This window comes from Sphingobacterium bovisgrunnientis (genome assembly GCF_009829085.1).
In the GTDB taxonomy this organism is placed as follows: domain Bacteria; phylum Bacteroidota; class Bacteroidia; order Sphingobacteriales; family Sphingobacteriaceae; genus Sphingobacterium; species Sphingobacterium bovisgrunnientis.
The window spans coordinates 1-115,343 of the sequence record NZ_WUQY01000005.1; the positions used below are offsets into that span (position 1 = coordinate 1).

Sequence of the window (115,343 nt, forward strand, 5' to 3'; positions counted from 1 at the left end):
GCACTTTTTTCTACTGCTACGCAGTTGGATTTTAAATCTCTAAATTAACTATTTTTTTCTATTGCGTAATCTGGGTTTAATTAAACTGAAATGGCTGGATAAATTGCTTTGCGTCTTGTTGTAGTAATAACATAAATACAAAAGGAGCTTACTAATTCTAGAAAGCTCCTTTTAAAACATATTAAGGATTGTTATTCTTCATTATTTAAGATGGCTTGATCCAACGCCTCACCACTTACCTCAGCTCTAATTTTAGCTTCTAATTCATCTGCTAAATCAGGATTATCTAAAAGTAAATTTTTAACTGCATCACGACCTTGACCTAATTTTGTGTCACCATAACTAAACCAAGAGCCTGCTTTTTTGATAATGTTGTATTCTACTCCTAAGTCTATAATTTCGCCCACTTTAGAGATACCTTCACCAAACATAATGTCAAATTCAGCAATACGGAATGGAGGAGCAACTTTATTTTTAACAATTTTAACCTTTACACGGTTACCAGATACCTCGTCAGAATCTTTAATCTGCGAAGTACGACGAATATCTAGACGTACTGAAGCATAAAATTTCAAGGCATTACCACCCGTAGTAGTCTCTGGGTTGCCAAACATAACACCAATTTTTTCACGTAATTGGTTGATAAATATACAACAACAGTTTGTTTTAGAAATTGTACCTGTTAATTTACGCAAGGCTTGAGACATTAGACGTGCTTGAAGACCCATTTTAGAATCACCCATTTCACCTTCTATTTCACCTTTAGGAACTAATGCAGCCACAGAGTCTATAACGATAACATCAATAGCTCCTGAACGAATTAAGTTGTCCGCAATTTCTAGTCCTTGCTCACCATTATCAGGCTGAGAAATCAATAAGTTTTCTACATCAACACCTAATTTTTGTGCGTAGTACTTGTCAAAAGCATGTTCAGCATCTATAATAGCAGCAATACCGCCTTTTTTCTGCGCTTCTGCAACGATATGTGTAGCTAAAGTTGTTTTACCAGATGATTCAGGTCCATAGATTTCTATAATACGGCCTTTTGGTACACCACCAATACCTAATGCAATATCTAATCCCAAAGAACCAGTAGAAATAGCTGCAATCGGCTCGACAGCCGAATCACCTAATTTCATAATGGTACCTTTACCATAAGATTTTTCTAATTTATCTAGAGTAAGCTGTAATGCTTTTAATTTATCTGCGTTGCTCATATTTTTAGTATTAACGATTCAAAAGTAAGATTATATTTTTTATTTACAAAACTTTTTACTAAAAAAATTAGTTTAGTGTAATGACACTAAAAATACAAGGAAAATTGTTATTGTTCTACGTTGTTGATAACTTTTGTTTTATATGTTTTTTCAAAGTACTTGCAAAAATGAGTAATTGGGCACATCTCACATTTTGGTCTTCGTGCTAAACAAGTATATCTACCATGTAAAATCAACCAATGATGAGCAACCTTAATTGTCTCAACTGGAAGAAATTTTACCAATTGTTTTTCTACAGCTAATGGGGTTGTAGCTCTTGTCGTTAATCCTAACCGATTACTAACACGAAAAACGTGCGTATCTACTGCCATTGCTGGATTGTTATAAACTACAGATGAAATTACATTAGCTGTTTTCCTCCCTACACCAGGTAATTTTACCAAATCTTCAATCTTTTCTGGTACTACGCCGTTGAACTCGGATAGGAGCTTTTGTCCCATGCCAACTAAATGTTTCGCTTTATTATTTGGGTAACTTACCGAACGAATATAGGAAAAAACTTCTTCGACTGAACTTTCAGCTAAAGATTCTGGTGTTGGATACCGCTCAAATAATGCGGGTGTGATTTGGTTGATACGTTTATCAGTGCATTGTGCAGAAAGTATTACCGCAATTAGTAATTCAAAAGGATTACTATAATGAAGTTCTGTCTGAGCATCGGGATTATGCGTAGAAAAGTATTCTACAAAAGCTTTGTATCTGTCTTTTTTCAACATATACAAAGATAAACTTTATACATTATGTATGGAAAATAACAAAGTCTCTAAATTTTAGAGACTTTGTATTTATTTCTTACTAAACGATTTTGAATATTGAAGAATGTTATCAATCGTAGATTGATTTGGTTCTATACCTAAATTTTTGATTTCCTCTTTAATTTTTGCTTCGAATTTGTCTTCAATTTTATTTTCTACATCGTTAGTGTAAGTTTTTTCTTCTGTTTGAGTAAAGTTTTCTACCATAAGCAATTGATTATTTATTATATAAACGTAGTAACATTTGCTTTATTGTGAGAAATTTAACTTTTTTTTACTTTTTCGAATTTATATAATTATTAGCTTCTACTATTGCATTATATGCATTCACTATTCCACCACTCACAGAGATTTCATCCAAGTAAACTTTTTTAGTGCTACCATCTTTTTTGATTTTAACTTTTTGATCAACTTTGGTAACGGATTTCATAAGTATTTCTTTAACCTCTTTAGCAGATAATTGTGGGTAATATGCTCGTAATAATGCCGCAACACCTGAAGCAACTGGAGCTGCCATACTTGTTCCTTGTTGCTCTTTGTATTTATTTTCTGGCATCGTAGAATTAATTTCAACCCCTGGAGCAAATAAATCTACAGATCTATAACCAAAATTTGAAAAGTTTGCTAACAATTCATCATTAACTTTCCAAGACGTAGCACCAACGGTTAGGTAATTGTTCGCTTCACCAGTTACGGCATTTTCTTTGTTGGTGAAGTACTTAGAAGGATAATTTGGATTGATGTCAATATCTTTAGCATCATTACCTGCGGCATGCACGAGCATAACATCTTTTTCTTGCGCATAGCGAATCGCTTCATCTACCGCTTCTTTATTGTAAAAATAACCTTTACCGAAACTCATGTTGATGATTTTTGCCCCATTATCGACCGCATAACGAATACCATTTGCGACATCCTTATCACGCTCATCACCATTAGGAACTACGCGTAATGACATAATTTGAACATTATCAGCGATACCATTGATACCAATATTGTTATTGCGTTTAGCCGCAATGATACCAGCCACGTGTGTACCATGGCCTGCATCAGGACCTTTTACATCTGGGTTTCCATAGTATCTTTCTGTAGCATCTTCATAGTTGTCACCTACGATATGGCGAGGATCAAACTCTTTATTCAAATGATACTTAATCTGTGCGCCATAATACTCATCAGCTTCTTTGATGTCTTCGTAGAATTTTTCAAAGCTATCTTTCTCTGTCGCTCTTTTGATAACGGAAAGTGCAGTTTTGATATCTCTATTCTCCGATTTGTAATTGTCAATATCCGCTTTCGTTATATCTTTCGGCTCTTTTCCAATTTCAGCAACAAATTTGTCCACATTCATTTTTAGCCTACCATAGTTCGTATTCCCAAAATTTGCTTCATCATACTTGGTCGTATAATCTGAAATCATTTTTTGATAATTAACAAATTCACGACGTTGTGCCTCATTTAGTTTTGTTGTGGGCAATACAGAAGCATATAAGGGATCGTATTTTGCTATCAAACGTGTAACTTCTAGGTTATCGTAATTAACATTTTCGCCATTAGCGTTACCAATAAAGTTCCAACCATATTTATCATCAATATAGCCGTTATTATCATCATCTTTTCCGTTTTTATTAGACTCTTTTTTGTTGATCCAAAGTACATCTTTCAAGTCTTCGTGGTAGACATCTACACCACCATCGATTACGGCAACGATTACAGGAGTTGCTTTTCTACCTTTCAGCAGTTCATAGGCTTTTTCTGTACTTACACCCATGATGCCATCTGATTTATAATCTAAATTGTACCAATTAGCTGGAGCTTTGTCTTTTTTATCTTGTGCGATACTTGAAAGAGGGAGTATACTAATACCGAATAAAGCAATTAGAAGTTTTATATTACGCATATTTCAATTTAAATAAAATTCGAACAAATATAGTGCTATTATTATGCCAGTAAGATGTTAAAAAAAGGTAAAAAATTAGATGTAACTTAAATATTGCAAATATAAAATTCTCTTTTTTCTTAACTTGTACAAGATAGTAATCTTTAAATATAAATAATTTTAGGTAAAATTTATTACCCTTAATATTTTAACTATGTTCGCCTCAAAAAATAATTGGATGATAATTTTAAGTTTGGCAGGGGTGTCATGTTCTCAAAAAGCAGAAAAGTCATCTGTCACATGGCCTGAAGCTCAGGCACCCCTAGCGGATATCAAACCGCATAACCGTATAATACATGGAGATACAGTTGTCGATAATTATTATTGGCTGAATGATTTTTTCAAAAAAGGACCAGATTCTGCGAATGTAGTCAAATACCTAGAAGCTGAAAATGCGTACACAAAGGAAATGATGGATGGAACCGAAGATTTTCAACAGCAGCTTTTTGAAGAGATGAAATCGCGCATCAAGGAGAAAGATGAGTCTGTACCATATTTCTACAATGGTTATTATTATTACAACCGTACTGAAGAAGGAAAACAATATTATAAATACTGCCGTAAGAAAGGTTCGTTGGATGCACCAGAAGAGATTTTGCTGGATGTAGATAAGATGGCTGAAGGCAAACCTTATTATGCAATTGGTGGCGCTTCGGTGAGCCCAGACAATAAATTATTGGTGTTTGGAGTAGATGAAGTTTCTCGAAGAGAATATGTCTTGCATATTAAGAATCTCGAGACAGGCGAAATCTATGCAGATAGAATTACACGTACGAGTGGGGGTGCTACTTGGGCTGCTGATAATAAGACCTTATTTTATACATCTAAAAACCCAGTGACGCTTTTGTCTGAAAAAATAAAACGCCATACATTGGGCACAGATGCGAGCCAAGACGCTACAGTGTACGAGGAAAAAGATAATACAAATTACATCGGCGTAGGCAAGTCTAAAGATGGTAAATATATCTTTATTCAGTCCCAAAGTACAATGAGTTCAGAGGTTCGTTACTTGCCTTCCGATACCCCAAATGGAATCTTTAATGTATTCCAACCACGCGTGAAGGATGTGCTATATTCTGTGACACCTTTGGCTGATAAATTCTTAGTTCGAACAAACGCGGATGGTGCTAAAAACTTTAAAATTGTTGAAACACCATTAGATAAGACCGCTAAAGAAAATTGGAAAGATTTTATTCCGCATAGAAATGATGTGTTAATTGAAGGAATTGACGAATTCAAAGAATTCTTAGTTGTTTCAGAGCGTAAAAATGGTTTAACAAATCTTTCTATTCGTAATTTAACAGATAATTCTATTCATGACTTGGACTTTGGCGAAGCTGCTTTTACGGTGTATTCAAGTACAAATGCTGAGTATAATACGGATGTGGTTCGTTATGGTTATACCTCCATGGTGACGCCTTCCTCGACTTTCGATTATAATATGAAAACAAAGGAAAAAACTTTGTTAAAACAACAAGAGGTTTTGGGTGGATATAACCCAGAGGAGTATGTGACCGAACGTACTTTCGCAACAGCGACAGATGGTACACAAGTTCCGATTTCGTTGGTATATAAAAAGGGGACTAAGAAGGATGGTTCTGCACCATTATTCCTTTACGCTTATGGTTCTTACGGAGCGTCTATGGATCCAACTTTTAGTTCTATTCGTTTGTCTTTATTGAATCGTGGATTTATCTACGCTATTGCGCACATCCGTGGAGGAGAAGAAATGGGACGTCAATGGTACGAGGATGGAAAAATGATGAAAAAGATCAATACATTTACGGATTTCATCGATTGTGGTAAATATTTGATTGATAATAAATATACGTCCAAAGGTCATTTGTATGCCGAGGGTGGTAGTGCTGGGGGATTGTTGATGGGTGCGGTGATTAATATGGCTCCAGATCTTTGGAATGGCGTAATTGCAGCTGTACCTTTTGTAGATGTCGTAAATACCATGTTGGATGAGACGATTCCTTTGACCACAAACGAATACGATGAATGGGGGAATCCAAACAATAAGGAAGCGTATGAATACATGAAGTCCTATTCTCCATACGAAAATATTGAGGAGAAAGAATATCCAAATCTGTTGGTAACAACAGGATTGCACGATAGCCAAGTTCAATATTTCGAGCCTGCAAAATGGGTTGCGAAGTTGAGAACTAAGAAAAAAGGGGATAACGTAATTTTGTTAAAAACGGATATGGATTTTGGTCATGGTGGAGCATCTGGACGCTTCGATTACTTGAAAGATCAAGCTTTGGAATGGGCGTTTATTTTAAAACTAGAAGGAATTACTAAATAATAAAATTTAAATATATGTTGAAACATAAAATCTTACTCGCAGTATTCGTCATGTTTACTGTATTTGCTTATGCGCAAAAATCAGAAACTTTTGTAGTGAATCGGAGTAAGTCATTAGTAAATTGGGCTGGAAAGAAAATTGTTGGTGGTAATACAGAAGGAACCATCTTAGTTTCAAAAGGTTCTTTGGTATTTGCCAATAAAAATTTGAAATCGGGTGAAATCGTAATGGACGCAACTTCTATTTCATCAGAAAAGGCTTCACCAAGGTTGGTTGCGCATTTGAAAAATCCAGATTTCTTTGATGTTGAAAAATTTCCAAAGGCTTCTTTTACTATTACTTCAGTAAAGACAGATAAAAATGTGGCGCAGATTTCGGGCAAGATGACTATTAAAGGGATTACGAAAGATTTAACTTTTCCTGCGGAAATTACATACGGAAAAGATGTTGTTATTGCGAAAGCTACTGGCGTAAAAGTAAATCGTACGTTGTACGATGTAAAGTATCGCTCGGGAAGCATTTTCTCTGGGTTGGGTGATGGTGCTATCGAAGATGATTTTGTATTAGATATCACATTAGTCGGAGAGAAAAAATAAAATATTACTTTACACAAAAAGAAATGGCTTTGAAATACATCAAAGCCATTTTTTGTTATATGTTTTTAGTACTAGTTTTAGTCATATCGCATCCACAGCCTTGACCACATCCGCTTTGCGATTTGGATTTGCTAGGCAAAAATTTCCGAACCAAAGTGATCACGGCCATAATAAAGATGACAGCGATGATGATGTATTGAATAGTTAATGACATAGTATTCTATTTTAAAAGTTGATACGCTAACAACGCCGCGATGTAAGCCAATCCAGTCATAAATCCAGTCTGAATCGCTGTCCACTTCCAAGAGCCTGTTTCTTTACGAACAACTCCTATTGTAGCCATACATTGCATTGCAAATGCGTAGAATAATAATAACGAAATTCCTGTTGCAAAATTATAGGTTGGTTCACCTGTATTTTTATTGATTTCAGATTTCATACGCGAGAATAGTGTTTGTTTTTGGTCTTCATCTTCGATGTCCACATCAGCCCCCAAAGAGTAAACTACAGCTACAGTTCCCACGAATACTTCACGAGCGGCAAAGGATGCTATCAAACCAATACCTATTTTCCAATCGTATCCTAAAGGACGAATTACGGGTTCAATTCCTCTACCCAAATAGCCTAAATAGGAATATTCCATCTGGTAAGCCGAAACTTCATTTGCGATTTCATCTTCAGAAAGTTCTGGTTTTTCGACTGCAATGTATTTTTCAGGATCTGAGAAACGATCATTTGGACCGAAACTACCCAATACCCAAAGGATAATTGAAATGGCTAATATAATCTTACCAGCGCCTAGAAGAAAGCCTAATGATTTTTCCCAGACGGTATTCAATACGTTTTTGAAATCCGGTAACTTGTACGTTGGTAATTCGAAAATCAAGTAGGAGTTACGCACAGATTTGATTATTTTATTAAGCACTAACGCAGAAAATAGCGCACCTAAAATACCCAAAATATACATTCCGAATAAGGTAATACCTTGTAGATTGAAGCCTAATACTTCTGTCTCCGGGATGACCAATCCTATAATAACAATATAAATTGGCAATCGCGCTGCACAAGTCATAAAAGGTGTTACCAACATAGTCAGCAATCGTTCTTTTGGATTTTCAATGTTACGTGCAGACATTACCGCTGGAATAGCACAGGCTACGCCTGACATCAATGGAATTACAGATTTACCATTCAAACCGAAAGGTTTCAGCCATCTATCCATCAAGAATACAACACGAGACATATATCCAGTTTCTTCCATCAGGGAAATGAACAAGAATAGAATAATAATCTGTGGTAAGAAAATCACAATACCCCCAATACCAGCAATTATTCCATTTACAATTAAATCATTTAGAGGTCCTGCTGGGAAATTAGCACCAACAAATTCTCCCAATAATGAAAACGAACCATCTACCCAATCCATTAATGGACCAGACCAACTGTATATTGCTTGGAATATTAGGAACAGAATTCCGAAGAAGATAACGTAGCCGAAGATCGGATGTAATAAGATATTATCTACTTGCTCTGTTGCTGAAAACTTTTTGTTTTCGGATTTAGTAACGATTTGTTCCAATTCACGCTGCACAACATCATGACGGATAATAGCTTCGTCTTTTTGGAGCTGTTGTGTACTAATTTGGTATTTTTCTCTTATCGCTTTTAAATTATCTGCATTCGCAGAAGTAATCGAAGTTTGGTACTCAAGTGCAAGATAAAGCCATGTTTTGTATTCCGTATCTAAAGGGAATAGTTTTTTAGCTTCTTGGATTGCATCTTGATATTTAACAGGTAAATCTATTGCGCCAAAGTAAGGGCCTACTTCTTGATCAAATCCTTTTATAAGTTCATCAATACCTTTACCTGTACGCGCATTAGTCTTATAAACTTTTGTTTTTAAATATTGCTCCAATTTGCTGTAGACAATATTTAGACCCTTTGCCGATATTTCGTCTTCCATATTGATGACAAAAATGGCAGGCAAACCAATTTCACGAACTTGTTGGTAGATAATGACACCACGACTAATAGTACTTGGCTCAGATACAACAACGACAAGTTCAGGATAATCCTTGTTGTCTTTTTGTAATAATGTTTTGAGTACAACTTCCTCATCCAATGAGTTTGGAAATAGGGTATATGTACCTGGTAAATCAATGATGGAATATTCCTGACCATTAGCATTGACAGTACCCTGTCTTTTTTCTACCGTGATACCAGGGTAGTTACCTACTTTTTGGTGAAGTTTTGTTATTCTATTAAAAAGAGAAGTTTTTCCTACATTGGGATTCCCCAGTAGCGCTATTGTCTTTTTTGTCATTATATTTTGTTAGCTAAAATTAGAGCTGCTTCAGATTTTCGAATAGCTATTAAAGAATCGTCATGTTTTATTTGAATGCATACCGGACCATCAAAAGGCGCTTTGTGCTTAATCTTTATGGTAGATCCTGGCGCAAAACCTAATTCATAAAATTTAGCGGGTAATGAGTCGTTTAAGAAAGAATCAATTACGGCTTCATCATTTTTGCTAAGCTTATCCAGTGAAACTTTATTTTGCATAGTATATGTTTGAATGATATCGATTTCAAAAATCAAAGGTACTTAAAATAGGCTGAGAGGCGGTTAGACTTTGTGTCAAAAATTTGTTGTATTATTTAGAATTATTAAAAATAAGGTTTTATCTAAGCAAAGGACAAAAAAAATCCAAATTTCATACTATAGAAATTTGGATTTACTTTATTTCAGAAATTAAAATTAATGATTGTGTCCTTCATGGTCATCATGATCATGTCCATCATGACTGTGGTCATGCACTTCGTGGTTGTGATCATCATGTGAATGGTCGTGGTTATGATTGTGGTGCTCATGATTATGTTCATCATGAGAATGTCCGTGATCGCCATGACTATGATCATGTGTAGGGAATAAGAATGTCGTTAAAGATAAACCAATACCTAAAAATACAGCAGCCATTTTCTGTTTATTGAATTTGTGGTGGTCCGCTGAACCTGATTCGAAGAGAATAGTAGTTGAAATATGTAAGAAGATACCAATCACAACAGCCATGATTTTGTCAAAGTGCTGCGCAATATTGCTTACTTCCCCGTCACTCAAAAACTTGCTCGTCAAAAAACCAAGTGGAGTCATTGCTGCGAATATTAACAATAGTACAGTGATTGTTTGTTTATTTAGACGCGTATTTAACAATAAACTTCCTAATGCGAAAGCCGCTGGAATATGGTGAATTGCAATACCAAATACCAATTGGCTTTGGTGTCCTGCAACCAACGGCATCCCTTCTAAGAATGCGTGCAGACATAAGCTGATCATTATTCCTAACGGAAAACCAGCGTTTTCATGATGATGAATATGACCATGTTCGATACCTTGCGAAAATTGCTCCAGCAATAGTTGAAAAATAAATCCTCCTAAAATGTATAAACCTATGATTTCAGGACTTGTATTGCCATCATGGTACGCATGTGGAATCAAATGTAATACTGTAATAGCAAACAAATATGCTCCACTGAAAGATAAAATTAACTTGAGGTAATTTGTATTATCGCGTTTTACAAAAAATACTGCTAAACCAGCAATGAATGCTGACACAAATAGTATAGCAATAATAAGGATTGGACTCATAGAATATTTATGTTGTTAAATTTTGTCTGTTTTCTAAGAAGGACGGTACGAATCGGTTAAATAAATAACCTGAGGTGAGTCCGATGGCCATACCCAATAATGCTCCAAAAAGTATATCAAAAGGATAGTGGACACCTACATAGATTTGTGAGAATGAGATCGCAGCAGCCCAAAGAATACATAACCAAAGTGTATGACGCCATTTGCGACGGAATAATACAATCCAGAAAAATGCCATTGCAAAGTGATTGGTAGCATGTGAACTGGTAAAACTATAACCAGAGCCACATCGTACGCGAACATTTACATCGTGCTTAAATTCAATATCATTACACGGACGAATACGTTTTATATTTTTCTTAATTAGATGAGAGGATACAGCATCTGAGATGCCGAAATTCATCAATGTACACGCCACGATTAGTATTCCCAATTTACCATAATGTTTGATAAAAAATATAATGAGAAATAAATATAAAGGAGCCCACGTGAATGGATTTCTTAATATAGGAAGCAACCAATCAAATACTGGATTACTCAATCCTTGATTTATAGCCAAAAATATTTCCTTATCTAATTCTATGATTTGTTGTAACATATGTTTGATTTCGGTTTATGTATTAAGAAGTTAAAAATACATTATTTTCACCCAAAGTGAAATAGTATTTTATTCTAAAATACACAAAGTTGCAACAAAGGTAGGTTTTTTGTGATTATTTAAGAATATAAACTTGACATTTTTTTTTAATGTCTTATTTTTACACAACAATAAACTTTTCAAAAATCATTATGACTTTAATAAAATCCATTTCTGGAATACGTGGTACCATTGGCGGAAGAGCATCTGAAGGACTGACGCCGATCGATATCGTCAAATTTACGGCTGCTTTTGGTAAAATCTTAATTAGCAAATCCGGTAATAAAAAAATCGTTTTGGGTCGTGACGCACGTGAGTCAGGAGAAATGGTGACTAATTTGGTTGTTGGAACTTTGCAAAGTATTGGTGCTGAAGTTATCAATTTGGGATTATCCACGACGCCAACCGTTGAAATCGCTGTACCACTGGAAAAAGCAGCAGGTGGAATTATTTTGACAGCTTCGCACAATCCTGGTCAATGGAATGCCTTAAAGTTGTTGAATGAAAAAGGTGAATTCATTTCAGACGCAGAAGGAAAAGAAGTGTTGGCTTTGGGTGAAAGTTTGGATTTTGACTTTGCTGAAGTTCAAGATTTAGGTCAAGTAATCAATGATGACTCATACTTACAAAAGCATATAGATGCGGTACTTGCATTGGAATATGTGGACGTAGAGGCTATAAAAAATGCAAATTTCAAAGTAGCGGTGGATGCAGTAAATAGTACGGGTGGAATTTTTATTCCGGCTCTATTAGAAGCTTTAGGTGTACAGACTATTTTTAAAATTCACTGTGAGCCTAACGGCAAATTCCCACACAATCCAGAACCATTAAAAGAACATTTGACAGACTTATCAGCTGCAGTTTTAGAGAATGGTGCTGATCTAGGTATTGCAGTAGATCCTGATGTTGACCGTTTGGTGTTTATGATGGAAGATGGCGAATTGTTCGGTGAAGAATATACTTTAGTTGCGGTAGCGGACTATTTGCTTTCAAAACAAAAGGGAAACACAGTTTCGAATCTTTCATCAACTCGTGCTTTGCGAGATGTCACAGTGAAGCATGGCGGTGAGTATTTTGCTGCTGCAGTAGGCGAGGTAAATGTGGTTACTAAAATGAAAGAAGTAGACGCGGTTATTGGTGGCGAAGGTAATGGTGGTGTGATCTATCCAGCTTCGCACTATGGTCGTGATGCTTTGGTAGGGGTTGCAATTTTATTGTCTCACCTTGCAAAATTAGGAATGAAAATGTCAGAATACCGGGCAGAACTTCCGCAATATTACATGTCAAAAAATAAGATCACACTGACACCAGAGTTGGATATTGATGGTTTATTGGATGCGATGCAAAAGAAATATGCACACGAAAATCATACCACTATTGATGGCTTAAAAATTGATTTTGAAAACGAATGGGTGCATTTGCGCAAATCAAATACAGAGCCAATCATTCGTATTTATTCAGAAGGCCCAACACCTGAAGCCGCAGAAGCAATCGCGCAAAAGATTATGAATGAAATGCAAGAAATTATTTCAAAATAAAAACAAAGCCCTATCAAAAATTTTGATAGGGCTTTTCATATAATAATTAAACACGTATTCTACACAAAGTGCGCATGCTGATAATGTCTTTGGAATCTCTTTTTATTCTTAGCATCTAGATGCGCTGCTACTGCCCAAATAGCTGCTGGCAACCATCCTATTAACGTACACTGAAGAATAACACATAGGATTCCTACTAGGATTTTGCCACGTAAAAAGAAAGACAGCCAAGGTAATAAAACGGCTATAAGTATCATTATGCTTTGTAAAATTAAACTAAAGGATTTTCTTCTTCAACTACTGTTTCTTCAGTTTTAGGCTCATCGTCTTTGCGTTCAACAATGATTTTGCATTCTGCAACGATAGCTGCAATAGCGCCCACAGCAGCAAATATTGGCGCAAGTAGTACACCTACAATTCCGATAGATACTGGAAAACTAATGATTTCTTTTTCATTCTTATCAGCTATAGTAACCTTAGTTACGTTAGCATCATTAAACAAATCTTTTACTTTTTTAAGTAAATTTTCACCTGAGATATTGAATGTTTCTTTGTAAGCCATGATTTCTATGTTTTAATATGTTTTTATCAATTATGTTTCTGATTATGTTTCAAAAGTAGGCAATGATTTAGCTTCTTTTTATGCGAATTAGGTGAAAACGATGAGTTAATCGGTGAATGACTGTTCTGGCTCGGTTAATATTTACGATTTTGAGACTTTTTGGGTAAATTTATATTATCTACAATAAGCAATTACAGAAGATGAATTATACAATTAAACACAGTTTTTGGGACGCAAAAACTGAACTACTTCGCGATGGGCATGTAATAGGAAGCATTGAAAGCAGTGGTTTTTTGAGATATACTACAACAGGTTATTTACACGATAAAGTATTCACATTCGCGAATAGGGGAGTTTTTTCTTCACGAACAGAAATATTTGACCATTGTAATAACTTAATTGGTGATATCGAATATGCGAAATGGTCATCAAAAGCAGAAGTAGATTTGAATGGATTAAAATATTATTGGAAACCTTCTAATTTTTGGGCAACTAAATGGATATTAGAAGATCAATATAATAATGAGATTCATTTGGCAAAAAATGAGTTTTCTGTAAATTATAGTACTTATGAGGATAATGAATTTTTGTTTCTGTTAGCCACATTTTTATTATTCAATCATCATCGCAAATTGACTGCATCAGGTGCTGCATAAAAATGCATTATAGCCATTTATTTTATATTGCCATATTTACAGCACTTACCTTGTTATTGACTTGAAGTTTGCGGTAAATGTTTTCTATGTGCTTTCGTACAGTTCCTTCGCTGATAAATAATCGGTCAGCAATTTGTTTACAACCTAGTCCATTTTTTAGTTCTTTCAAAATATCCATTTCACGTTGGGATAATATATTTTCTACCGTAGGAGACGAAGATGCTAATGAAGACTTTTTAATATAATTTAAGGTTTTGAGTGCTATTCCTGCAGACATTGCCGCATTACCACAATACACATCTACAATGGATTTATGTATAGTAAATTCATCTTTATCTTTCAATAAATATCCCGATGCACCTGCCAATATCGCATTAAAAATCTTTTCATCATCATCGAATGTTGTAAGCATTAATACTTTGACTTCTGAATAAATATCTTTTAGATTTTTCGTTGCAGTAATGCCATCTAAAATAGGCATATCGATATCCATTAAAACTACATCAACTAATTGTTGCTGATATTTTTCTATTAAATCAACACCATTATTTGCAATTAACAACACCTCTACATCCTCGAAATTTTCTAACTTCTTTAGAATGGATTTCAAAGCTAAGACATTATCTTCTGCTATACCTATACATATTTTTTGCATACTATTTTTATTAACAAAGTACACGAATATTATCTTTCATCACCATACGCAAAGTTGCGTATATTAATTTATTGTCAATTCAACTTGTATATCAGTACCTTCTTGCACTTTACTGAATAAAGTATAATTCGCATCAATTTCTAGGGCGTGCTGCTTCATGTTTTTCAATCCAAAACTGGCTTTTGTAGTATTATTTTCAAAGCCAATACCATTGTCTTTAATATGAATTTGTAATTTATGATGCTTTACATTTACATGCACAATTATTTGCGTCGCTTTGCTATGTTTTAAGCTATTATTGGTCGCTGTTCTGGTGTGGAATATTATTTAAAATACGAATTATTGCGTATTGTAGGATTTATCGATGATTAGGATTTTTATATAAAATAATTATAGGTCTGAAATACCTGGAATTATTGATGAAACTTAACTTATTAACTAATGAAAAGATTTTTTATAATAGCATTACTTCTAGGAAGTTTTGAGAGCTATAGCAAAACACTTGGCGATTTTACTCCTACGACAAACCCCAGCTTTGCTTTAGGAAAGGCTAAGGGCGAGAAAGATATTTATATCGCTAGTTTTACAGTGAATTATCAGGTTTACAATGAAAAAGAAGATTTTAAGCAGGGGGGGCGCGCATTTGGTGGTGGAGCGTTTAAAGGTGATGCTTTGGCTGCACTTTCTGTAGGATTGACAGGAATTTCGGAGCAGGATGTCCAATCGACAACTGACAAATTGTATCAAGACTTTTTGGCTACGATCAAAGCAAAAGGACTGAACGTAATTACAGCTGATCAAGCTGGTAAAGCGGATACTTATAGTGATTATACTCGATTAGAAGGAGGGAGGGTGAGTAAGTCTCAATACGATGGTTTGTTGTCTGTCACGCCTACAGGATATAGTTATTATGTGAAAAGTATAAAAAAGGATGGTAAGGAGAAGAAGGGCGGATTTTTGGGACAGCCTCATTTTGTATATGGCAAGTTATCCAAAGATTTAGATGATGCTATTATTGCTAATGTAGAGCTTTTTGTGACTTTTGTGAAGGATAAAAACGCTTGGGGTGGTGCTGGTGCAAATGTAAAAGTAGAAACACAATTGCGCGTTGCAGCTGTCGAAGGAATCGTTAACAAAAGTGACGCAAAAATTAAATTGAAAGGACAAAATAGCGTTGAGATGGTAACGAGTACAGTAGAATTTTATCGTGGAAAGGCAGGGGCTGGACCAGAAACGATGCATGTTGGTATTCTGAAAAAACCTCTATTAATCAATGGTGTGGTCGAGTCGAAGAAGCTTCAAAGTTTTGCCGCAAATCGGACAGATTTTACAGGCACTTCAGCTGGACTTTATACTTTTTACAATCCTGAAAATGTAAAAAGTACAAATTCAAATGTAATCCAAGTCGATGGTGCACAATATGCTAAAGGTACGTATGAGGCCTGTAAAAAGTTGATTGATCACCATACGAACGAATTTTTTAGTAAGCTTTAGTGTTCATAATTCATAAGTAGGTTTTAATATCCCTAATTAAAATCAAGAGGCTTAATCTGTGTGAATTAAGCCTCTATTTTTTATACTTTCTTTCCGATCAAATCTCGAATCGCCACCGAAGCAATTGCGCCTCCAAATGCGGCTGGCAAATACGACATAGTACCATAAGCCGATTTTTTATAATTACTTCCATCCGTATACAATAAAGAAGCTTTATCTGGTAATTCTGTCGAGAAAGCAACTTTCACACCTTCACGAATATCATGTTTACGTAGTTTTTTACGGATGTGTTGTGCTAATTTACAATTATACGTTTTGCTGATATCGGCAATTTGGATTTTCGTAGGATCTACTTTACCACCCGCACCCATCGAGCTCACGAAAGGAATTTTGGCTGCATACGCTTGACGTATCAAAAATAATTTTGGAGTAATACTGTCAATAGCTTCAACGATATAATCTGGTTTTTCAGCGATAAGCATTTCGACACGATCAGGGATTACAAATTCTTCGTAAACTGTCAAATCCAATTCTGGATTAATGTCCAACAAACGTTGTTTCATAATTTCAGATTTTGCTACGCCGTGATTTGTTGCCAATGCAGGAAGCTGTCTGTTGCGGTTAGAAGGATCTACTGTATCGCCATCGATAATCGTCATTTTGCCGACACCCGCACGTGCGATAAATTCTGCCGCAAAGGAACCAACACCACCTAAGCCCAATACCAAAACATGTGAATTTGCTAATTTCTCTAGAGCCTCACGGCCAATTAATGCCTCTGTTCTTGATAACCAAGATAAATCTTTCATGCCAATATGTTGTATCTAAATACGTTCTGAAAATTTTTGACTATTTGTTCTTGCAAATCAAACATGCTGATTTTTCGAATGCTGCAAAAATAAGAATAAATATCTACTACATTGGTAGATATATCATCAGTTTCGAAGAAAATTTTAGTTAAATCTACCGATTTTATGAAATCGTCTTGATTTCCCTTCAAAATAGAAGACCCTAAGCTAACAAAATACTCTTGTTGAAGAATGGAATTTCCTAATTCCGCTTTTTTGTTGAATCCATGAAAAACAACAGGAACGTTAACTTTTTGCTCTTTCAGAATAGCAAGAACTTCTTGATAAGCGCGTACGCAATGAATAATTAATGGCTTTTGCAATACATTAGCTAATTGAATTTGCTTTTCAAAAATTTCGATCTGTAATTGCCAATTCGTTTCGGTGATTTTGTCCAATCCACATTCGCCAATGGCTAAGATATTTTCAGCAGTAGCAGATGATTTCAATAATTCAAATTGAATGTCTTTTTCTTTATCTATATGCCAAGGATGAATCCCAACTGAACAAATTTCTTTTGGAAAATTTTCTTCTCCAATGATACAATTCAGTAATTGAAAAGTATTTGAATCTTTTTTCAGTTGATGGGTATGAATGTCGATATATGTCAGCATTGATGTAATTTACAAAAAGAAGTCAGCATGTTGCACAACGAGTGTTGAAATATTTTACTAAAAAATTTAGCAAAATATTATTTTGAATACCTAGTTTTGCATTATGTTTTTGAATTGCAAGACTTGGTTTAGTTTTCATTATGGCACCTACGAGCCAGCCATATTAATTGATCAGGCGTATAAATTAGGGATAAAATCTCTAGCGCTGACGAATATTAATTCGACGGCTGATTGTTGGGATTTTGTGCGTAAATGTCAAGAAGTTGGTATAAAGCCGATTATTGGTACAGAAGTGCGTAATGAAGACAATTTCTGCTATGTGTTATTAGCGAAGAATAATGCAGGTCTGTTGGCGATACATACTTTCTTGTCTTACCATAAACAAAAGCAAAATCCTTTTCCTGCACGTCCAAGCTTTACCGCACAAGATGTGTGGGTGATTTATCGTTATGAAGAGCATATTTTGCAGCAACAATTGGGGGCGCATGAGTTAATTGGTTTGGATATTCCGCATCTAAATAATCTGACTTGGCAGCTGCATTTGGAATTGGACAAATATGTGATTTTGCATCCTGTTACTTTTCAGGACAAAACATATTATGACGTACACCGTATTTTGCGCGCCATCGCGAAGAATACCTTGCTTTCGAAATTGACTAAGGATGATTATGCGGGAGAGGGAGAGGTGTTATTGGAAGAACAAGAGTTGGTTGGTGCTTTTGCGCGCTTCCCTTCTGTAATTTCCAAAACTATGCAGGTCGTCAATTCCTGTGCTATCGAAATAGAATTTCATACGGATAAGAACCGTAAATATTTCACAACTTCCGAAGAAGATGATTCTGCGCTATTGCGAAAATTAGCGATGGAAGGTTGTAAAGTACGCTACGGACTTAGAAATAAAGAAGCGATCGAACGGGTAGAGAAAGAGTTAAAAATGATAGCCGACTTAGGTTTCAACGCTTACTTTTTGATTGTTTGGGATATTTTGCGCTATGCAAACGAACGGGGATTTTATCATGTGGGACGAGGGAGTGGAGCCAATTCCGTAGTTGCGTATTGTTTGCGCATTACAGATGTGGACCCGATAAAGTTGGATTTGTATTTCGAACGTTTTTTGAATCCAAATCGTACCTCGCCACCAGATTTTGATATTGATTTCAGTTGGCAAGATCGGGATGCGATTTTCGAATATATATTTATGCGCTATGGTCGACAGTATGTGTCTTTATTGGGCATGTATTCGACTTTTCAACGTCGTGCTATTGTTCGCGAATTGGGGAAAGTTTTTGGACTTCCAAAGGAAGAAATTGACCGTTTGGTGAGTGCTCGAGAATGGAATTCGGAAGATAAATTTCAACGTTGGATCAAGAAATATGGCGACCTGCTCTTGAATTTTCCGACCAACATTTCGGTACATGCGGGTGGCGTATTGATTAGTGATAAACCGTTGAATCAATATACGGTGACGGAATTACCGCCCAAAGGTTTTGTGACAGCACACATGGATATGTTTGAAGCAGATAGGATAGGGCTGTACAAATTTGATATTCTGAGTCAACGTGGATTGGGTCATATCAAAGATGCGTTGGAATTGATTGCCAAAAATCGCGGTAAGCACATAGATATTCATCAAGTGGATGATTTTTTTAATGATCCAAAATTGGCAAAGAAAATACGCCAAGCAGATACCATTGGCTGTTTTTATATTGAAAGTCCTGCTATGCGTCAGTTGTTGGGCAAGTTGAAATGTTCGGATTACATCACATTGGTTGCTGCCAGTTCGATTATTCGTCCTGGTGTGGCACAATCTGGGATGATGAAACAATATATCGAGCGTTATCACGATAGAGATAAAGTGGTGTACCTGCACCCAAAAATGGAGGAATTGCTCGAAGAAACGTACGGTGTCATGGTGTATCAAGAAGATGTGATTAAAGTAGCACATCATTTTGGTGGAATTTCATTGGATGAGGCAGATATTTTGCGACGAGCAATGAGCGGAAAATACCGTTCGGAAAATAAGTTTGAAAAATTGCGTAAGAAGTTCTTTTCTAACTGTCGTGGCTTTGGTTATGAAGAACATGTCACAACAGAAGTCTGGCGACAAATGGAAAGTTTTGGTGGATATTCTTTTGCGAAAGGGCATTCAGCTTCTTTTGCGGTAGAAAGTTACCAAAGTCTTTTTCTCAAAACCTATTATCCGCAGGAATTTTATGTAGCTGTTATTAACAATTTTGGTGGTTTCTACCGTACGGAATTTTACTTTCACGAATTGCGTCGCAATGGGGGAGATATTCAGCTTCCATGTTTGAATCACAGCGATTATTTGACCAATATTCATGGCAATAAAGTATATGTCGGTTTTATTCATTTGCAAGGTTTGGAAGAGCGTTTAGCACATCAAATTGTATCGGAACGAACGCAGAATGGTGCTTATCATGATTTGCAAGATGTTTTCCAACGTTTGCATCCTTCACCCGAACAATTGAATTTACTGATCCGAATAGGCGCGTTGCGGTTTACAGGTTTGGATAAGAAAACATTGCTTTGGGAAGCAAATTTCAAAAGTAAACGAGTAGAAAAGGAAGTTCCAGTTAGTTTGTTTGCTACTGATGAACTACATTTTTCGTTGCCAACATTTGAAGAAGACCGTTTGGAAGATTTGAAAGATGAATTGGATTTATTGGGATTTCTAATCGGTGATTTTTTTGAATTATTGGAAGAAAAATACTTGGATGGCGTAATTAAAGCCAAGGATTTACCAGTGTATTTAGGACAACAAATCAAAATCGTTGGACGTTTTGTGACACTGAAGGAAACCTGGACAATCAAAAATGACAGAATGTGTTTCGGAACTTTCTTGGACGCGGAGGGGGATTGGTTGGATACCGTACATTTTCCACCCGTATATAAGCAATATCCATTTTTAGGAACAGGCTTTTATGAAATTCACGGACGTGTGTTGGAAGAATTTGGGGTATATAGTATAGAAGTTTTAAGTATGCGCAAGCTAGGGTATAAGTTTGGAGCGAAGAAAAGATAAAAATAAAACACAAATAGATTAAAAATGAAAAAGTATTCTATTTTAATTCATCCTGCCGAATTGTTGGATGAAATTAAGAGAATTAAACAAGGTTTAAAATCTCTAATAGGTTGGTATAGTGGTGTTAATGCTTTAGCGCATTTTACAATTTGCGAGTTTTGGGCTGATGAAACACAGTTTGAAAGGGTAAAGCATGAGGTTTCAAAACTAACTGTTAATTGGTATAAGGATGTAATACTTTTAAATTCATTTGACACCTTTACAAGCGGTGCTTTTTACGTAAAGCCAGATGAGGATTCTAGTCTTTATTTAAAAGCCTTGTTTAAAGCTATCGCTGTCAAAGTAAAAGAAATAATTCCGAATGCTTATATCTGTACAACTCCGCATTTATACAATTGGAAGAAAATTAAGTGAAGAACAGTTACAAGTTGCTAAAGATACTTTTACTTCGTATACCAATTCTTTTTTTTGCGATGGTGTGATGATTCGAGAGTTTAATCCAATTCGTAAGCAGTATGATTTGAAGGAGTTTTTAAGGTTTTAAAAAAGAAGATAAGGAATAGCTATGCTATTCCTTATCTTCTTTTTTATCATCCTCTTGTTTCAGATTCTCATAAGGGTTGACTTCACTTTCGTTGATTTCTTTGTAGGTCACTTTCGTTTCAGGCACTTGTCCTTCATTTGTTTCCACATTTACATCAACTTCAATTTTCTTTTTGTTTTTAGGTAAACGAACTATTCCCCATTTCATCAAGAGTTCTTGTGTCGAGTTGCGTTTCAAATGTTCTTTTTCGGGTTCTCCGATTAAGAATCCAAAAGCTTCCATTGAAGGAATCGCGTCAAAAATAACTTTTAAGGTCGCAATAAAAGGTAAAGCCAATATCAAACCGGCTAAACCGAACAACATACCACCGATTAAAATGCCGACTATAGCCATCAAAGGATTGATACTTACTTTACTACCTACAATATTTGGCGTAATGATATTTCCTTCTAAAAATTGTACAACTTGAAACCAAGCTATTACACCTACAGCATACCATGCATTGTCTTTGACAGCTAAAGCAAATAAGGCAGGCAAGATGGAGCCAATAGCAATACCGATATACGGAAGAAGCATTAATAAAGAAGCTAACGAACCAAAGAACCAAGCATATTCTATTCCCATCAGCATCAAACCGCCTGTATTTAGGATAGCTACGATACCCATTACAGTGATCAAGCCAACTAAATAACTTTGAACTACTTCGTAAATTTTATTTAATACCTCATTGACTTTGCGTTGAGGCGTAGAAGCGAAAGCCTTGAAGAAAAACTCACGGAAAAAGTCGCGGTAATACAACATGAAAAAACAGTACAATGGAACTAATATCGCATTTGCTAATGTATTTCCTAGTGAACCAAATGTAGATGTAATCATACCACCTGCATTTTCTAATGATTTATTGCCCTGCTCGCGGAGTTTATCCATTACTTGATTACGTTCTACACCAAACTTTTCCTGCAACCAAGTTTGACCCTGTTCCAATACAGACAATACTTTCCCTGTAATAGAAGAAGCATCTTTACCAATAATGATACTTTGGTGAACAATAAACCAAATGATACCAGAAATAATGGCAATAGCTACTAAAACAGCAAGTAGGGCAGCAAAAGCTTTACCCAATCTCAATTTCTCAAACAGTCGGGCTAATGGAAAAAGTGAAATAGAAATTAAAGTAGCGAAAAGCAAAGGAATCAATAAACTTTGCGAAACATACATTAATCCAAGGATTAATACTAATGCAAAAAGGCTCGATGCCAAATTGATGGAATACGGTTTTTTAGATGGTTGTGCATCCATATTTATTTGGTTAATAGTGCTGTGTGTTTTTAGTTTTTTCCCAATAATAAATATACAATAAAGCTAAGAATACTACAATCGCATTTCCATAAAGAATTTGCGGTATTCGATTTATTATATCATGATAAATGTACCCTGCAAATAATGCGCCAAACCCAATTCCTATTTCTAATGCGATATACATTGTAGCCATTGCTCGACCACGGTGATTGGGGTCAGAAAGGTCAATGGTCCAAGCATTAAGGGCAGGAGATAAGATTCCACTACCTATTCCAAATACAGCAGCCCCCAATATTAAGTAATTGGTGCTTTCCCCAAAACCCAAAATAACTAAAGAAATCGTCATAATAATTACGCCTATGCGCATCACAATCGTACGTCCGTGTTGATCGGCAGCTTTGCGAGATAGCAATCGTATTGCCACGGAGGCAATCGTATATACAGTGAAGAAAAGACCTTTGTTTGCGATTCCCAAGTTTTCACTCCAATCGGGAATCAGAGTCAAAATAACACCAGAGGAACTATAACACAGCAACATCACGATCGCAGCAGGTAACACTTTGATTTCGAAAATATCCTTTTTTGTAATGGCCAACATCGATATATGAAATTTGCTTTTGGTTTTTAACGTTTCTTTCATGTTGAAGACAATAATAATCGAAAGAAAAGCAAATGCCGACGAACTGTGAAACATAGCATCTAAACCATAAGCTTGTGCGACATAACCACCCAAAGCTGGACCAATGGCGCTCCCCAAACTATAACATAGTCCGTGCATACCCAAAGCTTCACCCCAACGATTGGACGGTATGATATCGGCAATATAAGCCGATGTAGCTGTAGGCTTGAATCCTGTCGAAAAGCCGTGAATTAAGCGTAGGAGAAAAAATCCTGATAAACTGCTCAATATTGGATACAAAAATCCGCAAATGACACAGACTATAGAGCCGATAGCCATCACAGGGACACGTCCCCATTTGTCCGTTAATTTGCCACTAAATGGACGAGAAATTCCCGCCGTAAGTGTAAATAATGCAATGATTAAGCCCTTATGTTCTGCGCCCCCAAGAGAAGTTAAATAATTTGGTAACTCAGGAATAATCATGTTAAAACTTGCGGAGAACAATAATGTGCTCAAGCAAAGTAGAAAAAATGAAGTGGTGTAAATCGATCCGTTTTGCTCGGAATCCATAGTTTTGTGTGTTTCTTATTTGAGTTGTTGTCTGCTGATTTCAGAACAAAATATTGTGGTCGCTACTGCTACATTTAATGATTCCGCCTCTCCAATACGTGGAATCGTAACCGCCGTATCTATCTTCGAAATTAAATTTGGATGGATGCCATTTCCCTCATTTCCCATGATAATCAATCCTTCTTCACCAAATTCAGTTTTATAAATGGATTGTCCATTGAGCAAAGCTCCAAAAGTCGGTAAAGTATTTTCTTCAATAAATTTTTCTAAATCCAAATAATACAACTGCACGCGTGAAAGCGATCCCATTGTTGCTTGTACAACTTTGGGGTTGTAGGCATCGACAGTTCCGATGGAACAAATAATATGTTTAATTCCAAACCATTCCGCCGTGCGAATGATCGTACCCAAATTCCCTGGATCTTGTACATCATCCAAGACTAAGCTATGTTTACCTCTCAGTTCAGCTTTATTCAATTCATTGTTTTGCGGTAATTCAACTAAAGCCAGTGTACCCTGAGGATTTTTGAGACTAGAAATCTTTTGAAATTCAGCTTCGCTAACTTCCTCTAATTTTATATTATGCGGGATTTTATCCAACTTTGTCTGCGCTTGTGGGGTAGCATATATTTTTTGTACCTTGTAGGTTGAATTGACAAACTCTAATACAGATTTAATTCCCTCAACTACAAAAACTTGATTTTGTAAACGGAATTTCTTGTTTTGTAACGAAGTGATTAAACTTATTTGAGCTTTTGATAACATTGATTGAATGAATAAAAAGAGTAGACTAATTTTTATTGCAAGTATAACATTTTTACTTTTATTTTTTGAATCTTGCCGCTCTGCCAAATACTTGGAGGAGGATCAAGCTCTAGTTACAAAAGTTGATTTAGAAGGTTTTCCTACACATCTGAAAGAATCCGCATACCAATATATTTCGAATGAAATTCGTCCAAACTCGGCGTTGAATTTGACGGTTTATAATATTTTTAATACCAAATCTGGTAAATACAAAACCGAGAATATCCGTTCCGTTGGAGAAGCTCCACGCGTTCTAGATTCTTCTTTAGTTGAACTTTCTGCTATCCAGATCCAACGTTTCTTGCAAACTAGAGGATATTTCAGAGCAAAGGTTACGCCTGATATTTCTGTAAATAACAAAAAATCAAAGATTAATTTTCTAGCGATTCCCGATTCGTTGTTCCGTATAGGTACGATTACAACAAATTTTGATGCTGATTATGTGTCAAAAGTCTACCAAAATAACGTACAAAATAAATCTAATTTGCAATCTGGTAAACCTTATAATGTTAATGATTTTGGTGAATTGCGTGAATCTTTATACGATGGCATGCGCAACGATGGATATTACGACTATTTGAGACAGTATATGCGTATTGCGGTAGATACGAATCGTAATGACGAAACCGCAGATATTGAGATTCAAGTTTCTGTGCCAGACTCTACAATCCTAAAGCCTTATCGGATTAATGATGTATCTGTGCGGATAAATAATTACGATGGTAATAATTCGAATGCTGGTGTAATTGCTGACACGACTTCTGGAATAGAATTTTTAGATTACAGTACGCGATATAAATTAAAACCACTTTCTCGGTATATGTATCTGCGCGAAGGCGAGCGTTACAGTTTAGAGAATGAAAATTTATCGTATGACAGGTTGTACGAGATGAATGGATTCCGAAGTGTCAAGATCAATTACGAAAAGGAGGGAGACAGTCTGTTGAATGTGAATTATGAATTAACGCCACGCTCATTGATGTCTAATCAGGTCGAAGGCGAATACACATTCAGTTCGGGGATGAGTGGATTTAATGTGGGAAATACTTTTTCGCACAGAAATATTTTTGGCGGTTCTGAATTGCTGGAATTGAAATTGAAATATGGTGTACTCTTTGACCCAAGGCTTTCAGGAAAATTATCCGAAAAGATATTCAACAATGATTTTCAAGCGGGCGTAAGTTTGGTTATACCACGTATGCTTTTACCTTTTGGCTGGGGAAATACAGGTAGATTTGGTTTGCCGCGGACGACACTTTCCTCGAATATTCAGTTTTTTGATCAGGATCGTACGTATACCAATAGTTATTTCATAAATACATTGAATTATTCGTGGTGGCAGACGCCAAATTTGCAACACAGTTATACGCCTATTGTTGTAGAATATCGTGACGGTCAGTTTGATGCCGCTTTTCGTGCTGAATTGGAGCAAGAAGGGTATCAATTATATATCGCATCTAATGATAGACAATATTTTGGTCTTGGAGCACAATATGCATTGACATATAACTCAAAAAAATTACAAACACTCAGTAACTTTCAATTTTTTCGTGGGTCAATAGATTTGAGTGGTACTACGTTGGGACTTCTGAGTAATGTCTTTAATTTTCAACGCAGTGTTGATGGATCGAAAACGCTTTTTGGCGTGACATATCTTCAATACATCAAAGGTGAAATAGATTACCGATTGTACAAACACTTAGGTGGCAATCAGCAGTTTATTTTTAGATTTAATGGTGGAGCTATTGTGCCCTATGGCAATAATTCGCGCTTATTGATTTTCGAAAAAAGCTTTTATGCTGGTGGTATGAACGGAATACGTGCTTGGCAAGCACGAACATTGGGGCCAGGTAACTACAACAGAAGTTCGATTCGAGAGGATTTGCGTGTGAACTTGCGTAATTTGGATCAGTTGGGTGAAATGAAACTCGAAGCCAACTTAGAATATAGGTTCCGTATCTTAAATCGGTTTTTTGGGGCGAAGCTAAATGGCGCAACATTTTTGGACATGGGGAATGTGTGGTTACTTCGCGAGAATGAGTTGAATGAAGGTGGTGTATTTAAGTTTGATAAATTTTTGTCGCAAGTAGCGGTGGGTACGGGATTTGGTTTGCGATTTGATATGGATTATTTCACTATTCGTTTGGATGCTGGGTTGAAAATAAAGGATCCACAATTTACAGGTAAGAATCAATGGGTAATCCAGCATTTATTCAATTCCAAAGAGTTTAAAGCAGATTATTATGAAAGCCATAGACCGGATCGTTATGGCTTATTTCAATACAATTTTGGGGTTGGGTTGCCTTTCTAGATCAAGTTTTTAAGAACCTGAAATGCACTTTCTAAGACTTGTGAAATAGATAAGCCTTTGCTGTATGAGAAATATGCATAAATGATTCCTAAAATAACAAAAGTCATTAGCAGTCGTTTTGCTGCATAGGCAATCAAAAGAATTACTGCAGGAATAATCAATAAAAGTAAACCATTTATTTTGAAAGGCGTTATTTTGTTGTCTTTCTTGTACAAGAAATATAGTTTTCCTGTTGTCTTATCTTGATTTTTGTGTTTGAAATAAACAAATGTCGAGCTTTCGATAGGATGCGATGGAACGGCAACACCGTCGTGAAACGCGAGTGACTGCTCGAAACCATTTATCGTAAACTTAAACGTCCCATTGATATAATCTAAAGCAGAATCTGCAGAATCAACAGCAATGATGGCTACTTTACCATTTGCGGTAAGATTTTCTTTGATAACAAAATTGTCGATGCGTTGAAATGTTGACTGCGAATACACAGTCGCAGAGGATAAAATCAGGAACAGGATTAAAAAATAATTTCTCATATCAATAATTCAAAGCAATATTACTAAATTATTCAAGTAAATGTGTCAAATATAGGATGTTTTTAATGGTCAAAATATTTTTGAAATGTAGATATACTTTGTACATTTGCATTAGTTAAAACAGAGCATATTATTATGGAAAATACTACAGCACAAAGACAACCGAAAACAACTGATAACAATGCTAATCAAACGCATTACTATGTAACGTTGACTATTGCTATTATTCTTGGTTTATTTGGTGTGTTTGTACGATTCGTGCCAGATGAAGTGAACGCGTTGAATCAATACACATTTTTATTTTCTCTGATAGCTAATATTGCAATTGTGATTGCATCTTTCATCGCATTCAAAGTTGTATTTAAGATTTTAGGTTTCGGCGTAAAATAAAATAGATAATTTTTCGAAATATCTTTTCAAGATACTATATGTGAGAGCAGCGAATTACCTTCGCTGCTTTTATTTTTACAGAAATATTATTTTTATTGATTTTATTAGTCCTAAATTTAAGATTAACATTTTGTTTACAATAACTTCACAATACAGGTGTATTTTGTTAACGTAAACACATTTCTTAACTTAATTAAAATAAACTCTTGAGATTCGCAGCTATAGACATAGGTTCCAATGCAGTTCGTTTACTAATTGCAGATATCTTACGAAAAGATAACAAAATATCTTATACAAAAAATACACTATTACGCGTTCCATTGCGATTAGGTGATGATGCATTTGTCGACAAAAAAATTTCGCCAGCCAAATTTGAGGATATGGTGAAGACTATGCGTGCATTTAAGGATTTACTCGATGTCTATAAAGTAAGCGATTATATTGCTTGCGCGACTTCGGCTATGCGTGATTCAGAAAATGGTGCTCAAGTGGTAGCTGCATGTAAAGAAGTCGGTATTGATATTAAAATAATTGATGGCGGGTTAGAAGCAAAGATTATTTACAATGCTTATTTGAGTGGCATCATGGATAAGGATAAGGTGTACCTTTACATTGATGTAGGTGGTGGTAGTACTGAGATTTCATTATTCGCTAATGGTGAATTGAAAGGATCTCGCTCTTTTAATTTGGGTACAATACGTATTTTGGATAATCAAGATACCCCAGAGACATGGCAAGATATGCGTGTATGGGTTAAGGAAATTACAAAAGGATACAAAGATATCTATGGTATAGGTACAGGCGGAAACATCAATAAACTTTCTCGAATAGCAAATAAAGGTGAAGATAAGCCTTTTAGTTATGCGAAATTGAAAGCTATTTATGTTCATTTGAACTCGTATTCTTTAAAAGATCGTATTCACGATTTGGGATTGCGCTCTGACCGTGCTGATGTTATCATACCAGCAGCAGAAATATTTTTGACAATAATGAAGTCAGGTCATTTAAAAAATATTGTAGCTCCCCGTGTCGGTTTAGTGGATGGCATCATTCAGCAATTAGTACAAAAAAATTATGCTAAAATATTATCGGCATAGGGCTTGCAAGTATTAAAAAAAGCTATATTTTTGTGCCTACCAACACCTAGGTGGCGAAATTGGTAGACGCACCATCTTGAGGGGGTGGCGCTCGCAAGGGCGTGGCAGTTCGAATCTGCTCCTAGGTACAAAAAACAGAAAGAGGAAAGTCAAACTTTCCTCTTTCTGTTTTTTTATAACTTATTAGCTCGAACGGTAATTTCCGCAATATCCAAAACTTGTATTTCCTGTTCTTTTTCTTTAACCTTGACGCCGTCACGTAGCATCGTCATACAGAATGGACAGGCTGCAGCCACAATAGATGCTTTGCTTTCGATTACATCCTCAATACGTTCTACATTGATATCTTTGTTTCCTGGCTCCGGCTCTTTAAACATTTGTGCACCTCCCGCACCACAGCATAGTCCATTACTTTTGCAACGTTTTAATTCAACTAAATCAGCATCTAACGATTCTAATACTTTACGGGGAGCCTCGTACACTTCATTAGCGCGTCCCAAATAACATGGATCGTGGTAAGTTATCTTTTTACCTTTGAATTCATTTCCATCGCTTGGTTTCAATTTCCCATCGTCGATTAACGACTGAATCAATTGCGTATGATGTATTACTTCGTAGTGTCCACCCAGTGAAGGGTATTCATTCTTTAAGGTGTTAAAGCAATGCGGACAAGCTGTAACAATTTTTTTTATTTCATATCCATCAAGAACTTGAATATTCATCATGGCTTGCATTTGGAAGACAAACTCATTCCCAGCACGTTTAGCTGGATCACCTGTACAACTTTCTTCTGTTCCTAATATTGCATATTTTATGCCTACATGATGCAGGATTTTACATATATCGCGTGTGATACGCTGCGCCCGTTCGTCGAAAGAACCAGCACAGCCCACCCAAAATAATAAATCTGGAGTTTCACCTTGTGCTAACAGCTCGGCTACAGTAGGGATATGTATATTATTTTCCATGTTTCAGCTATTTTAATTTTGAGTCCAATTTGCACGATCCGCTTGTGCGTATTTCCACGGTGCGCCATTGTTTTCGAGATTCCCCAACATATTGTTGATACTTGATGGCGCTTGGGATTCTTCCATGATTGCGTATTGACGTAGACCCATGATGATTTCCAAAGGATTAATATTGACCGGACATTGTTCTACGCAAGCATTACAGCTCGTACACGCCCAAATCTCTTCTCTGCTGATATACGTATCAAGTAAAGATTTTCCATCTTCTACGAATGATTTATTTTGATCTATATTTTTTCCTACTTCTACGGACCGATCTCGCGTATCCATCATGATTTTACGAGGTGATAATAATTTACCAGTCATATTTGCAGGACAGGCTGCAGTACATCGTCCACATTCTGTACAAGTGTATGCGTCCAACAGATTCTTCCAAGTTAAGTCTTGTACATCTTTCACTCCGAAACGACTAACTTCTCCAGAAGGCGGGGGTAGGGAAGGATCCAGCATCGCTTTTACTTCAGCCGTCACAGATTCCATATTGTTGAATTTCCCTTTTGGTGCCAAATTGGAAAAGTAAGTATTTGGAAAAGCCAAAATGATATGTAAATGTTTGGATAGGGGCAGGTAATTTAAAAATGCTAAAACACCTACGATATGAAACCACCAGCAGAATCTCTCGACAAATATCAAGCTAGAAACAGTTTCAGGCAAGAGTCCAACTAAATATTGGCTGATAGGAAAGGAGCCAGCCGCTGTATAATTTTCAGGTTTTAGAAGTTGTAATTTGTGATCTGCCGCATTCATAAAAAGAAAAGCAGTCATCAAAAGTATTTCCGCTATTAAGATGTAGTTCGCATCAGTTTTTGGCCCATTGTTTAATTCGGCTTGATTTAGACGTTTTACTTTTAATACATTTCTTCGGATAAAAAATATGACGCATGAAAGCAATACGGCGAAAGCGAGTATTTCAAAGGAAGCAATTAGGAAATCATAAAATCCACCCAAGAAGGATAAGACGCGGTGCGACCCAGTTAAGCCATCAATAACTATCTCAATCATCTCAATATTGATGATACAAAATCCCACATACACAAATAAGTGCAATATCGCGGGAATAGGTTTTTTGAACATTTTTTTTTGTCCAAAAGCTACCAATAACATTGTCTTTATTCGTTCCGATGGATTGTAGAATCTATTGACTGATTTTCCCAGTTTAATATTTCGATATATCTTACTTACATTTCTATAAAAAAGTAAGAAGGCCGCTATAAATACCATAGCAAATAATAGTTGGCTTATCATAATGTTTATACAGGTTTATAAACAAATATAATAATCTAATTTATATTATGCGTGCATAATATAATATTTTGAAGAATTATAAAATGACTCCAAAAAAAAAGGATGACTTATATTAAGTCATCCCTTTTATTATTGTATTAAATAGAGACTATTTAATACCTAATTTAACTTTTACGTCAGCCGATACATCATCGCCACCTGCGTAATATACAGCTGCATTAGAACCAATATCAAAGATATAAGCGTATCCTTTTTCTTTAGCTACTGCAGTAATTGCATTCATTACTTTTGTTTGAATAGGAGCCATTAATTCTTGCTGTTTTTTACCAACTTCTTCTTGCGCTACTTTTTGTACTTCTTGAATACGAGTTTGCATTTGCTGGTATTCTTGACCAATAGTTTGCAATTTTGTTTGAGTTTCCGCTTTATTTGCTTCACTTTGATTCAACATCAAATCATTCGCTTCCTTTTCTTTTGCTTGTAGCAAAGTAACCATATCTTGGATTTCTTTCTGCTTAGCATCACTCAAAACTTTTAATTGATCTGTAGCTGTTTTAAAATCTGCTGTTTGTTGAAATATTTCGTCAGCATTGATATGTCCAATTTTTTGTTGTGCATTTGCAACAGAAGTAGCTGCAAATAAACCCACTAATAATACCGCTCCTTTTAATAAATTTTTCATTCTTTCCATTTTAATCTCAATACTTACAAAAGTAATTTTTCTATACTATTTTTTTATGTTAATAAATCAGTTTTATTTTATTTTTGATTTGCCTGTAGCAATGATGGATTAGGTTTGTAGCCTAATTTTGTGATTACATCATTGCTTTTATCTAATGCTGGATTAGAATACAAGAATGTCAATTCACTTCCTTTGTCTACGATAAAATCAAATCCTTGAGCTTTTGCAAAATCTTCTATGGCCTTGGAAATACGAGTTTGAATAGGTTGGAACAATCGCGTTCTTTCTTTTTCCAAATCACCGCCATAGCTGAATTTTTGACGTTGCAAATCTTTGACTTGTTTTTCTTTGTTAACAATCTCATCTTCTCTTCGCTTGCGCATATCTTCACTCAATAGAGAGTGATCATTTTGATAAGCTTTATACAGTTTTTCAATCTCTGTATATTGAATATCGATTTGATCTTGCCACTGTTTTGCTAGATCATCAATTTGTTTTTGTGCTGAGGTGTATTCAGGTACATGTCTTAGGATATATTCAGAGTCCACATAAGCGAAACGTTGCGCAAAAGTAGCGCTGATGCTTACTGTTAGAAATGCTAAAATTGCGAAAATCTTTTTCATATACTACAAATTATTGTTTTTTATAGGACAGCAATTATACTAAAAAGTTTAATTTATTAAAAACCTCCCATATTTTGAATAATACTGAATGTAAAGTTTTGTCTCCACGCATCTGTGCGCATGCCAGGAATAGGATCAAATGCATGTCCATAGTCAATACCTAGCATACCAAAGATAGGTAAGAAGATACGTGCACCTATACCTGCTGAGCGACGCATTTTAAATGGATTTACCTCAGAGAATTTATTCCATGTGTTACCTGCTTCTGCAAAAGCTAATGCAAATACGGTTGCTTGATCATTTAACAAGATTGGGTGACGCAATTCTAATTGATACTTCGCATAAATTGGACTACCTGAGTTAATTGCAATATTTTGGTAACCATTACCCGTAGAAGCAGGGATGATTGTACCATTCGCATAACCTCTCATTGCTATGATCTCAGAACCTTGTAAGAAGTCAAAGCCTTGCATACCGTCACCACCTAATTTGAAACGCTCGAATGTTGATGTTTTAGTTCTATCTGTATAATTTCCTAAATATCCGAATTGTGCTTGCGATTTCAAGATTAACTTACCAGCAATTTTCGTGTACCATTGGGAATCAAATTTCCATTTGTGGTATTCTGTCCATTTGTAACGAATTGGATCAGGATCTGTATCGTAATTAATGCTATTCCATGACGAATATGGCGGAGTCAAGGATACTGAAAACTTAATATTTGAACCTGAGGTAGGGTAGATCGGTGCATCTATTGAGTTACGGCTGATTTCTTGCGTAAAATTTATATTGAATGCAGTACCATCCGAAAACAAGAAATAGTTACCATAGTTCTGTAATTTATAACGTTGGAACGATAATGAACTGTTAATTTGGAAGTAGTTGTCAGGCCATTGTAGACGCTTACCTAATGAAGCCGTCACACCTGACATCCAAATACGCTGCAAATCTCTATCAGCTACCATCTGCTCTCCTGTGTAATAATTAAAACCACCGTAAGATGAGTTGGAAGTGTAGGCACTCAACCCAAAGTAAATTGGTTTTTTACCACCTAACCAAGGCTCTGAAAATGAGAAACTATATGATTGGTAACGTTTTCCTGAAGTTTGGCCTCTAATACTTAACTTTTGTCCGTCACCACGAGGAAGTGGTTTCCAAGCTTCTTTTTTGAAGAAATTACTTGTTGAGAAGTTGTTAAATGTTAAACCTAATGTACCTATAATCTGTCCAGCACCATAACCACCGGATAACTCCACCTGATCAGAAGGTTTTTCTACTACGTTGAAAACTACATCTGTCGTACCTTCATCGTGATTCATTGTAGAAGAAGGAATATCTGGTGTAATTTTTTGCTCATCAAACATACCCAATTGCGAAATCTCACGAATACTTCGCATGATTAGCTCTCTCGAATATTTCTGTCCTGGCTTGGTGTAAATAGAACGTAATACTACACGGTCATTTGTTACATCATTACCTTTTACGATTACATTATTAATCGTGTATTGTTTGCCTTCAGAAATTTGAATTTCTAGGTCAATTGTATCGTTGTAGATTCTTTTAATTATAGGATTTACATTAAATGTCAGGTAGCCATCATTCTGATAGATTGCACTAATATCATCGCTATTACGCGTTGGACCCATCAATTTACTTGTCAATTTCTCTTCAGAATAAACGTTTCCTTTTTCAATTCCTAAAATTATATTCAATACAGAATCCGTGAATTTAGTATTTCCAGACCAGTCGATATTTCCAACAAAATATTTAGGTCCTTCATAGATTTCAATATCTATTGCCACTTCATTATTGTCAAATCTGTACACAGAGTCACGAAGAATCTGTGCATCACGATACCCTTTATCTTGAAGTTTGGCAACTAATTTCTCTTTCGCTTCTGTATATTTATCATCTTTGAATTTACCAGGGCCAAATATTCTAAACCATTTACGTGGTTTTACACCTTTTAAATATTTTGTAAGCTCCTTATTTGTAAAAGTTTCATTTCCTGAGAAGTGTACACTATTAACTTTGATTTTTTTGTTTCTATCTACATCTACAACTACAATTTCGTTGTTAGTCTGGGATGAATCTTTAACAGTCTGGATATTTATATCTGGATATAAATATGATTTTTCGCGTAAGAACTTCGCTATAGTATTTCTTGTAGATTGAAGCAAATTGTCGTTTACAATACGCCCTGCGTTTGCATTTAATCTCTTATTGATTTCATCAGTTTGTGATTTACTCAAGCCGCTAATTTCTATGCGTGTAAGACGTGGTCTTTCATGTACACGAATTTCTAAGAAAATATTTTCTCCCTCAATCCGTGTAGCCCACAATTGTACATCTTCAAAAAGATTTTGAGCCATCAAATCTTTGATTACATTCGATGTAGCCTCGCTAGGAACTTCAATGTATTGACCAATAGATAATTTTGATATCGTAATTAATACATCCGTATCTAGATACTGCGCTCCCTTGACAGTCACACCAGCAATGACATAATCTTTTGGTTGTAAATAACTAAACTCATCAGGATCCGAAAGATTAATCGGATTTTGTACTTGAGCAAAAGTATTGGACCAAGTGAATATTATAAATGTTAATGTCAGAATGTATAGTTGCTTCATTTAATTCTAATTATGGATGCTAAAGTACATCAATCTGTTGTTAATTTTTGTTAAAAGATAAATTATCGAAAACCCACTTTAAATTACTGTTAGAGCTGTTCGCTGGTCTTTCCAAACCTTCTTTCTCTGTTTTGAAAATCCAAAATTGCACCAAATAAATCTTCTCTTGTGAAATCGGGCCATAGTTTTGGGGAGAACCAAAGTTCTGTATAGGCTAATTGCCAAAGTAAAAAATTACTGATTCGTTGCTCGCCACTTGTGCGAATCATCAAATCCGGATCAGGCGTTCCATCTGTTTGTAAATTTGAACTAAATAAATCATCATTTATATCCTCAACGTTAATATCACCAGCAACGACTTTCTGAGCTATTTTCTTAGTAGCTTCGATTATTTCGTTTCTTGAGCCATAACTCAAAGCTAGTGTGAGGACACAAGTGGTATTGTTTTTAGTTAGTTCAATAGTATTGGTTAAAGTATTTTGGCAATTGTTAGGCAGACTGTCTAATGAACCGATAGCTTTGACACGTACGCCATTAGTTTGAAATGTAGGCAATTCTTTATTAAGAGAATTAATTAATAATTCCATTAACGCTTGTACTTCTAATTTGGGGCGGTTCCAGTTTTCGGACGAAAAAGCATAGAGTGTAAGATGTTTGACTCCCACTTCAATGGCTCCTTCCAAAACTTCTCGTACAGCAGTTACCCCGTTTTTGTGTCCAAATACTCTCAACTTACCCAATCCTTTGGCCCATCTACCATTACCATCCATGATGATAGCAATATGTTGAGGTAATCTTGACCTATCTATCTTATTCTTCAAGCTCATTCTCTTATCTTTTTATCCAGCTGTAGCAATTAGGGTCAAATATAGTATATGTCAACGTTATGCCTGCTGTCATATATCCATCTTTATTTTTACCGTCACCTCTTGCTAAACCTGCATTACCAGTTAAATTACTTGATGGATCAGCTAAATATATCCAATCATTAGTATCAAACGGGCGTTTTTCATTTTGTGGACCAACCATAATATTCGGAAATGCAATGTCTTGCGGTACAGATGTCGCATAGTACTTGCTCACATTATCCAAATTATCGGTAAATGCAAGTCTATAGCTTATTTCTCCTCCTATAGACCACATGCTATTCAATTTGTATTTAATTCCTAAGCTTAATGGAATAGCAAGATTCCAATTCGCATATAATTGTGAATTGGTTGTTTCATCGTATTCTAATTTCAAAGGTCTTAATTTAACCTTATGCTCATCATAATATATATACGGATCGTGTTTCAATATTGCAATACCTGTAGAAATATAAGGTGTAAATTTCGATTTATTTTTGCTTCTAAAATATGTCCAAAAATTGAAGTTTACTGCTAATGCTAATTCTGTAATTTGATTTCTGAATTTTAAGTTACGTATTTGTTGTAGACTGTTTTGAAAATCTTGATCACTACCAGATATTAACAAGTGATTTCCACTTAGTTTTATCCCCCATGTAGGATCCAAATTATAATTTATAAAAAGCCCTCCTCCAAAATTTTTAATATAAAAATTATTTGAAGTATTAAGGTCTCCCAAATATCCCGTCGCAGCACCATTGATTCCGATTTCATATCGTTGGGCATGCAATTTTAATGAAAAAAAAGACACAAGGGTTAATATGGCTAATCTTAAAAACAAAGTCTTTTAATTTGGATGTAAAGATAAAGTTTTTGAAATAATTGTTATTATATAATGTGTAAAACTCGCCTAATAGTTTCGCACATCAATACCCCAAAGTAATTTTTCACGCAATGTGCCAAAGTAACTGTCATTCTGCAGTCTGATAAGATTTATTTCAAATGGTGCTTTACGAATAGTTATTTCTATGTCTGTAGATAATGTTTCACTCATAGAGTCACAACTTAAAATATATTTATCTGTACGGCTTTCAATTTTTAGGTTGAGCGTCATATCAGCTGAAACGACAATCGGACGTACATTCAAATTGTGGGGTGAAATAGGAGTAATCACGAAATTGCCACTTCCGGGCATTATTATCGGGCCACCACAACTCAACGAATAGGCTGTAGAACCTGTTGGTGTCGCTATTATTAATCCATCTGCCCAGTAGGAATTCAATAACTCATCATTGATCATCGCATTCACTGTGATCATGGCAGAGGAATCGTATCGGAAAACCGTAATGTCATTTAGTGCGAAGCTATCTTCGCCAAACAATTTCTTTTGGTCACTTTCAACACTTAAAAGTGTTCTCTTTTGGATGGTAAATTGATTATTTAAGATTTTGGTAAGTGCCGATTCGATATTTTCTTTTGGAATATTTGCTAAAAAGCCAAGTCGTCCCAAATTGATCCCTGCAATAGGAATTCCTGAATCACGAATAACTGAAACTGCTGCTAACATGGTACCATCACCACCAAGACTTAATAAGAAATCAATATCTTTTGGCAGGTCATGATGTGCTTCAAAAGTTTGTAAGTTTTTAGGACATTTACTTGTGTTCAGTAAGAATTTATAGAATTCTCGATAAATAACAACCTCTATTTTTTCACTCTCCAAGTAATTGAAAAGTATCTCAATGAATGGCGTAATAGATGTATTAAATACTCTTCCAAATATGGCAATCTTTTGATGTTGCATTCTAGCAAGTTTGATATTCCTTACAAAGGTGCGAAGAATTGCTTATAAATCTAAATAATTCATCAAAAGGTCGTAGCGATCTTGTATATCCGATTGTGCACCACCATCTCTGAAAGTCGCTTTGACTACATAATCGTTGCGCCATAAGGATGCTACTACGGAAGAAATATTTGTTTTATTGACTTTAATAGTCATTTCTAGTTTGGAGCTATCAGGTATTTGATGCACAGTAGTACTTAGAATTGATGTGTTTTCAGCTTCTATAATTCGTGCAACATGAGATAACGCATTGTCGCGAATTCCCAATTCTAAAACGATTATAGCACCTTCATCATTACCTAAAGTAGCATTCAATGCTACCAACAAACATTGTTTGGTCAACACACCTTGGTACTCGTGATTTTTGTTTAATATTGGAATGAAGCAATAGTCGAAAGCGACCATACTTTGTAAGGCGTCATAAATGTGTTGATAATCGAATAAATAAACCGAATTGAAAAGTATTTTAATAGATTCCAGTGATGCGTGAGGATTAATTTGATCCAATAACACATCTTCGGTAATGATGCCATAAAATAAATTATCCTCTACGACGGCTAATTGTTTGAGGTGATTGTCCGTCATTTTATTGAGTGCAAAGTCAATGCTGTCGGATAGTAAAACCTCGTGGTAATCAGTAGATATGTATTGTCCTATAAACATGACTATGCTTTATTAAGTTAGACTTTAATTATTACAAATCGTTTACTAAATATTCAAAAAAAAAGGATGAAAAGCAAAATTAACGGAATAAATATTGTAAATTATATCCATATTAAAGCATTATTTTTTATTTTTACGCGTCAAGATTTGCAGGAAAAAACCGTGACAAATCGTATCATATGGCTGAAGACAAGAAGAAGTTTATACAGGTAAGAGAGGTAATACGGAAAAAAAGTCCTGGATTAGCGAAGTGGATTCCAAGTCCTTTAATAAGTTACTTGGAGCGTACTATACATGAAGATGATATCAATGATATTATGTATAGATTTCGCGATTTAAAAGGCTTAGATTTTGTTGATGCGCTGATTAACGATTTGGGTGTAGAAGTCGTGTTGGAAGGGGCAGAAAATATACCTCGAGACGATAGTGTTATTTTTGCATCAAATCATCCTTTGGGTGGTCTTGATGGAATCGCCTTTATGCAGGCTATTGGACGTGTCCGAAGAGATGTGAAATTTTTGGTTAACGATATTCTTATGAATGTAGTTAACTTAGAGCCTTTATTTGTAGGGGTCAATAAGATTGGGGGACAAAATAAAAGTGCTGTATCTGCTATAGAAGAAGCTTATGCTGCAGACCACGCTTTATTGGTTTTTCCGGCAGGACTTGTTTCGCGCAAAATAAATGGCCAAATTGTAGATTTGGAATGGAAAAAAAGTTTTATTTCAAAGTCCAAAAAATATAAAAAAGATATAATTCCGGTGTATATAGAAGGAAGAAATTCCAATTTCTTTTACAACCTTTCTAATTGGCGAAATCGATTAGGTATAAAATTTAATTTAGAGATGTTGTATTTGGTTGATGAGTTTTTTGGTCAACGTAATCAGCGGGTCACTATTCGTGTAGGGGAACGTATTCCTTATACGACATTTGATAATTCTAGAAATGAGAAACAGTGGGCTGCAGAAGTAAAGCAGCAGGTATACGTGTTGAAGACGCAGAAATAATTATATGGAAGAAATTATAGCTCCAGTTGAGAGAGATTTGATTAAGGCAGAGTTGACGAGAGAAGCTTTTTTACGTTATACCAATAATGGTAATAATGAAGTATATCTGGTTAATTACCATACAGCGCCTAATATTATGCGTGAAATAGGTCGTTTGCGAGAGGTTACTTTTAGATCTGCTGGTGGTGGTACGGGGCAACCGTTGGATATAGATGAGAACGACACATGTACACACAACTATGATCAATTGATCGCTTGGAATCCTGATGATGAAGAAATAATAGCTGGGTATAGGACAATTCGTTGTGATCAGTCGGTGGATGAGCAAGGGAATATTCATTTATCTACTTCTCATTATTTTGAGTTTTCGGACGAGTTTAATAAAGATTATTTGCCCTATACGATAGAATTAGGCCGTTCGTGGGTGCAACCGCGCTACCAACCTTCTATTGATAACCGTAAAGGTTTGTTTTCATTGGATAATCTTTGGGATGGTCTTGGTGCATTAGTCGTTATCAATCCTGATATAAAATACTTATTTGGAAAAGTAACCATGTATCCACAATTCAACGAAGAAGCACGTGACTTGCTGATGTACTTCATGGAAACTTATTTCCCCGACCGTAAAAATTTAGTAAAGCCATACGAAGAATTGAATATAGGTTATAAAACAGATATTTCTAAATACATTGGTGTGTTTGATGGTCTGAATTACAAAGACGGGTATAAAGTGCTAAACAAACATATCCGTGAATTGGGAGAAAATATTCCTCCTTTGATTAATACGTATATGAATCTTTCGCCGACTATGTTGACTTTTGGAACAGCATTGAACGATGAATTTGGTGAAGTCGAAGAAACAGGGATTTTGATTACTTTGGAAGATATTTACCTTCCGAAAAAAGAACGCCACATCAGTACATTTGAACGTGATAGGTTCTTCGTAGAAAAGTAAGATTTAAATTTAAATATATAAATAGCAACAGCCTTTTATCTCATCGATAAAAGGCTGCTTATTTATTATTTTAAAGCTCAACTTTTTTAAAAAGGAGAATCATCAGGCATATCATTCATGCGGGAAGGCATGGTGATGCCACCGCCACCCATGAAATCATCAAATGATGCAGAAGGGGACATGGCAGATCCGCCAAACGGAGAGTCATTACTACTGAATGAATCACCACCACCCATACCACCAAAGTCTTCCTCTAAATCGACGAATTTCACATATTTACCAACGAATTTTAGAGGAACGATGCCTGTTTCACCGTTACGGTGTTTTGCGATAATTACCTCACCAACACCAGCAGTAGAGCGACCTTCTTCATCTTCTGTCAAACCATAATATTCTGGGCGGTATAAGAATAACACCATATCGGCATCCTGCTCAATAGATCCGGATTCACGTAAGTCGGACAGCATTGGACGTTTACTGTTTCCTGGACGTGATTCTACAGCACGGCTCAATTGTGATAAGGCCAATACCGGAACATTCAATTCTTTAGCTACAGATTTCAATGCACGTGAAATACTGCCAATTTCTTGCTCACGGTTACCACCGCCTTTACCTTCGGATTTACCATGCATTAATTGCAGGTAATCGACAATAACCATTTGTATATCATGTTGCGCTTTGAGGCGACGACATTTTGCGCGAAATTCAAAGACGTTTAGTGCAGGGGTATCATCAATAATCAACGGTGCTTCCGTCAACCGGCCAATTCGCGAATGTAGTTGTTGCCATTCGTGATCCGCCAAGTTTCCTTTCTTTAATTTTTCTTGTTCAATTTCAGTTTCACCAGCTATTAGACGATTTACCAATTGAACAGAAGACATCTCTAGTGAGAATACAACAACAGGTCGCTGGTGATCAACAGCAGCATTACGAGCTACAGAAAGTACGAATGCTGTTTTACCCATTGCAGGACGAGCAGCGATGATGACTAAATCAGAGGGTTGCCATCCCGAAGTCATTCTGTCAAGCGCCGTCAATCCTGACGGAATACCTGTTAGTCCATCTGTACGGTCGCGCAATAATTCAAGATTATTGATAGCCTCACGCATAATGTCATCCATTTTACGTGAATCTCTTCTTAGGTTATTTTGTGCAATGTCAAATAGACTTTTTTCAGCGTGGTCTAATAAATCGAAGATATCCGAAGTCTCATCATACGAAGAATTAATAATTTCTGTAGAAACTTTGATTAACTCACGTTGAATATATTTTTGTGAAATAATACGTGCGTGGTATTCAATATTGGCTGCAGAAACAACTCGATCTGTTAGCTGCGTGATATAATACGCTCCACCGACCATTTCAAGTGAACCTAATTTACGAAGTTCTGCTGTAACAGTTAAGATGTCAATCGGAGAAGTCTTCTGAAATAAGGAGAAAATGGCTTCAAATATTTTTTGATGCGCTTCTTTGTAAAAAGAATCTGGCTTCAAAATATCGATAACTTCACTCAATGCATTTTTCTCCAACATCAATGCGCCTAGTACTGCTTCTTCCAAATCCACAGCTTGTGGAGGTAGCTTACCAAGACCACTAATCATATTATTTAGACTCGTGCGTTTTTTGTTAAAATTTGCCTTGTTAAAGTTTGTATTTTGACCCGAATATTCTTGCTCCATTATCCCGTAATTTTTTATGTTTTTCAATACTTTTACCCATGCTATTGGACATGTAAAACATCGTTATAACAAAAGTACTAAAAATTGTAAAGCTGAAATTTTATAGTTCTTCACATCTTCATGTTAAGTAAATTTTAGCAATGCTTTAGGTGCTATTAAATAACGAGTTATTATTAACATATATTGTGGATATTGTGTTAATTCATTCTTAATTACGCTAGTGTTCAAGTTGTTAGCGGTATGTGGAAAACTCTTGTGTGTGTGAATAAGTCAAAAATGGTTGTTGTGTGAATTGCTTGATGATGAACTATGTAGTTAAGTTTTCATAATCAATACTTTAAGAAAAGTTCCTGTCGCGAAGAGTAATTTTTCTTTTTTATACTACATAAAATATATACTATCTTTGCTGTATGTCAAATGAAGCTTCAACACTAAAACCATATAAGTCAAAGGACGGCGGTAAAAAAGAACAAGTCGCAGATATGTTTAACAATATCTCGAAGAAATACGATCTTTTGAATCGTCTGATGACAATGCGTATTGACGTGATATGGCGAAAGAAGGCAATCAAACTTTTACAAGAAATTCATCCGCAACATATATTGGATGTTGCAACGGGTACTGGTGATTTTGCTATTGAATCTATCAAAATCTTAAAACCTAAAAAAATTATCGGTGTCGATATTTCGCAAGGAATGTTAGAAGTTGCTAAAGATAAAATTGTAAAAAAAGGATTGCAAAATGTATTTGAAGTTCAGTTGGGTGATTCAGAAAACCTTCAGTTTGAGGATAATTCTTTTGATGCGGTGACTGTAGCATTTGGGGTTCGTAATTTTGAAGATTTGGAAAAGGGATTGTCTGAAATTCACCGCGTATTAAAGCCAGGTGGGAAAGCGATTATTTTAGAATTATCTAACCCTACAGCATTTCCTATTAAGCAGTTTTATAATTTTTACTTTCATAAAATTGTACCTGCATATGGTCGTTTGATTTCTAAAGATTCAAGTGCATATTCTTATTTGCCTGAATCTGTAGCTAAATTTCCTGATGGTGCACGTTTTGCTAAAATAACAGATAAAGTTGGCTTTAGTTCTACGAACGTTCTGCCTCAAACTTTTGGTTTCTGTACGATTTACGAAGCATCCAAATGATCAAATATGGGTACACCATAATTTTATCAATACTGTTATCGATGCATGCATTGATGGCACAAAATTTTATTTCATTTCCATTTAGTGGGTACGATGAAGACGCAACTATTCAAATTGGGTTTCAATACAATTATATAAATCAGAATTATCAATTGAAGTTAAAGGATAATTGGAAACAGTTATTTGAAAGCTTAGATTCTGATTCGGAGAGTTTAACATATTTGGGAGATTTAAAATCAATTCAAAGTAAAAGCTCGGCTGGATTTTCAATAGGCTTACCGATGGATTTTCGTTGGAGTGAGAAGCTCTCTATCAATTTTAATCCTTCATTCAATATTCTAAATTCTAATCAAATTGTCTTTTCTCCAATTGATACAGACAGAAACCCTATTGTACGGAGGTCAAAACATGTGTTACAAGATCTTCGAGGTGATAATTTCAATTCCTTTGAATTTCCTGTAGCGCTTAAATTTCGTTCGGAAGAAAAAACTTTCTTTGATTCTGATACAAAATATAGAGCTTATGTTTTGGGAGGCGTCAGATTGACTCGATGGGTAGGACTTATAAAACAATATAATGACTTAAGATTGGAGTCTAAAAATAATAGGCAAATACCTGAAGGAATTATTTTACGTCCAGAATATATGTCATGGGAGGCTGGAGTTGGGTTTGATATCTTTTTATCTTTCTTTAAAGTTTCTCCCGAGATTAGATTTAGTCAAAGCATAAATAATATATTGAGTAATAATCATCTTTTATCTGCTGAAAACAAATTTATGGCGCCAATAGATCGCGGTCTTGTTCGCAATATCTATTTTAGCCTCATATTTCAATAAAAAATGAGAACAGTTTTAATTACTGGCGCAAGTTCAGGTATCGGTGCTTCCTGTGCGCATGTATTAGCGAAAGAGGGAAAGTATAGATTGATTCTTTGTGCACGCCGTGAAGATAGGTTGGTACAATTAAAAAACGAGTTACAAGAATCTATTTCAGGTTTGGAAGTGCATACTTTTGGGTTAGATGTACGAAACAGAGAAGATGTCCTAAATTCTATAGATAATCTTCCTACCGAATGGAAAAATATTGATGTATTAATCAATAATGCGGGATTAAGTCAAGGATTGGATGCTTTGCAAGATGGAGATTTGGACGACTGGGATCGTATGATCGATACAAATGTAAAGGGACTTCTTTACGTCACAAAAGCCGTTACTCCTTTGTTGAAACTTAGTAACAGTGCACATATTATAAATATTGGTTCAATTGCTGGGAAAGAGGTTTATCCGAATGGAAATGTGTATTGTGCTACTAAACATGCGGTGGATGCGTTGAATAAAGCGATGCGTATTGATTTGTTACCTTTCGGAATAAAAGTTACGGCAATTAATCCTGGTATGGTTGAAACTGAATTTTCGGAAGTTAGATTTCATGGCGATAAAGAACGTGCAAAAAATGTGTATAATGGCTTAACACCATTGCGTGGAGAGGATATAGCAGAAACAATTGCTTTTGTTTTATCTCGTCCAGCACATGTAAATATAAACGATTTGCTTATTATGCCTACAGCGCAAGCAAATGGAACTATTGTAAACAGAAAATAATTGTATTATGTCATTAGAACAAAAAATAAATCAGGATATCAAAGCAGCGATGATCGCTAAAGATGCTGTGCGTTTGAGAGGATTGCGTGCTGTGAAAGCGGCTATTTTATTAGCAAAAACGGAGAAAGCAGGTGTTGAAGAATTGACAGAAGATGCTGAAATCAAAGTTTTGCAGAAATTAGTAAAACAACGCAAGGAATCTGGAGAGATTTACAAAACTCAAGGTCGTGAGGATTTGTTTCAAACAGAGTTTGAAGAGCAACAAGTAATTGAAGAATATCTTCCGAAACAATTATCTCGTGAAGAAATTGAAGCGGTTATTAAAAATATTATCACTGAAACTGGCGCTGCCGGCATGAAAGACATGGGTAAAGTAATGGGTGCTGCAAATGCACAATTGGCTGGTAAAGCTGACGGCAAAACTATTTCTGAAATTGTAAAATCTAGTTTAGCTTAATTTCAAATGAGTGTTACTTGGGTAGTTCGTCCTTTTTCAGAATTGTCAAGTTTGGAGTTGTATAAGATATTACAACTTCGTATTAATGTATTCATGTTGGAACAAGAATGTTTGTACCCGGAATGTGATAACAAAGATTTGAAAGGAAAGCATTTGATGGGAATTTTGGATGGAGAAGTCGTAGCTTATGCACGCTTACTTCCGCCTAATGTATCCTACGCAGATGCGTCGATTGGTCGTGTAGTAGTGAATCCAGCTGCACGTCATTTGAAATTGGGGACAGAGCTTATGTTGCAAGCCATTTCAGCCATACGAAAAGATTTTCCAACAGAAGCCATCCGCATTAGCGCTCAAGCACATTTACAGGGGTTTTATGAAAACGTAGGTTTTGTACGTGTGAGCGAAGATCCTTATCTCGAAGATAATATTCCTCATGTAGAAATGGTGTTAACATAGAAAATGAAGGCTTTACAATTTGTAAAGTCTTCATTTTTTTATCCCTCCAGTTCCATTATCTCTTCTGCTAATGATTCCCAATTTTGATGTAATTGGTCATATTCAGCTTTAGAAGAATTGTAATTTCTTGTTGCTTCTTGTAGTTTGACTGCGTCTGAATAAACTTCTTCGGATGCTAGATGTGCTTCTAATTTTTTGACTTCTTCATCTTTAGTCGCAATTTGCTCTTCCAATTGAGCGAGCTCTTTGTTCTTTTTAAGTAATATTCTTTTTGTGTCGTCAGAAGGAGCTTGTTTCTGCTTTTTAGGCTCTTCTTTGACTACTTTCTTCTCTTCTTTAACTTCCGGTTTTATGACACGTTTAGCATTCCATTCTTCATACTCTTGGTATGTTCCAGGATATTCTTTGATTTCTTTATTTTCGATAAACCAAATTTTGTTAGCTACATTGTCTAAGAAATAACGGTCGTGAGAAACCACAATAAATGTTCCCTCGTATTGTTGTAGTGCCTGAATCAAAATGTTTACCGAAGCCATATCCAAGTGGTTGGTGGGCTCATCGAGTACCAAGAAATTTGCGTCTGCTGTTAAAGCTTTCGCTAAAGCAACACGTGATTTTTCACCTCCTGATAGCACTTTAATCTTTTTGAAAGCATCATCTCCTGTGAATAGGAAACAACCCAAAATCGAACGTAATTCTGTTTCGGTATGCTTTGGGGCAAAGGCTTGCATTTCAGCAATGATAGAGTTTTCTAAATGCAAAGCCTCCAATTGATGCTGTGCAAAGAAGGTTTGGGAAACATTGTGCCCTTTGATAGCCGTGCCTTCGAAATTTTTGTCATCATCAGCGACAATTCGTAATAAGGTAGATTTACCCTTACCATTGGCGCCAATTAACGCAATTTTATCGCCTTTTTCGATGAGTGCATTGGTATTACGCAAGATCTCTAAATTCGGGTAAGACTTGGAAATATTTTCTAAAGTTACGACATGGCGACCCGAAGGTTTAGAAAATTTAAAGCTGAAATTTACTTCCGGATTATCGTCATCCACATCGTCCACACGATCCATACGCTCCAAAGCTTTGATGCGCGATTGCGCCATTTTGGCTTTTGAAGCTTTCGCACGGAAACGCTCAATTAATCGTTCTTCTTGCTTGATTTTAGCTTGCTGATTTTTGAATTGCCCAGCTTGTATTTCATTCCGCATGGCTTTTTCTTCCAAATAGAAGCTGTAATTACCAGCATACAAAGTCAATTTTCCTTTGCGAGACTCAACTGTTTTTTTGATAATTCTATCCAAGAAATACCTATCGTGTGATACAATTACAATTGCACCTTCAAACGCTTGTAAGTAATTTTCCAACCATTTGATGGAAGGTAAATCCATGTGGTTGGTCGGCTCATCCAATAATAAAATATCAGGTGCTTGCAAAAGAATTCGCGCCAACATCACACGCATGCGCCATCCTCCAGAGAAGGTAGCTAATGGTCTGCTTTGTTCATCTTCCGAAAAACCAAGACCTGCTAATATCTCATGCGCACGAAATTCAATATTGTAACCATCTAATGCTTCAAACTCTGTTTGTTTATCACTAAGTTTGTTCAGAATATCATCCGAATAGTCTGTTTCTAATTTCTTAAGTAGATTTTCTATCTCTGTATGCAGCTGATTTTGGCGTTCAAAAGCCTCCATAGCCACATGCAAAATGCTTTTTTCCGAATGGTAAGACAATAAATCTTGGTTTAAGTAACCAATTTTTAAATCTTTAGCCATTGAAATGGTACCTGAGGTAGGTTTGTATTGTCCGACGATGAGACGTAGTAATGTGGATTTCCCTGTACCATTAGCACCGATTAATCCTACTTTATCTCCTGGTTTGATGTGCCAGCTTGCTTCGTCGTACAAGGCTCTTGAGCCTATTTCAAATGTTAAATTATTTATTGATATCATTTCGAATGCAAAAGTAGTGATTATTTCTGCTTCTTTTCTACCTTTGTAGCTAAGCAAAAGGAATATATCCTTCGTTTTTTGATTAAAGATTCATATTTGATAATGTACAAACTAATAAAGCCAATTTTCTTTTCGATGGCGCCCGAAAAAGCGCATCATACGGTTACGAATGGATTGAAAACTTTCACTAAAATCTGGGGTTCTAAATCTATTTTGAAATCTTTGTATTCGGTAGAAGATCCGCGATTAGAAAGAGAAGTTTTTGGTTTGAAGTTCAAAAACCCTGTAGGATTGGCTGCTGGTTTTGATAAAAATGCAGAGTACATTGAAGATATGGCGAATTTTGGTTTTGGTTTTATCGAAATTGGAACAGTCACACCAAAGCCTCAGCCGGGAAATGATAAGCCGCGTATGTTTCGTTTGGTAAATGACGAAGCATTGATTAATCGTATGGGATTCAATAATCAAGGCGCAGATGTTGCTGCAGGACGATTATCTCATCTAAAAAATACGCAAGGTGTCATCATTGGTGGAAATATTGGTAAAAATAAAGTGACTCCAAACGAAGAAGCTGTTAACGATTATATTTATTGTTTCCATGCATTGTTTGATCACGTTGATTACTTTGTCGTGAATGTGAGTTCGCCAAATACACCAGGTTTACGTGATTTGCAAGAAAAAGGTCCACTGATGCATATCTTGAATACCTTACAAGATTTGAATGCACAGAAGCCTACTGCAAAACCAATATTATTAAAAATTGCACCAGATCTGACGGATTCGCAATTGGATGATATTGTTGATATCGTAACTGATACTAAAATTGCTGGTTTGATAGCGACAAATACAACAATTTCGAGAGAAGGTTTACAGTCTGATCCTAATTTGGTGAAGGAAATGGGCGGAGTAAGTGGTAAGCCATTAACAAAACGCTCGACAGAAGTAATTAAATACATTCACCAAAGATCAAATGGAGCTTTTCCAATAATTGGGGTAGGTGGTATCCATACGGCAGAAGATGCATTGGAAAAGTTGAATGCTGGTGCTGCTTTAGTACAAGTGTATACAGGTTTTGTTTATGAAGGCCCAGCTTTAATAGGTAATATTTGTAAGGGTATTTTGAAAAATAAATAGACGTTTTAGCAGTAAATTGTTAAAATATGTTAATATAAAACTGACATAATTAAGATTGGCATAAGTATTGATTAGTATTTAGTAATTCATAATTTAGGTTAATAATTGGTTAGTTATAAAATCCTTCAATCTCCCCGGTTGAAGGATTTTTTAGTATTATTTAACAATAAACCTTGTATTTCGGTATTATAATTGTTAATTTATGAAAGATTAAAATAAAAGGATATATGGCAATACAAAGAATTCTTCCTGTTACCATTTTGCTTGGCGGCTTGTTAATAACAGGTTGTGTGAGCAATAAAAAATACACTACATTGGATGCACAATACAGAGATCTCGGTCAATTGTATCAAAAGACACAATTGGAATTGACTGAAAGTCGTGCAAAAGTAAAAAGCTTAGAGGATCAATTAGAATACGAGCGTAATAATAACGCGGCCTTGAAAGAAGCTTATGCAAAGTTACAAGGAACTTTAGATCAAAGTATAGCACAAAATTCTCAGGGAAATGTGAATATTTCCAAGCTAGTGGATGAGATTAATGCTTCAAACAAGTACATTCAACATTTGGTAAACACGAAAAACAAGTCGGATTCATTGAATATGGTGTTGACCAACAATTTGACACGTTCGCTTAGTCGTGAGGAGTTGAAGGATGTGGATGTTCAGGTATTGAAAGGTGTTGTTTATATATCCTTGTCGGATAATATGTTGTACAAATCTGGAAGTTATGAAGTGTCTGAGCAAGCTGGAGAAACTTTAAGCAAGATTGCGAAAATCATTCAAGACTATAAAGATTATGATGTGCTAATTGAAGGTAACACAGATTCAGATCCGATCTCAAAACCAAATATTCGTAACAATTGGGATCTGTCCACTCTTCGTGCCTCTTCAGTTGTACAAGCTTTACAAAATAATTATGGGGTAGATCCTAAGCGCTTGACAGCAGGTGGTCGTGGTGAGTATAATCCTATTGCGGACAACAGCACAACAGCGGGTAAAGCTAGAAATAGACGTACGCAAATCATAATTACGCCGAAATTAGATCAATTTATGGAGTTAATCGATAAAGCACCTGATACAGAACAAGAACCAAGTATCTAAAATTTACGTTAAATAATATAAAATTAAGTCCTTGATGCATGAATCAAGGACTTTTTATGTTAATTTGGCATGATTGTTCGTAACCATGTGTATGTTAAAAATCATCAAAAATCATTCAATACTTTTACTGTTTTCAACAGTATTTTTGGCCAGTTGTAGCTCTATTTATATGCCTAATGTTCCATCAACACCAATGTTCAAAAATTCTGGTGAAGTCTATGTAGGAGGCCATTTTAATGCCAAAGGAAATATTTCCGGTAATTTGGGTGTAGCTCTAACTGATAATATAGCCATCATTGCTAATGGATCAAGTGTCAATACAGGTGCTAATAGTAATAATTACCTCCGTCAGTGGCTGGCAGAAGGGGGACTTGGTTATTTCACGACGATGGGAAAGGATAAAAGGCAAGTATTTGAAATTTACGCTGGCTATGGTGTGGGGAATACAAAAGATTTTAAGCAAAGAGCGTCGATCTATGGTTATGAATTGGTGGAATCGCGTGAAATGAATTTTGATAAAATATTTTTACAGGTAAACTACTCATCTACACGTAAAAAGAAGATAAATATTTTCGGAGACAAAAAAGAATTAAACTATGGTACTGCAATTCGTCTAAGTAGAATAGGGATGAAGGATTTTTTATTGAATGATGTTGTAACTCCTACGGAGGAAAATTATTTTATTGAACCACTTTTTTTTACGCGTATGCAATTGGTTAATGGCTTGCAAGTGCAGTATACAAATGGTTTTAATATTGGATTGAATAGCAACGAGTATTTAAAAGCTGGAAATTCTGTATTTACTTTAGGATTAGTTTATACATTTGGAAAATAAAATTTACATATGAAAAAGATAGGTTTTTTAGTAATTGCTGTCACCGTTTTTTTATTAGGTGGATGTGCTGTGAATCAGAAAGCACAGATTGCAGCATTAGGAAAGTTTAACTATGATGTTACTTCTGTCCAGAATATGCGCATAGCGGGAAGAGATGTGAATTCGTACCAAACAGATGGCGGTGTGTCACTAAGTAGCTTACCGGGGATAGCTATGGCTTTATTGACCAAAGATTTGCCTTTAGAGGCTACGGTAAATTTGCAAATGACAAATCCAACAACCACTGTAACCAAAATCAATGAATTTAAATATTTGATTGAAATGGGAGGGAAACCCTTGTTTGAAGGTTCAGTAAACGAAAATATTAATCTCGCGCAAGGACAAAGCACGGTAGTACCACTTAGTTTTAGAGCGAATTTGTTTAGTGCTGCAAAAAAACAGGGAATTGAAAAGGTTTTGAGCGATATTTTTACGCGCAAAAGTGATGCATTTCTTGCTTTAAAGATTAAACCTTCGGTAAAAATTGGCGGTAAAAATTTCTTTTATCCGGGTTATATTACCGTTGACAAAGATTTTGGGAAATCAGTCTCAAAGGCGCTAAACAAGGTAGTTAAATAGATTCAAAGGATGCATCGCATCCTTTTTTTGTTAATAACAAATTATTAACAATGAACAATTATTAATCAGAACAATTTTTATAATTATTTAGATATTTTAATCTAGTTTTATTTTTAGGTATATAAGGCTTACTTTTAGTCAATGTTAGCATCTCAGTATAAATATTGAGATTATATTATCCTTAATTACTCGATGTCAAATTTTATCGTTATTTTTTTATGTTTACTGTTTGGATATCTTTTTAGATATTTAAAGCTTGTAAAAAAGGGTGGACATCTAGCTATTAATACATGGGTTATATATGTTGGACTCCCGTCAATCGCACTCAAATATATTCCACAGATTGAATGGAATATGGATTACATATATACTGCTTTCCTACCATTTCTTGCTTTCGGCACATCCTATGTTTTTTTTAAGGCACTTAATATTTGGTTTAAATTTTCTAATCGAACGTTATATACATTAATAATTGTAGCTGGTCTATCAAATACCTCATTTATTGGTTTTCCACTAGTAAGTACGTATTATGGAGAGGAATTTTTGAAAGTTGCAATAGTAAGTGATCAAGTGACATTTTTTACTTTGTCGCTATTTGGTGTGTTATTAGCAGCTGGTTCGAGAGATATATTTACGGATGATAAAGAAAAGTATCTGTATATATTAAAGAGACTTTTGACCTTTCCACCATTTATAGCGTGCATTATAGCGTTGATTTTCCATGAATACTTGAAATATGAAGCGCTAAATAATTTGTTCTCTTCTTTTGCGGCGACGGTTAGTCCGATGGCATTATTCTCTATAGGACTTCAATTAAATTTCAAGCGTATATCTCATGAATTGAATGGGCTTTATGCAGGTTTACTTGTTAAATTGTTTATTATACCATTCGTTGCTCTTTTATTAATCTACCTGTTGGGGCTAAATGGTAACTTTTTCCGTGTTTCTGTTTTTGAGATGACTATGCCGTGTTTAGTAGCCTCCAGTATAGTAGTTGAAAAATTTGGCTTAAATGTTAAATTCGCTAATACGCTTATAGGAATTAGTATTCTGATTGGCATATTATTATCCTTTGTATGGTATAGTGTAATTAATACACTGTTGTAATCTAATTGTTACTTACATTATTAGTTTATTAATTAGTATTTCACTTATCTTAGAATTTGATAACTGTTATAACATTTAAATAAAAAATTAATAATTGATGCACAAAGTCATTTGTTCATTTCTACTTTTAGGAAGTATATATGCTGCCGAAGCGCAAAATAAAAAGTCAGAAGCGAAAAATCTAATCAAAAGCCCTCACACAAAGTATGTTCAGGAGATAGAAGGAACAACATTGTCATTCTCAATGGAAGCTATTCCGGCAGGAGTTTTTTCTATGGGGGATAATAATTCGTCCAAGGCTGATGAAAAACCTGCACATGATGTAGAAATTGATGCCTTTTGGATGGGGACATATGAGGTCACATGGGATTTATTTCAGTCATTCTTGTATAAAGACTACGAGCAATCGAAACAGAACACAGGAACAGTTCCATCAGAAGTAGATGCTGTAACAAGACCCACTAAGCCTTATTTAGATATGACTTTTGGGTTTGGAAAGGAAGGATTTCCAGCTTTGGCTATGACGCATTACAATGCTATTCAATTTTGTAAATGGTTATACGTGCGTACTGGCGTTTTCTATAGGTTACCAACAGAAGCAGAATGGGAATATGCCTGTCGTGCGGGGTCGAAAGATAACTATTTCTTTGGTAATGATGTCTCTAAATTGAAAGATTACGCATGGTATGAAGATAACAGTGACCAAAAAACCAATGTTGTAGGGCAAAAGAAACCTAATCCGTTTGGATTGTATGATATAATAGGTAATGTAGCTGAATGGACGTATGACCAATATCATGCTGATTTCTATAAACAGTTTGCTGGCAAAAAAACAAAAAATCCCGTAGCTATCCCAACTGAATTGTATCCACATTCGGTGCGTGGAGGATCATTTGCTAGCTCTGCAAATGAATTGCGTTCAGCAGCGAGAGGAGCTTCAGATCCGATATGGAAACAATTAGATCCACAAATGCCTAAGTCTAATTGGTGGTTTCCAGAGGCTCCATTTATTGGACTAAGATTAGTTCGTCCACTAAATGCACCTTCTAAAGAAGAGATATTAGCTTACTATGATCAAGCTCCAATAGAGGACTTTTAAAAAATAAGAATATACACTACATAACCAATCATAGAAATTATGGAAAATATTAAAAGAAGAGATTTTATAAAAAATTCTGCTCTAGTAACTGGGGGAGTTGCTATGACTGCATCAAATATATCCTCAGTATTTGCTGCTGGAAATGATGAAATTAAAGTAGCATTAATAGGCTGTGGAGGAAGAGGTACAGGAGCTGCTGCAGATGCATTGAATTCTGGTCAGAATGTGAAGTTAGTTGCTTTGGCTGATGCTTTTAAAGATAATTTAGATTCAGCTTACAACAATTTGTCGAAACGCTATTCTGCAAAGATGGACATCCCTGAATCACGTAAATACGTGGGATTTGATGCATATAAACATGCAATAAAAGATGCTGATGTCGTATTACTTGTTGCGCCTCCAGGATTCAGACCTCAACATTTTGAAGAGGCTGTAAAACAAGGTAAGCATGTTTTCATGGAAAAATCTGTTGCTGTTGATGCGCCAGGTGTAAGAAGAATTTTAGCGGCTTCAAAAATTGCTGAACAGAAAAAATTAAATGTTGTCGTTGGTTTACAACGTCGTTTCCAACATAATTACCGTGAAGGTATCAAACGTGTTTTAGATGGTGCAATTGGGGATGTTGTATCAGGTCAGGTATATTGGAATAGTGGTGGTGTGTGGGTGAGACCACGTAAACCTGGACAGACTGAAATGGACTATCAAATGCGTAACTGGTATTACTTCAACTGGTTATGTGGTGATCATATCGTAGAGCAACACGTACATAATATTGATGTTGCGAATTGGATTAAAGGCAAGTATCCAGTGTCAATTCAAGGTGTTGGATCTCGTGCACATCGTACAGGCAAAGAGTATGGAGAGATTTATGATAATTTCTCTATTGAGATGACTTACGATGATGGTTCTGTTGTCTTCAGTCAATGTTGTCACTTTGAAGGATCACATAATCGTGTAGACGAAACATTCCAAGGTACTAAAGGAAGAATCTATTTATCAGCTGGTGGTAGAGCTATTCTATGGGATTCAAAAGGTAACGAGATTTATCGTCATGATCCCAAAGGAAACCCAAATCCTTATCAGCAAGAGCACGTTGAGCTATTTGCTGCTGTAGCTAAAGGAGAATACAAATTTAATAATGCAGAATATGGTGCATACAGTTCATTAGCTGGTATTATTGGACGTATTGCGTGTTATACAGGAAAAGTAATCAAATGGGATGATGCATTAAAATCTGAAATTGACTTAATGCCAGAAACATTAGCTTGGGATGCAAAACCAAAAATTCTTCCTGATGCAAATGGTATATACCCAGTAGCAGTACCTGGTATAAACACGAATTTATTCATATAAATACTTGAAACTTTTTATTCTTATATCTTATATTCTGATAGGATATGTTGCTTATGCGGCATATCCTATTTCAAATTCATTATATACCATTTCGGGGCAGGCACAAGGAACTACGTATTCTATTAAATATTATGCTGCAGATAAGGTCGTTTCAAAAGATGAAGTAGATAGTATTTTTAATGTTATTGATGAATCAATGTCTTTGTATAAAAATAATTCATTAATCAATCAATTTAACTCCTCATCTAATAAACGCGTGAAACTTGATTCGCATATGTATAATGTCGTAAAAGCGAGTTTCGATTATCACAAGAAAACTAAAGGCTATTTTGATATTACGGTATTTCCCTTGATGAAATTGTGGGGATTCGGACCAGAAGGATTTCGGAATAATCCTACACAAAATCAAGTGGATAGTGTTCGTCAATTTGTCGGCCTTAATAAGCTCAGATTAAAAGGTAAATACTTAGAGAAAAGAAATAAAAATACGGCCATTGATTTGAATGGAATAGCGCAAGGATATACGGTGGATGTGCTATCTGATTTTCTTAATAATAAAGGTGTTCAATCTTCTATGGTCGAAGTGGGGGGCGAAATTTATTGTTTCGGTGTGAAGCCAAATGGCGAAACATACAAGATAGAGATACAGCGACCAAATAATAATTCTGCTACATCTTACAAGGTTTCAATAAAAGATAAGGCTATCACCACTTCTGGAAGTTATGAGAAATATCGCATTGTAAATGGCAAAAGATTATCGCACCATATCGATCCACATACAGGAAGTCCATTAACTAATAATATACTTTCTGTTACCGTTATCGCTAATACTGCTATGCAGGCAGACGCTTTGGATAATTATTTAATGTATTTGAAACCTGAAGACGCAATTTCGTATATCGAGAGAGTTCCTCAGGCTGAGGCATATATAATATATTCTGAAAATTATACGTTAAAAGAATTGCAAAGCTCAGGATTTAATAATTATATTTATAACCAATAATCAACCATTATAAACGACATGAAGAGAAACGATTTTATCAAAAATTCAGGCTTGCTATTAACAGGAGCTTTCTTGTCAAGTAATAAAACATCAGATTTTATAAAACCAGATAAAGAAATGATTAAATCAACCCCTTTTAAATTAGATTATGCACCACATCAAGGAATGTTTTCTGCTTCAGCAGGTAAAAGTTTTTTAGATGAAATCAAATACATGCACGATTTAGGTTTCCGCAGTATTGAGGACAACGGTATGCCTGGACGTTCTATTGAGGAACAAACAAAAATCGGCGAGCTTTTAGCTAAATTGGGAATGCGCATGGGGGTATTTGTTGTGCCTAAAGGAGGTAACGGACAAAATACTTTGGCTGCGAACAAACAAGAACATATTGATATCTTCCTTAAAGGTTGTCGTGACTCTGTAGAAGTTGCCAAACGTGTAAATGCAAAATGGGTTACTGTTGTTCCTGGTGATTATCAGCGCAACTTGCCTATTGGAGTACAAACCGCAAACGTTATAGAAGCATTAAAAAGAGGTTCAGAAATTTTAGAACCACATGGCATTACTATGGTTTTAGAGCCATTGAGTGATACACCTAATTTATTTTTACGCTATACGGATCAGACGTACGAAATTTGTAAAGCTGTAAATAGTCCTTCTTGTAAAATATTATACGATGCGTACCATCAACAAAAAAATGAAGGAAATTTGATCAATTTGATGGATATGTGTTGGTCTGAGATTGCTTATATACAAATAGGCGACAATCCAGGAAGAAAAGAGCCATATACTGGTGAGATCAATTATAAAAATGTATTCAAGTGGTTACACAATAAGGGATATAAGGGAATCGTGGGAATGGAACATGGAATGTCTAAATCTGGTAAAGAGGGCGAAGATATTTTAGTAGCAGCCTATAGAGAGGCAGATAACTTTTAATTTGATTAATCATATATAAACATGAATTCAGTTATAAAAACTAAATTATCATTTATGATGTTCCTCGAATTTTTTATTTGGGGAGCATGGTTTGTTACATTGGGAACGTTCTTGAGCCAAAATTTGAAGGCTAATGACTTTGAAATTGCCAATGTATTTTCTACACAATCTCTAGGAGCTATTATAGCACCTTTTATAGTAGGGATGATCGCAGATCGATTCTTTAATGCTGAGCGTGTATTAGGTATTCTTCATTTGGTAGGTGCATTTTTATTGTATCAAATGTACCAATCAGCGGAGTACAGTACGTTCTATCCTTATGTATTGAGTTATATGATATTATATATGCCAACGTTAGCATTGGCTAGTTCTATATCATTTAGACAACTAAAAAATCCTGAAAAGGAATTCTCTGCAATTCGTATATGGGGAACTATAGGTTGGATCGTTGCTGGTTTGTCTATCAGTTATTTATTCAAATGGGATGCAGCGGCTGGTGAAGGCGCATTGAAAAATACATTTTTGATGGCTGCAATAGCTTCAGCTGTATTGGGTTTGTTCTCATTTATTTTACCAAGTACGCCGCCAATCAAAGCTGCAGAAGGCGAAAAACCATCATTCTCATCAATTGTCGGACTAGATGCTATTAAATTATTGAAAGATAGAAATTTCTTTATTTTCTTTATTTCTTCTGTTTTAATATGTATTCCGTTGGCATTTTATTACCAAAATGCGAATTTATTCTTGACAGAAATTGGTTTAGAAAATCCTACAGGCAAGATGACGATCGGTCAGATCTCGGAAGTGTTATTCTTATTATTACTTCCTGTTTTCTTCTCTAAATTTGGTTTCAAAAAAACAATTTTAGTGGGGATGTTAGCTTGGGCAGTTCGCTATTTATTATTTGCTTATGGTGATGCTGGCGAGCTTACTTTTATGCTGATATTAGGAATTGCATTACACGGTATCTGTTATGATTTCTTCTTCGTGTCTGGACAAATTTATACAGACAGCAAGGCTGGGGAAAAATATAAATCGGCAGCGCAAGGTTTAATTACTTTAGCTACGTATGGTATAGGACAGTTGATCGGATTTTGGGTAGCAAGTTTCATTGGTGACAAATACAAAGAGTTAAAAGGTGTTGACTTACCTGGATTCTGGGAAAAAACTTGGTTTGTTCCTGCTGTCATAGCTCTTGTAGTTATGGTAATATTCATGATTTTCTTCAAAGACGAGAAAGTCAAAACAATTGAAAAGTAGATTTTATTACAATATAAGCTTAATTAAAATGGTAGAGAATAATATTTATGATGCAATTGTCATCGGATCTGGAATCAGTGGGGGATGGGCTGCGAAGGAGCTGACTGAGAAAGGTCTTAAAACAATTATGTTGGAAAGAGGTAGAAATATAGAACATATTAAGGATTATACTTCTCCGACAAAATCACCATGGGAATTTCCACATGCAGGTGGAAGAACTCAACAAATGATTCAAGATTATCCAGTATTGAAACGTGATTATCCATTGAATGAAAAAAATCTTGGGTACTGGGTAAATGAAAAAGAAAGCCCTTATACAGAAATTAAAAGATTTGACTGGTATCGTGGGTATCATGTAGGTGGTAGATCATTGATGTGGGGACGTCAATCTTACCGTCTTAGCGATTTGGATTTTGAAGCAAACGCTAAAGATGGTCACGGTGTTGATTGGCCTATTCGCTATAAAGATATTGCGCCATGGTATAGTTATGTAGAGAAGTTTGCAGGTATTTCTGGTAATAGAGATGGTCTAGGCGATATCTTGCCAGATGGTGAATTCATGCCTCCTATGCCGATGAACGTAGTAGAGAAAGATTATGCAGAGCGATTGAAGAAATCACAGTATGGTGGTAAACGCCACTTTATCATGGGTAGAACAGCTAATATCACTGTTCCGCATAATGGTCGTGTCAACTGTCAATTTCAAAACAGATGTTGGGAAGGTTGTAATTTTGGAGCTTATTTTAGTACACAATCGGCTACTTTGCCAGCGGCTGTAAAGACTGGTAACCTTACTGTAAGACCTTTTTCTATTGTGACTCGTATTATTTATGATAAAGACACAAAGCGAGCAAAAGGAGTAGAAATCATTGATGCGGAAACAAACCAAACGTATGAATTCCACGCAAAAGTTGTATTTGTATGTGCTTCTGCGTTAAATTCTTCGTGGGTATTGATGAATTCAGCTACTGATGTATGGGAAGGTGGATTAGGAAGTAGTAGTGGTGAATTGGGACATAATTTAATGGATCATCACTTGGGTGTTGGTGCATCCGGACGTGTTGAAGGGTATTTAGACAAAACAATTTTCGGACGTCGTCCAAATGGAATATATGTTCCTCGATTCGTGAATGTTGATTTTGATGACAAAAAACGTGACTACGTACGTGGATTCGGTTATCAAGGCGGAGCTGGTCGTGGAAGAGCATGGCGATCAGAAGAAGAAAAGTATGTTGGCGGTAACTTCAAAGATGCGATTTGTGAGCCAGGAGATTGGTCGTTCGGATTTGGAGGATTCGGTGAAATTTTACCTTACCATGAAAACCACATCAAGTTAGATAAAGATAAAAAGGATAAATGGGGCTTACCTGTTCTTGCATTTGACGCTGAAATCAGAGAAAATGAGTTAAAAATGCGTAACGATATGCAAAACGAGATGAAAGAAATGCTCGAAAGCATAGGTGTGAAGGATGTGAGTAGCTGGAATAACGTATACGGTCTTGGCCAGGGTATTCACGAAATGGGTACAGCGCGTATGGGCCGTGATCCAAAAACTTCAGTTCTTAACGGAAATAATCAAGTTTGGGACGCACTAAATGTTTTCGTCACTGATGGGGCAGCGATGACTTCTGGAGGATGTGTTAATCCTTCATTAACTTACATGGCATTGACAGCAAGAGCTGTTGATTTCGCGGTAAGCGAACTTAAAAAAGGCAATCTTTAATCTTTATCTATCTCAAAATGGAAAACAATAGCAGAAGAAACTTTATAAAAACTGCAGCAGTAGCAGCTGCAGGCATTACAATTGTTCCAAGACATGTATTAGGTGGTACGGGATATCGAGCACCGAGTGATATGTTGCAAGTTGCATCAATTGGTGTAGGTGGTATGGGTGGATCGGACGTTAATAATATTTTTGGAAGTGGTAAAGCAAATATTGCTTTCTTGTGTGATGTTGATAAAGCACGCGCTAAAGGCTCTGTAGAAAAGTTTCCTAAAGCGAAGTTCTATACCGACTTTAGAGAAATGCTTGATAAAGAGCATAAAAACATAGATGGCGTCTCTGTATCTACACCAGATCACAATCACGCTATTCAAGCTTTGGCAGCAATGCAATTGGGTAAGCACGTATACGTGCAAAAACCATTGGCACACGATGTATGGGAAGCTCGTGCATTGACTCATGCTGCAAAGAAGTATAAAGTCGTGACGCAAATGGGTAACCAAGGAGCCTCGGGTGATGGTGTACGTCAAATGCGTGAATGGGTGGATGCAGGATTGATTGGCGATTTGGTAGAAATCTATGCATGGACAGATCGTCCGGTATGGCCTCAAGGTATTCAATGGCCAAGTCAGAAAGCTAAAGTTCCTTCCACATTAGATTGGGACAAATGGTTAGGTACTGCGCCATATACTGAATATTTTGACAAATTAGTGCCTTTCAACTGGCGTGGCTGGTGGCCTTATGGCACGGGTGCTTTAGGAGATATGGGCTGTCATAATTTGGAAGCTCCATTCAGTATCTATGGCTTACAGTATGTAAAAGATGTACAAGCTAGTGTTGGATCTGTCTATGTAGATGAATTTAAGCGTGGATATTTTCCTGAGTCTTGTCCTCCGTCTAGCTCCGTGACAATGACTTTCCCAAAAACTTCTAAAACTAAAGGAGATGTAAAAGTACATTGGATGGATGGCGGTATACAACCACCAAGACCAGAAGAGTTAGGACCAGACGAAATATTTGGAGATGGCGGCAATGGAATTTTGTTGATTGGTGAAAAAGGTAAGATTTTGGCAGATACATATGCTGGTAATCCACGCCTTTTGCCAACGAACAAAACTTACAAAACCGTAAAAGAAAAATATGCGCGTGTACCAAAGGGTGCGAATGGTCATTGGGCACAATGGGTGGAAGGTTGTATTGCTGGATATGGTAATATGGAAATGTCATCACCATTTGAGATAGCAGGACCATTGACTGAAGCCTTGCTAATGGCAAATTTGGCTATACGTGGTGTAGATTTAAAAGTAGGGGATAAATACCCTGGAAGAAGTAAAAAATTGGTTTGGGATAATGACAATATGCGTGTTACAAACTTTGATGAGGTAAATCAGTTTGTAAAACGGACATATCGCCCAGGCTGGGAAGTTAACTATACATTTTAATACATAAAAAGATGAATAGAAGAGAAGCATTACAACGCGTAGCTATGATCCTTGGTGGATCTATCGTAGGTGCTAACTTATTTTTAGAAGGTTGTACACAACCAGCTTCAAAGTCCGTAGAAGGACTGTTCGATGCAAAAATGATTGATAGAATAGGTGATTTGGCTGATGCTATTTTGCCACCGACTTCAACACCAGGAGCGAAGGAAGCTGGTGTTGGTAATTTTATACCTGTTTTCGTTAGAGATTGTTACACAGAAAAGCAACAAAAAGCTATTGTTGATGGACTGGCAACGTTAGATAAAACAAGTAAAGATTTGAAAGGTAAAGATTTTGCAAGCCTAACATTGGATGAGAAAACTGAAGTGGCGGATAAACTTTATAAAGAATCTGAAGAGTACAACGGTCAGCGTTGGGAGAGAATCAAGGATGAAGTCGAGAAAAATAAGACTAAACAAAACGAACTTGTTAAACCAGATGTGGATTATGAACCAGAACATTGGTTTCATTTATTCAGACAAATGACTTTAACAGGATATTTTAATTCTGAACTTGGATTAACAAAAGCTTTGCGCTATGTGAAAATACCGGGTAAATATGATGGTGATTATCCATACAAAAAAGGTGATAAAGCATTTGCTTAAACTCCAAAAAAAGGTGAGAACATAAAAGTCTCACCTTTTTTAGTTATTTGAATTAGATCTACTATTTGACGCCGAATTATAATAGTCAATTTCTTATGTTTGTATACATAAACATAACTTATCAAAAATACAATGTCATCTATACTCATCAAAAATGCACAAGTCGTAAATGAAGGAACTACTCAAGTTTTGGATGTTTTTATAAAAAATGGACGAATAGAAAAGTTAGCTCCTCAGATTGATTTAAAAGCAGATCAAGAAATAAATGCCGAAGGGTTACATCTTCTTCCGGGTTTAATTGATGATCAAGTGCATTTTAGAGAGCCAGGACTTACGTACAAAGCCAATATCTTCACTGAAAGTCGTGCTGCGGTAGCTGGTGGAACAACTTCTTTTATGGAGATGCCGAATACAGTTCCTAATACACTGACACAAAAATTATTACAAGATAAATACGATATAGGTCAAGATTCTTCATTAGCTAATTACTCTTTTTTCATGGGGGCAGCGAATGATAATATTGACGAAGTTTTGAAAACTAATCCACGTGATGTTTGTGGTATTAAAGTTTTCATGGGATCATCAACGGGAAATATGTTGGTTGACAATGAAACAGCCTTAGAAAATATTTTCAGAAATTCTCCCACTTTGATTGCTACACACTGTGAAGACGAGGCCACTATCAAAGCAAATCTTGCCGCATACAAAGAAAGGTATGAGGACAATATAACTATTGACATGCACCCTTTGATTCGTTCGGAGGAAGCTTGTTATTTGTCATCATCAAAAGCTGTAGAATTAGCGAAAAAGAACAATACACGTTTACATATTCTGCATATTTCGACAGGTAAGGAAACAGCATTATTTGATAATACGATTTCATTGGAGCAAAAACGCATTACAGCTGAAGCTTGTGTGCATCATCTTTGGTTTTCGGATGAAGATTACAAAACAAAAGGTAATTATATCAAATGGAATCCAGCTGTAAAAACGGCTTCCGACAGAGATCAAATTTTGAAAGCGGTATTGGATGGGCATATTGATGTAATTGCGACGGATCACGCACCGCATACCATCGAGGAGAAAGAACAAGCTTATCTACAATCTCCGTCTGGAGGTCCATTGGTACAACATGCATTGTTAGCATTATTGGATATGGTTAGCCAAGGCAAATTAACTTTAGAGCAATTGGTTCAAAAAACAGCACACAATACAGCAATTTGTTTCCAAATAGAACAACGTGGATTTATCCGCGAAGGCTATTGGGCAGATTTAGTATTGGTGAATTTAAATAAACCGTACGAGGTTACAAGTCAAAATATTCTTTCAAAATGCGGTTGGTCACCATTTGAAAATCATACATTTACATCTACTATAGAACATACTATTGTGTCTGGAAATCTAGCGTATTGGAATGGACAAATCATTGAAGTAGGCTCAGGACACCGCTTATTATTTAACCGATAAAATGAATAAAAGAACGTTTTTAAAATCGATTGGACTGGGTTTCGGGGCCTTAGCCATTTCTGATCAAACGGTAAAAGCTGTTTCAGAGGCGACAGGTACTGTCAAATCATTATTAAAAGCGAAGGTTTTGAAAGAAGGCGATACGATAGGAATTATCACGCCTGCAGGAGCATTATCCGAAGAAGAAACCATCACGATGACCAAAGAAGTGCTAGCGTACTTTGGTTTTAAAGTAAAAGAAGGAAAGTATATTCGTTCGCGCTATGGTAATTTGGCAGGCACGGATGATGAACGTTTAAGTGATTTGCATAGTATGTTCGCCGATAAAGAGGTTGATGGCATATTGTGTATTCGCGGAGGTAATGGAGCTTCACGACTTTTGCCTCGCATTGACTATGAATTGATACGTAAAAACCCTAAAGTTTTACTAGGCTACAGCGATATTACGGCTTTGATATTAGCATTTTATGCTAAAGTGGGCTTAGTGTCGTTTCATGGTGTCGTAGGGAGCAGTACATGGAGCAATTATGTAGCTAAATTGTTTAAAGAACAATTTATAGAAAATAAATTAGCCAACTATTCCAATCCTACAAAAGCAGAGAGCCAAATTATCCAGTACAAAGATCGTGTTCAAACTATTAACCCAGGCATCGCTGAAGGAACAATAATAGGAGGGAATTTGACGTTATTAACGGGTTTGTGTGGAACGCCTTATTTGCCTGATTTTAAAGATGCCATTCTTTTCTTAGAAGAAATAGATGAAAAATCAGATCGCATGGACCGTATGTTTTGTCAATTGATGAATGCCGGTATTTTATCACAAATAAAGGGCTTTATATTTGGTAAATGTACGAATTGTGGTCCATCGGGTGGATATGGATCGTTGACGATTGAACAAATGTTAAATGATTATATCAAGCCATTGGGGATTCCTGCGTACAGTGGTGCAATGATTGGTCATATTTCGGATCAATTTCTGATGCCTGTAGGGGTGCGTGCGCGCATGGATGCTTCAAAAGGAACGATTGAATACTTAGAAAAATCGCTGTTATGAAAAGATTAGTTTTTCTCTTCTTAGTTTTTGCTGGATTTGTGTCGTGTGATGGCGCAAAATCATCTTCCAATACCACAATTAATGCTATGAAAATCGATACTTCAACTTATAATTCCATATATTCAACCTATAAAGAATCAGCTTTAAAACATAGACGTTTTAAACATTCTGATATCGACTCCTTAACTCACTTACACAAAGGGAAATCAGTACTAGCTGTTGAAGAAATAGGTAAATCATTCGAAGGAAGAGCGATTTATGAATTGTCTTTTGGGGCAGGAGAAAAGAAGGTGATGTTGTGGTCGCAAATGCACGGCGATGAACCAACGGCGACGATGGCACTTTTTGATTTGTTCAATTTTCTAGAAGGTTCTGATGACGGTCAGGATGAAATAAGGACGTTGTTAAAAGATAAATTGAACATTCATTTCATCCCCATGTTGAATCCAGATGGTGCGGAACGTTACCAACGTCGTACAGCTCAAGGGATAGATATGAATCGTGATGCACGTGCTGGACATACGGTGGAAGGAGCATTATTACGTGCGAGAGCACAAGCTATAAAACCACAATATGGCTTCAATTTGCACGACCAAAATATCTATTACAATGTGCCGGGAACTAAAAACCCAGTTAGCATATCTTTATTGGCACCTGCATTTAACGAGCCAAGAGAGATAAATCCTGTCCGTGAAAATGCCATGAAAATTGCGGCTGGTATGAATAATATTCTGCAAAAGTATATTCCCGATGCTGTAGCAAAATACGATGATACGTATACACCAAGAGGTTTTGGTGATAATTTCCAATCTTGGGATGCAAGTACCGTGTTAATTGAATCGGGAGGTATGAAAGGTGATCCAGAGAAACAACAAATTCGTAAACTAAACTTTATCATCATATTGAATGCCTTAGTTCAGATTGCAGAAGGCAGTTATGCACAATTCGATAAACAGCAATATGAGGATATTCCGTTTAATGCTTCGCAATTGCATGATGTAGTTATTCGTAATATTGTGATTGGTCCTGATTCGGCATCTTTTAAAACGGATTTGGCTATTCGACGCAATGAAACAACAATAGGAAGAGACTTTTTTGTACGTGGCAAAATCGAAGATATCGGTGATTTGAAAGAATCGTATGGCTACGATGAGATAGATGCGGATGGGCTTTATTTTATTCCTGCAAAGGTTGCGGTTAAGACTGTGAAGGATGTTGCACAATTAACAGTGCAAGAATCTTTTGACTTACTTAGAAATGGCTTTATGGCTGTGCAAGTAAAAGAGGTAGGTGCTACAAAAGAAAAAGCTTTACATAATCTTCCCATTCACCTATATACCCAAACAAACTTTTATTTACCTGTAACGGCAGATTTTGGAGGTATGGCAAATTTCTTTATTGGTGATAAAAGCGGTAATTTGAAATATGCCGTGATGAATGGTTATTTGATTGACTTGACAAAAGATTTGGATCAATCGACAGTATTAAAAAATCGAGTAAATTAACTCAAGACCGCATGGAAATTAATCTAGAAAAGCTTAGATATCCAATTGGAAAATTTGTTTGTCCTGCCAAGATAACCTATGAGGATATAAACAATTGGATTGAAATTATTGAGGAATTTCCATTAAAACTAAAAAATCAAGTTGAAAAGTTAAGTAACAGAGATTTACAGAGGACATATAGACCTAACGGATGGACTATAGCTCAGGTTGTAAACCATTGTGCTGACTCGCATATGAATAGTTTTATTCGGTTCAAATTAGCTCTGACAGAAGATTCTCCTACAATAAAACCGTATTTTGAAGATCGCTGGGCCGAACTGCCCGATTCTAATAATTATCCTACCGAAGACGCATTAAAAATATTAGAAGGTCTGCACACAAAATGGGTATTCTTACTTCGAAGTTTATCAGAGGAAGAATGGGATAAGGAATTTATTCATCCCGAAAGTGGTAAAACGATAAGCTTAAAAACCAATCTCGGTATCTACGCTTGGCATTGTGAACATCATTTAGCGCATATTGTTATTGCAAAGAAAAATTAAGAAATATAAGGAGACTGTGTTAAACACGTACTTGTTATGATTCTAATTTCTTAATACATTCTTCCCTAATTTTCCAAAGCTGCTCAAAGCTCAAGGAAATACCTTCTCTCTTAAGCCAATCTTTCAAATATTGTTGATGGTAGATAATTTTTCCAAATCCTTACTAATTGAAGATAAATTATTTTTAATTTACTTCACCTCAAAATTAAAGTATTTATCCTTAAAAGGTTCGTCATTATAAGTATAGTGCCACCATTCTTTGCTATACGCTCTAAAACCATATTTTTCCATGATTTTCTTTAGTTTTATTCTGTTTTGCTTTTGTGTGTGGGAAAGTTTGGTATAATCATGTCCTGATTCTTCACCAAAAAAATCAAAAGCTACACCCATATCCAGTTCTTTTTTTGTTTTCAGATCAATGATAGTCAAGTCAATAGTGCTTCCACGGCTATGACCAGATTTGGAAGCGATAAATCCTTTTTTGAAAAGATCGCGTTTGTCTACACGTGGGTAGAACTCTTGGCGCATCAAGGTGTCTTTAATATCTTTTGCCCAACGTTTGAAATGGTTGACAGCAATTTGCGGTCGGTATGCGTCAAAGACGTTCAATCCCAATCCTTCCTTATTTAGTTCCTTCTCTATTTTTTGAATAGCCAATGTAGCGCGTTCTGTAAGAATGATTTTGTTGCTTTTGTAACCATCAATTGGTCGACCCACGAAATTGTGATTTGTGAAATATTTCATATCCACCGCGATATGTGGAATAAAATCAGTGAGATATACAAATCCTTTGGGTAGATTGTTTTTTTGTTGTGCGTAGCTAGCAATACTTAAAAGCAAAAAAATAAGGATGAAAAGCTTTCTCATAGTTGTAAGGTTAAGGTCATAAAGGTAATGAAATGTACTAATAATTGTAGTAAACTTGTGTGAGATTGAATCAAAATACCTAACTTTACACTCTATTTCTAACGGAAAAAACGTATTATAATTTGGATTATTTAGCAGGATTAAACCCCTCTCAACGTGCTGCTGTAGAACAAACCGAAGGACCGGTTATGATTGTAGCTGGAGCGGGTTCAGGAAAGACACGTGTAATCACATATAGAGTTGCTCACCTCATACATAAAAGAGTAGATCCATTTAATATTCTTGTCCTAACGTTTACGAATAAGGCAGCTAAAGAAATGCGTGAGCGTATCATGAAAGTGGTAGGTTCAGAAGCTAAAAATATTTGGATGGGTACATTTCACTCAATTTTTGCTCGTATTCTACGTGTAGAGGCAGAGTTGATTGGCTATCCGAAGAATTTTACAATTTACGATACAGACGATACAAAAAGTTTGTTAAGAGCTATCTTGAAAGAGATGAATCTTGACGACAAATTGTATAATGTCAACCATATATATGGTCGTATCTCTTCGGCGAAAAATAATTTGATTTCTCCGCAGGAGTATAACAAAAATGAAGCTTTGATGGCTGAAGACCGTGAAAATGGTCGTCCGCAGATGGGACAAATTTATCTGACCTATGCACAACGTTGTTACCGTGCGGGAGCAATGGACTTTGATGATTTGTTGTTTAAGACCAATGTCTTGTTAAATAAACATCCAGAAACATTACACAAATACCAGCATCAATTCAAATATTTGATGGTGGATGAGTATCAGGATACCAACTTTTCGCAGTACTTAATTGTCAAAAGATTAGCTGCGGTGAGTGAAAATATATGTGTTGTAGGGGATGATGCGCAGAGTATCTATGCTTTCCGCGGTGCGAATATTCAGAATATCTTGAATTTCCAAAAGGATTATCCGGATGTGCAAGTATTCAAGCTTGAACAAAATTACCGTTCGACACAGACAATTGTAAATGCTGCAAATAGCATTATCGCTAACAATAAAAATCAGCTGGAGAAAAATGTATTTTCAGATAATGAAGTAGGCGATAAAATCAAGGTTGCAAGAGCTTTTTCGGATAATGAAGAAGGGAAGATCGTAGCGGAAGCAATTATCCAAGAGAAAACATTGAAATCCTTGCCTTACAAAGGTTTCGCGATATTGTACCGCACAAATGCACAGTCGCGTGCGATGGAGGAAGCTTTGCGCAAGTTAAATATTCCGTATAAATTGTATGGTGGAACATCTTTTTACCAACGTAAGGAAATTAAGGATTTAATTTCGTACTTTCGATTGACTTACAATCCAAATGACGAAGAAGCACTTAAGCGTGTGATCAATTATCCACGTCGTGGAATTGGTGATACGACAGTAGAAAAGATCATTGTAGCAGCGGACAAGAATCAATATCGATTGTGGGATGTGGTAGCTAATGCACAGATGTTTTTGGATGGGCGTAGTGCAACTTCAGTAGGTAATTTTGCGACGATGATCCAAAGTTTCCAAGCTGTAGGAAACAATTCTAACGCTTTTGATACGGCAATGCATATCGCGCAGCATTCTGGGATATTGAAGGATTTGTACGAAGATAAGTCTGTAGAAGGACTAGCGCGTTATGAGAATATCCAAGAGTTGTTGAATGGTATAAAAGAATTTTCAGAGCGTGAGGATTTAGAGCAAAAAACACTGGATATTTTCTTGCAGGATGTGGCATTATTGACCAATGACGATAATGACAAAGACCCAAATGCAGATACAGTGTCGTTGATGACGATTCACGCATCAAAAGGATTAGAGTTTCCAGTCGTATTTATCGTAGGTTTAGAAGAAAATTTATTTCCTTCACAATTATCCTTAAATTCGCGAAGTGAATTGGAAGAGGAGCGTCGATTATTTTATGTAGCCGTTACACGAGCAGAGAAAAAATTACATATATCGTATGCTACTTCTCGATACCGTTGGGGTACATTGAATAATTGTGAACCAAGTCGATTTATCGATGAACTAAATCCAAGTTATTTGGATTTGGATTTTAATCCACGTAATTCAGGACCATCAGAAGGTGCTTTTAAATCAGAGCGCATAGCTTGGCAAACAAAAGAAAAGGATACTTTTGCGAAGCCAAAGCCGAAAGTGGTAAAGACAACGTCAATTTTGCCAAAGGCACATGTGCCGACAGCAGGATTTGCACCATCGGACACAAGCAACCTGCAAGTAGGCATGGAAGTCGAGCATGAACGTTTCGGATTTGGAAAAGTTGTGAACTTGGAGGGAAATAAACCAGACATAAAAGCAACTATTTTCTTCAAAGAGTTGGGACAGAAACAATTGTTGCTTAAATTTGCAAAACTTAGAATAGTTCAGTAAGAACTTTTATATTTACTAGAATAAAATAATAACGTATTATACGTTTAATTTCACAATATGAATTTTGATTATAACAGTACTCGTCCCAAGTTAATATTGGCCGAATATGGTAGAAATGTGCAAAATATGGTGGACTATATTTGCACTGTACCAGATATAGAGGAGCGCAATAGATTAGCTCAGGTGGTAATAGATATGATGGGGGTGCTGAATCCACATTTGCGAGATGTCTCAGATTTCAAACACAAGCTTTGGGATCACTTATATATAATTTCTGATTTCAAGATTGATGTAGAATCGCCATATCCGGTCCCTACACGTGAGGATATCAAGCATAAGCCAGAGCGATTAGCTTATCCGCAACATAAAATTCGTTTCAAACATTATGGTCATATCGTAGAAGAAATGATTCAAAAAGCCATTTCTGTTACAAACGAGGATACACGCGCGAAACTAACTTTAGGTGTTGCCAATTTTATGAAAATGGCGTATACGACATGGAATAAAGATTCTGTGAATGATTTACAAATTATTCAGGATTTGAAAGAATTGTCCAAAGGTGCATTGACATTACCAGAAGATACGGTATTGACCAAATTGGACTTCCGTTCTCCGCCTCCGGGTAACCGTGTGAAAACACAACAAACTTCTTCGAATAATAACAACAACAATCAGCGAAGTGCACAGTCTCACAACAACAATAATAAGAGACCGAGTAACAACAATAATTACAGAAGTAATAACAACAATAATAACGATAAGAGAAAATCTTATAGCAACAATAATAACAACAGCAATAATGCTGGCGGTGGCTATAAAAAGAGTTATTCTAACAGTAACAATAACTACAAGAAATAATCTTTCTGAGATTGATTTGTATTTTAATAAGTAACTAATACAGCAATTAGTTACTTATTTTATTTAAAGAAATATCCTTAATAGTATATATGAACGCATTTGAAATACATGGTGGTAAGCCTTTAAAAGGAGAAATTGTTCCTCAAGGTGCAAAAAACGAAGCTTTACAAATTTTGTCAGCAGTATTATTGACAGAAGAAAAAATTACAATTAGCAACATCCCAGATATTAAAGATGTCAATAAATTAATCGATTTATTGGGTTCTTTGGGCGTGGTTGTGAATAAATTAAATAAGGATACCTACGAGTTCGAAGCGAAAGACATCAATATAGATTATTTTACGTCAGAAGAATTCAAACAAAAGGGTGGAGGTTTACGTGGGTCGATTATGATCGTAGGTCCGTTATTGGCACGATTTGGTAAAGCGGCTATTCCAAAACCAGGAGGTGACAAAATTGGTCGTCGTCGTTTGGATACACACTTTTTAGGTTTCGAAAAATTAGGCGCTAAATTCATTTACGATACAGAAAATGAATTCTTTAACGTAGATGCTTCGCAGCTACAAGGGACATATATTCTATTGGATGAGGCATCTGTGACAGGTACAGCAAATATCGTCATGGCTGCGGTTTTAGCAAAAGGCACTACAACTATTTATAATGCGGCTTGCGAACCATATTTACAGCAACTGTGTAAGATGTTAAATCGCATGGGCGCAAAAATTTCTGGTATTGGTTCTAATTTATTGACAGTTGAAGGAGTAGAGCGTCTTGGTGGTACAGAACATAGAATGTTACCAGATATGATTGAGATTGGTTCATTCATTGGAATGGCTGCCATGACAGGTTCTGAAATTACAATCAAAGATGTTTGTTTTAAAGAGTTGGGTATTATCCCTACCGTATTCCAACGATTAGGAATCAAGATGGAATTGCGTGGCGACGATATTTTTATTCCTGCTCAAGAATCATACGAAATTGATACATTCATCGATGGATCTATTTTAACGATTTCTGATTCGCCTTGGCCAGGTTTTACACCAGATTTGTTGAGTATCGTATTGGTAACAGCTATTCAAGCCAAAGGTAACGTATTGATACACCAAAAGATGTTTGAAAGTAGATTGTTCTTCGTGGACAAATTAATTGACATGGGTGCGCAGATTATCTTATGTGATCCACACCGCGCTACAGTGATTGGTAACAATAAACAAACTAAATTACGTGGTATTCAGATGTCATCTCCAGATATACGTGCAGGTGTATCTTTATTAATCGCGGCCTTATCCGCAAACGGAAAATCTACTATTTTCAATATTGAGCAGATCGAGCGTGGTTACCAAAATATAGAAGAAAGATTAAAGGCTTTGGGTGCGGATATCAAGCGTGTAGAAGCGCAACCAATGGGTCATTAAAGGAATTGTCTTTTGAATGTTAATTAAATACAAATAACTTTCGCAATGCATGGAGAATTGTATTTTTGTACATTAACTATTTAAAATTTCTTTTAACAAACATGAAAAAATTAGTTTTATTTGCAGCTGTAGCTTCATTGGTATTGGCTTCATGTGCTGGTAATCCAGAAGGTAAAAAAGCAGAAACAACAGATTCAGTAGCTGTAGCGGATTCAGTAGTAGGTACTGCATATACAGTTGATGCTGCTCAATCTCAAGTATTTTGGACAGGTACAAAAGTAAGTGGTAAACACGAAGGTACTGTTACTATCAAATCGGGTTCTGTTTCAGTAGACAATGGTGCGATCACTGGTGGTAGCTTTGTATTAGACATGAATACAATCAACAGTACTGACTTAGAAGGCGAATACAAAGATAAATTAGACGGTCACTTAAAAGCTGATGATTTCTTCGCAGTAGCTACTTTCCCAGAAGCTTCTTTTGAAATCACTGAAGTGAAAGCTGGTGCGACTGCTACAGATGCAGTTATCTCAGGTAACTTAACTATCAAAGGTATTTCTAAAAATATTACTTTCGACGCTAAAGTTGACGAAGTATCTGATACAACTGTAAAAACATCTGCAGACTTCAACATTTTACGTGAAGATTGGGGGGTAACTTATGAAGGTAAAAAAGATGATTTAATTTCTAAAGAAATCAACTTCAAAGTAACTATCGTTGCTACTAAATAAGTAAAACTACTTAAAAAAGTATAATCTAAGCGGTCTTTATGCAAATATGGACCGCTTATTTTTTGTCAAAAAGTGCAACACGATGCTCTTGTCCCCATTGTACAAGCATAGCGATGATTTGCTGTATTTTAGTACCGTAAGTGGTGATATCGTATCTGACCGTGACAGGTTTGGTATGTAATTCTTCTCTGGTTATGATTTTATTTATCTCTAATATCTTTAATTCAGTAGACAAGACTTTGGCAGACAAACCCGGTATATCACTTTGAATTTTACTAAAAGTGTTTACTTGATTTTGTCGTGAGATGAGATAATGAATGATTAGCAAAGTCCATTTGCCACCAATAATCTCCAAAGTATCTTGAAGAGCTAGTATGTCTGCGGTGCAGCCAGGAGGATCAGAGTGTGGTTTCGTTAGCATAGTAGTAAATGTACAAAATCACTTTGAATGCTATGCTCTGTAATAGCAAAATGTGGTCGGGGTAGGACCACATTTGCTTAACTAATACTTATGATATAAATTGAGAATAGTATTTGCGTAATTTTTGCCAAGTTGTCTATAACCAGCAGCACTGAAATGTAATCCATCAGGGACGCCTTCGCAATCTTTTGAAGTTACTACATGTGCATTAGGAATCGTCTGCGGTAAAGTTTGAATAATAGCATTCATACTTGCGCATTTTCCGCCTTGCTCGGCAGAAAGCATTTCGCCAGCAAGTATAGGCGTGTTTTCAGCTTTAAGATTAAGGTCATTTAGCAAATTGGTATACACTCTATTTACTTTGTTTGGCCAATCTTTGTCGCCTGTATTTGACTCACCTTGATGTAGCAGGATGCCTTTAATTACACCAGACTTTTGTGCTATTTTTGCCATTTGAACCAATCGCGCGTACGGATTATTATCATATGCCGCTAACATACCTTTCATCCAATTTGGAGCTTTTTCAACATACGTTGCTGTGCTATCCTTGTCAAATAGTTGGATATGGCAACCACCTACTGAAACATTGATAATACCAATTCGTACATTTTTGTCAGTGTTTTCAGCTAATGTTTTAGCGAAATAATCAGCTGGTGTCAGCCCCGTATGACAGCGTGTAAGTGGTGCCTGTGCTGTATACCATTCACCCTTTTTTCGGTTGAGATCTGGACAATCTACACTTTGTAGTAACATGACCCTTTTGTTTGTAACCGTATCTTGAGGCTCAAATTTACCATGCCCTTCCATATTGGATTGCCCAAAACACAGGTAAATATGGAAATCTTTGTCTTGACCAAAAGTGATACTACAATTTAGTACCAAAACAGTCAGAAAGCATATGTTCCTTATATTCATTAGGATAAAATTTTTATAGTTTAAATTTTTTTAAAAAAGGGAGGAGATTTAACTTACCTCCCTTTCCATGACTGGATAGGTCATTATATTTATCACAATTTATTTCTACTTCTGTTTTTCCAGAGCTTCTGAAATAGCTTTGTAAGCTGGTTTTCTCACGAATCCTTCCGTCCAGACACCAATAGGTTCGCCTCTTCTCCAGAATGAATACTCATTGTCAGGACTATCTAAAGGACTCCAAACTGTAATACCATATTGTTGTGCTTTAGGAATAATTTCGAAATACTTCTCAAATACGAACTTATACATGTCTGCTTGTCTTGCATACATTTCTGCCGTTGCTTGAGGTGTTTTAATGCCACTACCCATACCAATATCTAGCTCTGATACTTTAATTAATTTGCCAGTAGCAGCTAAAAGTTGGAACATATTTACAATGTTATCTTTATTGGTATTGATATCAATATGCATTTGCGTTCCAATTCCATCAACTTTAGCCCCTTTGCTCTCCACATATTTGACGTAGGCAATTAAACCTTTACATTTATCGCCACCGCCTTCTAGACCGTAATCGTTAATGAAGAGGATATCATTTGGATTACCATGCTTGCGCGCAAATTCTATTGCTTTCACTGCATAATCTTTGCCCATATAATCTTGCCAGTAGAATTCATCGGCCGCCATTTCGGCTTTTCCAATTCCTGTTTTTAGTGCATATTGATCTGGCCAATCCGACATCGGTTCATTAACGACATCCCAAGCTTTTACATAATCTTTAGTGGCTGTCATCATGCCTTCGATAAATTCTTCAAGAGCATTCGTTATGATTTCTTTTTTCTCTTCAGGTGTTTTTTCAATAACATTACCACCTAAACCGCCAAAGCCTTCACCATCAGCGGAAAGGGCACGTGATGAATTGTTACCCCATCCAATCCATCCATCAATTCCTGCTTCAAAATCAGAGTTTCCAATAAGATTAGTATTGCTTCCCGCTTTTACCAATTTGACGTTGTCAATAAATACTGTACCATCATATTGTCCAAAATTCAAAATAAGGCGGTTACGATTATCTGTAGTGGTAAGCTTTAATTCGTATTCCTTGTATTCTGTAGTCAATGAAATAGATCCAAAAGAATTACCCGAATAGTTTGCTGTTTTTTGTAAATCTGCACCAATCGAACCTGGTTTACTTCCTTTGGCAGCCAAAGTCAAGATATACTCTGTGTTATTTTCGGTTTCAGCAATATCATAAGCGGATTGTGCTTCCCAAGTGTTCACTACTGATGGGTTAGTCATCTTTAAAGCAAATCCTTTTTCAATTGGTGCACTACCTCCGCCACCATCTTCATTATATTTTTCGATTTTAAAATTGTCAAAATAGAAGGTTGTAGCTGTTTTACCCAAATTAAAAGCTATCGTAGTACAATTTTCTGTTTGATCGGAAATGATAACTTCTTTCTCGAATTTTACCCATTCATTGGTCGTTTTGAATGAACCAAAGAAATCATAATGTTTATAAGCGTATGGAACAGTATGCGCTTGAGAACCAAATTCTGCTGGAGCATCGGATTTGGCGTACATCGTGAATTTGTATTTCTCACCCACTTTTGTGGCTGCAGGAAATTTTATAAACAATTGTACATCCCAATCGTTCGTTCTGACTTCAGCATTTACTAGTTTTAAAGCACGACCTTCACCATCCACACCCTGCCCATCAGCAGTGAATGAAACAACCGCATTTGTATTAAACTCATAATTGCTATTGTCCGCTGTTTCAAAATTGTTAGATGTAATTGCATCCCAAGTTGGCCCACCCGATCCAGGAACTTTTATAGGAGCTATTAATTTATTCAGATACGCCGCATTTTGTCCAGAATGCCAAGTCAAGGTATGACCAAATAGGGAAATATTATTGTCTTTGAATGTTTGGATCAGCTTTTCGATCCGTGCAAAGTCCATAGTTCCATCGGCTTTAACGATGGAACTATGTTTCATTTCATACCCCATGACCATTTCGTTAAAATTGCGATTTACTAGCCTGTACATCACGCCTTTGTTAATATAGTCATCGATATTAAGTGCCACTCCTAATTTAAAATTTGGATTAGCGTTTTGATCGATATAAGATATCAATGGATCATAGGAATTAATATCTTCTTGTGCGATTATACTCTCGGGTTTTTCTGCAAAATAATCGAGAAACTCGGGTTTTGCACAAGAGGCAAGTAAGAAACTCACCATTAATCCATAACCTAATTTTGTATGTAATCGTTTCATAATTCTAATTGATTAATAATGTTAGAATATATTTAAGGTTTGGGTACTACGGAGAATGTTTCCATCTTTACACCTCTATCACGCATTACCAAGGTATCTTTTGAAGATACACTCATTTTTGCCATTTCAATCTGATATTCTAAATATAAGGCATCACGATCTGTATTTCCCCAACTGTTTTTTTCTCCTTTTTTAACAAAACTTCCTCTTCCAGTAGCTGTAACGCCAGATGAGGCAGAGCTGATAGTACAATTATTATTATTGTCAAATGCTAATAATAAATCAACGTAAATATTCGTTCCATCCTCTTCTTTGAAAATCACCGGAAGTTTAGCTGACTGACGAGAAACTGTTGCTACGTTTTTAATTTCGTCTTTTTCTACTAATGCATTTCTACGGCTGATAGTTTGATTTAAAGAGGTGTTACCATTTTTACCAACAATTATGTCTTGTCCTCGTCTGAGGTAATTACCATGCCAGGTATTGACGTATTTAATGGCATAAAAGATATAATCTTTAGGTTGAACTTCCCAATCATCTTCTACAGCTTTACGACCTAGACTACCTTCTTTTGGGGTACCAGATAATATAGAATCTGCATTTGTCACATTTGTCATACGTAAGGGTAATACATATGTAAGGTCTATTGATTTTGGATCGGCAAAGAATGCATCCGTCAATTGTACCTCTACACCGCCAGACGGTTTACCTTTAGGAATTACCATTTTGTTGGATGCTATTGTGTAGTAATTCGATGGAAGAGGAATTACATCACCACCTTCAAGTCTGTATTGCAAGTTTTGTGTTAAGGCATTATCAACAACAAAATCTATGATTACATCTTGTTTCGTACTATAAACGCCACCCGTTGTTGCCATGACATTGAATTTTCCTTCATTGTCCAATGATGTATCAAAAATATCTTCACCGAATGTAATTGTACGTATTGGATATTGGTAAGCAAAGTATACCGTCTGGTATTCGTAATCAGGAAATTCCCAATCTTGATTTTTGCAAGAACTGAATGCCATCAGTAGCAAAGCGAAAAATATATGTATTCTTTTCATAAAATCTAATTTGTATGTTACCATCCGTTATTTTGTTGCAGATTATTAAACTTCAAAAGTTCACTATATGGTATTGGGCCATATTGCATAAAAGGTTGGAATACTCTATTTTCAACGTCAATAATATTGTATGCAGTACCTGAAATACTCATACCTTTAGCAGCGATCGTTAAATTTTCATTCCATCTACGTATATCCCAGAATCTATACCCTTCAAAACATAGTTCCAATCTTCTTTCATTACGAATTAATTGACGCATTTGGTCTTTGTTATTTTTTATTTGTTCCAAGTACGGATCTCCATTGTTAGTCCCTACACCCGCACGTGTGCGGATAGCTTTGATAATATCATATGCGGAAAAGGTAAAAGAACCTCGTGCTGTTGGTCCCCAAGCTTCATTAGCAGCTTCGGCGTATGCTAGATAAATATCTGTCATACGTATACGAGGCGTCACATGGTATTGACCTGATATTGAAGATGGATTTAAATTGACATCTTGACGCAATAATTTACGCATGTAATATCCTGTACGCGTTGAAGTTTCGACCTTATTCAAACCATCGTTAGTAGGGCTTGTTGCGGAAGTATTTATTGCTGTATTATTAACTCCTGAAGTAGCACCGTTGATTAAGATGTAATTCTTTAGTCTAGGGTCACGGTTGTCATATGGACTGTTTGCATTATAATTACTAGCCGCATCATTTATAGGATAACCATTAGCCATAGGGAAAGCATCTACTAGATTCTGCGTTGGATTTATTCGTCCACGTCCAAAAAGCGTAGGAGGGAAGTGGTCAGCCTCTAATGAAGAAGAAAGACCGCCTCTGTCTACACGCCATAGAATCTCAGGGATATTCTGCCCTGTTTCCATTTGATTTACATTTGCAGGTAAGTAAAATAAAGCGCCTTGTGGATCTATTCCAGATACGCCACCCTTCTGTTGGATTACGTTTCCAGCATAATTTGCCGCTTGTTCCCATTTTGCATTATCACCAGTATTAAATGCTGGGCTGGCAGCCAATAATGCTGCTTTAGCACGAATTGCTTGACTAATGCGTTTGGTCATGCGCAATCTAAAATTCTGCCCAAATACATGGTTGTAATCTGTTACATTTGCACCCAATGATTGGTATTTGGATGGTATTTGATTCGCATTTGCAATGTCTTCAAAGTCCAGGGGAAGGAGTTCTTCTGCCTTATCTAAATCAGAGTAGATCTGCTGCATGCAGTCTTCAAAACTTGCTCTTGGCAAATTAAACTCGGAGTTCATTGTTTCATAATCTAACACAATAGGGACTCCTAATACTTCTCCGCTGGTAGTTTTACCACCATGAGCCTGTAAGAGATGATACATAAACAAAGCCCGTAATCCATAAGCTTCTCCTTTCATACGGTCATTGAACATCGAATTAAGCTGTCCAATTTTGGACCAAGTTACTTCATCAACAATCGATAAGAAATTATTTATGTACTGGATTGCTGAACGGCTATTTCTCCATTGCTCCAATGGATTATTCATAGCTGTCCACTGACCAGTTGCAATTTTTAAATAATTGCTATTACGGTCATTTGTTACAGCATCGTCTGTAGCGACATCATTGAACGACCAGCTATTGGTCGGAACGCGGTTATAGCCGTTGAGTAATAATCCCTGTGCATACAATGGTCTATCGTATACGGCGTCTATATCTAACATATTTTCAATGGCAGGTGTAAACATATCTTCACAGGACGTGAATGCGATAGTCGATGTAACACCTAATATGAATAGTAATTTTTTCATGTCTTTTCTATTAGTTATTTCCTTAGAATACTGCCTTAACGCCAAAGTTGAACATTCGTGTTTGTGGTGCACTACCGACAGATAATTGCATGATTTCTTTCTCCGGTGCAATGGTCAGGAGGTTAAAGCCATTTACGTAAGTTCCTAATTCACGTATGATTCCTTTTCCTAAGATTGCTTTTGGAAAATCATATGAGATTTGCACCTTACTCAAATCGAAGCGATTCGTCTTGTACATCCAGAAATCGGAACTTCTAAAATTATTGTCGCTATTTGTAGTAGTCAAACGCGGATACGTAGCCGTACTACTAGTTTCTGGTGTCCAACGATCACGAACAATTTCAGAGTATTTATCTTCACCATCAACCCAGAAATAAGAACTATTTCGCATCGCATACGCACCAGATCGACTTGTTGCTACAGCAAATAGGGTTAAATTTTTATATTTGGCTGTAAAGTTAAATCCTAAAGTAAAAGGTGCTCCAGCCCATCCTCCTTTGCCTAAGTAAATTTCATCGCGTGTATCAATTGTACCATCACCGTTTTGGTCGATATATTTAATATCACCTGGTTTTACCTCTCCAAATGCTGATGTTACTGAATTATCGATATCTGCTTGATCTTGATAAAACCCATTACTTTGAAGTCCCCATATAGCGTCTAGTGGTTTCCCTGTACGATTTTGGTATGCAAATTCATATACTTCATCACGTCTAGCAGCTTTTGTATCATAATACAATCCAGTGACCCCGAAGGATAGACTACCTTTGTTGAATGACTTATTAATGTTTAAACCAAAGTCTACACCTCTTCGCTCATCATTATTAAAATTCACAAAAGGTAAATCAGAATATACTGGCCAATAAGACATAAAGTACATTGGATAGATAGTACTTGCTTGTACTAATAGACCATTTGTTTGGTTATAGAAGTAAGTCGCGTTATAGCTAATTAAATTATTGAACATACTAGCTTCTAGTCCTAGACTGAATTCTCTTCGTTGCGGATAGCGCATTTCATCGTTGTTACCACGAATACGATCCAAAGAGTGGACTAGTTCACCATCGCGCCAGCTGTACCAAGCGGCATTTCGGTAAGTATAATAGCCTTGATACAAATAGTATTGTTCAATATCTAAGTCAGTATTCACCAAGCCTGCCGACGCTTTTAATCTAAGGTCATTAAAAACTCCACCTTTCATAAATTCTTCCTCGCTTAATCGCCACGCTAAGGAGAGTGTAGGAGAGAAGGCTTTACGTCTACCTTCTGGTAGTTTTGCGGAATGAGGCAATGCACTACTAAAGTCTGCGTAGTATTTATTATCGAAATTATAGCCTATATGTAATCCTAGGTTGGCATTACTTTGTTTGTGATATTCTGCCGAACGCCCAATTTGGAAAGCATTCGCTAAAAGAATTGCAGAAACGTTATGTTTGTCATTGAATGTTCGGAAATAATTTAATCGTGCATTCATGCCGATAGTTTGGCGATAAGTACTCCCTCCAATATTCTGTACGCCAGATTCACGGTCTTCACCATATTTAGTCAAGCTACTGATCAAATCTTCACCATTATAATTGTTCCAAGCAGCTTGAAAAACCGCATAGCTATTATTGTAAGATTGATTGTATTGGTTTTGGTAATCAATAGCTAATGCTGTTTGGAAAGTAAGTCCTTCGGTAATTCCACTTAAATCAAAATCTAATCCTGTATCGAATTGAAATTGTCTATTCAAATGACGACTATTACCTCCAGCATAAATTGTTGCAAATGCATTGGATTGATCTAATTGACTTCCTCCCAACAAATATTGACCATTGATTAAGAAGTTAGATGTATTCACATACACCCATGAGTTTTCGTCACCTTCTTCTAGGAAAGAAATAGGTATTAAAGGCGCAAAACGATGTGGTCTGCCAGTTGCTGCTGCTCCCCAATAATCCGTGTTTACACCTTTTTGGGTATAGAAACTTGCAGACGCGTTAACACTCAGAGAGAGAATGTTGTTCAGTTTAGCATCAATATTACCACGCATATTGAATCTATTTGACGTATTATTTTCTCTTGCTTCACCAAAATTTAATAGTGATCCAGCTGACCAAAATCCAAAATTGGTGTAATACTTCGTTTTTTCGCCACCACCAGAAACTTCAGCTGTAGCATCGTATCTGTTGTAACTATTTTTGATATAATCTGAAGAGTAGTAATCTACATTTGGATAACGGTAAGGATTTAAACCAGCAGAATGATGATATATGGTCTCATCCGAATAGAGATTAGGTAATCCGTCATTTCTACGTGCTTCATTATACAACGTCATATATTCCGCAGAACCTAGATATTTGGGGTAGCTGATCGGCGTATTGATTCCTGCATTGCTGCGTATATTAATCATTTGCCCATCATCTTTTCCACGTTTTGTAGTAATATAAATGACACCTTTGGCTGCTCTACTACCATATAAGGCTACTGCATTAATGCCTTTCATTACAGATATTTGTTCAATCTCCGTAGGCATTACATTATTTGCATCTCGCGGAAACCCATCTACTAATAATAAATAACCTCCTGTACCCCATATATTTCCATTGTATCCCGAAATAAATGACTCTAAATTATCTAAACTGTATGTGGTATAATTTCTATTTAATAAGTTTTCAAGATTTACTGCGTTTACTTCGCCCATTAAATCTTTTCTCTTTACTTTTCTGAAAGCAACTTGGATCAGTTCGGTACTATCTGTAAACAAACTATCCGTATGCTGGGAGGTAGAGAAAGAAATATTATTGGGTTGTGCGAATAGATATGAACCTGAAGATGCTGTGATCCCCATAGTCACTATACTAAAGCACATCGCTATTTTTATGTTTTTATACTTCATTGTCTTCATAATTTGATGAATTGATCATACATCTGATTACCAGCCTGGATTTTGACCAAACTCAGGATATAAACTCACATCCTTTACCTTCAATGGTAACCAATAGTGTTTGGTAGATAATTTGCGTTCAAGGATTTGAACTTCACGAAAATTTACTACGCGATTCTCATTAGGGTCATCATAATTGAATGTACCCGAACGGTCAAATTCTACGGATGTTTTAATCGTATATGGTCTTTCTATTAATAAAAGCCATCTTCTCAAATCATTGAATCGATGCCCTTCAAAAGCTAATTCTACGGCGCGTTCGCGTCTCAATTCATCTAAGAATGTAGATGCGGAGGTTTGGAATTTTTGATGTACAGGAGCAGCGCCAGCACGTTCACGGATCACATTTACTGCGTCAATGGCTGTTTTATTAAAATTTGAAGATTTACCTGTAATACTATTATTTGCCATCAAAGCTGATTCTGCATACATGAGGTATACGTCTGCTAATCGCATGTATGGTACGTAGATGTGCATATTATATCCCCAATCATATGCTTTATCAAATTTATTGGTTGCCAATGGTATAAATTTTCGAAGAGAATATCCGGAACGTGAACCATTCTGAACATTTCTATATGACCCACCCGTATACAATTGCGCATAGCGTCTAAGATCTTCGTGCATGTCCGTTTCTGTGATATTACCCGATATTACTTTTACCCCATCAAATAAAATATCAGTGTAAAATCGAGGATCTCTATTTTTCCATGGAAAATTAGGATCATAACCTGATTCCGGGTCTGCTTTGGTGATGTCTTTAATTGGTAGACCATTAGCCATACCATAATTAGCATGGACATAGTTTGCTGTAGGATTAAATTTAATCGCATCACCATCAGAGATTAATGACGGCATAAATTGCTTACTGGTACCATAATGGGTATCATTCCCACTAGAATAAGGGCCTCTAAATATGGCCTCCGTACCACCTGGTAACGCCCAGTTTTGGTTCATGGTGTAAAAATTATTGTGGATTTTATCAAATGTTAGTAATTGATACTGTGTTTGACCACCTTCCACGAGGGCTAATAGCTCACCAAAAGCATCTGCTGCTTTTTTACAATATTCCGCCTCATAATTTCTATTACCCGTGACGCTGTAATTCATCAATGGGCTACCTGCCCACAGGTAATTTTTGCCAAGATAAGCTAGAGCCATTATCTTATTGATACGTAATTGGTTTTTACCGAGTGTTCGTCTACCTGCAGCAGTGTTGTCCCAATTAATAGGTAATAAATCAGCCGCTTCGCGGAAATCAGCTGCAGCTAGGTCAGCACAATCATGATAATTAAGTCTAGGTAAGGTTAATTTCTCATCGTTTGGTAGTGCATAGTTTATATAAGGTATACCTCCAAAGTATTCCATCAATCGATGATGAAACCAACCTCTAAAGAATAATAACTGGCCTTTAATCAAATTGCGTTCTTCTTGGGTCGCATCCGTCATCTTATCAAAATTTTCCAATGCAAGGCTTATTTTACGAAGCCCATACCAAGCGGCATTCCATAAGTCTTTATTATGCCTTTGTCCATCGGAAGAAAAATCAGGCTGATCCATCCATCCAGCTCCCCAACCATCGTGTTCGGATTGCCATCCCCAAAAGTTACCATTATCTATTTTGTGAATAAAGTGATAATCTCCCGCTGTAGTGGTGATCTCATCTTCTCCCCAATTCCACGAATTTGTCCAGTAATTGTTCGAGAAATTCACAATACAGTGGTATAATTCTTCGGTGTAGCCTTGAAAATTAACAAAGTTTTTGAAGGCATCATCAGGTGAAATTATGGATTGTTCTTCTTTATCAAGATATTTCTCACAAGATACTAGAGAAGTAGCTCCCAGCACACCACAAGAAATAAGAACTTTTATATATTTAGCGTATTTCATGATTTTTCAATTAGAATGTAATGTTGGCACCCAAATTATAGCGTTTTACAGTAGGGTAAGCTCCTTGAGAAGCCCATCCTGTACCTGCATAGTTGGACTCTCTATCATCTGGCATTTTGGACCAAAGAATTAGATTGTGGCCGTTCAAGAAGAAACGAATGTGTTGTAATCCTAATCTACGTATGAATGGACTTTCAGTGTTTAGATTATAAGATATTTCAGCAGTTTTCAAACGTACATAAGAACCATCATGCATGAATCGATCTGCATTATTATATCCACTTACAATAGAAAGGAATCTTGGCATAGGAATGTCCGCATTTATATCATCTTTATTCCAATAAGAACCTTCATTATAAGCCAAGTTGAATTGTCGGCCAAAGCTCTCAAAAACCACTTGACGTGTCACATTATTGACGCCATACCATTGGGTCATTAAACTGAAGTTTTTATAATCAAATCCTACTGTAAGATTATAGGTATTCTGCGGCGTAGAAGGAAAAGCATAAGGGATATTATCTTTAGTATCTATTATACCGTCACCATTATAATCTACGATGTGGTAATTTCCAGGGACTTTGTTCTGATCATAAGTATCATGTGGTGTAGAAGAATATAACTCATCCCAAGTATTATAATATCCGGCATTCACATGTGTATAAGTTTGACTGATTTGTTTATTTTCTAGTTTTTGATATTCAGGTAGTAGGGCCTGGCTATCTCCTTCAATTACTTTATCCTTAGCATGTGTGAAATTCAAATCACCCCAAATTCTCCAGTTTTGATTAAGAGACTTGTTTGCTTTAATTTCTACCTCATATCCTTCATTTTCAACGATACCCAGATTGGCAACAGGTGCTGCTGTACCAAAATATTCAGGTATCGCTCTTCTGTTTCCAGGAATCAAAACATCTGTTCTTCTATCCTTGAAAATATTTACCTGACCAGTGATAACGTTATTAAATAAACCAAAATCTGCTCCAAAGTTGGTTTTTCTAACTTTTTCCCAACGTACATTTTCATTACCCAATACATTTTCTTTGAACCATACGTAGCTACTAAGTTCAGGATCTACTCCAACAACTCCCATTTTGGAAGTTCCACCCATAATCCATTGTGTCAAATAAAGCCATCTGCCTTCCACATTATCATCGCCAATATCACCTACAGAAGCTCTCAATTTCAACATATTTAATATTGGATTACCTTTTAAGAAGTTTTCTTCAGAAACTAACCAACCTATACCACCAGAATTGAAGAAACCAAATCTATTTTTCGGAGCGAATTTTTCTGATCCTGTGTAAGCACCATTGTACTCAATCATGTATTTGTTTTTGAAATTATAGGTGGTACGGAATACCCAGTCTTCACGAAAATATGGTTGTTCACTACCTGTTGCATATTGGTTACGGTTGAATAATCCCATTGCGGTGAAATTGTGATTTTCGGCTATGGTTTTTCTATAATCTAATTGCATCTGATAAAACAATCTGCGGTAGGTTTGCCAGTTATTTACACTTCCTGCAACGTGATCCCACTCAATACCTTCAACGAAATCAAATCCACTGTTATTTTGATTGAATTTATATCGTGCTAAACCAGTCTCTGGATCGATCCATTTATCTTGTGGATCATTGTATAAATCATTGACACCACGTCCAGACTCTACAAAGCTGTTGTCCATTGAAAAAGTACCTCTTGCGGTAAGTCCATCAATGAACATATCTAATTTTTGCTCCAATGTAAAATCAGATGTTATGCGGTTAGTAGTAGTATATTGAATACCTGAAACAGCTAATACTTTTGCTGAATTGATACCAGCTTGAGTATCATTTGGATAATAACCCCAAGTTCCATCAGAATATCGAGGATAAAATAAATCGGGAGCTACAGTATATGCTGCAATCCAAAAGGCATAGTCATTACCGCCACCCCAAGGGCTTTTGCGTACACCATGCGACCCTGCTAGGTTAGTAGAGAATTTGGTTGTAGGCGTCAATTGGAAGTCAAGATTCGATCTTACATTCAAACGATTAAAATTATATCCAGATTCGTAACCACGATTATTGTCATTGTGACGAAACATATCGCCTTCAAATAAGTAATCGGCACTTGCAAAGTATTTCACTTTTTTGGTACCGCCAGCAATGTTTATATTACTATTTTGCGATAAAGCGTATCCTTTGAACAACTCGTCAGCCCAGTTTATGTTAGGATAGCGTTCTCTCTCTTCTTGATTTGCTGGGTAACGGTATTTGTCTATAGTATTTTGAGGTTGATAATATGACCAGCTGTCTGGAGAAATGGCTAATTCTCGTTCCACTGCTAAATTACGCAACATCAAAGCGTCGTAAGAGTCCATTTTATTTGGCAGTTGGGAAACTGTTTTTGCAATGTTATTGACAGTACCACGAACTGAAGCGCGTCCTTCCCGTCCCCTTTTTGTTGTAATTAATATTACACCATTTGCACCACGTACACCATAGATAGCAGTAGCAGAAGCATCTTTCAGCACTGATACGGTTTCAATGGATCCGATGTCAACACTACTCATAGGACGTTCAACACCGTCAACCATTATCAATGGTTCGGTATTATTCCATGTACTACGGCCACGGATTACAATACGTGGATCTTCTTCACCAGGCATACCAGTACTTGCTGTAGTTACAACACCCGGTACATTACCTGTTAAAGCAGCACCTACACTTGAAACACCTCCTGCACGTTCTAAAACTTTTCCAGATGTTTGCGCTACAGCGCCGACAACAGTTTCTTTTTTTTGTGTTCCATATCCAACAACAACTGTTTCTTCGATTTCAATTTCAATTGATTTCAGAAGTACTTCAATATTTGTTTGGTTTTGCACATTTACTTCCACTGTTTCGTGGCCGACCTTTCTTATAACTAGAATGTTATTGTTTTGGGGCACTTGAATGGAGAATTTTCCTTGAGCATCAGTGGTTACCTGTGTGCTGGTGCTTTTTACAGTTATAGAAGCCCCACTTACAGGTTCACTGTTTTGGTCCTGGACAATCCCTTGCACTCTTTTTGTCGTCTGTGCCATACTTGTTGTTGGTAGACTAAGAGTTAGGAATAGGAAAAATGCAAAGGATAAAATAATTCCCCAAAGTTTTTTCCAATGCCTAATGAGTGTGATGGTAGATTTTAGCATCATAGCATTTCTTAAGTTTAAAATTAATTGGTTATAATTCTTAGGTAGCTTATTTATAAAACTTAAGCTTTATAAATAAAATGTATACTACTATTAATAATTGAATTTTGGTTAATAGAATACGAGTTTTTTTTCATAAATACTGTCTAATACTGGTTATGTATTGCATACATGAGTTAGCATGATATACTTGTACTCAGTTTTTGCAATGAATATTGAATGTTAATTTGGTATTATCTGTTTATAATTGTAGTATCAAAGCTACATGATGTTGCATTTTATAAGTAGCAAGAATGTCAAAATGAATGATAAGAATGTCTAAATTGCTTATTCTTTATTTTAAACGATCTATTTTAAAATCAAGCTTTATTGTACTGGAAGATCTTTTTATGGTATGATTTATATATTTTATCCTGTTAATAGATTACTTTTTTTAGAGTTTTTTCTTTCAATTTTATTTATATAAAAGATTTCATAGTGGGTGAAATGTGGTAAGACTTAAATTGAATATAGAATGAATTTATGTCGCAATGATTTGATAATAAGTTGTTGCTTTGTATTCGTTTGTAAAGAAAAAGGGAGGATGAACTTAATTCATACCTCCCTTTGATAATTTACGATTAATCAATATTTATCATTTACCTTGAAATGCTTCAATGATGCCTACATAAGCAGGTTTGCGTTGGTATCCAGATTTGTTGGTAAAGATTCCAACAGGCTCATTTGGACGCCATGATGAGGTTGCAGTTTGATCAATTGGGCTTCTGAAGGTTATTCCAGCGCGCTGTGCTGCAGGAATTTTACTATTGTAAGCTTTAATAAACCAATTGTACATCTTTGATTGCTCTAAATATAAAGATGGTGTAGCATTAGAAATAGGACCGCCAATACCAATATCGAGGGCTGATATCTTTACAAACTTTCCAGTAGCCGCTAATTTCTGTAGGGCATTTTCTATTTTAGCTTTATCAGCATCTAGATTCAATGCAAATTCAGTAGCAATACCATCAACTTTTGCACCTTTTTGTTCTGTATAAGCGATCAGATCTTTTAGCCCTTCTATTTTTTCTGGTATTTGATCTAGATTTGTTTCAGTGATGTAAATTTTGTCTGTGCTATTAGCATATTGTTTAATCATATTTATCGCTACAGCGGCATAATCTTTTCCGAGATAGTCTTGCCAGTAGAATATACTGTCTGGCAGTGCACCGCCACCAAGATTACCTCTTAATTGAGTAGGATTATTGTTATCCATAGGTTGATAGATTACACTCCAAGATTTGATTTTATCTTTTCCTGCTTCGCCAATTGCTTTTATGAACTTATCTAATTCTGCTGTGATAATTTGTCTTTTTTCTTCTGTAGATTTTATAATAGTTTCACCAGGGATTTCCCAATTCATTTTGATATTGTCAAGCAAGTAGTCTGGTGATCCTGTTTGTGATCCTACGGTTAGCACGAAAGTATTCCATTCCTTTTGTTCGTCTGTTAACTTCAGTGATGAAATCGGTAAGACAATCATTCCTCTTCCCCAGACATTATTTTGTATACCGAAGGAAGAAGGGCCACCAAATCCTGGTTCTAACGTAGGATTTCCATAATCAGCGGTAATTGCCATACGCATACCTCCACCATAGAAGCCACAACAGTCACCACCTTTGAAGTCTAAAGTTACATTCTTATAGTATTTCAATTTTCTTCCCTCGGGTAGGGTAATTCTGAATTGTGGAAATGCTGTATTTGTAACTTTTAAAACACGTAGAACTTTGCCGCTATTTCCAGTAGCTACAGGGTCCAACATAACGGTTGCTGTTGAAGCATCAACATTCGTTGGATAGGTTTTTCCAACTTCATCCCCTTCAAAATCAACTACATTATCAACTCCAGATACCCCAGGTAGCACGACGTTTGCTATTAATCGATTAAGGGGGGCTGCTCGTTGATCATTATGCCATACTAGATGTCCAGCATGAATTGGGGTAGGAGTCGCACTGTTTTCCACAGTACTAAGCGCTGTTACAATATTATCAATATTAATTGATCCATCCGCTTGCACTAAGTTCTCATGAGTAAAAGCCCCAGAAGTAATATTTAGTTCATCAAAATGTTGGGTCAACAGTCTATAAAGTAGGTTGTTAGCGCTCATATCTCCTAAGCTCACTTCCGCACCAATATTAATATTGGATTGACTACTTTTATCGATATAACTTTTTAAAATATCATATCCATCTCTAATTTCTTGATCAATCAAGCTTTGTGGCTTATCCACAAAGCTTTCTCTATTTTCGAATTTAGTACATGCGCTAAACAGTGTAGTAGTAAATAGCAGCAATGTAATTTTCTTAATTGTTCTCATAGATTTCAATAATTTAATTAATTCTGAACTGGTGTGAAATACTCAGGAGATACTCCACGATCACGAGCAACTAGAGTGTCTTGTGTAACAATTTTTCCAGTGATTTGTCTTGCATTAGTACCGCTTCCTACAGTTACATTGGAATAATTTACTTCATAGTTCAGATACAGCACACTTCTATCTCTATTTCCCCAACTGTTTTTTTCTCCATTAGTAACATAGCGTCCTGTTCCAGAAGCCGTATAGCCATTTGAATTTGTCGTAATGGTACATTCACCATTTTGATTAAATGTGAGTAATAAAGTACATGTGAAAATGTTGCCATTATCAGCATCCCTGAATTGAACAGGGAACTCAATTTGATTTAAGCTCTTGGTCTTTAAATTATTTACTTCATCATTTTCTACGTACTGTTTGTGACGTACTACATTTCTAGCTACGCTACCAGTCATCTGGTCACTACCTCTTCTTAGATAATTTCCATGCCATGGATTGATGAATTTTAAAGCGTAAAAAACAAAATTCTTATCCGCTAAAATTGTATCTGCATTTTGTACATTATTCATTCTAAGAGGCAATACATAATTATTTGAAATGGCTAAAGGGTCTGCAAAAAAAGCATCTGTAAGTTGTACCACAACTCCACCTAATATTTCACCTTTTTTAATAACTATTTGATTAGAATTCATTGTGAAATAGTTTGAGGGCAGGGGTAATATAGGTGATGAACCAGCTCCAAAACGCATATTAGTCAATAAGCTATTGTCAATAGAATAATCTATTACTACGTCATTTTGGTTGGATCGTGTACCACCCAACGTAGCTTTGATTTCTACTTTATGCTCGTTGTCCAATGAATTGTCAAAATTCATATCTTCTCCTAGAACTACTGTTCGAATAGGGTATTGATTAGCGAAATAGACAGCTTGATAATCAAAATCAGGATGTACAATTTCCGTATTTTTACAACCGTATACTATACTTAATAGAATAATAAGCATAAGGTTGGTTATCGTTTTATTATTGTTTTTCATATTAATATATTGAAATAAGTAACCAAAAATTATTATTCCCAACCATTGTTTTGATACAGGTTATTATATTTAATTGTTTCTGACTGAGGAATTGGTCCATAAATCATGTAGTCTTGATACGTGCGTGCTTCAACACTTATTTGGCTATAATTTCCACCTACAATATCAATCCCATATGCTGTAGTATTTAAGTCTTCTTTCCATCTTCTGAGATCCCAAAAGCGAAAACTCTCAAAACTTAGTTCCAATCTACGTTCATTACGGATTAACTGTCTCATTTTATCCTTATCTGTCTTACATTCTTCTAGGTACGCATCGTTGTTAGTAGTACCAATACCTGCTCTTTTTCGGATAGCTTTTATCACATCATATGCTGAGAATGCGTGAGTGCCTGATCCAGTAGGTCCCCATGCTTCATTAGCTGCTTCTGCATAATTCAAATACATCTCAGTGTACCTAATCCTTGGTGAATATTTGTTTTTATTGCTCGTACTCTGTGGATTACGATTCACATCCATTCTTAACCTTTTCTTCAAGTAATAGCCCGTACGCGTAGAAGTCTCTCTGTTATTGAGGGCATCAACTGTAGGTGATTGGCTAGTCGTTTGAATAACTGTGTTATTTGTACCTGCTGTGGCTCCATTATAGATGACATAATGTGTTAATCGAGGATCACGACTTGCATATGGATTAGTAGCACTATACCCACTATTCGGATGGTTAATTGGGTATCCATTAGCCATAGGAAATGCATCAACAAGATTTTGTGTTGGATTTATAAATCCATTACCAAATAAGCTAGGAGGGTAGTTTTGCGATTCTTGATCTCCATTATTCGTTTGAATATTTTCTCTCCAGATGATCTCTGGAGGATTTGAGCCTTGTGAAAGACCGTCAATCTCGCCTTGGTTATTATAAAAGGTATGTCCATTTGCAGGTAATGCATTCGCTCCACCTTTATAATTTATAATTTCCGCGGCAGCATTTGCTGCATTTTCCCATGAGTAATTATTTGAAGCATGTTGAAAAGCTGGACTAGCGGCTAGCAACGTAGTTCTAGCACGCATAGATTTTGCTATCAATGCATTGAATAATTGGCGACTATGTGTACCCATTACTCTACTATATGTTCCTACGTTTGTGGTCACACTTCTAAATTTTTCAGGTATTTGACTTTCATTACTTACATCATTGTATTCCATAGGTAAATAGTATTCCGCACTATCTAAATCCGTTAAAATTTGTTGAATACAATCTTTAAAACTTGCTCTTGGTAAATTAAATTCACTGTTAGCGGTTTGATATTCTGTAATAAGCGGTACTCCTAATAATTCTCCGTTAGATGCAATACCGGCATGGTTACGTACCAAATAATATAAATACAGCGCGCGTAAACCAAAAGCTTCGCCTCTTAAACGCATGTTAAAGAGTCTGGCAACTTCTGGATCATTAGCCCAATGTACTTTTTCAGAATTAGCTAAAAAAAGGTTGAGATAAAGCAACGAGCCATAACCAGTATTCCAAAAGTTCAAAGGATTGTAAGTAGCTGTCCAAGAACCTGTAGCAACTTGTAAATAATCGTTTGTACGGACATTAGTCACTGCGTCATCGGTAGCTACATCACTATTGTTGTAATATCCAGGAATAGTTCTGTATGTTGTATTTAAAAACCCTTGGGCAAATCTTGAATCATTATACATTTGATCCTCAGATTTTAAATTTTCAGGATCGGGTTCAAACCATTTCTTACAGCTGATAAAAGAGATGGCAATTAATCCTAATATAAATATTTTGATTTTCATATTTCTTTATTTAAATAATCCCTAAAATGATGCTGTAAAACCCAAATTATAAAAGCGATTTTGAGGTGCTGAACCGATATTTGTTTCCATCATTTTGCGCTCTTTGGATATAACTAATAGATTATCCCCATTTACATAAACTCCCATTTTTTTGATTAATGAAGAGTTCTTAAAAATTTGTTCGCGAAGGTCATAAGTGAACTGTACGCGAGTCAAATTAAAACGGTTATTGTTATATTGCCAGAAAGTTGAATTTTGGAAATTGTTAGCACTACTCGTACTAGTAAGTCGTGGGTAAGTAGCTGTTTGCGCAGTACTTTCAGTCCACCTGTCTAATACGACATCCGAGTATTTATTCAAGCCACGAACCCAGTAGTAAGAGTTATTTTTGAAACCAATAGCTCCATGAATACCGGATCCCATAGCAAAGAATGTCAGGTTTTTATATTTCAAGGTTAAATTTACACCATAAGTTATTGGATTAGCAGCCCAGCCATTGTGACCTAATTCAACTTGATCACGACCATCTATGAGTCCATCTTCATTTACATCCGTATACTTAATGTCTCCTGGTTTCAATGTTCCACCAATTGTCTGTCTTGCATGGTTATCAATTTCCTCTTGACTTTGGAATAAGCCTTCTGCTTTGTAGCCAAAATATGCATCCAAAGGCCTACCTACACGATTTTGGTAAGCGTATTCGTAGTTTTCTTCTCTTTTGATTACTTCAGAGTCATAAATCATTCCTACAATACCAACATTGTAATAGAAATTATTAATCTTATTATTCAAATTTAATGAGAAATCTACGCCTGTACGCATCTCTTCACCAAAATTGAAGTTCGGAAGGAAATCCCCTTGTCCCGTGAAATAGGATGGAAATATTGTTGAACCTCTAGATAGTAAGCCTTTAATATTTTGTTTAAAATAATTAGCATTCAGATGTAGTCTATTCCCAAAAAGTGACGACTCAAATCCAACTCTCACTTCGTCACGATTCACAAATGTTAAATTGGGATTCGCACCTCTACCAGACATTGTGGTATATCCACCACTAGCTCCGTCTCTCCATGTGAACCAACCACCAAGTCCTTCTTGGTTACCAAAATTTCCTGCATATAAGTAATGCGCGTTGATATCAAGATCTTGCTTTAGGGATGCATATGTTCCGGTTAACTTTAGGTCATCGATAAACGTTAGATTATCCTTGATAAAATTTTCCTCGCTCAATCTCCAACCTAAAGTACCTGTAGGAGAGAAGCCTCTTCTATTGTTTTCTGGTAACTTAGATGAATGCACCACATTGCCGTTGAAATTCACATAGTATTTTTGCTTGAAATTATATCCCGCATGAATTCCAAGATTGGTATTTCTAAATGGATGATATTCACTTCCTCCATCAGTATCCGGATCACTTGAATACTGAGAAATATATCCAAAACCTACAAGCTTAGCACTTACATTATGATGTTGATTGAATGTACGTTGATAATCTAATTGAGAGATTGACGTTAAAGTTTGGTCATACAATGAAGTACCTATGAATTCATTTGTACTATTACCATCATTACCAAATTTTTGCAAACTTTTGATAATATCTTTTCCATCAATATTTACCCATTCTGGTTGGTATGTAGCGTATGGTACAGAATATCCTTCTGTATATCTGGTCGTGTAATCCATACTAAACTGCGTCTTAAAAGATAATCCTGGCGTAATACCACTTAGATCAGCTTGTGCGCCTACATTAAACATGAATGTTCTATGTTTATTTTTGATGTAACCAGAAGCCATCATTTGCGACAATTGGTTTGTTTGAATAGTTGAAAGACCACCTAACAGATATTTTCCATCAATAATATTGTTGGAGTTTTTTACAATGATTTGTAAATCTTCGTTATCTGGGTCCAACATATCAATAGGAACATAATGATGGAACCAATCATTATTCGGTCTAAAACTACTTGCCATTCCCCAAAAATCACCTCTCGCGTAATATTGATCCGTCATGATTGCTACTGCGTCTGTAGATGCACTTAACCAATCAGTAAGTTTCATATCCACATTTGAACGTACATTAAGTGAGAAATCATTGTTCTTGTCCGCTACACCATATTTTAAAATGTTGTTGTTGTAAGCTAATCCAACATTTGTGTAATATTTTGTACGATCAGTACCACCGCTTATTTCCGTCGTAAGATCAGATTTGTAGCTGAACTTTCTCAAATAATCACTTGAATAAAGATTTAAGTCTGGGTAGCGATATGGATTAGTACCATTTGCTGTATTATATATTTCTTCTTCGGTGTATCTTTCTGTAAGGCCATCGTTGCGAAGTGCTTCATTATATAAGCCCATATACTCAGCTGCATTAAGATAAGTAGGGTATGATTTGGGCACAAATACTCCAGTGTTTAATCTAAAATCAACACCTAGAGGTTTTTTCTTTCCTCTTTTTGTTGTGATCAATACCACACCTCTAGATCCAGCAGAGCCATATAATGCGATACTACCTGCATCTTTTAATATTGAGATAGATTGAATTTCATTTAATCTAACATCGGAAGCTCTGCGTTCTGTACCATCAAGAAGGATTAGTGGACTTTGTCCCCATATATTTCCCGAATAGCCGCTTATGAAACTTTGTAAATTATCAAGACTATATGTTCCGAAGCTTTTTTCAAGGAGTTCGGTCACATTAATAGATGATACAGCACCGAGTATATCTTTTTTATTGATGCTTCCAAAGGCAACATTTACAAGACTATCATTAGATTCTTGTGCTATGTTTAATTGATTGTTTTGTCCATTGGAAGTAGAGACTTTAAAAGCTAATGCCGCAAGAATCCAATAAACTTTTATGTTATTTTTAATCATTTTATCAACAGTTTAAATTTTACCAACCAGGATTCTGTGAAAAACCTTCGTAAATATTTACATCAGATACTATGAATGGAAACCAATAATGTCTTTTTTCATATTTCCTTTCGAAGATTGTGAATTGTCTATAGTTTAGTACTCTAGCGTTTCTAGGGTCTGCATAAACCTGATCATTTGGCATACCTCGATCAAACTCAATTCCTTTTTTGTAGACATAAGGTTTCTCTGATAATAATAGCCAGCGTCTTAAATCATTAAAGCGATGTCCTTCGAATGATAGTTCTACAGCTCTTTCTCTTCTGTATTCCGAACGGAATGCATCTTGTGAAGAACGGAATTTAGGAGCGACATGTCCTACATTTAATCCTGGTCTATCGCGAACAAAATTTACTGCATCTACCGCAGTTTTATTATAGTTTGCTGATTTACCTGTTGGCGAATTGTACCCTTCCGACGCAGCCTCTGCGTACATTAAGTATACATCAGCTAGTCGCATTAAGCTTAGATACATCACATTATTATCCATATTTCCTTCCCAATCGTTGGATAAACGTGATATATACTTAGCCAACATATATCCAGTTATAGGCGCTCTATGGGAGTTGTCTGTACGAAAGAATCCTCCTGTATGAAGACTTGCATATTGTTTTCTATGGTCATTTTGTACGTAACTTCCATTATTTACTACCTTCTCACCGTCTATCATAATGTCATGGTAAAATCTTGGATCTCTTCCCTTCCAAGGAAAATTAGGATCGTATCCTGACTCCGCATCGGGTTGTGAAGGGTTTTCAATATTTATTGGAAGACCATTTGCCATACCATAATTGTCAACATAATTGGCAGTTGGATATGCCTTGATACCCCTTGCAATAATGGCATACGGCCTGTAGTCAGTAGATTGATTCCATCTGAAACGTCCATTGGACTCGGCATGGTTTTCAAGCATTATAGCTTCTCTATACCTTTTTTCAGTACCACCTTCTTGCACACTAATAGCACCAGGGATTGCTCCGTTTTGTGCGAATGTGTAGAATATCTTGGAGTAGTGTTCGAATGGAATTAAGGAATACCTACCTGTTGATTCGCAAATTTGCAATGCTTCGCCAAGTGCTTCGGCTGCTCTTTTGCAAAAATCTGCATTGTATGTACGACTTCCTGTTGATTCTTCATTCATTAAAGGACTACCCGCATAAAGTAAATTTTTGCCTAAAAAAGTTAAGGCCATAATCTTATTAGCTCTTCTGTCGTTATTCCCTCTTGTTACAGAACCAGCAGCAGTTTGGTCCCAATCAACAGGTAATAAATCAGCCGCTTTACGTAAATCCTCGGCCACTTTTTCGGCAGTCTCTTGATAATTTAATCTAGGAACTCTTGGAGGCTCAGCCGGTGATAATGCTACATCGATATACGGTAATCCACCCCAATATTGCATAAGCATAAAGTGAAACCATCCTCTGAAAAAGTAAAGTTGACCTTCGATTAGTTTTTTCTCTTCTGGGGTTGCTTCGGTTAATAATTCAAGGTTAGCTAATCCAATATTTGCTTTACGTATGCCGTACCATGACAAGCCCCAAAGATTTCCTTTATCTCCTCTAGCATTGCTTGTAGGATTGCCTCCAGCCTTAAACCATGAACCAAATATGGCATTGTTCCAAGCCCAATAATCACCATGGTCAACATTGTATGCGAATAAGCGATTGTCACCCATTTCCCATAGCTCATCTTCACCAAAGTTCCAATTGTTGTGTGATCCAATAGCTGTAATTAATGGCACACAATTGTATAGTTCTTCTACAAATCCCTGATAATTTCTAAAACTTTCGAATGCTTGAGTTTCATCGATATCTGCTAATGGGGATTTATCTAAATATTTTTTACAAGAAGTAATTCCCAATATCATTGAAATAATAACCAATGGAAACACTAACTTTTTTATATTATTCTTCATAATTATCATGTTTTAAAAGGTAATATCCAGACCCATATTATAGCGTCTTACGGTAGGATAAGCTCCCCCCGAAGAACCAGCTGCAAAGTTCGATTCTCTATCATCTGGCATTTTTGTCCATAATAATAAGTTGTTACCATTTAAGTAAAATCGGCAAGAACTTAAACCTAATTTTTTAACGGTTGCTCCTTTGAAAGTGTACGCTAATTCTGCATTTTTGAGACGTAAGTAAGAGCCATCATATAGATAGCGTGTACCCTCACCACCAAATGGATTAGCTGAAGAATACCTTGGAAGAGGTACCTCACCACCACCATTTTCCTTCGTCCAATAGGTGCCTTCTACATAAGCTACATTTGATCCGGAATACGTGTTGAATGTTGGGAATGTTACTTCTCTGGTTACATTATTTACGCCATAAAACTGTAAGAAAAAGGATAGATTTTTCCATTCTGCTCCAATTGTAGCGTTGTATGTATTTCTAGGTGAACCAGAATATTCATAAGGAGTAGAGTCAAAACGATCAATCACACCATCTGCGTTGAAATCTATGATGTTATAATCTCCAGCAAGCTTCATGTTATCATTTGATGTACGTACAGTACTTCCATAAATGTCATCCCATGTTTGCAAGTAGCCGTGGTCTAGAAATGCTCTATATTGACCTAATTGAGTACCTTGTTGTTTTTGATAATCTGGAAGTAAAGCAGGATCATCTCTAAATAGAATTGTGTTTTTAGCATAAGTCATACTGGTATTTGCCCATAATCTCAAATCTGAGGATAAGCGATGATTTAGGTTCAACGTAAATTCATATCCTTTACCTTCTACACTACCAAGATTGGCAATAGGAGCTGACTGACCAAAGTAGGATGGAACAGCACGTGATCCGCCTGAAATTAGAATGTCTGTTCTTAGATCTTTAAAGAAGTCAATATCACCGGATATTAGACCATTGAATAAGGAGTATTCAATACCAAAATTTTGTTTTTCAACTTTTTCCCAAGCGATATAAGGATTACCTAATGTACTTATTCTATAGAAAGTATATGGTGTGCTTTGTAATGGGCTTCCCATTTCAGTATTTCCACCGAAAGACCATTGATCATTATACAACCAACGTCCACCACCACTGTCATCACCGATTTTACCCCAAGAAGCACGTAACTTTAAATTTCTTACGAATTTTACATTTTCCATAAACTTCTCGTTAGAAATAATCCAACCAGCAGCTAATGAAGGGAAGAAGTCAAATCTATTATCCGGCCCGAATTTTTCTGAACCGTTGTATGCACCATTCGCTTCGAATAAATATCTTCTGTCATAATCGTATACCGTACGAAATACCCAGTCTTCGCGATACCGAGCGAATTCACTTCCTCGAGCAAACTTTTCACGTAGAAAAACACCAGTCGCGCTGATATCATGCTTACCAATGCTCGTGGCGTAATTGATTTGTCCAGAATAATTGACACGACGGTAAGTAGCGCCTTTATCCACTGAACCACTTTGATTACTCCAACGGATCATATCCATCTGATCCATATTGGTAGACAAGTCAATAGGATCAAAAATCATGTTACCTGAATCTGGGTCAATCCATTTTTTAACGGGTTGATTCGGATCCGTCACACCACGACCATTCTCTCTAAAAGAATTATCAATCGAATAATTTGCACGCAATGTTAAACCAGGAAGAATAGCTTTCAAATCTTGATTTAATGTAAAGTCTGTGGTTAATTGAGTTTGCGTACTTTTTTCTGCTCCCGAAAACGCCAAGATGTACATAGAGTTCGGTACATCGTAATCACGCTGTGGATAATATCCCCATGTGCCGTCAGAATAGATTGGACGCATGGCATCTGGTGCGGTACGGTAAACGGAAGTCCAAAAGCGACCATCGTTTCCACCTACACCAAATGGATATTGTCTTACACCGTTTGAACCAAATAATTTGGTTGAAAGTTTTGTCGTACTGGATAATGTGAAATCTAGATTACTACGAACATTCAATCTATCGTATCTAAAATTAGATTTATAACCCCGGTTATTTTCAAATGTCTTGAATATATCACCTTCCCCTGCGTAATCTACAGACGCGAAGTATTTTACAATTTCACTACCACCCTGTACATTCACATTTGCGCCATATGCAGTTGCGTAATCGCGAAATAGCTCTTTTTCCCAGTCTGTATTAGGGTATCTGTCCCATTCTTCATCATTAGCTGGGAAACGATATTTCAATAATATCTCTTCGGGTCTAATATGAGCCCATGTAGTTGGTAATACCATCAATTCATTTTCCACGACTCTATTTCTGAGTGAAAGACCATCGTAAGAATCATATTTGCTTGGTAATTTGGAAGGTACTTTTGCTGTTGAATTTACTTTTCCGCGTATTGTTGCTTTGCCCAAAGAACCTTCTTTGGTTTTTATTAATATTACCCCATTCGCGCCTTTGACACCAAAGACTGCGGTAGCAGACGCATCTTTCAATACTGAAATGCTTTCTACAGACCCGATATCAATAGATCCAATTGGACGTTCTATCCCATCTACTAATATTAGGGGAGAGCTGTTATTCCAAGATGTTTGTGCACGTATAAGAATTTGTGGGTCTTCACCTCCAGGCATACCTGTTGAGCTGGTGGTTACTAATCCTGGCAAATTTCCTGTTAAAGCCATACCTAAGTTGGTAACACCTCCTGTGCGTTCTAATACCTCACCTGTAGTTTGTGTAATTGCTCCTACAACACTTTCTTTCCTTTGCTTACCATAGCCCACGACAACTGTCTCTTCGATATCAATTGAAGATTCTTTTAAAAAGATTTCGATAGAATTTGGATTTTCAATTACATATTCAAGTTGATCAAAACCTACCATTGATATCAATAAGGTATTTCGCCCTTGAGGCAGATTGATCGTAAATTTTCCTTCACTATTTGAAGTTGTTGTAAAGTTGACGCCTTTCACTCTAATGGAAGCTCCCTCAACAGGCTCATTGCTTTCAGTTTTTACAATTCCTTGCACATTTCGACTTGATTGTGCTTGTACTTCAGAAACATTATAGAATGCGAAAAGCAGAAAAAACACGCAGGATACTGACAATCCCTCTAATTTTTTCAAATGCCTATCTAGTGTGATAGTAAATTTTATCATCATAGCATTGTATGTTTTTATTAATTGGTTAATAATTATAGATTATGATAATTTGGGATTATCATGGTTGTTGTTTGTAAACTATTACTCGTACAAACTAATTACATAGGAAGGAAATTGCTTAAGTACTGTCTTGCATTTGGTCATAATTTTTTGTCATAATTTGGTTTAAGTTAAAGGCAATAAAAAGTCAATAGCGATAGCGCTTACAACTCTTTAATTAATGATATACTAGTTGGTTTTTTGATTTATAATTGATAGTCTCAAAGCTACAGGCTGTAACAGATTTGTGATAGCAAGAATGTCAAAATGAATGCAAAGAATGTCTAATAGTAGGCTTCATATATAATATTTACAGCATTCAGTTCTTTGAAAAGTATTATTTTAATATCTTAGAACATGAGTAGTAAATGCAGTTGATATTTACTAATTCTAGCGATACCTATTATAAAACATTACATGAAAGCCTATATATTTTTTTTGGTTGCTGTATTCTCTACAATTAATGTTGTTGGACAAGAATTGCCAGTATCATTTCAACGATATTATTCTAAAGATGGATTGTCCTCTAATACCATTTACAGTATCTATCGGGATTCTTATGGATTTCTATGGTTAGGCACGGAGGATGGTTTGAATAGATATGATGGTAAAACCTACAAAGTATATCGTTATGATGCTAACCATCTGGGACTCAAAGCAAATCATATCACGGCACTATGTGAGGATCACCAAGGTCGAATTTGGATAGGAACTACTGGTGGAGGTCTAAGTTACTATGACCGTAAGTTGGACAAAATATTTGCTTACGAAAAAACTCCAGATGAACGTTGGTTGAGCTCAGCAATTACTTCATTAAAAAAGGATCACAATGGAAATATTTGGGTAAGTTCTTATGGGAATATCACTATAATCAACGCAAAAGATATTCACAAAATGCCTGATGCATCATACAACAAAGTCATAAGCTTTTTTCTGGAAAGATTTACTCGCTATATATTCAAAGACAAAGAAGGACAGATGTGGATATCTTCTATTGGGACGGTATATAAAATATCCAAAGACTTCAACGAAATTGCAGCATACAAAATTCCTTCTAAAACAAACAGCACGATAGAAATAAGTTCTATAACGGAAGATGAAAACAAAAGAATTTGGGCTGGATCGTCGCACGGTCTTTATTTTTTAGATTATAAAGGCTCATCATTTAAAGCATTTGATTCTGTCGCTAATAGTCGATTGAGTAGTAATAAAGTGTATGCGCTTGGTAAAGACCGAAAAGGTGGGGTATGGGTAGGTACGGATAATGGACTGGATATTTTAAATACTAGCAATTTTTCTATTCAACGTTTTAGACCGGATATATCCAATATTCACAGTTTAAGCCATAAATCCATAAGAAGTATTTATGCAGATCAATTTGGTATTTATTGGGTAGGAACATATCAAGGTGGATTGAATAAATACGATACGAATCTAAGTCAATTTGGTCTCAAAGGAATTAATCTGTTGGAACGTAGAGGTGAAAGTACCAACATGATTACCTCTTTTCTGGAATACAATAAGAATGTATTACTAGGAGTTGATGGTGGAGGAGTATATATGTACGACCGCGAATTAGATAAATTGACGCCGTTAAATCTTACAGAAAATATCAAAGACTACACTGTATTAGCACTCGAAGGATCAGGCAACGAAGTGTGGATAGGTACTTACCAGCAAGGTATTATTCAATATGACTTGAATTCTAAATCTTCTAAAAAGATTCAAGCAGGTAATGGTTCTAATCAGTTGAATAACAGTGAAGTTTTTTGTCTAACCCGAGATTATAAGGGTGATTTGTGGATTGGTACGAATGGTGGCGGTATAAATATTCTGAATGCTAAAGACGGGACAGTCAGCAAATATCTTGGACAAAATAGAAATGAAAATATTGATATAGAACCACCTAATAACTTTATTCGAGCTTTTAAGGAAGATTCGGAACACAATATGTGGGTTGGCTCATTTGGATCAGGTCTTTCTGTTTATAATCCAAAAACAAAAAAGACAACTTTTTACGATAGAGAGAATAGTGGATTGCCTAGTAATTATATATTAGCGATTCATATTGATAAGCGAGGTACTGCTTGGGTAGGAACGAACGGTAATGGAATTGGCGTTTTACGTAAGGGATCTAAAAAATTCGAAACAATTTCTGAGAATGAAGGATTGATAAATGGCGTAATTCAAAGTATTGTAGAAGATGACAACGGTAAAATATGGTTTAGTACCAATAGAGGTTTGAGTTGCTATGATCCAAATAATAAATCTTTCAAAAATTATACACAATCTGCTGGGCTACAACAAGGATCTTTTATGTTGGGGGCAGGGCTTAAAACTTCAGATGGAGAAATATTTTTCGGTGGACAGAATGGGTTTAACCACTTCTACCCAAAAGATTTGAAAACCAATGTTAATCCAGCACATGTCGTACTTACGGATTTAAAAATTGATAATCAGATTGTATTACCTTCCGAAGATGGGCCTATTCAATCCACATTACAGACTTCTGAAAGCATAAAATTAAAATACAAACAGAATTTCTCGATTTCGTTCGCCGCTTTGAATTTCACAGTTCCTGAAGACAATAGCTATGAATATCGTTTGGTTGGCTTTGACAAAAATTGGATAAAAGTAGGTAATGAGTTGAGCGCTTACTATACAAATTTAGATCCAGGAGAATATACTTTTGAGGTACGTGCTAGTAATAATGATGGTGTGTGGAGTGAGGATGTGACGCGGATTCACGTTGTGGTAGATCCACCATTTTGGCTTACAATCTATGCTTATATATTTTATTTGTTGGTTGCTTCTGGAACCTTACTCTATATTCGTCATCGAGGTATTCAAAATTTGAAGCAAAAATTCGCGTTAGAACAAGAGCGTATTCAGGCTAAACAGCTTATTGAACAGCAAAAACGCGAAGCGGAAACTTTGCACAAACTTGATCAAATGAAAATTAAGTTTTTGACAAATTTAAGTCATGAGTTTCGCACACCTATATCTCTTATTGTCGGTCCTATCGAAACATTGATTAATCAAGTGCAAGATTTACAAGCACGTAGTCAATTGGATTTGGTCAAGCGTAATGCGCGACGTCTACTCAATTTAGTGAATCAATTGTTGGATTTCAGAAAAATGGAAGAGCATGAGTTGAAACTTCAAAACAGGGAAGGCGATTTAGTAGCTGCGGTAAAAGAAGTATTTCAATCTTTCAATGATATGGCTTTGCAAAAGGGGATCGATTATTCTTTCTACAGTTGCCAAGAAAAACTATATTCATCATTCGATGAAGACAAAATTGAACGTATACTTTTCAATTTAATTTCTAATGCATTCAAATTCACCACAAAAGGCGGAGATATAGCCGTTAGTATTACTTCAGCAGAATATCAGGACAATAATAAAATAAAAGTCTTGTTTGAAGTGCGCGATACTGGAATTGGAATACCTACCGAAGCACGAGAATCTATTTTTGAAAGCTTCTTTCAACACGATACAGCAGGTAAAGTTCTTAATCAAGGCTCTGGCATAGGTCTATCTATAGCAGACTCTTTTGTTAAAATGTACAAAGGGAAAATTTGGGTTGAAAGTGAAGTAGGGAAGGGAAGTATTTTCTATTTTGATCTTATTTTGGATTATGCCGAAGAGCCAATGTTGGAAGAGGTGGATGAAATAGCAATTATCGAACAAAATCTAGATAGTGAAGCACGGAGTAAACCTTCCTTATTGATTGTAGAAGATGATGATGATTTTAGAGATTATCTCAGTGAAGTGTTGAGTGAGAATTATAAGGTACTGGAAGCGGTCAATGGCAAGGAAGGATGGCAAAAAGCATTATTCCATCATCCGGACATTGTAATCTGTGATGTACAAATGCCACAAATGAATGGTATGGAATTGGCACAAAAAATGGCGCAAGATAAGCGCACTAAGCATATTCCGATTGTACTAATGACAGCCTCAAAAGTTGAAAATGGACTGGTGTGTGGATTGGAATCAGGAGCAGTAGACTATATTACAAAACCTTTTGATATCAATGTATTATTAGCTAAAGTAAATAGTTTGTTGATTCTCAATCAAGCATTTAAAGATGTGTATAGTAAACAAGTATCTATTGCAGTACCAGAGGTAGCGGTAGTGACAGAGAAAGATAAGTTCTTGAAAAATGTCTTGAATTATGTTTATGAAAACATGGATAATCCGCAACTTTCTGTTGAAGCACTTAGTGCACATCTTTTCATAAGTCGAGCATCACTTTACAACAAGTTACTGGAGTATACAGGTATGTCGCCAGTGGATTTTATACGGTCGGTGAAATTGGAAAAAGCAGCTAGTCTGTTGGAACGTAGTGATAAAACGATTTCGGAGATTGCGTACGAAACAGGTTTTGCAAACCCAAATTATTTTACGAAAGTATTCAAAGTTAAATATCAAATGACTCCTTCGGAATATATCAATACGATGAAAAAGAATGAGGTGTAACTACTAACTTCGATTACAAAAGACAAACAAGGATTTTAAGGGTATAAATGCATATTTTAGACATTTTTACCCTTATTTTTTTTATATGTTTCAGTGTAAATGTACATATTGCTATACATTTGCTTTAACACAATTGAGTAACAATTATAAACCAAGATAAACTACTTATCTATTTAAAACATGAAATTTTTTATTGATACTGCGAATTTGCAGCAAATACAGGAAGCACAAGATTTAGGTGTATTGGATGGAGTTACTACAAATCCATCTTTAATGGCTAAAGAAGGAATAAGCGGTGAAGAAAATGTAATCAATCATTATAAAGCGATTTGCGAAATAGTAGATGGCGATGTAAGTGCCGAGGTGATATCTACAACTTATGACGAAATGATCTTTGAAGGTGAGAAATTGGCGGCATTGCATCCAAGAATTGTGGTGAAAGTTCCAATGATCAAAGAAGGTATCAAGGCTATAAAATACTTTAGTAAAAAAGGAATAAAAACAAATTGTACATTGGTTTTTTCAGCAGGTCAAGCATTATTAGCAGCCAAAGCTGGAGCTACTTACGTATCCCCATTTATTGGAAGATTGGATGATATTTCTGTCAATGGATTGGATTTAATTAGTGAGATTCGTGAGATTTATGATAATTATGGTTACGAAACACAAATTTTAGCAGCTTCTGTACGTCATAGTGCACACATCTTGGGATGTGCAAAGATTGGCGCAGATGTAATGACTGGGCCACTTTCAGCTATAGTTGCACTCCTTAAACATCCACTTACGGATTCGGGATTAGCACAATTTCTTGCAGATCACCAAAGTGTTTCACAATTAAACGCGCGATAGAAATGGTGATGACAAAAAGTAGTGTATTCAATTTGGAAGCTATATGTACACAAGTAAGACGTGACATAGTACGAATGGTTCATGGTTGTCAATCAGGGCACCCTGGTGGTTCTTTAGGTTGTACAGAATTATTAGTAAGCCTCTATTTTGAAATTATGACACGAAATGAGGATTTTGATATAGATGGTGTAGATGAGGATTTGTTTTTCCTTTCCAATGGACATATATCGCCTGTATTCTACAGTGTGTTAGCAAGAGCGGGATATTTTGATGTAGCTGAATTAGCAACATTTAGAAAACTTAATTCTCGATTGCAGGGACATCCTACTACACATGAAGGATTACCTGGAGTGCGTATCGCGTCTGGTTCATTGGGGCAAGGACTATCTGTTGCGATAGGGGCTGCTCAAGCCAAAAAATTGAACGGAGATACTAAGCATGTATTTGTATTGATGGGTGATGGTGAACTTCAAGAAGGACAAGTGTGGGAAGCTGCCTTGTATGCACCACATAATAAAATGGATAATTTAATTGCCATTGTAGATTACAATGGTGCGCAAATAGATGGAGCGACAGCAGATGTGTTGTCTCTAGGTGATTTGAAATCCAAATGGGAAGCTTTTGGCTGGCAAGTTATTGAAGTTTTTAGAGGTAATCATATTCCTTCGGTTTTAGAAGGATTGCATTTAGCAAAGTCATTGTCCAATCAGGGTAAACCTACAATGATATTATTGCATACTGAAATGGGGCATGGTGTAGATTTCATGATGGGATCGCACAAATGGCATGGCGTATCACCTAATAATGATCAATTGGCTGAAGCACTTGCGCAAAATCCACAAACATTAGGGGATTATTAAGAATTAATTCAATGAAAAAATATACATATACAGAATCAAAAGATACGAGATCGGGATTTGGTGCGGGATTATTAGAAGCGGGCAAGCAGGATGAGCAGGTGGTGGCATTATGTGCTGACCTTGTCGGATCGCTTAAAATGCAAGATTTTATCAATGCTTTTCCAGATCGTTTTTTTCAGATTGGAATCGCTGAAGCAAATATGATGGGTATTGCGGCTGGTTTGACCATTGGAGGCAAAATACCTTTTACAGGTACATTTGCTAATTTTTCTACGGGAAGAGTGTATGATCAAATCCGACAATCAATAGCATATTCGGACAAAAATGTGAAAATCGCGGCTTCGCATGCTGGTTTGACTTTAGGTGAAGATGGTGCAACGCACCAAATATTAGAAGATATAGGTTTGATGAAAATGTTACCTGGTATGACTGTAATAAATCCATGTGACTACAATCAAACCAAAGCAGCCACGATTGCGGTAGCAAAATACCACGGCCCTGTATATTTACGTTTTGGTCGTCCAGTTGTTCCAAATTTTACACCTGCAGATCAAACTTTTGAAATCGGAAAAGCCGTTCTTTTAAATGAAGGCACGGACGTAACTATTTTGGCTACTGGCCATTTAGTATGGGAAGCTATTCAAGCAGGTGAGCAATTAGCGGAATTGGGAATCAATGCGGAAATTATTAATATTCATACCATTAAACCGCTTGACGAAGAAGCAATTTTAGCATCTGTAAAGAAAACGGGCTGCGTCGTTACCGCTGAAGAACACAATAGATTAGGCGGATTGGGAGATAGTGTTGCGCAAGTATTAATTAAGAATTATCCAGCGCCACAAGAATATGTTGCGGTTGATGATAGCTTTGGTGAATCGGGGACACCTGCAGAATTGATGCAAAAATATGGATTGGATGCTGCACATATCGTTTTAGCGGTGCAAAGAGTGATGAATAGAAAAAAATAGTGATTAAAATATAATCTTAACCAATTATAAACATATAAATCATGCTCAAGAACATTCTTTTAATAGCGCTTATTTGGATTATTGCATCCAATGGTTTTGCGCAGCCAGGCAAAGTAGCTCCTCCAGGATTTGATGTCAAGAAAGAACTAAAGTCTTATGGAAAAATAGATACGATTACCTATTCGTCCAAGACTGTTGGCGCAAATAGGAGAGCCTTAATTTATACACCTCCAGGTTATTCTAAATCGAAAAAATATCCTGTATTGTATCTATTGCATGGAATCGGCGGTGATGAAAAAGAATGGTTTAAGGGTGGTGTACCTCATATTATCTTGGATAATCTCTATGCAGAGGGAAAATTAGAGCCCATGATCGTTTTGATGCCAAACGGTCGAGCAATGAAAGATGATCGCGCCGTAGGTAATACGATGGCACCAGATAAGGTAGAAGCTTTCGCAACATTTGAAAAGGATTTGTTGAATGATTTAATTCCTTATGTGGAGAAGACATTTCCAGTTAAGAAGGAGCAAACTAGTAGAGCAATTTTTGGACTTTCGATGGGGGGCGGTCAAGCCTTGAATTTCGGATTAGGTAATATGGATTATTTTGCGTGGGTCGGTGGATTTTCTTCCGCGCCAAATACACGTCAAGGAAAACAATTACTTCCCAATCCGGATGAGGCACGCAAAAAACTGAAATTACTTTGGATTTCTTGCGGTGACCAAGATTGGTTAATTTCCAACAGCAAACGCACGAGTGATTACTTAAAGCAAGAAAAAGTTCCTCATGTCTATTATTTAGAACCAGGAGGTCATGATTTCAACGTATGGAAGAATGATTTATATATGGTGTCGCAATTATTATTCAAAGAGGTGGATTATAAAAAATTAAATGATCTAAGCCCTATTGGATATACGCCTGAAACGAATGTACGTAGGGCAAAATATCCACAGGTTTTCCCAAATAGCAAAGTTCATTTCCAAATTCATGCGCCACAAGTTCAGAAGCTTCAAGTCGATCTTGGAAAAAAATATGATATGACGAAGGATGCAAATGGTACCTGGAATGTGGTGACGGATTCAATCGGTGAAGGAATACATTATTATTCATTACTTGTGGATGGAATGGCAATTGCAGATCCTGCGAGTAAAACATACTACGGTATGGGACGTATGGCAAGTGGAATAGAAATTCCCTTTGCTGGTGGAGATTATTATGCATTGAAACAAGTGCCACATGGAGAGGTTCGTATTAAGCGTTATTTTTCTTCGGTATTACGTGAATGGCGTCAATGCTACATTTATGTGCCCGCAGGCTATGAGCAATCAACTGAAGGATATCCTGTGTTATACCTGTTACACGGAGGAGGAGAAGATGAGACGGGTTGGGTAAACCAAGGAAAAACTGACTTGATCATGGACAATCTAATTGCTGAAGGAAAAGCAAAACCTATGGTTATAGTGATGATGGATGGAAATATGAGTGTACCAGGCGGAGGTGGAGGTGCTTTTTCAGAGGCACCACTGAAACTTTTTGATAGAGAACTTAAAGAGGTTTTAATGCCTTTTATTACTTCAAATTATAAGGTGAAAAAAGGTCCAGAAAACACAGCTTTAGCAGGATTATCAATGGGAGGTATTCAAACGTTATACGCTGGTGTAAAGGATTCACAATTATTTTCAGCATTAGGCGTTTTTAGTTCAGGATGGTTTGCTAATCAAAAAGAACTAACTGATCCGCAATACGCTTTTATGACAGCGAATAAAGATGTTATAAATAAAAATATCAAATCATTTTGGGTTTCTATGGGAGGTCAAGAAGACATTGCGTATAATAATTGCAAGATCATGCTAGCTAAATTTGATGAGATTGGTATAAAGTATACTTATAGTGAATACGCAGGTGGTCATACTTGGCCCGTATGGCGTAATAATATTTATAAGTTTTCTCAGGAGTTATTTAAATAAATTATAAATTTACAATCTTCTTTTTAAGATACCAATAAGCTAAATTTATGAGACAGCCGATACTAATTTTTATAGTTCTTATTTTATTTTGTTGCACATCCAATTTGAGTGCACAGAAGGTTCATCATGGAAGTTTGTTGCTTCAATATGATAGCCCTGCTGATCCAAAAATTTGGGAACAAGCTTTGCCAATAGGCAATGGTCGTCTTGGCGCTATGATTTACGGTATTCCAGATAAGGAGGAATTGCAACTTAATGAAGAATCGATTTGGGGAGGTGGCCCATATAGAAATGATAATCCTAAAGCAGGGGCTAATCTAAAAAATATACAACAATTAGTGTTTGAGGGAAAAACTCAAGAAGCGGATAAACTGATCAACGAAACTTTTTTTACTAAAACACATGGCATGCCGTATCAGACAGCTGGTAGTGTGCTATTGAATTTTCCGAATCATACTGCATATCAAAATTATTCCCGCGAACTGGATATTGAACAAGCAAAAGCTACCACGCGCTATGAAGCAAATGGTATTACCTATACGCGCGAAGTGATTTCTTCATTCGAAGATGATGTAATATTGATGAGGATTACTTCGAGTAAAAAAGGAGCTTTGAGTTTTGATTTGTCGTATAAAAATCCTGCGCAGCATAAAGTTGTAGCAAAGGATAACATGTTAGTATTAGAAGGAAGAGGTGGGGATCATGAAGGGATTAAAGGGGAGGTAATTTACAATACGCTAAGTTCAATCAAAAACATAGATGGAAATGTTGTCGTTGAGGATTCAAAAATTACAGTTAAAGATGCGACATCTGTTGTGATTTATATTTCTATCGGTACCAATTTTGTAAATTATAAATCGGTTTCAGGAGATGCATTTAAACGTGCATCAGAGAAGTTAAATGAAGCAAAAACAAATAAATTTGAAGATGCTGTAGCAAAGCATGCTAAGAAATACAATGCTCAATTCAGTCGGTTTAAATTAGATTTGGGAAGTAAGTCTACCAATTCTAAAATATCTACTATTGAGAGAATAAAGCAATTTCAACAGACACAAGACCCTGCATTAGTTACGCTATTGACACAGTTCGGACGTTATCTTTTGATCTGTTCGTCACAGCCTAATGGTCAGCCATCCAATTTACAAGGGATTTGGAATCATTCGTTGTATCCAGCATGGGATAGTAAATATACAATCAACATCAATACAGAAATGAATTATTGGCCAGCGGAGGTGACAAATCTATCGCAGACTCATCTGCCTTTGATTCAAATGGTCAAAGAATTAGCTGAGTCGGGTAGAGAAACTGCAAAAACACTATATAATGCGGAAGGATGGGTAGCACACCACAATACGGATATATGGCGTGTTACGAGTCCAATTGATTTTGCTGCAGCTGGAATGTGGCCAACTGGTGGTACTTGGTTAGCGCAGCATTTGTGGGAACATTATCTTTTTAATGGCGATAAGAAATTTTTGAAAGAGGTATATCCTGTATTGAAATCAGCAACTGACTTTTTATTGTCATCCTTAATTCCTCATCCGAAACATGCCGACAAAAATTGGATGGTGCTATCGCCTTCGATCTCTCCAGAACATGGACCAATGGTGGCTGGGGTGACGATGGACAATCAATTAGTCTATGACATGTTGACAAGAACGGCTATTGCGAATGAGATATTAAATGAAGATGCGACTTATCGCGCGAAATTATTAGCAATGGTAAAGCGAATTCCACCTATGCAAATTGGTAAGCATACGCAACTTCAAGAATGGTTAGAAGATGTTGATGATCCAAAAAACGACCATCGGCATGTTTCACATTTGTATGGTATGTTCCCAAGTAATCAAATCTCTGCCTACACAACACCGGAGCTTTTCGAGGCGACGCGCAATTCATTAGTCTACAGAGGTGACTTCGCTACGGGCTGGTCTATTGGCTGGAAAGTAAATTTGTGGGCTCGATTATTAGACGGTGATCACGCTTACAAGATCATCAATAATATGTTGACACTAGCTGATAAAGACAACCGTAATGGGCGTACTTATCCGAATATGTTTACTGCTCATCCACCATTTCAAATTGATGGAAACTTTGGTTTGACAGCGGGGGTAGCAGAGATGCTTTTGCAAAGCCACGATGGTGCTGTGCATTTGTTGCCTGCCTTACCAGAAGTTTGGAAAAATGGTTCTGTTCAAGGAATTATGGCACGTGGTGGATTTGAAATTGATATGAATTGGGAAAATGGAAATGTTGCAAAAGTTAATGTATTGGCTAAGATTGGCGGCAATTTGCGTATACGCTCGCACGTACCATTGACAGGAAAAGGATTGAAGGAGGCTAAAGGTGCAAATCCAAATGTGTTGAATAATAGAATAGAAGTACCAAAGGCATTAATTTCTCCGCAAGCTCAATTAAAAGGAAATAATTTGAAGAAAGTATACGAATATGATGTTGTTACTATAGCTGGCAAGAAGTATTCGTTCAATAGTGTTAAGTAAAAGTGTAGCAATAAATATATATGTTATTATTAGGAATAGATTTAGGCACTTCGTCAATCAAAGTGTCTGTCATAGATGCACAAACAAATAAAAAAATAGCTTCAACTCAATATCCGGAGACCGAAGCAGCGATTTTGTCTGAGCAGCCAGGCTGGGCAGAGCAAGATCCTGCGTCGTGGTGGAATTATACGAAATCAGCTATTCTAAAATTGAATGGTTTGGGATTGTATAACCCCAAAAATATTGGAGCAATAGGTATTGCTTACCAAATGCACGGACTTGTGGTAGTGGATAAAGACTACAAACCATTACGTAATTCGATTATATGGTGTGATAGTCGTGCAGTGGAGATTGGTAATGCGGCTTTTGCCCAACTAAATCCTCCTGCTTTTTTGGATGCGCATCTTAATTCGCCAGGAAATTTTACAGCTTCTAAATTGGCTTGGGTGAAGCAAAATGAGCCAGCGACCTATGAGCAAGTACACAAATTTATGCTACCTGGTGATTACCTCAGCATGTGCTTCACGGGTGAAATTAATTCAAATATCAGTTCGATATCCGAAGGCATATTATGGGATTTTCAGAAAAAAGGTGTTTCTGATACTTTACTAAATCATTATGGAGTTTCATCCGAATTGGTTCCTGAGATTTTGCCTGTTTTTGGTAATTATGGAAGTGTTAAAGCAGATGTTGCCGAAGAACTAGGTTTGTCTACGGATGCTTTTGTGAGCTATAAAGCAGGTGATCAGCCTAATAATGCGTTGTCGCTTAATGTATTTGAAGCGGGTGAAGTTGCGGCGACAGCGGGTACTTCGGGCGTCATTTATGCGGTTACGGATCAATTGGTTTATGACAAAGAATCGCGTGTTAATACATTTGCGCATGTCACACATGAAAATGAAAAACCAAATTTGGGGGTATTGCTTTGTATTAACGGCACAGGAATTCAAAACAGTTGGATTAAAAAGAATACAGCACCTTCATTCGATTACATGCAAATGAATCAATTGGCTGCAGATATATCAATCGGTTCGGATGGGTTAATCATCTTACCTTTTGGGAATGGAGCAGAGCGTATGTTGAATAATCGTATGGTACAAGGGCAAATAGAAAATATTGATTTTGTAAGACACAGCACAGCTCATTTATGGCGTGCCGCACAAGAAGGAATCGCATTCTCATTCCGCTATGGCTTGGATATTCTAAGACAGAATGGTATTGAACCAAAAATCATTAAAGCAGGTCATGCAAATATGTTTTTAAGTCCTGTATTCCAACAATCTTTTGCAGGCGTCACGAATACACCCGTAGAATTATACGATAATGATGGTAGTGTAGGCGCAGCATTGGGTGCGGGATTAGGTGCTGGAGTATTTACTTCGCGAAACGAAGCTTTTGCAGGATTAGAGAAACACGCTACAGTAGAGCCATCGCATGTCACATTGTACGATGAGTTGTACGAAAAATGGAAAAATAGCTTAAACAATAAACTAATAAATTAAGAGAAAAATGGAAATTTTAGTTGGAAATCAAGAGTATTTCAAAGGCATTGGACAAATAAAATTTGAAGGATTAGAATCAGATAATCCATTTGCATTTCGTTGGTACGATGCGAACCGTGTAGTAGCAGGAAAGACAATGGCAGAGCATTTTAAATTTGCTTGTGCATATTGGCATTCATTCAATGGAAATGGTTCGGATCCATTTGGTGGACCTACACAATTTTTCCCTTGGGATGTACGCGCGAATGTACTTGATAGAGCAAAAGATAAGATGGATGCAGCATTTGAATTTATGACTAAGTTGCAACTTCCATATTATTGTTTTCATGATGTAGATTTAGTTGATTACGGAGATAATATCGCTGAGAATGAGAAGAATCTAGAGGCGATTGCTGCGTATGCACAACAAAAACAACAAGATTCTGGAATTCAATTGCTTTGGGGAACAGCAAATTTATTCAGTCATCACCGTTACATGAACGGAGCTTCTACTAATCCTGATTTTCATGTGGTATCGCACGCTGGTGCGCAAGTAAAAGCAGCTATCGACGCTACAATCAAACTTGGAGGTCAAAATTATGTGTTCTGGGGTGGTCGCGAAGGATATATGTCACTGCTTAATACGGATATGAAGCGTGAGCAAGATCACTTAGCACGTTTCTTACATATGGCTAAAGATTACGCACGTAAAAATGGATTTACAGGAACATTCTTTATTGAACCAAAACCTTGTGAGCCATCTAAGCACCAATATGATTATGATGCAGCTACAGTAATTGGCTTCTTACGTAAATACGATTTATTGGATGATTTTAAATTAAATCTAGAAGTAAACCACGCGACATTAGCTGGACATACTTTCCAACATGAGTTGCAAGTTGCAGTAGATGCAGGTTTATTAGGTTCTATTGATGCCAACCGTGGTGATTACCAAAATGGTTGGGATACAGATCAATTTCCAAATGATTTGAATGAATTGACAGAATCAATGTTGATTATATTAGAAGGTGGCGGTTTACAAGGTGGTGGTGTGAATTTCGACGCGAAAATTCGTCGTAACTCCACAGATCCAGCAGATTTATTCTATGCACACATCGGTGGAATGGACAATTTTGCGCGTGCTTTAGTTACTGCTGATAATATTTTACAAAAATCTGATTATAAAAGTATCCGTGCTGCACGCTATGCAAGTTATGATAGTGGAGCAGGTGCAGATTTTGAAAATGGCCGTTTGACACTAGAAGATTTAAGAAATTTTGCAGTAGAAAATGGTGAGCCTAAATTAATTTCAGGCAGACAAGAGTACCTTGAAAACGTAATCAATCGCTTCATTTAAGCGAATCAATTCTTAAATGGATTCTAATTCTAACCTCATCTATAGAACATTTCTATAATATTTTGCAAATAATGTAAAATTGAGGTTAGAATTATTATAAATAAAAAATTAAATGTTAAATTGACATTTATAACCATTTAAACTTTTTATGATGAATTTACTTACCAAAACTATTTATGTACTATTCGGGTACATGTTATTTTTCAATAGTTTTATTTTCGCGCAGAAGGCAACTAATCCTATCATTTTTGCGGATGTGCCAGATGTGTCTATGATTCGTGTCAACGATACATATTACATGAGCAGTACGACGATGCATATGAATCCGGGGGTTCCAATTATGAAATCAAAGGATCTTGTGAATTGGAAATTAATAGGTTATTGCCATGATTCGTTGGCGGATATGGATGAGCTAAATCTAAATAACGGAAAAAGCACATACGGAAGGGGCACTTGGGCGAGTAGTCTTCGTTATCATAATGGCACCTATTATGTAAGTACATTTGCGCAGACTACAGGTAAAACTTACGTCTATACT

Annotated in this window: 92 protein-coding genes and 1 tRNA gene (1 of these 93 running past the window's edge); 48 read left to right on the forward strand and 45 right to left on the reverse strand. The window is 36.2% G+C overall.

The features are described from left to right. Positions 1 to 191 precede the first annotated feature (191 nt). The 4 genes from recA to GOQ16_RS03970 form a co-directional block, all read right to left on the reverse strand. Complete coding sequence (recA, locus tag GOQ16_RS03960) at positions 192 to 1,217, reverse strand: recombinase RecA (RefSeq protein WP_160068117.1); 1,026 nt, start codon at positions 1,215 to 1,217, stop codon at positions 192 to 194. A 107-nt stretch (positions 1,218 to 1,324) separates the two neighbouring features. Then, positions 1,325 to 1,993: an endonuclease III gene (nth, locus tag GOQ16_RS03965; RefSeq protein ID WP_160068119.1), complete on the reverse strand. Its 669-nt coding sequence runs from the start codon at positions 1,991 to 1,993 to the stop codon at positions 1,325 to 1,327. Between the two features lie 69 nt (positions 1,994 to 2,062). Continuing rightward, entirely contained in the window at positions 2,063 to 2,239 is a 177-nt protein-coding gene (locus tag GOQ16_RS17520; protein WP_188347407.1) for a hypothetical protein, read from the reverse strand. A 67-nt stretch (positions 2,240 to 2,306) separates the two neighbouring features. Continuing rightward, positions 2,307 to 3,932 carry a S8 family peptidase gene (locus GOQ16_RS03970; protein ID WP_160068121.1) on the reverse strand — a complete coding sequence of 542 codons (1,626 nt, stop codon included), beginning with the start codon at positions 3,930 to 3,932 and terminating at the stop codon, positions 2,307 to 2,309. A 217-nt stretch (positions 3,933 to 4,149) separates the two neighbouring features. On the opposite strand from GOQ16_RS03970, the gene GOQ16_RS03975 reads away from it, so the two are divergent. Both GOQ16_RS03975 and GOQ16_RS03980 read left to right on the forward strand, forming a co-directional pair. Further along, a complete protein-coding gene (locus GOQ16_RS03975; protein WP_240140956.1) occupies positions 4,150 to 6,282 on the forward strand; it encodes a S9 family peptidase in 2,133 nt (710 codons plus the stop codon). Positions 6,283 to 6,296: 14 nt separating this feature from the next. Then, positions 6,297 to 6,878 carry a YceI family protein gene (locus GOQ16_RS03980; RefSeq protein ID WP_160068124.1) on the forward strand — a complete coding sequence of 194 codons (582 nt, stop codon included), beginning with the start codon at positions 6,297 to 6,299 and terminating at the stop codon, positions 6,876 to 6,878. 55 nt (positions 6,879 to 6,933) lie between these two features. Here the strand turns inward: GOQ16_RS03980 and GOQ16_RS18105 are convergent, their stop codons facing one another. From GOQ16_RS18105 to GOQ16_RS04005, 5 genes are all read right to left on the reverse strand, one after another. Further along, positions 6,934 to 7,092 carry a FeoB-associated Cys-rich membrane protein gene (locus tag GOQ16_RS18105; protein WP_160068125.1) on the reverse strand — a complete coding sequence of 53 codons (159 nt, stop codon included), beginning with the start codon at positions 7,090 to 7,092 and terminating at the stop codon, positions 6,934 to 6,936. 6 nt (positions 7,093 to 7,098) lie between these two features. Continuing rightward, positions 7,099 to 9,201, reverse strand: coding sequence for a ferrous iron transport protein B (feoB, locus tag GOQ16_RS03990; RefSeq protein WP_160068126.1), 2,103 nt, complete (start codon positions 9,199 to 9,201; stop codon positions 7,099 to 7,101). Continuing rightward, complete coding sequence (locus tag GOQ16_RS03995; RefSeq protein ID WP_149914229.1) at positions 9,201 to 9,440, reverse strand: FeoA family protein; 240 nt, start codon at positions 9,438 to 9,440, stop codon at positions 9,201 to 9,203. The genes feoB and GOQ16_RS03995 overlap by 1 nt, the downstream gene beginning before the upstream one ends. A gap of 195 nt (positions 9,441 to 9,635) precedes the next feature. Next, on the reverse strand, positions 9,636 to 10,523 hold the full coding sequence (locus tag GOQ16_RS04000) for a ZIP family metal transporter (protein ID WP_160068127.1): 888 nt from the start codon (positions 10,521 to 10,523) through the stop codon (positions 9,636 to 9,638). 7 nt (positions 10,524 to 10,530) lie between these two features. Further along, positions 10,531 to 11,121, reverse strand: a complete 591-nt coding sequence (locus GOQ16_RS04005; RefSeq protein WP_149914231.1) for a phosphatase PAP2 family protein — start codon at positions 11,119 to 11,121, stop codon at positions 10,531 to 10,533. A gap of 191 nt (positions 11,122 to 11,312) precedes the next feature. Here GOQ16_RS04005 and glmM point away from each other — a divergent pair, with 191 nt between their 5' ends. Then, a complete protein-coding gene (glmM, locus tag GOQ16_RS04010) occupies positions 11,313 to 12,698 on the forward strand; it encodes a phosphoglucosamine mutase (protein ID WP_160068128.1) in 1,386 nt (461 codons plus the stop codon). Between the two features lie 59 nt (positions 12,699 to 12,757). On the opposite strand, the gene GOQ16_RS04015 is transcribed toward glmM, so the two are convergent. Together GOQ16_RS04015 and GOQ16_RS04020 are read right to left on the reverse strand one after the other, a co-directional pair. After that, complete coding sequence (locus GOQ16_RS04015; RefSeq protein ID WP_160068129.1) at positions 12,758 to 12,955, reverse strand: YqaE/Pmp3 family membrane protein; 198 nt, start codon at positions 12,953 to 12,955, stop codon at positions 12,758 to 12,760. A 14-nt stretch (positions 12,956 to 12,969) separates the two neighbouring features. Further along, the gene (locus tag GOQ16_RS04020) at positions 12,970 to 13,260 is read right to left on the reverse strand and encodes a DUF4342 domain-containing protein (RefSeq protein ID WP_160068130.1); all 291 of its coding nucleotides are present in this window, start codon (positions 13,258 to 13,260) and stop codon (positions 12,970 to 12,972) included. 200 nt (positions 13,261 to 13,460) lie between these two features. Between GOQ16_RS04020 and GOQ16_RS04025 the strand changes: the two genes are divergently transcribed. Beyond that, entirely contained in the window at positions 13,461 to 13,916 is a 456-nt protein-coding gene (locus tag GOQ16_RS04025; RefSeq protein ID WP_160068131.1) for a hypothetical protein, read from the forward strand. Between the two features lie 22 nt (positions 13,917 to 13,938). Here the strand turns inward: GOQ16_RS04025 and GOQ16_RS04030 are convergent, their stop codons facing one another. Together GOQ16_RS04030 and GOQ16_RS04035 are read right to left on the reverse strand one after the other, a co-directional pair. Continuing rightward, positions 13,939 to 14,571, reverse strand: coding sequence for a response regulator transcription factor (locus tag GOQ16_RS04030; protein ID WP_160068132.1), 633 nt, complete (start codon positions 14,569 to 14,571; stop codon positions 13,939 to 13,941). Positions 14,572 to 14,634: 63 nt separating this feature from the next. Then, positions 14,635 to 14,898 (reverse strand): ATP-binding protein, encoded by a 264-nt coding sequence (locus tag GOQ16_RS04035; protein ID WP_369073897.1) that lies wholly within the window; start codon positions 14,896 to 14,898, stop codon positions 14,635 to 14,637. Positions 14,899 to 15,012: 114 nt separating this feature from the next. Here GOQ16_RS04035 and GOQ16_RS04040 point away from each other — a divergent pair, with 114 nt between their 5' ends. Beyond that, entirely contained in the window at positions 15,013 to 16,065 is a 1,053-nt protein-coding gene (locus GOQ16_RS04040; RefSeq protein ID WP_160068134.1) for a hypothetical protein, read from the forward strand. Positions 16,066 to 16,145: 80 nt separating this feature from the next. Here the strand turns inward: GOQ16_RS04040 and GOQ16_RS04045 are convergent, their stop codons facing one another. After that, positions 16,146 to 16,874, reverse strand: coding sequence for a tRNA threonylcarbamoyladenosine dehydratase (locus tag GOQ16_RS04045; protein WP_160068135.1), 729 nt, complete (start codon positions 16,872 to 16,874; stop codon positions 16,146 to 16,148). Next, positions 16,871 to 17,527 (reverse strand): TatD family hydrolase, encoded by a 657-nt coding sequence (locus GOQ16_RS04050; RefSeq protein ID WP_160068136.1) that lies wholly within the window; start codon positions 17,525 to 17,527, stop codon positions 16,871 to 16,873. Before GOQ16_RS04050 ends, GOQ16_RS04045 begins: the two co-directional genes overlap by 4 nt. A gap of 103 nt (positions 17,528 to 17,630) precedes the next feature. Here GOQ16_RS04050 and GOQ16_RS04055 point away from each other — a divergent pair, with 103 nt between their 5' ends. After that, positions 17,631 to 20,570, forward strand: a complete 2,940-nt coding sequence (locus tag GOQ16_RS04055) for a DNA polymerase III subunit alpha (RefSeq protein ID WP_160068137.1) — start codon at positions 17,631 to 17,633, stop codon at positions 20,568 to 20,570. Positions 20,571 to 20,594: 24 nt separating this feature from the next. Continuing rightward, positions 20,595 to 20,984 (forward strand): hypothetical protein, encoded by a 390-nt coding sequence (locus GOQ16_RS04060; protein WP_160068138.1) that lies wholly within the window; start codon positions 20,595 to 20,597, stop codon positions 20,982 to 20,984. 154 nt (positions 20,985 to 21,138) lie between these two features. Here the strand turns inward: GOQ16_RS04060 and GOQ16_RS04065 are convergent, their stop codons facing one another. From GOQ16_RS04065 to GOQ16_RS04075, 3 genes are read right to left on the reverse strand one after another with little or no spacing between them, the layout of a single operon-like run. Further along, the gene (locus tag GOQ16_RS04065; RefSeq protein WP_160068139.1) at positions 21,139 to 22,413 is read right to left on the reverse strand and encodes an AI-2E family transporter; all 1,275 of its coding nucleotides are present in this window, start codon (positions 22,411 to 22,413) and stop codon (positions 21,139 to 21,141) included. 10 nt (positions 22,414 to 22,423) lie between these two features. Continuing rightward, positions 22,424 to 23,605 (reverse strand): MFS transporter, encoded by a 1,182-nt coding sequence (locus GOQ16_RS04070; protein WP_160068140.1) that lies wholly within the window; start codon positions 23,603 to 23,605, stop codon positions 22,424 to 22,426. 15 nt (positions 23,606 to 23,620) lie between these two features. Continuing rightward, a complete protein-coding gene (locus GOQ16_RS04075) occupies positions 23,621 to 24,370 on the reverse strand; it encodes a TrmH family RNA methyltransferase (RefSeq protein WP_160068141.1) in 750 nt (249 codons plus the stop codon). 7 nt (positions 24,371 to 24,377) lie between these two features. Between GOQ16_RS04075 and tamL the strand changes: the two genes are divergently transcribed. Beyond that, positions 24,378 to 26,720: a translocation and assembly module lipoprotein TamL gene (gene tamL / locus GOQ16_RS04080; protein ID WP_160068142.1), complete on the forward strand. Its 2,343-nt coding sequence runs from the start codon at positions 24,378 to 24,380 to the stop codon at positions 26,718 to 26,720. Here the strand turns inward: tamL and GOQ16_RS04085 are convergent. Further along, positions 26,717 to 27,253, reverse strand: coding sequence for a hypothetical protein (locus GOQ16_RS04085; protein ID WP_160068143.1), 537 nt, complete (start codon positions 27,251 to 27,253; stop codon positions 26,717 to 26,719). The two genes, tamL and GOQ16_RS04085, sit on opposite strands and share 4 nt — an antisense overlap. Before the next feature lie 135 nt (positions 27,254 to 27,388). Here GOQ16_RS04085 and GOQ16_RS04090 point away from each other — a divergent pair, with 135 nt between their 5' ends. The 3 genes from GOQ16_RS04090 (at position 27,389) to GOQ16_RS04100 (ending at position 28,868) form a co-directional block, all read left to right on the forward strand. Then, on the forward strand, positions 27,389 to 27,643 hold the full coding sequence (locus tag GOQ16_RS04090; RefSeq protein WP_149915328.1) for a hypothetical protein: 255 nt from the start codon (positions 27,389 to 27,391) through the stop codon (positions 27,641 to 27,643). Positions 27,644 to 27,849: 206 nt separating this feature from the next. Further along, positions 27,850 to 28,740, forward strand: a complete 891-nt coding sequence (locus tag GOQ16_RS04095; RefSeq protein ID WP_160068144.1) for a Ppx/GppA phosphatase family protein — start codon at positions 27,850 to 27,852, stop codon at positions 28,738 to 28,740. A 44-nt stretch (positions 28,741 to 28,784) separates the two neighbouring features. Further along, positions 28,785 to 28,868 (forward strand) — tRNA-Leu (locus GOQ16_RS04100). Positions 28,869 to 28,913: 45 nt separating this feature from the next. Here GOQ16_RS04100 and GOQ16_RS04105 read toward each other — a convergent pair. The 9 genes from GOQ16_RS04105 to GOQ16_RS04145 all read right to left on the reverse strand — a co-directional run bounded on the left by GOQ16_RS04105 (position 28,914) and on the right by GOQ16_RS04145 (position 38,302). Then, positions 28,914 to 29,708: a (Fe-S)-binding protein gene (locus GOQ16_RS04105; protein ID WP_160068145.1), complete on the reverse strand. Its 795-nt coding sequence runs from the start codon at positions 29,706 to 29,708 to the stop codon at positions 28,914 to 28,916. Between the two features lie 12 nt (positions 29,709 to 29,720). Then, complete coding sequence (locus GOQ16_RS04110; protein ID WP_160068146.1) at positions 29,721 to 31,013, reverse strand: 4Fe-4S dicluster domain-containing protein; 1,293 nt, start codon at positions 31,011 to 31,013, stop codon at positions 29,721 to 29,723. 148 nt (positions 31,014 to 31,161) lie between these two features. Further along, positions 31,162 to 31,695, reverse strand: a complete 534-nt coding sequence (locus tag GOQ16_RS04115) for an OmpH/Skp family outer membrane protein (RefSeq protein ID WP_160068147.1) — start codon at positions 31,693 to 31,695, stop codon at positions 31,162 to 31,164. Between the two features lie 77 nt (positions 31,696 to 31,772). Beyond that, positions 31,773 to 32,318, reverse strand: a complete 546-nt coding sequence (locus GOQ16_RS04120) for an OmpH/Skp family outer membrane protein (RefSeq protein WP_160068148.1) — start codon at positions 32,316 to 32,318, stop codon at positions 31,773 to 31,775. Between the two features lie 56 nt (positions 32,319 to 32,374). Further along, positions 32,375 to 34,951, reverse strand: coding sequence for an outer membrane protein assembly factor BamA (bamA, locus tag GOQ16_RS04125; protein WP_160068149.1), 2,577 nt, complete (start codon positions 34,949 to 34,951; stop codon positions 32,375 to 32,377). 89 nt (positions 34,952 to 35,040) lie between these two features. Further along, positions 35,041 to 35,778 (reverse strand): undecaprenyl pyrophosphate synthase, encoded by a 738-nt coding sequence (gene uppS / locus GOQ16_RS04130; protein ID WP_160068150.1) that lies wholly within the window; start codon positions 35,776 to 35,778, stop codon positions 35,041 to 35,043. Positions 35,779 to 35,782: 4 nt separating this feature from the next. Then, positions 35,783 to 36,637 (reverse strand): type IX secretion system protein PorG, encoded by an 855-nt coding sequence (gene porG, locus GOQ16_RS04135; RefSeq protein WP_160068151.1) that lies wholly within the window; start codon positions 36,635 to 36,637, stop codon positions 35,783 to 35,785. 69 nt (positions 36,638 to 36,706) lie between these two features. Beyond that, positions 36,707 to 37,600 (reverse strand): NAD kinase, encoded by an 894-nt coding sequence (locus tag GOQ16_RS04140; protein WP_160068152.1) that lies wholly within the window; start codon positions 37,598 to 37,600, stop codon positions 36,707 to 36,709. A gap of 42 nt (positions 37,601 to 37,642) precedes the next feature. Next, the gene (locus GOQ16_RS04145) at positions 37,643 to 38,302 is read right to left on the reverse strand and encodes a CBS domain-containing protein (protein WP_160068153.1); all 660 of its coding nucleotides are present in this window, start codon (positions 38,300 to 38,302) and stop codon (positions 37,643 to 37,645) included. A 179-nt stretch (positions 38,303 to 38,481) separates the two neighbouring features. Here GOQ16_RS04145 and glsA point away from each other — a divergent pair, with 179 nt between their 5' ends. Then, a complete protein-coding gene (glsA, locus tag GOQ16_RS04150) occupies positions 38,482 to 39,309 on the forward strand; it encodes a lyso-glycine lipid O-acyltransferase GlsA (protein WP_160068154.1) in 828 nt (275 codons plus the stop codon). Between the two features lie 4 nt (positions 39,310 to 39,313). Next, a complete protein-coding gene (glsB, locus tag GOQ16_RS04155; RefSeq protein WP_160068155.1) occupies positions 39,314 to 40,264 on the forward strand; it encodes a glycine N(alpha)-acyltransferase GlsB in 951 nt (316 codons plus the stop codon). A gap of 86 nt (positions 40,265 to 40,350) precedes the next feature. Here glsB and dnaB read toward each other — a convergent pair whose 3' ends face one another. Continuing rightward, positions 40,351 to 41,943 (reverse strand): replicative DNA helicase, encoded by a 1,593-nt coding sequence (gene dnaB / locus GOQ16_RS04160; protein WP_149915315.1) that lies wholly within the window; start codon positions 41,941 to 41,943, stop codon positions 40,351 to 40,353. Between the two features lie 410 nt (positions 41,944 to 42,353). Here dnaB and ubiE point away from each other — a divergent pair, with 410 nt between their 5' ends. Genes ubiE through GOQ16_RS04185 form a run of 5 tightly spaced genes read left to right on the forward strand, consistent with a single transcriptional unit; the run spans position 42,354 to position 45,608 of the window. Then, on the forward strand, positions 42,354 to 43,094 hold the full coding sequence (gene ubiE, locus GOQ16_RS04165) for a bifunctional demethylmenaquinone methyltransferase/2-methoxy-6-polyprenyl-1,4-benzoquinol methylase UbiE (protein ID WP_160068156.1): 741 nt from the start codon (positions 42,354 to 42,356) through the stop codon (positions 43,092 to 43,094). Positions 43,095 to 43,147: 53 nt separating this feature from the next. Beyond that, positions 43,148 to 43,930: a PorT gene (locus GOQ16_RS04170; protein ID WP_160068157.1), complete on the forward strand. Its 783-nt coding sequence runs from the start codon at positions 43,148 to 43,150 to the stop codon at positions 43,928 to 43,930. Between the two features lie 3 nt (positions 43,931 to 43,933). After that, entirely contained in the window at positions 43,934 to 44,695 is a 762-nt protein-coding gene (locus GOQ16_RS04175; RefSeq protein WP_160068158.1) for an SDR family oxidoreductase, read from the forward strand. 7 nt (positions 44,696 to 44,702) lie between these two features. Next, the gene (locus GOQ16_RS04180; RefSeq protein ID WP_160068159.1) at positions 44,703 to 45,152 is read left to right on the forward strand and encodes a GatB/YqeY domain-containing protein; all 450 of its coding nucleotides are present in this window, start codon (positions 44,703 to 44,705) and stop codon (positions 45,150 to 45,152) included. Between the two features lie 6 nt (positions 45,153 to 45,158). Further along, positions 45,159 to 45,608 (forward strand): GNAT family N-acetyltransferase, encoded by a 450-nt coding sequence (locus GOQ16_RS04185; RefSeq protein WP_160068160.1) that lies wholly within the window; start codon positions 45,159 to 45,161, stop codon positions 45,606 to 45,608. Positions 45,609 to 45,646: 38 nt separating this feature from the next. Here GOQ16_RS04185 and GOQ16_RS04190 read toward each other — a convergent pair whose 3' ends face one another. Beyond that, positions 45,647 to 47,560, reverse strand: coding sequence for an ABC-F family ATP-binding cassette domain-containing protein (locus GOQ16_RS04190; protein WP_160068218.1), 1,914 nt, complete (start codon positions 47,558 to 47,560; stop codon positions 45,647 to 45,649). 102 nt (positions 47,561 to 47,662) lie between these two features. Here GOQ16_RS04190 and GOQ16_RS04195 point away from each other — a divergent pair, with 102 nt between their 5' ends. The 17 genes from GOQ16_RS04195 to GOQ16_RS04275 all read left to right on the forward strand — a co-directional run bounded on the left by GOQ16_RS04195 (position 47,663) and on the right by GOQ16_RS04275 (position 66,388). Continuing rightward, positions 47,663 to 48,694, forward strand: coding sequence for a quinone-dependent dihydroorotate dehydrogenase (locus GOQ16_RS04195; protein ID WP_160068161.1), 1,032 nt, complete (start codon positions 47,663 to 47,665; stop codon positions 48,692 to 48,694). Positions 48,695 to 48,921: 227 nt separating this feature from the next. Then, complete coding sequence (locus GOQ16_RS04200; protein WP_160068162.1) at positions 48,922 to 49,797, forward strand: OmpA/MotB family protein; 876 nt, start codon at positions 48,922 to 48,924, stop codon at positions 49,795 to 49,797. A 169-nt stretch (positions 49,798 to 49,966) separates the two neighbouring features. Further along, positions 49,967 to 50,632: a hypothetical protein gene (locus tag GOQ16_RS04205; protein ID WP_240140957.1), complete on the forward strand. Its 666-nt coding sequence runs from the start codon at positions 49,967 to 49,969 to the stop codon at positions 50,630 to 50,632. A 9-nt stretch (positions 50,633 to 50,641) separates the two neighbouring features. Continuing rightward, positions 50,642 to 51,250, forward strand: a complete 609-nt coding sequence (locus GOQ16_RS04210) for a hypothetical protein (protein ID WP_160068163.1) — start codon at positions 50,642 to 50,644, stop codon at positions 51,248 to 51,250. A gap of 192 nt (positions 51,251 to 51,442) precedes the next feature. Further along, positions 51,443 to 52,357, forward strand: coding sequence for an AEC family transporter (locus GOQ16_RS04215; protein WP_160068164.1), 915 nt, complete (start codon positions 51,443 to 51,445; stop codon positions 52,355 to 52,357). Between the two features lie 97 nt (positions 52,358 to 52,454). Beyond that, positions 52,455 to 53,456, forward strand: a complete 1,002-nt coding sequence (locus GOQ16_RS04220; protein ID WP_160068165.1) for a formylglycine-generating enzyme family protein — start codon at positions 52,455 to 52,457, stop codon at positions 53,454 to 53,456. A 39-nt stretch (positions 53,457 to 53,495) separates the two neighbouring features. Continuing rightward, a complete protein-coding gene (locus GOQ16_RS04225) occupies positions 53,496 to 54,809 on the forward strand; it encodes a Gfo/Idh/MocA family protein (RefSeq protein ID WP_149915303.1) in 1,314 nt (437 codons plus the stop codon). Positions 54,810 to 54,813: 4 nt separating this feature from the next. Next, entirely contained in the window at positions 54,814 to 55,812 is a 999-nt protein-coding gene (locus GOQ16_RS04230; protein WP_160068166.1) for an FAD:protein FMN transferase, read from the forward strand. 18 nt (positions 55,813 to 55,830) lie between these two features. Continuing rightward, positions 55,831 to 56,751, forward strand: a complete 921-nt coding sequence (locus tag GOQ16_RS04235; RefSeq protein WP_160068167.1) for a hydroxypyruvate isomerase family protein — start codon at positions 55,831 to 55,833, stop codon at positions 56,749 to 56,751. A 21-nt stretch (positions 56,752 to 56,772) separates the two neighbouring features. After that, positions 56,773 to 58,011: a nucleoside permease gene (locus GOQ16_RS04240; protein WP_160068168.1), complete on the forward strand. Its 1,239-nt coding sequence runs from the start codon at positions 56,773 to 56,775 to the stop codon at positions 58,009 to 58,011. 28 nt (positions 58,012 to 58,039) lie between these two features. After that, positions 58,040 to 59,734 (forward strand): GMC oxidoreductase, encoded by a 1,695-nt coding sequence (locus GOQ16_RS04245; RefSeq protein ID WP_160068169.1) that lies wholly within the window; start codon positions 58,040 to 58,042, stop codon positions 59,732 to 59,734. Between the two features lie 17 nt (positions 59,735 to 59,751). Further along, on the forward strand, positions 59,752 to 61,176 hold the full coding sequence (locus tag GOQ16_RS04250; RefSeq protein WP_160068170.1) for a Gfo/Idh/MocA family protein: 1,425 nt from the start codon (positions 59,752 to 59,754) through the stop codon (positions 61,174 to 61,176). An 11-nt stretch (positions 61,177 to 61,187) separates the two neighbouring features. Then, positions 61,188 to 61,820: a gluconate 2-dehydrogenase subunit 3 family protein gene (locus tag GOQ16_RS04255; RefSeq protein ID WP_160068171.1), complete on the forward strand. Its 633-nt coding sequence runs from the start codon at positions 61,188 to 61,190 to the stop codon at positions 61,818 to 61,820. Between the two features lie 132 nt (positions 61,821 to 61,952). Beyond that, complete coding sequence (locus GOQ16_RS04260) at positions 61,953 to 63,287, forward strand: dihydroorotase (protein WP_160068172.1); 1,335 nt, start codon at positions 61,953 to 61,955, stop codon at positions 63,285 to 63,287. Between the two features lies 1 nt (position 63,288). After that, positions 63,289 to 64,341 carry a S66 peptidase family protein gene (locus GOQ16_RS04265; RefSeq protein WP_160068173.1) on the forward strand — a complete coding sequence of 351 codons (1,053 nt, stop codon included), beginning with the start codon at positions 63,289 to 63,291 and terminating at the stop codon, positions 64,339 to 64,341. Further along, positions 64,338 to 65,846, forward strand: a complete 1,509-nt coding sequence (locus tag GOQ16_RS04270; protein WP_240140958.1) for a M14 family zinc carboxypeptidase — start codon at positions 64,338 to 64,340, stop codon at positions 65,844 to 65,846. The genes GOQ16_RS04265 and GOQ16_RS04270 overlap by 4 nt, the downstream gene beginning before the upstream one ends. 11 nt (positions 65,847 to 65,857) lie before the next feature. Continuing rightward, positions 65,858 to 66,388 (forward strand): YfiT family bacillithiol transferase, encoded by a 531-nt coding sequence (locus GOQ16_RS04275; RefSeq protein ID WP_160068174.1) that lies wholly within the window; start codon positions 65,858 to 65,860, stop codon positions 66,386 to 66,388. Positions 66,389 to 66,577: 189 nt separating this feature from the next. Here the strand turns inward: GOQ16_RS04275 and GOQ16_RS04280 are convergent, their stop codons facing one another. Continuing rightward, a complete protein-coding gene (locus tag GOQ16_RS04280) occupies positions 66,578 to 67,255 on the reverse strand; it encodes a M15 family metallopeptidase (protein ID WP_160068175.1) in 678 nt (225 codons plus the stop codon). A gap of 122 nt (positions 67,256 to 67,377) precedes the next feature. Between GOQ16_RS04280 and GOQ16_RS04285 the strand changes: the two genes are divergently transcribed. The 4 genes from GOQ16_RS04285 (at position 67,378) to GOQ16_RS04300 (ending at position 72,655) form a co-directional block, all read left to right on the forward strand. Beyond that, positions 67,378 to 69,651, forward strand: a complete 2,274-nt coding sequence (locus GOQ16_RS04285; protein WP_160068176.1) for an ATP-dependent helicase — start codon at positions 67,378 to 67,380, stop codon at positions 69,649 to 69,651. Positions 69,652 to 69,708: 57 nt separating this feature from the next. Further along, the gene (locus GOQ16_RS04290) at positions 69,709 to 70,509 is read left to right on the forward strand and encodes a DUF4290 domain-containing protein (RefSeq protein WP_160068177.1); all 801 of its coding nucleotides are present in this window, start codon (positions 69,709 to 69,711) and stop codon (positions 70,507 to 70,509) included. A gap of 89 nt (positions 70,510 to 70,598) precedes the next feature. Continuing rightward, a complete protein-coding gene (murA, locus tag GOQ16_RS04295) occupies positions 70,599 to 71,924 on the forward strand; it encodes a UDP-N-acetylglucosamine 1-carboxyvinyltransferase (protein WP_160068178.1) in 1,326 nt (441 codons plus the stop codon). 101 nt (positions 71,925 to 72,025) lie between these two features. Beyond that, positions 72,026 to 72,655 (forward strand): YceI family protein, encoded by a 630-nt coding sequence (locus GOQ16_RS04300; protein WP_160068179.1) that lies wholly within the window; start codon positions 72,026 to 72,028, stop codon positions 72,653 to 72,655. A gap of 55 nt (positions 72,656 to 72,710) precedes the next feature. Here GOQ16_RS04300 and GOQ16_RS04305 read toward each other — a convergent pair whose 3' ends face one another. The 14 genes from GOQ16_RS04305 to GOQ16_RS04370 all read right to left on the reverse strand — a co-directional run bounded on the left by GOQ16_RS04305 (position 72,711) and on the right by GOQ16_RS04370 (position 100,298). Further along, on the reverse strand, positions 72,711 to 73,076 hold the full coding sequence (locus tag GOQ16_RS04305; protein ID WP_160068180.1) for a winged helix-turn-helix transcriptional regulator: 366 nt from the start codon (positions 73,074 to 73,076) through the stop codon (positions 72,711 to 72,713). Positions 73,077 to 73,157: 81 nt separating this feature from the next. Further along, positions 73,158 to 73,991, reverse strand: a complete 834-nt coding sequence (locus GOQ16_RS04310) for a sialate O-acetylesterase (protein ID WP_160068181.1) — start codon at positions 73,989 to 73,991, stop codon at positions 73,158 to 73,160. A 105-nt stretch (positions 73,992 to 74,096) separates the two neighbouring features. Next, the gene (locus tag GOQ16_RS04315) at positions 74,097 to 76,268 is read right to left on the reverse strand and encodes an endo-1,4-beta-xylanase (protein ID WP_204987415.1); all 2,172 of its coding nucleotides are present in this window, start codon (positions 76,266 to 76,268) and stop codon (positions 74,097 to 74,099) included. 32 nt (positions 76,269 to 76,300) lie between these two features. Beyond that, on the reverse strand, positions 76,301 to 77,335 hold the full coding sequence (locus GOQ16_RS04320; protein ID WP_160068182.1) for a DUF5627 domain-containing protein: 1,035 nt from the start codon (positions 77,333 to 77,335) through the stop codon (positions 76,301 to 76,303). Between the two features lie 17 nt (positions 77,336 to 77,352). Next, the gene (locus tag GOQ16_RS04325; RefSeq protein WP_160068183.1) at positions 77,353 to 79,119 is read right to left on the reverse strand and encodes a RagB/SusD family nutrient uptake outer membrane protein; all 1,767 of its coding nucleotides are present in this window, start codon (positions 79,117 to 79,119) and stop codon (positions 77,353 to 77,355) included. 22 nt (positions 79,120 to 79,141) lie between these two features. Further along, complete coding sequence (locus tag GOQ16_RS04330) at positions 79,142 to 82,000, reverse strand: SusC/RagA family TonB-linked outer membrane protein (protein ID WP_160068184.1); 2,859 nt, start codon at positions 81,998 to 82,000, stop codon at positions 79,142 to 79,144. A gap of 36 nt (positions 82,001 to 82,036) precedes the next feature. Beyond that, positions 82,037 to 83,938, reverse strand: a complete 1,902-nt coding sequence (locus GOQ16_RS04335) for a RagB/SusD family nutrient uptake outer membrane protein (protein WP_160068185.1) — start codon at positions 83,936 to 83,938, stop codon at positions 82,037 to 82,039. A 10-nt stretch (positions 83,939 to 83,948) separates the two neighbouring features. Continuing rightward, entirely contained in the window at positions 83,949 to 87,005 is a 3,057-nt protein-coding gene (locus tag GOQ16_RS04340) for a SusC/RagA family TonB-linked outer membrane protein (RefSeq protein WP_160068186.1), read from the reverse strand. Positions 87,006 to 87,747: 742 nt separating this feature from the next. Then, positions 87,748 to 89,469 (reverse strand): endo-1,4-beta-xylanase, encoded by a 1,722-nt coding sequence (locus GOQ16_RS04345; RefSeq protein WP_160068187.1) that lies wholly within the window; start codon positions 89,467 to 89,469, stop codon positions 87,748 to 87,750. 17 nt (positions 89,470 to 89,486) lie between these two features. Beyond that, the gene (locus GOQ16_RS04350; RefSeq protein WP_192922504.1) at positions 89,487 to 90,503 is read right to left on the reverse strand and encodes a DUF5627 domain-containing protein; all 1,017 of its coding nucleotides are present in this window, start codon (positions 90,501 to 90,503) and stop codon (positions 89,487 to 89,489) included. A gap of 32 nt (positions 90,504 to 90,535) precedes the next feature. Further along, positions 90,536 to 92,305 (reverse strand): RagB/SusD family nutrient uptake outer membrane protein, encoded by a 1,770-nt coding sequence (locus tag GOQ16_RS04355; RefSeq protein ID WP_160068188.1) that lies wholly within the window; start codon positions 92,303 to 92,305, stop codon positions 90,536 to 90,538. A 21-nt stretch (positions 92,306 to 92,326) separates the two neighbouring features. Next, positions 92,327 to 95,182 carry a SusC/RagA family TonB-linked outer membrane protein gene (locus GOQ16_RS04360; RefSeq protein WP_160068189.1) on the reverse strand — a complete coding sequence of 952 codons (2,856 nt, stop codon included), beginning with the start codon at positions 95,180 to 95,182 and terminating at the stop codon, positions 92,327 to 92,329. A gap of 19 nt (positions 95,183 to 95,201) precedes the next feature. After that, the gene (locus GOQ16_RS04365) at positions 95,202 to 97,136 is read right to left on the reverse strand and encodes a RagB/SusD family nutrient uptake outer membrane protein (protein WP_160068190.1); all 1,935 of its coding nucleotides are present in this window, start codon (positions 97,134 to 97,136) and stop codon (positions 95,202 to 95,204) included. Positions 97,137 to 97,148: 12 nt separating this feature from the next. After that, positions 97,149 to 100,298: a SusC/RagA family TonB-linked outer membrane protein gene (locus GOQ16_RS04370; RefSeq protein ID WP_204987417.1), complete on the reverse strand. Its 3,150-nt coding sequence runs from the start codon at positions 100,296 to 100,298 to the stop codon at positions 97,149 to 97,151. Between the two features lie 456 nt (positions 100,299 to 100,754). Here GOQ16_RS04370 and GOQ16_RS04375 point away from each other — a divergent pair, with 456 nt between their 5' ends. The 9 genes from GOQ16_RS04375 to GOQ16_RS04415 form a co-directional block, all read left to right on the forward strand. Next, positions 100,755 to 104,822 (forward strand): hybrid sensor histidine kinase/response regulator transcription factor, encoded by a 4,068-nt coding sequence (locus GOQ16_RS04375; protein WP_160068191.1) that lies wholly within the window; start codon positions 100,755 to 100,757, stop codon positions 104,820 to 104,822. Positions 104,823 to 105,002: 180 nt separating this feature from the next. Beyond that, positions 105,003 to 105,671, forward strand: a complete 669-nt coding sequence (fsa, locus tag GOQ16_RS04380) for a fructose-6-phosphate aldolase (RefSeq protein WP_160068192.1) — start codon at positions 105,003 to 105,005, stop codon at positions 105,669 to 105,671. An 8-nt stretch (positions 105,672 to 105,679) separates the two neighbouring features. Further along, on the forward strand, positions 105,680 to 106,531 hold the full coding sequence (locus tag GOQ16_RS04385; protein WP_160068193.1) for a transketolase: 852 nt from the start codon (positions 105,680 to 105,682) through the stop codon (positions 106,529 to 106,531). Between the two features lie 11 nt (positions 106,532 to 106,542). Next, a complete protein-coding gene (locus tag GOQ16_RS04390; RefSeq protein WP_160068194.1) occupies positions 106,543 to 107,499 on the forward strand; it encodes a transketolase family protein in 957 nt (318 codons plus the stop codon). A gap of 41 nt (positions 107,500 to 107,540) precedes the next feature. Then, positions 107,541 to 109,466, forward strand: coding sequence for an alpha/beta hydrolase-fold protein (locus tag GOQ16_RS04395; RefSeq protein ID WP_160068195.1), 1,926 nt, complete (start codon positions 107,541 to 107,543; stop codon positions 109,464 to 109,466). 104 nt (positions 109,467 to 109,570) lie between these two features. Next, a complete protein-coding gene (locus GOQ16_RS04400) occupies positions 109,571 to 111,967 on the forward strand; it encodes a glycoside hydrolase family 95 protein (protein WP_240140959.1) in 2,397 nt (798 codons plus the stop codon). Between the two features lie 20 nt (positions 111,968 to 111,987). Then, positions 111,988 to 113,469 carry a xylulokinase gene (locus GOQ16_RS04405; RefSeq protein ID WP_160068197.1) on the forward strand — a complete coding sequence of 494 codons (1,482 nt, stop codon included), beginning with the start codon at positions 111,988 to 111,990 and terminating at the stop codon, positions 113,467 to 113,469. Positions 113,470 to 113,476: 7 nt separating this feature from the next. Continuing rightward, a complete protein-coding gene (gene xylA / locus GOQ16_RS04410; RefSeq protein ID WP_160068198.1) occupies positions 113,477 to 114,805 on the forward strand; it encodes a xylose isomerase in 1,329 nt (442 codons plus the stop codon). 148 nt (positions 114,806 to 114,953) lie between these two features. Next, positions 114,954 to 115,343 carry the start of a glycoside hydrolase family 43 protein gene (locus GOQ16_RS04415; RefSeq protein ID WP_160068199.1) on the forward strand. The gene runs 1,176 nt beyond the window's last position, so 390 of the gene's 1,566 nt are visible here — the first part of the coding sequence; its start codon is at positions 114,954 to 114,956; its stop codon lies off the right edge, out of view.

What these genes read in the sequence shown, in the direction of transcription:
- GOQ16_RS04350 (WP_192922504.1), bottom strand. Translation starts at nt 90,503, where the DNA reads ATGAAAAACAATAATAAAACGATAACCAACCTTATGCTTATTATTCTA.
- bamA (WP_160068149.1), bottom strand. Translation starts at nt 34,951, where the DNA reads ATGAAGCAACTATACATTCTGACATTAACATTTATAATATTCACTTGG.
- GOQ16_RS04395 (WP_160068195.1), top strand. Translation starts at nt 107,541, where the DNA reads ATGCTCAAGAACATTCTTTTAATAGCGCTTATTTGGATTATTGCATCC.
- GOQ16_RS04000 (WP_160068127.1), bottom strand. Translation starts at nt 10,523, where the DNA reads ATGAGTCCAATCCTTATTATTGCTATACTATTTGTGTCAGCATTCATT.
- GOQ16_RS03975 (WP_240140956.1), top strand. Translation starts at nt 4,150, where the DNA reads ATGATAATTTTAAGTTTGGCAGGGGTGTCATGTTCTCAAAAAGCAGAA.
- GOQ16_RS04185 (WP_160068160.1), top strand. Translation starts at nt 45,159, where the DNA reads ATGAGTGTTACTTGGGTAGTTCGTCCTTTTTCAGAATTGTCAAGTTTG.
- dnaB (WP_149915315.1), bottom strand. Translation starts at nt 41,943, where the DNA reads ATGGAGCAAGAATATTCGGGTCAAAATACAAACTTTAACAAGGCAAAT.
- GOQ16_RS04195 (WP_160068161.1), top strand. Translation starts at nt 47,663, where the DNA reads ATGTACAAACTAATAAAGCCAATTTTCTTTTCGATGGCGCCCGAAAAA.
- GOQ16_RS04120 (WP_160068148.1), bottom strand. Translation starts at nt 32,318, where the DNA reads ATGAAAAAGATTTTCGCAATTTTAGCATTTCTAACAGTAAGCATCAGC.
- GOQ16_RS04315 (WP_204987415.1), bottom strand. Translation starts at nt 76,268, where the DNA reads ATGAAACGATTACATACAAAATTAGGTTATGGATTAATGGTGAGTTTC.
- GOQ16_RS04090 (WP_149915328.1), top strand. Translation starts at nt 27,389, where the DNA reads ATGGAAAATACTACAGCACAAAGACAACCGAAAACAACTGATAACAAT.
- GOQ16_RS04270 (WP_240140958.1), top strand. Translation starts at nt 64,338, where the DNA reads ATGAAAAGATTAGTTTTTCTCTTCTTAGTTTTTGCTGGATTTGTGTCG.
- glsA (WP_160068154.1), top strand. Translation starts at nt 38,482, where the DNA reads ATGGCTGAAGACAAGAAGAAGTTTATACAGGTAAGAGAGGTAATACGG.
- GOQ16_RS04330 (WP_160068184.1), bottom strand. Translation starts at nt 82,000, where the DNA reads ATGAAGTATAAAAACATAAAAATAGCGATGTGCTTTAGTATAGTGACT.
- GOQ16_RS04355 (WP_160068188.1), bottom strand. Translation starts at nt 92,305, where the DNA reads ATGAAAATCAAAATATTTATATTAGGATTAATTGCCATCTCTTTTATC.
- recA (WP_160068117.1), bottom strand. Translation starts at nt 1,217, where the DNA reads ATGAGCAACGCAGATAAATTAAAAGCATTACAGCTTACTCTAGATAAA.
- GOQ16_RS04245 (WP_160068169.1), top strand. Translation starts at nt 58,040, where the DNA reads ATGGTAGAGAATAATATTTATGATGCAATTGTCATCGGATCTGGAATC.
- fsa (WP_160068192.1), top strand. Translation starts at nt 105,003, where the DNA reads ATGAAATTTTTTATTGATACTGCGAATTTGCAGCAAATACAGGAAGCA.
- GOQ16_RS04015 (WP_160068129.1), bottom strand. Translation starts at nt 12,955, where the DNA reads ATGATACTTATAGCCGTTTTATTACCTTGGCTGTCTTTCTTTTTACGT.
- GOQ16_RS04060 (WP_160068138.1), top strand. Translation starts at nt 20,595, where the DNA reads ATGAAAAAGTATTCTATTTTAATTCATCCTGCCGAATTGTTGGATGAA.
- GOQ16_RS04200 (WP_160068162.1), top strand. Translation starts at nt 48,922, where the DNA reads ATGGCAATACAAAGAATTCTTCCTGTTACCATTTTGCTTGGCGGCTTG.
- GOQ16_RS04390 (WP_160068194.1), top strand. Translation starts at nt 106,543, where the DNA reads ATGAAAAAATATACATATACAGAATCAAAAGATACGAGATCGGGATTT.
- GOQ16_RS04110 (WP_160068146.1), bottom strand. Translation starts at nt 31,013, where the DNA reads ATGATAAGCCAACTATTATTTGCTATGGTATTTATAGCGGCCTTCTTA.
- uppS (WP_160068150.1), bottom strand. Translation starts at nt 35,778, where the DNA reads ATGAGCTTGAAGAATAAGATAGATAGGTCAAGATTACCTCAACATATT.
- GOQ16_RS03970 (WP_160068121.1), bottom strand. Translation starts at nt 3,932, where the DNA reads ATGCGTAATATAAAACTTCTAATTGCTTTATTCGGTATTAGTATACTC.
- GOQ16_RS17520 (WP_188347407.1), bottom strand. Translation starts at nt 2,239, where the DNA reads ATGGTAGAAAACTTTACTCAAACAGAAGAAAAAACTTACACTAACGAT.
- GOQ16_RS04290 (WP_160068177.1), top strand. Translation starts at nt 69,709, where the DNA reads ATGAATTTTGATTATAACAGTACTCGTCCCAAGTTAATATTGGCCGAA.
- GOQ16_RS04105 (WP_160068145.1), bottom strand. Translation starts at nt 29,708, where the DNA reads ATGGAAAATAATATACATATCCCTACTGTAGCCGAGCTGTTAGCACAA.
- GOQ16_RS04370 (WP_204987417.1), bottom strand. Translation starts at nt 100,298, where the DNA reads ATGATGATAAAATTTACTATCACACTAGATAGGCATTTGAAAAAATTA.
- GOQ16_RS04365 (WP_160068190.1), bottom strand. Translation starts at nt 97,136, where the DNA reads ATGAAGAATAATATAAAAAAGTTAGTGTTTCCATTGGTTATTATTTCA.
- GOQ16_RS04050 (WP_160068136.1), bottom strand. Translation starts at nt 17,527, where the DNA reads ATGCTGACATATATCGACATTCATACCCATCAACTGAAAAAAGATTCA.
- murA (WP_160068178.1), top strand. Translation starts at nt 70,599, where the DNA reads ATGAACGCATTTGAAATACATGGTGGTAAGCCTTTAAAAGGAGAAATT.
- GOQ16_RS04250 (WP_160068170.1), top strand. Translation starts at nt 59,752, where the DNA reads ATGGAAAACAATAGCAGAAGAAACTTTATAAAAACTGCAGCAGTAGCA.
- ubiE (WP_160068156.1), top strand. Translation starts at nt 42,354, where the DNA reads ATGTCAAATGAAGCTTCAACACTAAAACCATATAAGTCAAAGGACGGC.
- GOQ16_RS03995 (WP_149914229.1), bottom strand. Translation starts at nt 9,440, where the DNA reads ATGCAAAATAAAGTTTCACTGGATAAGCTTAGCAAAAATGATGAAGCC.
- GOQ16_RS04025 (WP_160068131.1), top strand. Translation starts at nt 13,461, where the DNA reads ATGAATTATACAATTAAACACAGTTTTTGGGACGCAAAAACTGAACTA.
- tamL (WP_160068142.1), top strand. Translation starts at nt 24,378, where the DNA reads ATGAATAAAAAGAGTAGACTAATTTTTATTGCAAGTATAACATTTTTA.
- GOQ16_RS04180 (WP_160068159.1), top strand. Translation starts at nt 44,703, where the DNA reads ATGTCATTAGAACAAAAAATAAATCAGGATATCAAAGCAGCGATGATC.
- GOQ16_RS04170 (WP_160068157.1), top strand. Translation starts at nt 43,148, where the DNA reads ATGGCACAAAATTTTATTTCATTTCCATTTAGTGGGTACGATGAAGAC.
- GOQ16_RS04405 (WP_160068197.1), top strand. Translation starts at nt 111,988, where the DNA reads ATGTTATTATTAGGAATAGATTTAGGCACTTCGTCAATCAAAGTGTCT.
- GOQ16_RS04145 (WP_160068153.1), bottom strand. Translation starts at nt 38,302, where the DNA reads ATGTTTATAGGACAATACATATCTACTGATTACCACGAGGTTTTACTA.
- GOQ16_RS04190 (WP_160068218.1), bottom strand. Translation starts at nt 47,560, where the DNA reads ATGATATCAATAAATAATTTAACATTTGAAATAGGCTCAAGAGCCTTG.
- feoB (WP_160068126.1), bottom strand. Translation starts at nt 9,201, where the DNA reads ATGACAAAAAAGACAATAGCGCTACTGGGGAATCCCAATGTAGGAAAA.
- GOQ16_RS04020 (WP_160068130.1), bottom strand. Translation starts at nt 13,260, where the DNA reads ATGGCTTACAAAGAAACATTCAATATCTCAGGTGAAAATTTACTTAAA.
- xylA (WP_160068198.1), top strand. Translation starts at nt 113,477, where the DNA reads ATGGAAATTTTAGTTGGAAATCAAGAGTATTTCAAAGGCATTGGACAA.
- GOQ16_RS04260 (WP_160068172.1), top strand. Translation starts at nt 61,953, where the DNA reads ATGTCATCTATACTCATCAAAAATGCACAAGTCGTAAATGAAGGAACT.
- GOQ16_RS04300 (WP_160068179.1), top strand. Translation starts at nt 72,026, where the DNA reads ATGAAAAAATTAGTTTTATTTGCAGCTGTAGCTTCATTGGTATTGGCT.
- GOQ16_RS04305 (WP_160068180.1), bottom strand. Translation starts at nt 73,076, where the DNA reads ATGCTAACGAAACCACACTCTGATCCTCCTGGCTGCACCGCAGACATA.
- glmM (WP_160068128.1), top strand. Translation starts at nt 11,313, where the DNA reads ATGACTTTAATAAAATCCATTTCTGGAATACGTGGTACCATTGGCGGA.
- GOQ16_RS04335 (WP_160068185.1), bottom strand. Translation starts at nt 83,938, where the DNA reads ATGAAATACGCTAAATATATAAAAGTTCTTATTTCTTGTGGTGTGCTG.
- GOQ16_RS04215 (WP_160068164.1), top strand. Translation starts at nt 51,443, where the DNA reads ATGTCAAATTTTATCGTTATTTTTTTATGTTTACTGTTTGGATATCTT.
- GOQ16_RS04235 (WP_160068167.1), top strand. Translation starts at nt 55,831, where the DNA reads ATGAAGAGAAACGATTTTATCAAAAATTCAGGCTTGCTATTAACAGGA.
- GOQ16_RS04360 (WP_160068189.1), bottom strand. Translation starts at nt 95,182, where the DNA reads ATGATTAAAAATAACATAAAAGTTTATTGGATTCTTGCGGCATTAGCT.
- GOQ16_RS04205 (WP_240140957.1), top strand. Translation starts at nt 49,967, where the DNA reads ATGCCTAATGTTCCATCAACACCAATGTTCAAAAATTCTGGTGAAGTC.
- GOQ16_RS04140 (WP_160068152.1), bottom strand. Translation starts at nt 37,600, where the DNA reads ATGCAACATCAAAAGATTGCCATATTTGGAAGAGTATTTAATACATCT.
- GOQ16_RS04385 (WP_160068193.1), top strand. Translation starts at nt 105,680, where the DNA reads ATGACAAAAAGTAGTGTATTCAATTTGGAAGCTATATGTACACAAGTA.
- GOQ16_RS04075 (WP_160068141.1), bottom strand. Translation starts at nt 24,370, where the DNA reads ATGTTATCAAAAGCTCAAATAAGTTTAATCACTTCGTTACAAAACAAG.
- GOQ16_RS04045 (WP_160068135.1), bottom strand. Translation starts at nt 16,874, where the DNA reads ATGAAAGATTTATCTTGGTTATCAAGAACAGAGGCATTAATTGGCCGT.
- GOQ16_RS04265 (WP_160068173.1), top strand. Translation starts at nt 63,289, where the DNA reads ATGAATAAAAGAACGTTTTTAAAATCGATTGGACTGGGTTTCGGGGCC.
- GOQ16_RS04085 (WP_160068143.1), bottom strand. Translation starts at nt 27,253, where the DNA reads ATGAGAAATTATTTTTTAATCCTGTTCCTGATTTTATCCTCTGCGACT.
- GOQ16_RS04320 (WP_160068182.1), bottom strand. Translation starts at nt 77,335, where the DNA reads ATGAAAAGAATACATATATTTTTCGCTTTGCTACTGATGGCATTCAGT.
- GOQ16_RS04220 (WP_160068165.1), top strand. Translation starts at nt 52,455, where the DNA reads ATGCACAAAGTCATTTGTTCATTTCTACTTTTAGGAAGTATATATGCT.
- GOQ16_RS04325 (WP_160068183.1), bottom strand. Translation starts at nt 79,119, where the DNA reads ATGAAAAAATTACTATTCATATTAGGTGTTACATCGACTATCGCATTC.
- GOQ16_RS04310 (WP_160068181.1), bottom strand. Translation starts at nt 73,991, where the DNA reads ATGAATATAAGGAACATATGCTTTCTGACTGTTTTGGTACTAAATTGT.
- GOQ16_RS04030 (WP_160068132.1), bottom strand. Translation starts at nt 14,571, where the DNA reads ATGCAAAAAATATGTATAGGTATAGCAGAAGATAATGTCTTAGCTTTG.
- GOQ16_RS04255 (WP_160068171.1), top strand. Translation starts at nt 61,188, where the DNA reads ATGAATAGAAGAGAAGCATTACAACGCGTAGCTATGATCCTTGGTGGA.
- GOQ16_RS04240 (WP_160068168.1), top strand. Translation starts at nt 56,773, where the DNA reads ATGAATTCAGTTATAAAAACTAAATTATCATTTATGATGTTCCTCGAA.
- GOQ16_RS04210 (WP_160068163.1), top strand. Translation starts at nt 50,642, where the DNA reads ATGAAAAAGATAGGTTTTTTAGTAATTGCTGTCACCGTTTTTTTATTA.
- GOQ16_RS04055 (WP_160068137.1), top strand. Translation starts at nt 17,631, where the DNA reads ATGTTTTTGAATTGCAAGACTTGGTTTAGTTTTCATTATGGCACCTAC.
- GOQ16_RS04065 (WP_160068139.1), bottom strand. Translation starts at nt 22,413, where the DNA reads ATGGATGCACAACCATCTAAAAAACCGTATTCCATCAATTTGGCATCG.
- GOQ16_RS03980 (WP_160068124.1), top strand. Translation starts at nt 6,297, where the DNA reads ATGTTGAAACATAAAATCTTACTCGCAGTATTCGTCATGTTTACTGTA.
- GOQ16_RS04275 (WP_160068174.1), top strand. Translation starts at nt 65,858, where the DNA reads ATGGAAATTAATCTAGAAAAGCTTAGATATCCAATTGGAAAATTTGTT.
- GOQ16_RS04340 (WP_160068186.1), bottom strand. Translation starts at nt 87,005, where the DNA reads ATGGCACAGACGACAAAAAGAGTGCAAGGGATTGTCCAGGACCAAAAC.
- GOQ16_RS04070 (WP_160068140.1), bottom strand. Translation starts at nt 23,605, where the DNA reads ATGGATTCCGAGCAAAACGGATCGATTTACACCACTTCATTTTTTCTA.
- GOQ16_RS18105 (WP_160068125.1), bottom strand. Translation starts at nt 7,092, where the DNA reads ATGTCATTAACTATTCAATACATCATCATCGCTGTCATCTTTATTATG.
- GOQ16_RS04345 (WP_160068187.1), bottom strand. Translation starts at nt 89,469, where the DNA reads ATGAGAACAATTAAGAAAATTACATTGCTGCTATTTACTACTACACTG.
- glsB (WP_160068155.1), top strand. Translation starts at nt 39,314, where the DNA reads ATGGAAGAAATTATAGCTCCAGTTGAGAGAGATTTGATTAAGGCAGAG.
- GOQ16_RS04115 (WP_160068147.1), bottom strand. Translation starts at nt 31,695, where the DNA reads ATGAAAAATTTATTAAAAGGAGCGGTATTATTAGTGGGTTTATTTGCA.
- GOQ16_RS04040 (WP_160068134.1), top strand. Translation starts at nt 15,013, where the DNA reads ATGAAAAGATTTTTTATAATAGCATTACTTCTAGGAAGTTTTGAGAGC.
- nth (WP_160068119.1), bottom strand. Translation starts at nt 1,993, where the DNA reads ATGTTGAAAAAAGACAGATACAAAGCTTTTGTAGAATACTTTTCTACG.
- GOQ16_RS04375 (WP_160068191.1), top strand. Translation starts at nt 100,755, where the DNA reads ATGAAAGCCTATATATTTTTTTTGGTTGCTGTATTCTCTACAATTAAT.
- GOQ16_RS04005 (WP_149914231.1), bottom strand. Translation starts at nt 11,121, where the DNA reads ATGTTACAACAAATCATAGAATTAGATAAGGAAATATTTTTGGCTATA.
- GOQ16_RS04280 (WP_160068175.1), bottom strand. Translation starts at nt 67,255, where the DNA reads ATGAGAAAGCTTTTCATCCTTATTTTTTTGCTTTTAAGTATTGCTAGC.
- GOQ16_RS04225 (WP_149915303.1), top strand. Translation starts at nt 53,496, where the DNA reads ATGGAAAATATTAAAAGAAGAGATTTTATAAAAAATTCTGCTCTAGTA.
- GOQ16_RS04175 (WP_160068158.1), top strand. Translation starts at nt 43,934, where the DNA reads ATGAGAACAGTTTTAATTACTGGCGCAAGTTCAGGTATCGGTGCTTCC.